The following is a 109,795-nucleotide window of genomic DNA, read 5'->3' as shown; positions in this document are numbered from 1 at the left end:
CTGTCTGGCTCATCAAAAGCCAAGCTACAAACAGTAAAATTAGCAGTAGGTGCGGTTTACTATGCTGATAGAACTTACAAGATCAAATCGGTACCGAGCTACCTGGCCAATACATCATTCATCAAAGCTGCTAATGATGATAAAATCAACACTCAAAATACTTTTTTAACTTTCAAAGTTAGCCGCGCTTCAACAGTATACGTAGCGTACGACCCTCGCGCTAAAAAATTACCTACCTGGTTGCAAGGCTTCACTAAAGTTAGCGAGCAATTGGGTATAGATGATCCAAAATTAGCAGGCATGAACTTATACAAAAAAGATTACGCCGCAGGTACAATTAGCGTAGGTGGTAACCTGGCTGGTTCAGCTACCGGAGCCCTTTGCCAATACATACTAATTGTTAAAGAAAAATAAGCTGAATATAATTCAAATAAACACGAAAGGCATTCCCGATGGGATGCCTTTCGTGTTTGGATGATTTTGTGGATTTAATAACAATGCATTCGAGCCACATGATCAAAACAACAATCGCCGCAAATATTTCAAACACAAAAGCCGGAGATGTATAAACATCCCCGGCTTTTTATTTATTAGCTGATCCGCTAAGATCAGTACCGGTATTTATTTGCTTACCTCATCCAACAATGATACTTCTTCGGCTGTAAGTGTGATTTTATCCGCCGCGAAAAGTGTGGTTAGCTGGGCTTCGCTGGTGGCACTAACAATGGGCGCGCCTATTTGCGGTTTGGCCATTAACCAAGCAAGGGCTATTGATGCCGGTTCAACCTGATGGTTAGCAGCGATGGTATCAAGCGCATTTAAAACAGCTATGCCTTTTTCATTCAGATACTTCTTTACACCTCCACCGCGGGCGCTCTTGGCAAAATCAGCCTCGGTACGGTATTTACCGGTTAGGAAACCCGCGGCTAATGACCAGTACGGAAACACCGTCAGATCATACTGCTGAGCCAGGGGCAGGTATTTTGATTCGTAGTCGGCACGTTCAAGCAGGTTGTAATGGGGCTGCAAGGCAACATATTTTGGAAAGCCATTAGCTTCAGCTACCGTGAACGATTCCACCAACCTCTCAGGCGAAATATTCGACGCGGCGATATACTTTACCTTACCTGCCTTTACAATTTCATCATAAGCGGCCAGCGTTTCTTCAACAAGTGTGCTTTCGTTATCAAAATGGGTGTAATACAGGTCTATCTGCTCTACCTGCAAACGTTGTAATGATTCATCAACAGATCTTAAGATATGCTGCCTGCTTACATCAAAGCCATGCTCCTTAGTTTCCGAACCTACCTTGGTAGCAATTACCAGGTCGTTACGGTTGCCCCTGGCTTTTATCCACTCGCCAATAATGGTTTCTGAAAGGCCGCCTGTTCCGTTCACCCACCACGGGTAGGTGTCGGCCGTATCAATAAAATTATAGCCTTCGGCCACAAATTTATCCAGTATGTTAAATGATTGTTGCTTATCCAAAGTCCAACCAAAAACGTTACCACCAAAATTAATTCTGCCAACCTCAAGGTCGGTATTACTGATCTTTACTTTTTTTGACATGTTTTTATAGTGTATAGATTATTTAAAATGTTAGATGGACTTCCCACAATTAACGTTCGCCATAAAAATCGGGCGTTGGGTTAAGCCCTTTGTTTTGCCATTGATGCCAGTACGGGTAAATAGGTGGAACGGTGCTAACCTCGTCAAGTCTTTTAACCTGTTCGGCACTTAAGTTCCACCCTATGGCGCCAAGATTCTCAATTAACTGCGCCTCGTTACGTGCGCCAAATATTATGCTTGATACCGTTGGGCGTTGCAGCACCCAGTTAAGGGCAACCTGGGCTATTGTTTTGCCGGTTTCTTCGGCTATCTCGGCAAGTACGTCAACTGTATTATAGAACACATCCTCTTTCACCACCATTTCGGGTACCGGGCTACCGCCCTGCGCTACACGTCCGTTCTCGGGGATGGGCTGACCGCGGCGGTATTTACCCCCAAGTCTGCCTGCTGATAGCGGCGACCAAACAATGGCTCCAACTTTTTGATCAATACCCAGCGGCATCAACTCCCACTCGTATTCGCGGTTGGCTAAGGAATAGTATACCTGGTGAGCCACATAGCGGTTCCATCCGTATTTTTCAGAAACGGCGAGCGATTTCATCATGTGCCAGCCCGAAAAATTGGAGGCGGCAATGTATCTTACCTTTCCGCTTTGTACCAGGTCATCCAGTGTGCGTAAGGTTTCTTCAACAGGAGTATTGCCATCAAAACCATGCATGTGGTATATATCCAGGTAATCGGTACCCAAACGTTTCAGGCTTCCCTCAATTTGTTTGGTTAAATGGTAACGAGATGAACCCTGGTTGTTAGGACCATCGCCAAATGTAAATGTGGCCTTGCTTGAGATGATGAGCTTATCGCGCTGCTTACCGGCAATAGCCTTGCCCAGCACTTGTTCTGACAGGCCATCCGAATACATATCGGCCGTATCAAAAAGATTTACGCCCGCGTCAAGGCAAATATCAACCAGGCGGGTGGCCTCATCAGCCTGTGTGCTGCCCCAGGCCTTGAAAAAATCGTTCGAGCCGCCAAAGGTGGCTGTACCCAAGCTTAACACCGGTACTTTTAATCCTGAATTTCCTAAAAATCTGTATTCCATGTTTTGATGTGTTTTAAGTTCGATCAATAATGATGCGCTGATGCACCTATTAATTATCATAACAAAGTTCATGCTCGGGCATAGCTGATTTATTGTAATTACCACGTATTATTATGTACTTTTATGGCATACGGAGATTTTTTAGATGAAAAAAACGCAGTTTGAGCACCTCGTTATCCACGATCTGGAAGAGGAAAAATTCCATTTACCGGTACATAGCCATACCTATTACGAAATAGTATACATATGGAAAGGCAAAGGTGTTCACTTAATTAACAGCAGCCGCTTACCTTACAAGGCCGGCGATCTGTTTATCATCAGTCCGGAGGATGAGCATTATTTCGATATAAAGGCAACTACCCGCTTTACATTTATCAAATTTACGGATGCCTACTTTTCGGGCCATAAAATGCACGTGCCTGATGCCTTTAACGAATACACGCCCGAGTCGGTAATGCGCAACAGATTGTTGAAAGAGGTAAAGCTGCAAATGGATGAGCCTTGTATCTCCATATTACGCAACACGGTAGAGAACATCATCAGCTACAATTGCCGTAAGGATGTGGCATCATCCTCAATTGTTTACTACCAGATACTATCGTTATTAGGTTTGATAAAAGAAGCCGCTGCCAAGCTGAATATACGTATCGATCACGGACAGCCGGATAAAGAAGCCCTTATTTCATACATCCATCAGCACATCTATCAGCCGGATAAAGTTCAGATCAAACATATATCCACAAGTTTTTCCATAGCGCCATCATACTTTAGCGATTACTTTAAGCGCAATTTTGGTATGAGCTACCGTAATTACATTAACGATTACCGGGTTATACTGATAGAGAAACGACTGGAAGTGCCTACCCTACCCGTTAAACAGATCACCAAAGAATTTGGCTTTACAGACGAAAGTCACCTATCGCACTTTTTTAAAAAGCTACGAAAGATGACCCCTGCCGAACACCGCAAACAGTTTCTGTCTATCACCACATCTGATAGTATTAAAGTACCGAATTTGGTGTGATGAATACATTTTGCATGTCGACCCGGTCTAACTTCAATGTGTTTTAGTTGATGATGCCGATATCTTTCAGCCATTTCTTCACCTCATCGCGTACCTGCTTTTCTTTGCCATCCTTCATCACAAATAGTATCGCATCCCTTTCCTTGCCGCCTGTTGTAGTAAAGCCCTCTTTAAGGTTACAACCTTTGCATAGTTGCTTAACGGTTTCAAAACTGCTGCCTATGCCATAACCCGCGTTAGTATTAAAGGGGATCACCGTTTTACCCTTAAGATCATACTGGCTTAAAAAGCTTTTCATGGGCGGCGGCAACTGCATCCCCCACGTTGGGAAGCCTATAAATACCACATCATATTTATTGATGCCATCAATACGTGTTTTTAGCGGAGGCAGGTAACCTGTTTCATTTTCTTTAGCTACCTGGTTTACGGTGGTTTGGTAATTGGCCGGGTACGGGGTTTTTAACTCCAGCTCAACCAGATCGCCACCTGTAAATTCGTTGATCATTTTGGCTACCGCCTGGGTATTACCCGTGCGCGAAAGGTAAACTATAAGCACTTTTTGTTTGTTACCTTGCTGGGCACAGGAGGTGTTACCAAACAGGCAAACTGAAAACAGGACGAGTGTTATTGTATATAAGCTGCTTTTTATACTCATGATGTTTTGCGCGGGATGATTACTTACGCGGCACAAAGTTGCTTACTAATTACCTCCTGTTTATTATATGGATTACTGTATTACTTACCATTATTACTGTTTTATAAAGCACTAATCCCGGTCTATACGATATAGCCGCCCTGCATCAGTAATGGCATACAATGCATCATCAGTACCCTGGGTAATATCCCTAAAGCGCTGACCTTCGCTGGCCAGTAATCTTTCTTCGCCGGTTACACGGTTGTTTTCAATGGTTAAGCGCGCAATGTGCTCCCCGCTTAAAGCGCCGATAAACAGGTTATTCTCCCATTCGGGCACGCGGCTGCCACTGTAAAATGTCATTCCGCTGGGCGATATTACCGGGTCCCAGTAATACACCGGTTGTTGCAATCCGTCCTGCTGCTGAATACCGCTGCCTACAGGCTGGCCGCTGTATTCAATACCGTAAGTAATGGTTGGCCAGCCATAGTTAGCTCCGGCTGCTATACGGTTGATCTCGTCGCCCCCGCGAGGCCCGTGCTCACTTTGCCAAAGTTCGCCGGTTACCGGGTGTATGGCAATGCCCTGCGGGTTACGATGGCCAAGGGTATACAACTCGGGGCGGCCGGTGGCCTGCCCTATGGTTGGGTTGCCGGATGCCGCCTGCCCGCCGGTAGTGATACGGATGATCTTACCTCATGACGCGTTTAGTGATTGCGCCAATGGCCGGGTGCTAAGGTCTGACCGCTCGCCTGTACTCACCAACAGGTTGCCGGTTGCATCAAACAGAATACGCCCGCCATAATGGGCGGTACCGCTGTAGCCCGGCGTTGCCCTGTAAATCACGGTAGCATTCTCAATGGTTGCTTCATCATCGGACAGGCGACCTTTGGCTACCGCGGTCAAATTGCCATTACTACCAGGTTCAGAAAACACCCAGTACACCATGCGGTTGGTATCAAAATCAGGGTCGATACAAAGACCCAATAAACCACCCTGACCACCACTGTTTACCGTATGGATACCCGTTATTGGGCTGCCAACCTGCCCCGATGTGGTGACTATACGCATAGTGCCGCCCTTTTGGGTAATGAGCAACCGCCCGTCGGGCAATGAGGTGATACCCCAGGGAGCCGTTAACGCGGTTGTAACAACGCGCGAACTATAAGCGGTAGTTGTACGGGTAGCATTAACACGGGTTTGACCGCTAAACGCAGGCGAATAACTCGTATTAGGCGGATCAGTTTCAACCGAAGATGGATTTTCAACAGATGGTTGCTCGGCCTCGGGTTCATCATTATTGCTTGAACATGCCGCCAATAGCAGTATGCCGATAGCCCATGGCAACGTAAATAGCTTTTTCATAATGGTATAATTTGGTAAATGTTGGTTTGAATTTAGAGAGAGGCAATTTGACTACACTTATCATCTTAGTATTAAATACGATACACAAGGCAGCGAAATATGATCTCAGTAAATGTAAATCAAAAGGTATACCAAGTTGATGCCGACCCGGATATGCCGCTGCTTTGGGCTATATTCCTCCACGGAGCATCAGTCGATGTTGATAAAGCTGAGTATCAACAGTCGTTATAACAACAAAAGCTCTTAATACCTTTAAGGTCGCTCATCATTCCCGGGGAAAGCGGCGTTGAGCTTTTCAACGGTGAAAGCGCTTTTTTGATCTTTCAGCATGTTGCGGATAGCGCCTACCTCTTTAGCGCTAACTGAGTTGGCCTTGTTTTGCCACGACCGGCGCAGGTAGCTTAGCAGTTGCGCTATATCTTCATCGCCAATTTCTTTGGCGCCGCCTATGCCCGGCATATCGCCGTTTATTTCGGGGGCTTTGTACTCGTGGCCGTCAACCTCAACGGGGCCGGTAAGGCCGTAAAGTACAATGGCTATCAGCCTGTTTTTATCGCCGTTTATCCACTGCGAACGGTTGAATGGCGGGGCAAGTCCCTTCACACCATTACCATCGGCACCGTGACAGGTTTGGCAGGTGCTGCTGAATATGGTCGCCCCGCGCGGAAACTCTTTTTTCAGCTTAAGCGGATCGTTATTCAGCAGGCGGTTGGTGCGGGTAGTTATCACCTTTTTTAAACGTTTCGCGAACACCGCGGCGGTATCACTTATTATTGATGCAAACTCCTTTTCACGACCGGACAGGTTACTGATCACCGCATCGGACACGTATTTGTTTGTAGGATACTGCTGTGCCAGTTGTTTAAGCATGTTGTTAGCGGCAACCTTATCGTACCCGGCAATAACCGGCGACAGGAATGCTATATATGGCGCAACCGCTTCATCATTAGCGGTAACCATTCTTTGCAATTCGGCCACATAATTTTTGTATGATGCTTTATCAATAACCGACGGAAGTACACTCAGCGCCTGCACCCGCAACCAGGGGTCGTTGCTTTTTAGAAGTGATGTTACCTCGTCATTACTCAAAGCATGCAAACCCTCTAAAGTCCATAAGGAGTGGATGGCTTGTATTTTACTTGAGGCTTGCAGGGCTTGTTTTAACGCGGGGATAGCAGCCGTCAGTTTATTATCAATAATGGTTTGCTGGGCACGGTCGCGCAACCAGCCGTTGGTGTTGCCAAGTAGTTTTACCAATTCCTGGGCATCCTGCGGTATGGTAATTGGGTTGGGGTTACTGCCTGTGGGTACTATCTTATAAATACGCCCGCAATTTAATGGTTGCGACAGGTTGCGCTTGGCAATCTCTCCCTTAAGGTAACCGGTAAGGTATGTTTTATGCTGAATGATGCCGCGGTACATATCTGTTATGTACAAAGCGCCATCGGGCCCATCGTTCAGGTTTACCGGGCGGAAACGTTCATCGGTACTGGCTAAAAACTCGTGGCCTTTGTAGGCTTGTTTACCTTTGGTTAAGTAACCATTGGCATTAATAACATTACGCTTTATGAGGTTTGCTGATGGCTCGGCTACAAAAACATTTTGCACGCTATCGCCCCATAGCCCGCCACGGTACACCAGCGGCCCACAAGCGGCAGTAAAGCTAACCAACCTTTGCTTATCATCAAGCATGCCTGCAGTGTAACCACGGTTTACACCGGATGTTGGCCGGGCAGGGTAAACGCGATTATCGGCCACAATGCGTTCGGTAAATCCGGCAACGTTCAATTGGTCGGCATTGCCCGTGCCGAAGCCGGGCAAAAAGTAATCGCCAATTACGTTTGATGAATTATCGTTATAATACAATCTCCCATAATTATCCTGACTAATACCCCATTGCCCCCTGAAGTGTGTGCGCTGTATTACCCATTTACCGTCGATAAAACGGTATCGTTTAGATGATTTGGCATTGTATATCCAATTATCCATAGCGCGCAGTAATCCATTAGGCTGATGCTCTACGTTACCTTCTTCGGTATATTTCGAGTCGACCAGTGTGCGCTTGCCCGGTTTATCGCCATTAATAGGGTAAAACCATAGCCTCGGTGGCTCTGCAACCAGCACGCCACCATTGATCAGGCATAAAGCACGGGGTAAACGCAGCGAATCAATAAAAACGGTGCGGCGGTCATACCGGCCATCCTTATCATCATCATTCAGGATGACGATCTTACCTGTAGGGTCATCCTCGCCTGTGCCTAAAGTATCGGGCATGTAGCCGTTCATCTCAACAGCCCATAAGCGGCCTATGTTATCAAAGGTTATAGCCACAGGGGTACTTACCAATGGTTCGGCGGCTACCAGCTTAACCTCGTAGCCGGGTTCCAGTTGTATTTGGCTCATGGATTCAGCAGCCGTTAGCACTTTTGATGTGGTGAAGTCGATGCTATCCTTTACCTCCGCAGGCTTACTGCTTTCACTTACTGCTGCGGGCGCGGCTGGTACAGGTTTACGGCTAACGCATTGCACAATTATAGTACAGCCTAAAAGCAAACCGGCACATATCAAAAAGCTTTTCGCCCCGCGAACTTTGTTAAAAATCATCAGTAAGTGTTTATATGGTTACCCCCTCGCAAATATGTTTATTTTTCACATTATGAGGGTGTTTGATTTGTAACAAGTATAATTCACTTTGAGCTACCGGAGAAATGTACACGATAAACCTGATCATAAAAAAAATCAGCTAACTGTTGTACCTGCAACGATTAGCTGATGCTGATCAAAATTAACGAAGTGCCGAATGTTGGCTTTACACTACACAATATTTAAAGGCTATTTTGTTACGATGCTAACAACATATCAAAACTTTGATACTCCCATCCAATGGGGTGCAATTCGTTCTCAACGCGTTTAAAAGTTACGCCATAAATATAAAGCAGGCCATCGCGCTCATCGGTAATTGCCGCAGGTACGGTAATCGATTGGTGATTTAACAAAGCCTCATCTGGAAGCTTTGTAAGGGCTAAAACCCCCTCAAATTGAATTTCGCTTTCGGTATGCATATCGTGTTATTGTTTTTTGGTTTATACCACTAAATTAGGGCAAATAGGGACAGCGTGCTACCACACAATCAGTACAACTACCGTAAACAAAGTGTGCAAAATGTTAATTTACTGCACTTTGCTTCACACACTTACCTTTATTTTGACAGTCGCAACATTTAATTAATGATTACAACGCCCGTAATCCCCTCTAATATTCAGGCTCAAATAAAATGCCATTTTAACAATCCCTGCTTTTCACTAAACATTGCCTTAACACCAAAAACCTACCTTGCGCCAAAACATCTGTGTATGCAAACTACTACCATGTATCGTGCTATATTTAAACTTAACCAACCTGATGACAGCCATAAATTTCAACCACTGCCGCAAGCAGCAGGGCAATATCCCTATCACCTGAAACACCCTGGCGAGGATAAGGACGAGTTGGTTTTCAACATGGTGGGCGATACAGGTGGCTTTCGTGACAATGCTTTTCAGCACAGGGTTGCAGCCTTAATGGCCAATCAGGCTGAAAAACCCGACTTTTTGTACCATTTGGGCGACGTGGTTTATCATTATGGCGAGGCACAAGGTTATGCCGATCAGTTCTTCAAGCCTTATGAAAAATATTCGGCACCGATATATGCCATAGCCGGTAACCACGATGGCGATGTTAACCCAGGCGCCGGGCAACCATACCATAGCCTGGATGCCTTTACCACCGTATTTTGCGGCACCGAACCACGCGATATAACATTTAGCGGTGGTAGCCAACGTAAAAGCGGCATACAGCCCAATGCGTACTGGACGCTCGACACACCATTAGCCACCATTATAGGCATGTACAGTAACGTGCCCAAATACGGCGTGGTTACTGCCGAGCAACGCGCCTGGCTGGTAGAAGAATTATATACCGCGAATAGCTTACGACCGGCCAAAGCCATTATTCTGGCCATTCACCATGCGCCTTATTCGGCCGATATTAATCATGGTTGCAGCAGGCCTATGATCGAATTACTGGAAGGTGTGTTTGCTGAAACGGGCATCCGGCCCGATCTGGCGGTTAGCGGGCACGTGCACAATTATCAGCGTTTCCAAAAAAATTACGATAACGGTACCTTAACCTATCTGGTTGCCGGGGCGGGCGGTTTTGATGAGCTACACCCGCTGGCTCATGCCAATGACCCGCATTTTAGCGCCGACGACCCTTTGCTGGACAACATTACCCTCGCCGCATCGCAGGACACCCGGCACGGCTTTTTAAGGATCAGCATTAAAAAAGAAACACAAGGGCTTACGCTTAACGGCGCATATTATACTATTGACCCACTACCGGAGAATGGCGCTACTTTGGCGGATAGCTTTAGTATTGTGGTTGGGTAAAAAATAAATTAGATACTGGCCTGATAATTATATTCTTTAGCGTTAAACCTTTATTGCCCATCACCGTCAGAAGGTGGTAAACTTTAAACCATAAACAGATACAATGAAACCTAACACCCGCCTAAAGCATTTTGGTAAAGCCATTTGCCTGTTAACATTGATCGCTTTTTCATCATGTAAAAAAGACAATAATGCCGGCATTGATGAAACTACTGAACCCACGTTAAAAATCTCATCAGCAACTTATGAGTGGGGCGAGCTTGCTATTAATAAAAAAGATCAGGTTGACAGCATAGCTTATAACAGCGACGGCAAAATACAATCAGTATTGAATTATGATATTGATAGATCGGTATCAACAAACGTAGGTTTTAGCTACCAGAACAATCAGTTCACTTTAGATAGCCGCTATAACGATACATATGAGGTTGATGCGCTTGGACGGGTCACTACACATAAAACCTATGAGGTGCAAAACGGCTACGATATTATTCACATACAACGCTTTACTTATGATGAAAACGGCTATTTGAATAAGGTGATCATATTGATCAATTTTGACGGCAAGGAGGGTGAACCTTATTCAACCATTAATTACGAGGTTGTAAATGGCAACTACACCAAATTTGCGTTAGTAAATACCGATGGCACTGTAACAAGACAGTACGTTTTAAAGTACAATACCTCAAAAAAGGTATATAACCCGGGAGCGCTTTTTGCCCCTATATTCGCGGCTAATACTACGGTGAACATTGATAAATATTTGAACTATGGTAAGGCATCGGTAAACTTATTAACCGGTGTTGATTTTACTATTAAGGCTTTAAATAATACTGTTACTTCCGGCTCGTTCACCGCGGTTACCGAAACCGATGCCGACAACTACCTTACAAGCCTGCAACTTACCGGTGATCAGATTCAGGATTTCCCATCAGATAACCTTTCACCGCTACCTCGAAGCATAAAATTCTCCTATAAAAAGTAAATTGAGTAAAAATATAAATCAGCAAGGCCTCTCTAAAAAAAATTAGAGAGGCCTTGCTGGTTTATGATCACTAATGAACAAGCTAATGATTTGAATATTATCCCTCTAAAATAAATTATGCGCACACCCGTTATTGCATAAAACCTTAAACTAAACGCAATTACCTACTCCTATGGCACGTACCTTATTACTCTCTTTGCTATTTTTTAGCTGCCTGCAAATACATGCGCAAAATTTACCACTGGCACTTGAGGACAAAAGAATGAACGCCCATTTAGTCGGTCGCAAACCGGCTCAATTATCTATCAAGATTAATAATTTGCCAGATAGCGTAAAGCAAGTACGTATAACCTATACGCTGGTGCAATTCAGCAGCGATCTGCAAGTAACAAAGTATACCGAAACAGGTGCCGATGGCTCAGCCACCATCACACTAAATGATAATCTCCCGCACCAACAGATTTGGTTGACCGTTGGCGATTACTTATACAGCGGTATTTATGTTGATGGAGGATTAAAGGTTACCATAGACGCTCAAAAGGCCGCCAAATCACAAATATATTTTATTGGCGATGGGGTTGTTTATTCAGGTAAGGATGGAGAACTGAATACTGTTGCTAATAAATATGTACTGTTCAGAAAGGATGAACGTGATGGTTTGATATCTAAAGCATACACATTACGCATGGCAAAAAAGGCCGCATCTGTTGATTCTCTCACATTCAAATTCGACTCTTTATACAAACGAATTGTGCTTATAAACAATGAGTTTATTAAGCAATATCCAAAATTTGGCCCCACTGTAGCCAACGAAACTTTATCCGATTTCTATGTAACGGTTAGCCTTGCATATTCAAATGAAAAAATGCCCGACAGTTTGTTTAAAGCCGTAAGCAAGCATCAGCCGCTTTTCACCAGCAATGGTGGTGCTGATTATTATCATCGCTTATACACATACCTTTGGATAAATAATCAGGATAAAACTAAAAACGAATTAACGGGGATATTAAAGTTGCTTGATAGTACTTACCCGTCATCAGACAAAGCTGATATTTTAAAACTATTAGCGATGGATATGTATAAGGATAATTTTGAGAAATTCTATCCCGTCATCATCGCACAAATAAATACGCCCTGGTGCAAGCAATTAGCTTTACAGGAGTTTGATAAGGCCAAAGCCCTGCAAAAACGCGTTGATAATCTTTTCAGCAAAACTACCGCGCAGGGTACTGATATTGCTACGCCATTATACAAAACCAAATTTGATGCCGAACTGTACCAATTAGATACCCTAACCAGCGTTGAGGCTTTTATGCAGCAACTGAAAGTTAAATTTGGTAAAAAGGCGCTGATACTTGATTTTTGGGCCACATGGTGCGGCCCCTGCCTGAGCGACCTGCCTTTTAGTAAAGGCCTGCACAACGAAAATAAAGACCTGCCGATCGAGTATATTTACCTTTGCTCATCCAATAGCTCTACTACCGACAAATGGAAAAACAAGGTTGGCGAACTCGAAATTCCTGGAACGCATATTTTTGTTAAGGAGGAGTTGTTAGAAAAAATAAAGCAATACATTAACGCCAAAAGCGGGTTCCCATCGTACGCGCTTATTGATATTAACGGCAAGCTATCAACCTCAGCTATTACCCGCATGGAGCCTTTGAACAGGGAAAGCCTTATGAATATGGTTGGGGTGAAGAATGATGGGGAAGCAAAATAGTAAACATTAATGTTCAAAGAAAAGCGGGAACTCTTATCATATCCACCCTGGTTATTGGCTATTTACGGTTGCATAGTAGCCGGGGTAGTAATTTTTTTTGTATATGATTCATATACACAACCGCCAACGTACGGTATATTGGCTACCGATGTGGTCAATGAACTTACTGTTACCGGCGAGTATCAGAAGGGTTGGCGCGGCAATCCTGTATTTTACTCGCCCGATCATTATATTCCCGGAGGTAATAAGCTTACCCATATACACTGCGACAATAAAAAGGATTATGACCGGTATAATGTTAACCTGAAAACCCTAAAGCAGGAGGATTTGGAGGATGATGATTATGAATTAGCAAAAGTAGCATATCCTTATACGCTGTATAAAGGTAAAGACAGCCTGATCCATGTAAAGCAAGGAGGTTGCAGCCTCACTTTCAAGATGGGATATTATGATCCTGATTACAAAGATCCGTATGATGTTTGGTGGGAAGTATTTGTAAAAAAGGTTCGGGATATGTTTTAAGTTTTTCTTATCCCAAACGTCACCCCAATCTCACAACGCCCGTTATAAGTCACCCTTCTATCATCTTCATTTGTGATGACATTATTATGGAACGTTCATTCCTATTTGAATATATATTTGCGGAACGATTATTCCAAAAACATAATTCAAATAAAATCACAATGAAAAAGTTAGAAAACAAAGTGGCTATAGTAACCGGAGCATCAAAAGGCATAGGTGCAGGTATAGCTAAAGATCTGGCTGCCGCAGGTGCTGCCGTGGTAGTTAATTACGCATCATCAAAAGAAGGTGCCGAAAAGGTGGTTGCCGATATTGTAAGCAACGGTGGTAAAGCCATAGCCGTACAAGGCGACGTAGCCAAAGCCGCCGATGTTGAGCGCCTGTTTACAGAAACTCAACAAGCTTACGGCCGTGTTGATGTGCTGGTAAACAATGCCGGTGTATATCAATTTGGTACAATTGAGGATTTTGACGAGAATGAATATCACCGTCAGTTCAACACCAACGTGTTAGGTTTACTGCTGACCAGCCAGGCTGCGGTTAAAGGTTTTGGCCAGGATGGCGGCAGTATTATCAACATTGGTTCAACAATAACCAATCTAAACATTCCCGGCAGTTCAATTTACACTGCTACAAAAAGCGCGGTAGATGCAATTACAAAAGTGCATTCAAAAGAACTTGGCCCTAAAAATATCCGCGTTAACTCCATCAACCCGGGCATGGTTGAAACTGAAGGCACACACACCGCAGGTGTTATCGGTAGCGATTTCCACCACGAATCAGTAAAAACTACCCCGCTTGGCCGCATTGGTCAGCCTGATGACATCGCCCCTATCGCGGTGTTCCTGGCATCTGATGATTCACGCTGGTTAACCGGCGAAATATTGATTGCCAGCGGCGGCGTTCGCTAAGCATCCGCAGCTAAATATTTGAAATATGGGCTGCAATTAAACATTTAAGGTAAAATGAATTAGCTTTGCTTTGTAAAAAAAGCAAAGCTTTTCGAGGTTATGGCACGTAGCAAGGATTTTGACGAAGAAGAGGTATTAAAAAAGGCCGTATGCACATTTTGGCATAAGGGGTACAATGCTACGTCGATGCAGGACCTTGTTGACGCGCTGGGCATCAGTCGTTCAAGCATGTACGATACCTATGGCGATAAGCACGCCCTCTACATTAAAGCGCTCGAGATGTACCTGAACATGGGCGGCAACCACATGTGCGATCTGGCCAACAGCCCCGCCCCTGCCAAACAAGCCATTCGCCAAATGCTTGAATATACGGCCAACGCACTGCTTGACGATGATCAGCAAAAAGGCTGCTTTATGGTGAATGCCGAGGTTGAGGTTGCCCCGCACGATACCGAGGTACGTGATATTGTTTGCAAAAGCGAACAACGTATTGAGGAGAGCTTTTTTATAGCGATTGAAAAAGGACAGCAAAACGGCCAGATCACCAGCAAACAGGATGCAAGGGCGCTTGCGCGCTTTTTATTTAATGCTGTAAAGGGTATACAGGTTCTGGCAAAATCAACCAATGATAAGTCGTTTTTTGATGATATTATCAATACCACCATGTCGGTTTTGGATTGATTTGCCCAAAACATTGTTAATTTGCGCTCCATGAGCAAGCTACAAGAGGCATTCAGACTATTTGACGAGTACAACATGCAGGACCCACGCACACTGGAATGGGACGGCATTACCTATCCCGTTGAGTATGCTTATGCTTTACGATTGTATAATTGGGTGCTAAAACTACAGCCCGAGGCCGGAGAGGAACTGCTATTAGCATCGCGCAGCCAGCACATAGGCCGTTGGGAAATACCTCGCGAAAGCTATCCCGAAGGGCGCGAACCTTATTTAAAATGGCGTAAGGATCTGGCTCAGCATCACGCTACCGTTACTTCCCGCTTAATGCAGCAGGCCGGTTACAGTGATGAGCAGATCGCCCTTGTTAGCGAGATCATCCTGAAAAAACGTATTAAGGTTGATGCCAAGGTGCAAACCATGGAGAACGCCCTATGCCTGGTTTTCCTGGAATATCAGTATGAAGATTTCCGCAAAAAATATGAGGGCGAGCCGGATAAGATGGTGAACATCCTGTACAAATCGTTACTAAAAATGGATGGTCACGGGCATGCCTTTGCCTTGCAGTTGCCATACTCTGATGGTGGGTTAAGCCTGATTGAACAAGCTTTGGCCCGTATGACTAAATAGAGCTATATCTTATCTAAAGCCTTGCGCTTGCCTTTGGTATCCGTTTTAAACTGACTCGGTGTTAGGCCGGTAACCGCCTTAAATTGTGCCGATAGGTGGGCGCTGCTACTATAACCCATTTTCCAGGCTATCTCGTTCAGGTTGAGTTCGCCGTATTCAAGCAGCTCCTTTACCTTTTCAATTTTTTGCTGGATGATGAATTTCTCGATAGTGGTATCCTCGCTATCCGAAAACTGCCGGCTCAGCTGCCCGTAATCCTTATGCAGGTTATCAGATAAATAGGCCGAAAAATTCACCTGCTGATCAGCCAGGTCGCTATGGTGCACTTTCTCTATGATCAGGTTTTTGATACGCTCAACCAGTTTATCCTTCTCGTTATCTATCAGCTCAAAACCCAATACCTTTAATGCCGATGCAATGGCGGTAAGCTCGGCAGCATCCGGCTCGGGATGTACGGTAACACTACCCAGGTCGATGCCCGCAACCTCAAAGCCAAGGCTCTCCAACTGCTGCTTCACCACAAGGATGCAACGATCGCACACCATATTTTTTATGCGGAGCAACATCGTACTATATACTTTCGGCCTGGTAGCCTTTTTCTTTAAGGGCGGAGATGATGGCTTGTTCAGAAAGTGTTTCGTCGCTTTGTATGGTCAACACCTTTTCGAGCGATGCAACATCAACCTGCCAGTCCTTAACCCCTGCTAAACTATTAAGCGCAGGAGTAACAGCGGCAATACAGCCACCGCATTTTATATTGGTTTTGAATTTAAGCGTTTCCATATATGTAGTATAACAAATGTTAAATGTAGAGTTTTGAAAATTTTAAACGCAAACTATTACTCACTACCGATACCGAACTAAGCGCCATAGCCGCGCCCGCTATCATGGGGTTAAGCAAAAAGCCGTTTACGGGGTATAGTATTCCCGCGGCAATGGGTATACCTATCAAGTTATAAATAAACGCCCAAAACAAGTTTTGCCGTATGGCTTTCACCGTTAAGCGCGACAGCCGCAAAGCCCTGGGTACCTGCCGCAGATCGGATGATATGAGCGTCATCTTGGCTACATCCATCGCAATATCGGTACCCTTACCCATGGCAATGCTTACATCAGCCTGCGCTAATGCCTGGCTATCGTTAATACCATCGCCCGCCATGGCTACTATTTTACCTTGCTGTTGCAGCTGTTTTATAAAATCGGCTTTGTCGGTTGGCAATACATCTGCCTTGTAATTTTTAATTCCTGCCTGTTTGGCAATGGCGGCGGCGGTTTGCTCATTATCTCCCGTGAGCATGTAAACCGCTATTCCCTGGCGGGTAAGTTGTTCAATAGCCTCAGCCGAGCCTTCTTTTATTGTATCGCTGATAGTCGCGATGGCCAATACCTGCTTATCATCCGCAAAGTATATAATGGTTTTGGCTCCATCCTTAAAACGGGTTATGGAGTCGTTTAAATCAGCCGGGATATTGATGTGCTTTTCCTCAACCAGTGTATGGCTGCCTGCATAATACATCGCACCACCATATTCAGCCCTCACCCCACGACCGGTTATACTTTCAAAAGCAGCTAATTGAACAGGGGCAGCATCTTTCAATCCCTCAAACGCCACAATAGCGCCGGCTAATGGATGCTCGGATTGTTTTTCTAAACTTAGAAAGATACTTTTCAGGGTTGATACATTATTCTCGTTAGAGTGAGCCCATAATAACTCATTTACTTCGGGTTTACCTATAGTGATGGTTCCTGTTTTATCGAACACGATGGCGTTTACCTTATGGCCCAGCTCAAGCGCTTCGGCATCTTTTATCAGAATACCTTCTTCGGCCCCTTTGCCTACCCCTACCATAATGGCTGTTGGCGTGGCCAAGCCTAACGCGCATGGGCAGGCAATAACCAACACGGTAACCAAGGCCATTAAGCCGTGGGTTAAGGCGTGTTGCCCACCTGCTATCAGCCAAACGACAAAGCTTAATAGCGCAATGCCGATTACCATCGGCACAAATATGCCCGCAATTTTATCAACCAGTTTTTGCACCGGAGCTTTTGAGCCCTGGGCATCCTGCACCATTTTGATGATGTGAGCCAGCATGGTATCAGCCCCTACCTTTTCGGCCCGGAAATGGAAGCTGCCCTTTTGATTGATGGTTCCGGCCAATACCTTATCGCCCGCCTGCTTTTCAACCGGCACCGGCTCACCGCTGATCATGCTTTCATCAATAAACGAGTTGCTCCCGGTAACCGTACCATCCACCGCTACCCTTTCGCCGGGCTTAACAATGATGATATCGCCAACGTTTACTTCGGCAAGCGACTGTACTGTCTCCGCGCCATTCTTCAATACCAAAACCGTATTAGGCTGTAAACCCATTAGTTTTTTTATGGCCGATGAGGTATTCGATTTGGCTTTTTCTTCAAGCAGTTTACCCAGCATAATGAATACAATAACCACCGAGGCGGCCTCGTAATACACATGCGGATGCAAGCCCTGCCTGTGCCAAAACTGCGGGTAAAAGGTATTGAACAGGCTGAATAGAAAAGAGATGCCGGTGCTCATAGCCACCAGCGTATCCATATTGGCCTTACCGTGCGATGCCTGCTTAACCGCGTTCACAAAAAACCCACGACCGGCCACGAACAGCACCGGCGCGCTAAGCGCCAGCATAATATAATTGGCATACGGCATATCCATCAAAAACATACCGATAATTACCACCGGCAGCGTGAGTATAGCCGCGTAAACAAAATTATTCCGGAGCTTTTTATAATGATCCTGCTGCGCTTCGGCTTGTTTTTCGGCAGCGTTTTCGGTATCAACTATCAAATCGTACCCTATGGATTGTACCGCCTTTTGCATGGCAAGCGGTTCAACTTCGGCAGCGTTATAAGTAACCTTAAGGGTTTGCGAGGCGTAGTTTACAGCAGCTTCCTTAACACCCTGCTGGGCACCTATCATACTCTCCACACTACCCGCACAGGCCGCACAACTCATGCCCGTTACCGGGAAGGTTTGTGTTTTTAAACTATGTGCCGCCATAATATCCTTATAATTTACACAGCAAATTTACCTACAAGGCAGGGCTTATGTCTTACATCATTATGTAAAAGATTTATAGAATTTACCCCTCCTAATCCTCCCAGAGGAGGAGGACTTAGGAGGGGTTGTGCGCGCTTCGATAACAGGTTAGTAAATGATCATATCCCTTCATTACCCCTTACCGGAGGTTCCGCTTTTAACAGATGCTTTATAAAGAAATTACGTTTGTTGCGACGCCCGTACACCCCGCCATCGCTGTGACCCATGCCGGGGATAACCAGCAGGTCAAAATCCTTGTCGGCTTTTATTAGCGCGTCGGCAAAGCGTAGGGTTGATTCGGGTGGTACGTTCTCGTCGGCTTCGCCTACTATCAGCAACAGGTTGCCTTGCAGTTTGGCGGCGTTGGTGATGTTTGATTGCGCATCGTAATGCGGGCCAACGGGGTAGCCCATCCACTGCTCATTCCACCATTGCTTGTCAATACGGTTATCGTGGCAGCCGCATGCCGCCACACCTGCCTTGTAAAACTCCGGGTGAAACAGCAAGCCACCCGCGGCGTTTTGACCGCCTGCCGATGTGCCGTACAATCCCACACGGTCAATATCAGCCTGCGGATATTTGGCGGCAAGCGCCTTCATCCATAGTATACGGTCGGCGAAACCCGCGTCGGCCAGGTTATGCCAGCATACATCGTGGAAAGCTTTTGAGCGATTGGCCGTGCCCATTCCATCAATCTGCACCACAATAAAACCCAGTTGGGCTATGCTCTGCATCTCGTTAACGGCAGCGAAATTCTTGGGTACAAATGAGTCCTGCGGACCGGCGTAGATATTCTCGATCACCGGGTAAGACTTTTTGGGGTCCATATTAGCAGGGCGATAGATCACCCCCCAAATATCCGTAACACCATCGCGGGCCTTGGCTACAAATACCTCGGGGAGCTTAACTCCTGTGGCTAATAGTTTCGACAGACCGGCCTTTTCAATATCGGTTATCTTTTTACCGGTGGCCGTGCTGCGCAAAGTTACTACCGGAGCTACATCAACCTGCGAGTAAGCGTCGATCATATATTTACGATCGGGCGAGTAAGTAACCTGGTGATTGCCCTTTTCGGGAGTCAGATCGATCAACCCCTTACCATTAAAACCAATGCGATAGTAATGAATAAAATACGGGTCTTCCCCTTCGTTCATACCGCTGCCCTTAAACCATATCTGCCTTTTTACGGCATCAACGCTATCAATATCGCGCAGTACCCAATCGCCTTTGGTTATGAGTTGCTGTTTGCCGGTAATAGTATTCACCAGGTAGGCATGCCGCCAGCCATCCTGCTCGGTTACCCAAATAACCTCGTTTGTTTTGGGCAGATAGTGGGTAAAAATACGCTGCTCGTAAATAAAGGTCTTGGTCGGCTCATCAATAATATTGCGTGTTTTACCCGTTTCGCAATCCACCTCTATCAGCCTGAAACGCTGGTGCCCGCGGTCAATTTTCTCGAACGTAAAGTAACGGTTATTCCCCTCCCTAAAGTTGAGCGCGGGCGCGCCAAAAAAGTCTATCTTTTCAGCATCAACCTTTAGCTGTTTTTTGGTTTTTACGTTGAACACAAATGGTTCGTAGCTGCTAAAATCGTCGCCGGGCTGGGCGTAATCGCGTGTGCGTAACTGGCCGCGTGTGGTGTTGGGCACCGAGCTTAGCACATAATAAACATCCTTTATTTTTTTGTAGTTGATGTGGTAGCCTATAATGTACTGTCCGTTTGGCGACCACGCGAACTCTCCATACGGGGCTTCAGTAGTACCATCGGTACTTAGCGTTACCTCCTGCCCGGTTTTAAAGTTTTTAATAACGAGATTATCCTTTCGTTGCCTGGCTACCCATTGCTTATCAGGCGATATCGAATCGGTATTAAAACCCGCCCAGCGATACCGGCGGCGTTGTAGCGGTCGGTTTGGGTTATAGGCCTGCTGATCGGGCTTGGTGGCTTTTTCGGCATTGTAGCTTTTCAGATCGCACTTAATCCAGTCGTTACCGGTTTTAAGCGTTACGCTGCTTTTATCATCGCTGTAAAACATATCGCTTATGGCCAGTTTCTTGCTGTCGGCGGCTTTCCCTGTCAGTTTCGCAATGGCGTCGGCCATACGGTCGTGATCAAAGGCCTGTTTCTTTTTTCCGGTGGTGGCATCAACCAGGTAATATTCACTCTCGCGGTTATCAAGCGGTTTACGGTACCAAAAGCTGCTGCCATCGGCCTGCCAGTTGGGGCTAATGTTGCTTACCACGGCTATGTTTTTAAGGGCGGTATCTAACTCGTTAGCTTTTTTAAATGACTGAAGCACCTCTTGTTGGGTAGGCAGGTAAGGCGCATTTTTTTTCTGCTGGGCAAACGCTTGCTGTACAAACAACATAACGGCTAAGCAGGGTATAACTGGGCTGATCTTCATTGTACTTTAAATATTGCTTGGGTGTTTTGTGATGGTAAATTACAACACACCGGTAGTAAAAACATAATGCCGCTGCACATCGGTTAAAATCCGAAGAACATCAGATAATATTGTATACGGCTTGGTTATATTGCTGTTACAAAGCACCACCCTATGGCTATATTATTTAACAATATTGCCTTATTTTAGCCGGATGGACAATGCAGATTTCAACCCCGAGCTGCGTACCGTAAATGTTACCCGTTACGTTACACCGCTGCGCGAGGGGGGCTCGCTCCCGGCCATTGCCGAGGCCGACGATGATTTTTTATATGTACTCAAATTCCGTGGTGCCGGGCAGGGCGTTAAGGCGCTTATTGCCGAGCTGATAGGCTGCGAGGTTGCCCGCCTGTTAGGTTTCAGGGTGCCTGAGCTGATATTCGCCAACCTTGATACCGCCTTTGGCCGATCAGAACCCGACGAGGAGATTCAAGACCTGCTGAAAGCCAGCGTTGGCCTTAACCTGGCGTTGCATTACCTTTCGGGCGCTATAACGTTCGACCCTGTGGTTACCCGTTTGGATGAGCAGCTGGCCTCGCGCATTGTGTGGCTGGATGCCATGCTAACCAATGTTGACCGCACGCCACGCAATACCAATATGCTGGTTTGGCATAAGGAGCTGTGGCTGATAGATCATGGTGCATCATTATACTTTCACCACTCGTGGGATAACTGGCAGGAAATGGCGCTACGCCCTTTCGCGCAGATAAAAGACCATGTGCTGCTGCCATTAGCAACGCAAATAGAGCAGGCCGATGCGGACTTTAAAGCTATACTGACCAATGAGCGCATCCGCAAGATAGTTGACCTGATACCCGTTTGCTGGCTGGGCGATGAGGAGCCCGAGGCACGCAGGGATGTTTACTATGAATTTTTGATCCGCCGCATTGCCGCGTCGGAAGTTTTTGTAAAGGAGGTACAGCATGCCCGAGCCGCAACTGTTTGAGTATGCCGTAGTACGCGTTGTACCCAGGGTAGAACGCGAGGAATTCATCAACGTAGGGGTAATATTGTACTGCCCAAAACAAAAGTACCTGGGTTTTGAGTACAAGCTGGATGCCGACAGGTTGAAGGCCCTGCACAGCGAACTTGATATTGACGACCTGAAGCAGCACTTTGCCGCCTTTGAGCAGATCAGCATGGGCAGCAAGGCAGGTGGGCCAATAGGCACACTGGATGTGGCCTCACGTTTCAGGTGGTTAACCGCTACCCGCAGCACGGTGGTACAATCATCAAAAACCCACCCCGGCCTGTGCGATGGCGACCCGGCGCAAAAGTTGAAGATATTGTTTGAGAAGTTGGTTTTATAATTGCTTAACATCAACCATGAGTAATGCTATAAATGATTTAAGTTTCCTGATAGGTAAATGGCAAACAAGCGGTAACGTATTGACTACTGCCGATAGTCCGGCCATAACCATTAACGGAACTGATAGCTACGCCTGGGTATCGGGCGGGCAATTCATACTGCACACAGTTGATGTATTAATGGGCGATAATCAGGTTGAGTTGGTTGAGGTTATTGGCTATGACAAGGAAAGCAATAAGTTTATTATGTATGCATTTGATAGTGAAGGGCAACACAACACCATGTTTGCCACGAGCGATGCTCCGAATGAACTTTCAATAACCGACGAAAATATGCGCTCATTTTTAAACGCTAAGAACGACGGAAAAACCATGACCGCTTTATGGGAACGCAGCGACGATAGTATAAATTGGCTGCCATGGATGGACATGCACTTTACCAAAATTAGTTAAATATGCACACCACTAACTATTACGACACATTCATCCAGGTAGCTGATGACTGCCCGGTTACCTTGGCCGAAGTTCCGCCGGTAAAGGGGGACAGTAAAACCGTGGCGAATATTCAGTTTGATATGATGGCGCAGCATCCGTATGAGTTTACTTCGGACGATGTGATATTCGGTGCTTACGCTATCAAGAACAACATCAGCAATACCGAAAAACTGACCGAACGGGAAAAGTATTTTTCAAAGGGACAGGCCTGTCTGCGCTCGTCAACCTTAGCCAAGCGCTACGGCTGGGGCATACACAACAATGCCGATGGCAAGGTTGCCGTTTTTGGTTTAGGGAGTGACGAGTACGAGCAGCTCGCCCAAAACAAGCAATTGAAACAGGTAAAGGCCATGCGCTCCAAAAGGGCGTAATATCAGGCATCCATATAAAATGAGCAAAGTAAATTGGACCGACGACAAACTGCTTTCCCGGCTTTTAAATAGCAAGTCGGGCACGTCACGCTGGGCCAATATCAGGGTGCTAAGAGGGCGTCCAAGCGAAGAACTTTTCGCAAAATGCGTTGCCCTTACCAAGTCAGATGATCCGAAACATAAGATAATTGCGATAGATATTTTATCCCAATTAGGCGTACCGTCAAGGCCATACTTACAGAAAATGCTTAAGTTGTATTTTGACCTGCTGAGTACCGAAACCCATCCCGATGTTTTAAGATCAATACTCTACGCCATAGGCCACAACAACAGCGATATCAATCACGAACAGGTTGAAAGGCTCTGCTCTTTTATCAACAATGAAAATAATCTGGTAAGGGAGGGTTTAACTTTTGCCTTGCTCGGTATAAATGATCTAAAAGTCATTGATGCTTTGATAGAACTCTCGGCTGATAGGTTGAGCAAGATAAAAAACTGGGCAACTTTCGGCCTTGCCTCTCAAACTGACAGGAATAATAAAGCTATCAGGGATGCTTTGTGGAACCGGGTTAATGATAAGCATCAGGAAACAAAACTTGAAGCGATATTTGGCTTGGCAAAGCGTAAAGATGACCGCGTTAAGGATATCATAATACGGGAGCTTACTACCGGCGAGTATGGTAGCCTATTGCTAAAAGCCATTATTGAAACTGAGGATGAGCGTTATTTACCTTTACTCCGTCAAAATCTAAAAAACACAAAGGCAGATGCGGATATTGATCCGGAATGGCTCAGGGAGCTTGAGGAATGTGTATCTGCATTGAGTGCCATACAAGCGCATAAAGCCTAACTCATAACATCATCCCCCAAAAATGGAACAAATTATAGAATGCGTACCCAATTTTAGCGACGGCATTAATGCCGAAACTATTGCCGCTATTGCCAATGCCATAAGCAGTATTGAGGGTTTACGCCTGTTAAATGTTGACCCGGGGCATGATGCCAACCGCACCGTGATCACCTTTGCCGGTGAACCGCAGGCCGTGGTTGATGCCGCCTTTGCCGCCATAAAAACCGCAGGCGAACTGATTGACATGCGCACCCAAAAAGGCGAGCACCCGCGCATGGGCGCTACTGATGTTTGTCCGCTGGTGCCGGTGAGTGGTATTGGTATGGATGAGGTGGTACAATATGCTCATCAGCTGGCGCGCCGTGTTGGTGAGGAATTGCAGATACCCGTTTACCTGTACGAGAACTCACAGCCCGATAAACGCCGTAGCAACCTGTCCATCATCCGTTCGGGCGAGTACGAGGGCTTTTTTGAGAAGATACACCAATCTGGCTGGCAACCCGACTTTGGCCCTGCCGAAATGGATGCCAAACGTGGTGCTACGGTTATAGGCGCACGTAATTACCTGGTGGCTTATAATATTACGCTCAATACCAAATCGGTAGATACAGCAAAAGAAATTGCTTACGCCGTGCGCGAAAGCGGGTACAAGGGCACACCCGGCAGCCTCAAATTTGTTAAGGCCATAGGCTGGTATATGGATGAATATAATGCCGCCCAGGTATCCATGAATCTCACCAACATTGAGCACACACCGGTACACATAGTTTTTGAGGAAGTTAGGCGACAGGCGCAAAAGCTGGGTGCTGATATAACCGGGAGTGAACTCATCGGCCTGATACCTTTAACATGTTTGGTGGAGGCCGGTAAATATTTTACAGAAAAACAGCAGTTAAATTATAACCAAAACGAAAACCAACTCGTACAAACAGCAGTAAACGAATTAAAGCTCGGCGCGTTGGGAAAGTTTGAGGTTGACCAAAGAGTGATCGAGTACCTCCTGCATATTTAAAAAAGGCCTCGTCATGCTTTTCTCAATTCCGTAAACATCAGCCGAATAATATTTTGATTTACTAATTGTTTATTCTACATTCGGTTTATATCTCCTATAATTAATGAGGCTATCAAAAAAACAAATAGCGCAATCTGTATTGCTGTATGTGTTATTTGCTATTTGCATAACAGCCCATGCCCAGGTAAAATCCACCAAAAAGTATATTATAAAACCCAAACAAACCGAACAACTATCGCGGTTTGACAGTCTTGCTAATCGGGCGGGTGTAAACTTTATGATGCCCAAAGGTTTTAGGGAAATACCGGCGCTTAATGATGATGACTTTACTTTTGACTATGCCATGGATATACCCGATGCCGCTTTTGAGGTTTGGTACCAGGTACGATCGCAAAAGGAAAGCCTGGCCAATTTCGAGCGCGACCGCGCCGATGACGAACCACCATTAGCCAGTGCCGATTCGATATACAAGGAGATAGCCAAAGTAAATGCCAATGCTTTTACCTGGCAAAGCAATCCGTTTGTGCGCACCTTACCGGCAGCGGCACTTAAGCGCTACAATGCCGATGCAGGCCGATCATACCTTTTAACGCTGGAGGATACGCCCGAAACCAAGAGTTACCAGTATGCATTGCTTATCGCCCTGCAAAAGTTTCATACAGGCACTATAATCATGGTTTGTTTTACCAACCAAAAGGACCCTGAGTTTTACAAGAACGTTGAACGCGCGGGCAGCAGCCTCAAATTCAAGTCCGTATCTCAAAATGTTAGTAAGTTAGAAGATTAAGGACTCACTAACTCATCTAAAACTTTATTTTTGCTTAAACCGGGTGTATTTTTGCATCCTGATAAACTACGTTTGCATATTATGGCTGAACCGAATTATAGTGAAGATAGCATACGCTCCCTCGATTGGAAGGAGCACATACGCCTGCGCCCCGGCATGTACATTGGTAAGCTGGGCGATGGTTCGGCGTATGATGATGGTATCTATGTATTACTAAAAGAGATAGTTGATAACTCGATAGATGAGTTTGTGATGGGCAGCGGCCGCACCATAGAGGTGAACATGAGCGACCATAAGGTTACCGTGCGCGATTATGGCCGTGGCATACCACTGGGTAAGGTGATCGACTGTGTATCAAAAATAAATACCGGTGGTAAGTATGATAGCAAGGCTTTCCAAAAATCGGTAGGGTTGAATGGTGTGGGTACCAAGGCTGTAAATGCTTTGTCTACCGCTTTCACCGTACAATCGTACCGTGATGGGCGCACCAAGATAGCTGAATTTGCCAAAGGCGAGATCATTCGTGATGAGCCTGAGAAGGAAACCAGCCAGCGCAACGGTACGGCTATTAACTTTATGCCCGATGATACCATTTTCAGGCATTACCGCTTTATACCCGAGTTTGTGGAGAACATGATATGGAATTATGTTTACCTTAACTCAGGCCTTACCATCAACTTTAACGGACAAAAATATTTTTCGGAGCGCGGCCTGCACGATCTGCTTAGTCGCCATACCAACCCCGAAACCATACGCTATCCTATCATCCACCTAAAGGGTGAGGATATTGAGATAGCCATGACTCACGGGCAGCAGTACGGCGAGGAGTACTACTCGTTTGTTAACGGCCAGCATACCACACAAGGTGGTACCCACCAGGCAGCCTTTCGCGAGGCGGTGGTAAAAACCATCCGCGAGTACTATAAAAAAGAGTTTGACGCTGCCGACGTGCGTGCATCCATAGTAGCGGCCATAGCCATTAAGGTGCAGGAGCCGGTATTCGAGTCGCAAACCAAAACCAAACTGGGCTCACAAAACGTAGGACCGGACGGACCTACCGTGCGTGGCTTTATTAACGATTTTGTTAAAAAAGAGCTCGACGATTATCTGCATAAAAACCCGGCCGTTGCTGATGAATTACAGAAACGCATCCTGCAATCAGAGCGTGAGCGTAAGGATATTGCAGGTATCAAAAAACTGGCTAACGAGCGTGCCAAAAAAGCATCGTTACATAACCGCAAGCTGCGCGATTGCAAGCTGCATTTTGATGACAACCATGAGCGCAAGCAGGAAACCACCCTGTTCATCACCGAGGGTGACTCGGCCAGCGGATCGATCACCAAATCGCGCGATGTAATGACGCAGGCTGTTTTCAGCTTGAAAGGTAAGCCGCTTAACTGCTTTGGCCTTACCAAAAAAGTAGTTTACGAGAACGAGGAATTCAACCTGCTGCAACATGCCCTTAATATTGAGGATGGTATTGATAACCTGCGCTACAACAACATAGTGATAGCTACCGATGCCGATGTGGATGGTATGCACATTCGCCTGTTGTTAATGACCTTCTTTTTGCAATTCTTTCCCGATCTGGTAAAAGCCGGGCACGTATCCATATTGCAAACGCCGCTTTTCCGTGTGCGTAATAAAAAGGAAACTATTTATTGCTATAGCGATGAGGAACGCCGCAACGCTATTGCCAAGTTGGGCAACAAACCCGAGATAACCCGATTTAAAGGTTTGGGCGAAATATCGCCCGATGAGTTTGGGTTGTTCATTGGCAAGGATATCCGCCTCGACCCGGTTTTTTTGAAGGATGCCAACATTAAAGGCTTGCTTGAATATTTTATGGGTAAGAACACCCCTGCCCGCCAGCAACACATTGTACAAAACCTGCGTGTTGAAAAGGATGATGAAAACATTAATCCGCTGGTTGCCGATGCCGAACTGGCCGTAGCGGTTTAACCAGGAGAATTTCATAATAAAAATGCCTGCTTTTGTTTAAAGCAGGCATTTTTTATATCAACCGTTTTACTTGTGTTTCGGGGGTTATCTTCATGGTATCCAGCCCGGTTATCAGGTTCAGTCCCGGTGTTTTGCCCGGCGATAGTGTGCCGTACTTTTTATCGATGCCTAAAAACTCGGCGCCGTTAATGGTTGCCCATTTTAGCAACTGACTAATGGCTATCTGCGGAAAATTCTTTTGTATGGTAGCCATTTCGCTCAATATGCTTAGGCCGTAGTTTGAGGCCAGGCTATCAGTGCCCAAAGTAATATTAAAACCTTGATCAACGAACAGATTTATTTTGGGCAAACGCTTTTCGATATACAGGTTGGCATTGGGGCAAAAGCACCAGTTTACCCGTTTATCAAAACGGCGCACAAAATAAATATCCTTAAGGTTGGTACAGGTGTTGTGTACCAGCAATATCTCCTGGTTATTGCTTAGCAAAGGCACTATTGACTGTACCGAATTACGTGCCTGTGGCTTAAAATAATCAATATCAATCTCCAAAAACTTATACAGATCGTTAAACTCGCCAAGCTTGTAGCGGTAAAACTTGTTCTCGTCCTCACACTCCTGGTTATGTATGCTGATGAGGTTTTTGCCGTCGTCGCTATACTTTTTTATCAGCCTGAACAACTCCTTTGATACCGAGTATGGCGCATGCGGGGTAATAGATACCGAAAGCGGCTTAAAGCTTTGCAAGGTTTCCAGCGCGCTATCAAAAACGGCCTGTGCCCTTTCGGGTACAAAGCTCATGGCCTCAACAAAGGTATGGTAGTATATTTTACTCTCTTTTTTTACAGGCGCGGTAACATCGGTGTTTGATATATCGCCAACGGCAACAATACCGTTATCATACATCATTTTATCGGCGGCAATGGCGGCATTTGTTACCTCCTGCGGGTCGGCAACTACGGTGCGGCGCATAGTGATCACCTCCTTTACAAAATTTACCAAACCATTGCCCGGCGATATCCTGTCTTTCATGTGCGAAAGCTCCAGGTGGCAATGCGTATTTACAAAGCCGGGGGTGATAATTCCGCTCAATTGCTCAATGTCACCGGTTACGGTTGAGGGATCGTCAGTTACTGATATGATCTTACCGTTATCATCAACGGTTACGATACCATTTGGTATAGGGTCGGCATAAATAGGAAAAACGTAATCGGCTTTAAAATTTTTCATTGGTATCTGTTAGCATCTTCTCAAACTTTCTTCCCAAATATGCTCATATAAATTAACACCATTAACTTATAGTTGTTGTTTTTTAATCAAAATAAAAGAAATGATTTTACAAAAACACAAAAATTTTTAAATTTAAGTACCTTTGCACCGTGAACACTGCAACTGTTAAAACGGACATCCGAAGCCTAACCCTCAACGCTTTACAGGATCAATTTACCCAAATGGGTGAAAAGGGGTTCAGAGCGAAACAAGTGTACGAGTGGCTCTGGAAAAAATCTTGCTTTTCATTTGATGAAATGAGCAATATCTCAAAAGAACTGCGTACCAAGCTTGAGCAGAATTTCACTATCAATAATGTTAAAATTCATACCTCACAGCTAAGTGGTGATAAAACTATAAAAAATTCTTTTATTTTACACGACAACCATTTAATTGAAGGGGTGCTTATACCTACTACAGAGCGAATGACGGCCTGTGTATCATCTCAGGTGGGCTGCAGCCTTACATGTAAATTTTGTGCTACAGGATACATGGAGCGCAAACGCAACCTTAATCCCGACGAAATATACGATCAGGTGGTGCTTATCGATAAGCAGGCGCGCGAAAATTATAATCAACCCTTAAGCAATATTGTGTACATGGGTATGGGCGAGCCATTGCTTAACTATGCCAATGTGATGAAGTCTATCGAAAAGATCACCTCGGAGGATGGGCTGAATATGGCTGCCAAACGCATTACGGTATCAACCGCGGGTATTGCCAAAATGATCAAGAAGCTGGGCGATGATCAGGTTAAGTTTAACCTGGCACTTTCGCTGCACGCCGCTAATGATGAAAAGCGTAATACCATAATGCCTATAAACGAGCAAAACTCGCTAAAGGCACTGGCCGATGCGCTTAAATACTATTACGCCAAAACCAAAAATCCTGTAACCTACGAGTACATTATTTTTGACGGTGTTAATGACAACATTCAGGATGCTATGGAGCTTGCCCGTTTTTGTAAGCACCTGCCTTGTAAGGTTAACATTATTGAGTATAACCCCATCGCTTTTGCCAGCTACATTAACGCGGGCGAAGACAAAGTTGAAGCCTTTGCCGCTTACCTGCGCAAGCAAGGCATTATCACTAACCTGCGCCGCAGCCGTGGTAAGGATATTGATGCCGCCTGCGGACAATTAGCTATTAAGGAGAAAGAAAAAGAACAAGCCTTGTAATAAATGTGGCTGCGTAACACCTACCTGGCCGATTTTATTGCGCTTATATTCCCCGACCTTTGTGCCGCCTGTAACCGGCAGTTATTAAAAGGCGAACAGGTTATTTGCACTGCCTGTAAGTTCGATTTGCCTTACACCAACTTTCACCAGCAAAAAGATAATATTGTGGCCCGCCAGTTTTGGGGTAAGCTAAAAATTGAGCATGCATATGCCCTGTTGTATTTTACCAAAGGCGGCAAGGTGCAAAACATGGTTCACCGTTTTAAGTACGAGGGCGAGAAACAGGTGGGCGTAGCATTGGGCAATATAGCCGGCGAACAATTGAAAGGCTTAACAACAGGTACCTTTGATTATATCATCCCCGTGCCCCTGCATAAAAGCAAGCTGCGTAAACGTGGCTACAATCAAAGTAAATTATTTGCCGATGGTTTGGCGCAAAAACTGGATGCGCCTGTAGAGTTAGATAACCTGGTGCGCGTTATAGCTACCGAAACACAAACCCGTAAATCGCGGTTTGCACGGTTTGAGAATATGCGCGAAGTGTTTGCCGTGGCTAATGCAGGCAAACTGGCCAACAAACATATTTTGCTGGTTGATGATATTGTTACCACAGGCTCCACCCTCGAAGCCTGCGGTATTGAGTTGCTTAAAGTACCCGGCCTTAAGCTAAGCATTGCTACCATAGCTTACGCCGAATAACAATATATGTTAATCTTCGTCAGGATCGGCGTCATCGCCAAAATCAAGCAGGTATGAACTTTCTGAGGCATCATAAGCTTGCTCGGCTTTTGAGGTTTCGTCTATCTCACCAAAATCCTCAACGGTATCATCAAAACCGTTGGAATGAATATCCTGCTGACTGGCTTGCTCGTCTTTTTGGCTTAACTGATCGTCTTGTTGTAATTCGTCTTCTGGCTCTATCATGGTGTTATGGTTTTATGTTATAACGATGTTATTACACCTATGTTTTTATAAAATGCTTAATGCGGAATTGTATGATGCAAAGCCACCCATTTATTTTTCACAAAAAACATGTTTTTGTAGCGCGCTGAATTAAACACCAGGTAAAACCCATCCCGACCATGATACACCGTTGGATCAGAGCCTAATATATGATGACCCAGCTGATCCATTTTTATAACCAAACGCGCTGAACCATAAGGGCTAACTGTAGCAATTTTACATTTATACGTTCTGATTACGCGCTCCCGCTTCGTAACATAAAAATAAATAGAATCATTCTGCCTGATCTCGAACCGGAAAGTATCATATTGCCAATCTGCAAAAATGCCCGGGTAGAAATTTTTGTCGATAGTATACCCGCCATAATAGTCGCTTTGCTTTAACTTCATCTTAGCGGTATACCTTTCTTTTAATATTCCGGCTACGGCAAGCAACACAACCGCTACTATTACAAATGCTACAATTTTGCCGAAAATTCGCTTTTTTGTAAACAGCCATAGCAAGCCAAGTACTATCAGTAACGGAATTACAATAAATATCAAACCCAGATTAAAGCCGAAACCCATATTCTAATTACAACAAGCCCTCATCAGCAAAGCTAAAATATCCCTTATCGGTAATAATGAGATGATCGAGCACATTGATATCTAACATCTTACCCGCGTTGGCTACCTTTTTAGTAAGGTCAATATCCAGCTGACTGGGCTTAAGGTTGCCCGATGGGTGATTATGAATCAATATAATGGCACTGGCCTGTTGTTGCAGGGCCATATAAAAAATGATCTTCGGATCGGCTACCGTGCCCGATATACCGCCGCGGCTCACCAACTCTTTCGACAGTACTTTTGATGAACGACTAAGCAACACTATCCAAAATTCCTCGTGGTTAAGATCCATCAGGTGGCGGCGCATCAGCTTAAAAACATCATTGCTGCCTTTTACTTCTTCAGGTGGCTTGCTCTCCGTTTCGTTACGTCGACGGCCAACCTCCAGCGCGGCAATAATGGATATTGCCTTAGCCTCGCCCACTCCCTTAAACTTGCAAAGCTCACTGATAGATGCCTTGCCCAGCTTGTTCAGATCATTCTCATAATGATGCAGAATACGCTTGCTCAACTCAACTGCTGATTCATCCCTGCTGCCCGAACCTATCAGTATCGCGATCAGCTCGGCATCGGTTAACGAACGCCTCCCCTGCCCGCTCAATTTCTCGCGCGGCCTATCCTCCTCGGCCCAGGCCTTTATACTGATATGGTTTTGGTAACTGCTCATTGTGAGCCGAATTTAACTCGAATTTTTAGAATTTTTTGTCTGAACCTGAATTTGCTGAATTTGAGAATGAACAGAATTCACTCAATTCCATAAATTCTAAAAATTCGAGTCCAACTTTATTCTGAACCTGAATTTTCAGAATTTGAGAATGGACAGAATGTTACTGATGTAAAGTGGCATCATTCTTTTAAAATTCAATCAATTCATTAAATTCCAAGAATTCGAGTTAAATCCTGTCAATTCTAAAATTCTGTAAATTCTGATCAAGATAATAATCACGAAAAAAGGGATAATGCAATGCACTATCCCTTTCAAAATATTATTGATAAATAAAGCTTATGCTAAACCGTTAACGAATTTAGTAAGTTTTGATTTATTGTTTGATGCTTTGTTTTTGTGAATAACGTTCTTTTTAGCTAAACGGTCAAGCATTGAAATTACTTTACCTAATAGCTCTGTTCCTTCAGCTTTAGTAGTTGCACCCCTTAATTTTTTGATTGCATTACGGGTGGTTTTAGCCTGGTACCTGTTACGCAGACGCTTCGCAGCATTTGCTCTGATTCTTTTTAATGATGATTTATGATTTGCCATCTTTTATAGCTTGTTATCCTGTATTTCTAAAAATTTAAGAGTGCAAATATAGAATGATTTTTTGGATTATACAAAGCCTTTTTTAAAATTCATTTTTTATCGCATGTTAAAGTTAATCAGCATATTTGGATATGAAAAAAGCGGCGCTTAGCGCGGTTGCCATCCTAACCCTTTTTATACTGTCATCATGGGGCTATTATGCCCACCACCGTATTAACCGTATGGCCGTGTTTGCCCTGCCCAAAGGCATGGCTCCTTTTTACAAAGCTAATATTAATTTTATAACCGAGCACGCCATCACGGCGGATAAGCGGCGCTATGTTGATTCGGCCGAAATACCACGACACTTTTTTAATGCTGATCGTTACGGTAAATCGCCATTCAAAACCATCCCACGCAAGTGGAAAGATTTTGAAAAACGCTACTCGCGTGATACCCTGCTGAAACACGGCACCCTGCCCTGGACCATTCAACAACGTTATTACTGGCTGGTAGAGGCATTTAAGCAGCACGATACCACATCTATCCTGCGCAACTCGGCAGACCTGGCGCATTACGTGGCCGACGCACACGTGCCCCTGCATTTGGTTTTAAACCATGATGGACAACTTACCGGTCAGGATGGTATACATGCCCTGTGGGAAAGCCGCCTGCCGGAGCTGTTTGCCGACAGCTACTGGTATCCTGTAAAAAAAGCCCGGTATATTAATAACCCACTTACGCAGGCATTCGCTATCAGCCAGCGATCGTTCGGTAAGGCGGATAGCGTGTTGCACTTGCAGCGCATATTGAACAAACGCTTTCCGGCTGATAAGATGTTCGTTATTGAAAAGCGTGGCAGCCGAAAGGTAAAAACCTACTCGCCCGAATATTGTAAGGCTTACCACACCCTGTTAAAAGGCATGATTGAAAGGCAAATGCGCGCGGCCATGTTCGAGGCCGCCAGCTACTGGTTTTCGGCCTGGGTTGATGCCGGCCAGCCTGATCTGAATAAGTTGATAGATACCAAACCTAAACCCTTAAAACAATGAAACAACTGATCATCCTTTTAATCACGATGCCACTGCTGTTGCTGAATCTGGATTGCATTGCGCAGAAAAGAAACAGGGAGAGAGAAGCTCGCAATAAAATAGAACAACTGCCCGAAGTAAAAGATTTTTTGCGCAAGACGCCGAAAGAATACCGACCCATTGTTGAACCAGATGGCGGACCAACAAAAGGTGACAACTATTACAGATATTCATTAATGACAGTGGATGACGGCTGGATACGCACTTCAATGACATTTTATGTTGAAGCCCGAACTATGCAAATATACTTTTGGGATTATAACGGCTATGATAGAGAGTTAGTCACTTTAAAAGAATGGCGATATTGGCGAACCAAACCAGTGTGGGAACAACTACACCATTTTGTAAATGGCAAGATGGTTCCTGTTGATTAATGATTCCCTTTCATTATACTATCAACATCAAAACCTGGTTAAGTAATAAACACCAAATCATTAATCAGCCTCCTTTTTAGCTGATAATTACGCAATTAATATATACATAATACGCAACACTTTAAAATGCAATAAATTAAGTGTATCTTTGCGCCAAATTTTAGAGCCGCATTTACATGCAAAAAATAAGAAACATAGCTATTATAGCACACGTTGACCACGGTAAAACTACATTGGTTGACAAAATTCTGCACAGCTGCGAGATTTTTCGTGATGGACAGGATACAGGCGAACTAATACTTGATAATAACGACCTTGAACGCGAGCGTGGTATCACTATTGTTGCCAAAAACGTATCGGTTAAATACAAGGATGTTAAAATAAACATTATTGACACCCCTGGTCACGCCGACTTTGGTGGCGAGGTTGAGCGTGTGTTAAAAATGGCCGACGGCGTATTGCTGCTTTGTGATGCCTTTGAGGGCGCCATGCCGCAAACCCGTTTTGTTACCCAAAAGGCTTTGGCTTTAGGCTTAAAACCAATTGTGGTTGTAAACAAGGTTGACAAAGAGAACTGCCGCCCTGAAGAAGTGTACGAGCAGATCTTTGAATTATTCTTTAACCTTGATGCTACCGAGGAGCAACTGGAATTCCCGGTTATTTACGGTTCATCAAAACAAGGCTGGATGAATACGGATTGGAAAACCCCAACCGATAACATCTTCCCGCTGATGGATACCATTTTAGCGCACATCCCACCGGCACCTATTAATGAAGGTACCTTGCAAATGCAGATCACCTCGCTGGATTATTCATCTTTCGTAGGTCGTATCGCTATCGGTCGTGTAGCTCGTGGTACTATAAAAGAGAACATGCCGGTATCATTGGTAAAACGCGATGGTACTATCCAAAAATCACGTATTAAAGAGCTTTATACTTTTGAGGGCTTAGGTAAAATTAAAGCTACCGAAGTTAAAGCTGGCGATATTTGCGCTGTTGTTGGTATTGATGGTTTTGACATTGGCGATACCATTGCCGATTTTGAAAAACCGGAACAACTGGAGGTTATCAAAATTGATGAGCCTACCATGAACATGATGTTCACCATCAACAACTCACCTTTCTTTGGTAAAGAGGGTAAATTTGTTACCTCACGCCACCTGCGCGATCGTTTATTTAAAGAAACTGAGAAAAACCTGGCGTTACGTGTTGTTGAAACCGAATCGCCTGACTCATACCTGGTATACGGTCGTGGTATCCTTCACTTATCAGTATTGATCGAAACCATGCGTCGCGAAGGTTACGAGTTACAGGTAGGTCAGCCGCAGGTTATCGTTAAAATAATTGACGGTGTTAAATGCGAGCCGATGGAAACCCTAATAGTTGACGTACCAGGTGATGTAGCCGGTAAGGTTATTGAGCTGGTTACCCAACGTAAAGGCGATCTGTTGATCATGGAGCCAAAAGGCGACTTACAACACCTTGAGTTTGATATCCCGTCACGCGGTATTATCGGTTTACGTAACAACGTACTTACCGCTACCGCAGGTGAGGCCATCATGGCACACCGTTTTAAAGCCTACGAGCCTTGGAAAGGCCCTATAGCCGGTCGTTTGAACGGTGTATTAATATCAATGGATACAGGTAAAACTACCGCCTTTGCTATTGACAAACTGCAAGATCGTGGCCGTTTCTTTATTGATCCGGGTGTTGATATTTACGAAGGACAAGTATTAGGCGAGCACATACGCGATAATGATTTGGTTATTAACCTTACCAAAGGCAAACAATTAACCAACATGCGTGCATCAGGTAGTGATACTAACGTACGTATTGCTCCGGCCATCAAATTCTCTCTTGAAGAATCAATGGAGTACATTCAGGCTGATGAATACATTGAGGTAACACCACAAAGTATTCGTTTGCGTAAAATATACTTAACAGAGAACGAGCGTAAGGTTAACGGCAAAAAATTCCAGTCGTAAACATTAGCTAAAATAATATCTTGAAAAAGGGGTTTGTAAATACAAATCCCTTTTTTTATTTTAGACGCAAATACTAAGGCCTTACACATTATTATGAAGAACATCTTTATTGGTTTCCTCCTGATCTGCGCGACACTAACTTCGTGCAGCAAAATTTACGAGGATTCTATTCACCGAAACGTTTTACAAGGTATTTACATTGATAGCGCCTCGCTAAAAATGTTTATTGGCGAAAAGCGACAAATACCAATGGTAACCAACCCATCAAACTTCTCGCCCGATTCGTTAAAACTCTACTCGTCTGACACGGCTGTTTTAAGCGTTACCCGTACCGGTTTACTGACCGCGAAAAGCGAAGGCACATCAACCGTTACGGTAAGCAATCTGGATAGTACAAAATACGCCAGCGTTGTCATCACCGTAACCGACCCAACGCCTGATAGCCTTGCTGTTGGGCTGATCGCTTATTACAAGTTCAACAATAACGCGGCCGACTCATCAGGCAACAGCAACCACGGTACAACCAATAACGTTTACCCAACTACTGATCGTAACAACAAACCCGAGGCAGCCTACCAGTTCAACGGCACAAGCAGCCATATCACCATAAATGATACGGAGGCTTTGAGGTTACACAATACCGATTTTACTTTAAACATGTGGGTAAAGCTGGATAGCTACATTGCAGCGTCAGGCAGTTCATTGCTATCAAAAAACCAGGGCGCCTACCAAAATGGCTGGAACTGCTCCATTGTTGGCACCGCTAATCATGATGGTGCATCGCCAGGCAATCTGTTCTATAATGTATCTGGCGGTCTTGATCCATTCGCTGCCGGTTACATGACTATTGATACCGCGTCATGGCATATGCTTACCATAACTTACGATCTGGCTAAAAAACAAATAAGCCTGTATATTGATGGTATATTGGACAGCAAGGTTCAGGAGATACCTACGCCGAATGCCAATACTGATGCCAAACTGCATATAGGCAACAACAGCTTGCTTGATTTAGATCAGTATGCAAACCCATACTTTTTCCACGGTAAGATAGACGACATCAGGATATACAACCGCAAAATATCAGATGCCGGAATTGTGGATCTGCATACGCGGGATGACTAAAAATTTTTGAAGGCCGTTTTATAACGGCCTTTTTTATTTGACGGTTAATAAAGAATAAGCTACTTTGCAGCGCCTTGTAATTTAGTGGGCACCGCTATATTAATGATAAAACAAACCGTTTGCATTGTAACCCTCACCTACGGCAACAGGCAACACCTGCTGCAACGGGTGCTGGCACGTGTGCTGGCATTACCGCAGGTAGTTAAGGCCGTGGTAGTTGATAACGCGTCGGCACAACCGGTTGAAATATCTGATCAGCATGACAGGGTTATTGTGCTCAACAATGCCGAAAACCTTGGCTCGGCAGGCGGCTACAATCAAGGTATAAAGTACGCTTTTGAAAACGTGGACTGCGATTTTGTGTGGCTGCTTGATGATGATAACCTACCCGATGAGGATGCGCTCGACTTGCTTTTGCAACAATGGAACACCATTGATGCCGCCGATAACAAGAAAGCCCTTTTTTGCTTGCGCGACGACAGGGCGCAACATGTACGCATAGCCCGCGGCGAAGATCCGTATCGCTATTACCTGCTAAAGGATAACTTTTTGGGTTTCCACCTGTTCAGGGTATTCGTTAATCAATATAATAAGTGGCGGGACCGGTCAGCAAAACAACAGGAGTTTAAAACCCGTGTAAAAATGCCTTATGTACCTTACGGTGGTTTGCTACTGCATAAAAAACTAATAGCCGACATTGGCCTGCCTAAACAGGAGCTATTTTTATATGTCGACGATTCGGAATACAGCTACCGCATTACACAGCACGGCGGCACTATATGGCTGGTACCGGCTGCCCGGGTGGTTGATATTGATAAATCGCAAGGCATCAATTACAAAAAGCGGTTTATGCACAACCAGTTACTTGATGAATGGAGTTTTCGCACTTATTATCACATTCGTAACCGTATGTACTTTTACTCGCGTGTGGCTATCAAAAATAATATTATGTTTGGCGTTAACAAGGTTATATATTTAGTATATCTGTACCTGATAAGTTTAGCGAGCAACAAAACAACCGAGTATAAAAAGCTGTTAGTTGCCGTGAACGATGGCCTTAAGGGCAATTTAGGTAAAGCAAACTCTGAGAAATTTTAATGGGCGAACTAAAACGATATGACATGATACAGGCATGTATCGATGTTATAAAAAAGAAAAAAACTAAAGTTAATTACGTTGAAATTGGTGTACAAACCGGTTTTTGCTTATTCAAAATAAAAGCCAACCGCAAACTGGCTGTCGACCCCAACTTTGTTATAAAATTTACCAAAAAGGTAAAAGCTTATATCAAAAACCCATCAAACTTTAACAACAAGTTTTTTGAAGTTACCAGCGATGACTTTTTCGCGCAGCAAGCCGGTTACCTGAAAGAGATTGGCGGCATTGATGTTATATTTATTGATGGCCTGCACCTGTACGAGCAGGTAGTAACCGATGTGGAGAATGCCCTGAAGCACTTAAACCCCGGCGGTGTGATATTATTGCATGATTGTAACCCGCTTAGCGAGAGCGCCGCGGTACGTGCCTATACATCTGACGAGGCCGCGGCCATGAACCTGCCCGGCTGGGCAAACATTTGGAACGGCGACGTTTGGAAAACAATAGCTCAGCTGCGCTCAACCAGGCCCGATCTGCAAGTAAAGGTATTTAATACCGACCACGGCATTGGCATGGTTAGACCGGGCAAGCCCGACAGCATGTTGCCATTAACACTTGAACAGGTACAGGCATTAAACTACGCCGATCTGGATAATAACCGCGCGGAGTATCTTAACCTAAAAATTCCGGAAGAATTTTCAACCTTTGTAAATACTATTTAAGCGGAAGCTAAGTAGTGTTTAATTATAATGGGGATAGTAAAACAACAGGCTTACAAAAACACCATAGTGCTGTATGCCGGCATGGCCATAGCTTATATTAATACGGTGTTGCTTTTTCCGCCAATTGTAGGCGATGATAATTTTGGCTTTTATAACCTGGTGATCAGTGTATCGGTACTGTACTCGCTGGTATCATCAATGGGGGTGCCCAGTATAATTGCCCGCTATTTTCCGTTTTACCGTACTGATGACCGCAAGCATAACGGTTTTCTGCATTGGACGGCGTTTTTAGGCCTCATAGGCTTCGCGATTGCCACAGCGTTGTACCTTGTATTCAAGCCTGCCATTATGGGCGCATACGCCCAAAGTTCGCCGCTGTTTGTTAAGTATTATTATTACATGATACCGCTGGCGCTGTTCATCATCGGCTTTAACTTTTTAGAGATGACAGGGCGGGCGGTTTATCGTACCATATTCTCGAACGTATTACAATTTGTGGTGCTGCGTTTGGCCACAACCGTAATGCTTATCATGATAGCCAAACAGTGGTTAACCTTTGAGGGCTTTATATTTGGCTACATCATCATTAACGGGTTGATATCGCTTATACTGCTGGTGTATCTCGTGGTATCAGGCAACTTTAAAATGGGCGCTGTAACCAGTACCCTCACCCGCGAAAAAAAGCAGGAGATGATCAACTTCGGTATGTTCACCCTCGTATCAAGCTCGGTATACACCCTACTGCAAAAGGTTGACACGCTGATGCTAAGCTCCATGGCCAGCGATGCCGTTACCGGCATTTACAGCTGGTACTTTAACATTGCCATGGTGATCAGCATACCTGCGCAGGCGCTTAGCCGCACCACGTACGCTATTGTGGCCGATTCGTGGCGATCAAAGAATATGGCCAACATTGCCGATGTATATTCCAAAACATCCATTATACAGTTGGTAGTAGGCATGTTGTTGTTCGTAGGCATATTCATCAACCGCGAAAATCTCTATGCCCTTGCCCGCAATAAGGATTTTACCGATCCAAAATACTTCACCCTGTTCATTGTGATCGGTCTTGGTTTTTTAGCTGATATTACCGGCGGGTTAAACAGCTATATCATCTCCACATCGCATAAGTATCGTTTGGTAACGCTTATTACCGTAATAATGTGCATTATGTGCGTTACGCTCAATTACCTGCTGATACCTGAATATGGCGCGCTGGGTTCGGCAGTGGCTTATTTTTTAAGTATTGTGGGGATGAATTTCGCTACCTGGCTGTACATCAAAATTCGCTTTAAAATGCAGCCCTTTACCTACAAGCACCTGCTGGTGGTGGTTATTGCCGCCGTAAGCTACTTTATAGGCTTTAACTTTTGGCGCCTGCCCAATGTATGGCTTGATATTGCGGCACGCAGCAGCGCCACTGGTATTGTGTATGCTTTGCTCACCTATTTGTTTAAAATATCCGGCGATGTTAATGAGAAGGTTGATGAGCTTATAGCTAAATTTGCACGTAGGTAAGTATTATTATATTTTTTAAAACCTGCCGGTAACATTCCGGTTATTTCAATTCAAAAACACTGTTTCTTTTTAAGCATGCAAAACCTTGCCCCCATTGCTTTATTTGTTTATAACCGTCCTGACCATACCCGCCGTACGCTTAATTACCTGCAAAAGAATTTACTGGCCGAGGAATCTCGCCTGTATATTTTTGCTGATGCCGCCAAAACTGATGCCGACCGTGAAAAGGTTGACCAGGTTAGGCAATATATAAAAATGGTATCGGGCTTTAAGGCGGTTAAGGTTGTGGAGCGTGAACATAATATGGGCCTGGCTGCATCAATTACCGATGGTGTTAACCGCCTGGTGAATGATTACGGCAAGGTTATCGTGTTTGAGGACGACCTGCTATCATCAAAATACACGCTGCAATATTTTAACGAGGCGCTTAACCGCTATGCTAACGAGGAGCAGGTAATGCACATTGGCGCTTACATGTATGGCCTTACTGATGCTAAGCTGCCCCAAACCTTTTTTCACCAAATTGCTACCAGCTGGGGCTGGGCTACCTGGGCACGGGCATGGAAAAACTTTGAACCCGATATTGATAAGCTGATGGCTCAATTTGACCATGAAAAGAAACACCGCTTTTCGGTTGAGAACACCATGAACTTTTGGAAGCAGATGGTGGAGTTTAAAACCGGCAAAAATAACTCGTGGGCTATACGCTGGTACGCGTCGATATTTTTAAAGGGCGGCCTGTCGTTAAACCCGGCACATTCGCTGGTGCATAACATTGGGCACGATGGTACGGGCGTACACTCCAACATCGAGAACATGTACCAGGTACAAATTACCGACAAGCCGGTAAAGCAATTCCCGACTATTATAGCTGAGGATAAACAGGCTCACACGGCCATCCGTAACTTTTTAAAGAACCGTAAAGGCAGTTTATTACAGCGCGGCATACGATTAATTAAACAGTGGAAGATAAAATACTTGTCTTGAACCTGAATTTATTGAATTTGGGAATTGCCAGAATATTGGGTTTGGGTGTTGCAGAATTACTTTATCGCTTTTAATACAATATAAGGCGATAAAGCCTTACTTTCAATAGGTACTATCTTAGTAAACACTTTGCCGGTAAACCATAAGGCTTTTACAAATAGTTTTGCCAGGGCGCTTTGCTCGGCTTTGTTTTCAAGCCAGATGGAGAACTTGCCGGAGTAGTAGCACTCCACTTCTTTCAACCCCAATTGCTTGCAGCTATCGGCCAATAGTTGCAGGTTCATGCTGTTGATGTTGTGCTTATCGTAATTATCACGGTCGAATTTGCGTTGTACCCAGCCGTTCACGCCCACAAAGTTGGGCAGGGTGATAAACAGCACACCGCCCGGTTTCAGGAATTGCAGGTGCGTTTCAATAATGGCTTTGGTATCATTAAAATGCTCGATCAGGCCGAAGGATGATACCAGGTCATACTGCTTTTCGGGGGTGTAATTGAACAGGTCGGCTTCAATAATGGTGATATCATCCTCGCTTAATCCGTTGGCTTCAAGCAGTTTTTTGATAATGTCGCGGTGGATGTAATAATCAAACAGGGTAGTATCCAGCTTTTGATACTTTTTTAAGTAGGTGGCATAATAACCCGGGAAACCGCCCAGCTCAATGGCTGTTTTAATTTGCTTTTCGACTATCAGCTTACCCAATATATCGCCAAAAACGTAATCAGCCTTAATGGGGAAAATGAGGCCTTTTTTAGCTTCCCAAAATGATTTCCAAAACGATCGGTCGGTTAAGTTATTATCCATTAAATTTTCAAGCCCCTGTTATAGTAAATGTTTCCGTTAAGGTTGTTTTTTGTTCGATAACACGCGCCGGGTTACCCACGGCTACGCTGTTGGCCGGTATGCTTTTCACCACTACCGCGCCAGCGCCAATAATTACGTTATCGCCAATGGTAACATCACCAATGATACAAACGTTTGCACCAATATCAACATTGTTACCAATACGCGGGCAACCGCTAAATGTGCCGTCGGCCAGTTTTTTATGGCCAATGGTTACCGAATTACGCAGCACACAGTTATCGCCAAGTACTACGCCCTGGTTTACCACCAATGCCTGCCCGTGGTAAATAATTAACCCTTTACCGGCGGTTAACTTACGCGGCAGCTCGATACCCAGGCTCCACTCCACAAAAAAGCGGTAAAACATGAGGTACGGAAAAAGCAGAACCTTTGCCACCATTGAGCGATTGATGAGCTGCACCAGCCTGAACATAAAAAGCACCAACTGGCCTTTTATATTCCCGCGATTAGCTTTCCGATCCTGAAATAAGTAAGCAAATGGGTTCATTTTTACGTTGATGATGTTGTAGCAATTCCTCAAATGTAAAATATTTGGCGGGTTTGTTAAACATGCCGATGTTTTTTGCATTATAAACAGGGGAATGGCTTGCTTAACGCTATGGGTTAAGCATAAATGGCCGCAATTAGCTATACTTGTGCCTGTTTTAAATACATGAAAGTTACCTTGATCAATACTGCCGATGCCGGTGGCGGCGCTCCCGCCGCTTGTATGCGCCTGCTTAAAGCGCTGGTGCAAAACGGTGTTGATGTAACCATGGCCGTGCAGCAAAAACTCACTGCCGAGCCAAGGGTAACCGCCACAACCGGCAAGCGAACAGCCAAAGCCAACTTTTTGCGCGAGCGTTTGCCCTTTATCGGTTTTCAGGAAAAGGATAAAACGGTGCGCTTCGCGTTCTCGGAGGCTAACAGCGGCAGCAATATCGCCGACCATCCTGCCATACAGGAGGCCGATATACTGCACCTGCACTGGACCAACTCGGGCTATCTCAGCATAAATAATCTTAAACAACTGTTGCAAACAAGCAAACCCGTGGTGTGGACACTGCACGATATGTGGGCCTTTACCGGCGGCTGCCATTACTCAAACGGTTGCGATAATTTTTTAAACCAATGCGGTAACTGCTGGATGCTTCGTCGGCCGCAGGCTAATGATCTGTCGCACAAAGTATGGCAGCGCAAGTTTGATATGCTGCAAAGCGTCCAAAACCTTACCATAGTAAGTTGTAGCAACTGGCTGGGCAATGTATCGCGCAGTAGTGGTTTGTTGGGCAATATGCCAACTATGGCTATCCCTAACCCTATTGATATAGATACCTTTTCGCCAAAGGATAAAGCTACAGTCCGCAAAAAGTGGGGTATTGATGCCGATGCGCGTATAATACTTTTCGGGGCGGCTAATATTAATGATCGCCGTAAGGGCATTACCTATTTGGTTGAAGCCTTGCATCTGCTGAAACAACAAACTGCCGACTCACCCATCCAAATGGTGATATTTGGCAAGAACAAGCATTTTGACACCACTACCCTGCCTTTTAAGGTGAAGGAGTTAAGCATCATCAGCGCGGAAAGCGACTTGGCGGAAATATACAGTGCCGCCGATGTTTTTGTATCACCATCGCTGGAGGATAACCTGCCTAACATGATCATGGAATCGCTGGCCTGCGGTACGCCCGTAGCCGCGTTCAACACAGGCGGAATTCCCGATCTGATAGATCATCAGCAAAATGGTTACCTGGCCGAATACAAATCATCAGCCGATCTGGCGGCGGGAATTCATCACCTCTTGTTCTCGGAGGATAGCGAAGGCTTGTCAACATCCGCAAGGCAAAAGGTGCTGGATAACTATACCAACAACCGGGTGGCTAAACAATATATTGATCTTTATAATTCGATACTATAAATGACAGCGTTCAACCCTACCCTCAGCATTATAACCGTTGTGTACAACAACGTGCGCGATATTGAACGCACCATGCTATCGGTATTAGGGCAAACTTATGCTAACATTGAATACATTATTATTGATGGCGCATCAAACGATGGTACTTTAGCCATTATCCAACAATACCAAAACCGCCTTGCCCGCCTGGTGAGCGAAAAAGATAAAGGTATTTACGATGCCATGAACAAAGGCCTGGCCTTAGCAATCGGTGATTATGTATTGTTCATGAATTCGGGCGATGAATTGTATGATGCTGATACGGTTGAAGCCATCTTTGCCACCTCGCCCGACGCGGATATTTATTATGGCGAAACCGAGATGATCAATGATGAGGGCAAAAGCCTTGGTCAGCGCCGCCATAAAGCGCCCGAGCAGTTTACCTGGCGCAGCTTTAAATATGGCATGAGTGTGAGCCACCAGGCCATATACCTCAGGCGCAGCCTGCTAAAACCTTATGACAGCCGATACCAGCTAAGCGCCGATATTGACTGGATATTGCATGCCGCCAAACAAGCTAAAAAAATAGTGAATGTAAAACGCTATGTGGCCAAATACCTGGTTGGCGGTATGTCAAAACAAAAGCACAGGCAAAGCCTTGTTGAGCGTTTTAACATTATGCGCGAGTATTATGGCTTGATACCTACCCTGTTTAACCACGCGGTTATCGCCTTTAACCTGGGTTGGTATTGGTTGCTGCACCGCCGCACTAACGACTAATAATTCCACAAAAAAACCCGAAGCTTTCGCAACGAGTTCTCTGTTTATATTTTTATGCTGATTAGCAGTACTGATCAAAAGCGTATACCAGGTTATCGGCGATCATTTGCGCCGGGCGACCTTCAATTTGATGACGCTCGATGATGTGCACCAGCTTACCATCCTTAAACAAAGCCATTGATGGCGATGATGGCGGGTAAGGCAGCATGTAGTTACGGGCAGCATCAACAGCATCCTTTTCCATACCTGCAAAAACAGTTACCAGTTTATCGGGGTGTTTTTCGTAGGTAACGGCGGCACGGGCAGCAGGGCGCGCGTTAGCGGCGGCACAACCACAAACCGAGTTAACAACAACCAATACGGTACCTTCGCTTTCAATAGCGTTTTTTACCGCGTCGGCATCTTTAAGTTCTTCAAAGCCCGCGGTGGTCAGTTCGGCACGCATTGGGGCTACTAAATATTCTGGGTACATCATATACTATCCTTAAAATTAAATCAATACAAAAATATCAATTCCAAACAAAAACAATTAATACGGGCGCAATAATAACATTGGCTTGACGGTTGATGTAATATACTGATGCACAAGCATAGCAATTTCATTAACAAAACATTATTATGTACTTTTGCATTCTATAACAGAAAAAGATAAAAAAATATGTCGACTGTAGATACTGCCTACCTGAAATACAAGGTAAAAGACATTTCGCTGGCTGAGTGGGGCCGCAAAGAAATTGAACTGGCTGAAGCTGAAATGCCGGGTTTAATGGCATTACGTGCCGAGTATGGCCCATCAAAACCATTGGCCGGCGCGCGCATTGCAGGCTGCCTGCACATGACGATACAAACCGCTGTATTGATTGAAACTTTGATTGAGCTGGGTGCTGAAGTTACCTGGTCATCATGCAATATATTCTCAACCCAGGATCACGCCGCCGCGGCTATCGCTGCTGCCGGTATCTCTGTTTACGCCTGGAAAGGTATGAACGCCGAGGAGTTTGACTGGTGCATTGAGCAAACCTTATTTTTTGGCGAAGAACGCCAACCGCTTAACATGATATTGGATGACGGTGGCGACTTAACCAACATGGTATTGGATAAATACCCTGAACTGATAGCTGCTATAAAAGGCCTGTCAGAAGAAACTACTACCGGTGTACACCGCCTGTACGAGCGTATGAAAAATGGTACGCTGCCAATGCCTGCCATTAACGTGAACGACTCGGTTACCAAATCAAAATTTGATAACAAATACGGTTGCCGCGAATCGTTAGTTGACGCTATCCGCCGCGCTACCGACGTAATGATGGCCGGTAAAGTAGCCGTTGTTTGTGGCTATGGCGACGTAGGTAAAGGCTCAGCCGACTCACTGCGTAACGCCGGTGTACGTGTTATTGTTACCGAAATTGACCCAATATGTGCCCTGCAAGCGGCTATGGAAGGCTTTGAGGTTAAAAAATTAAGCACCGCTATTGCCGAGGCTGATATTGTGGTTACCGCTACCGGTAATAAGGATATTGTGCGTGAGCAACACTTCCGCGCGTTAAAGGATAAAGCTATCGTATGTAACATTGGTCACTTTGATAACGAAATCGACATGGCCTGGTTAAACAGCGCTTACGGCAGCAGCAAAATTGAAATTAAACCACAGGTTGATAAATACACTATTGACGGTAAAGACGTAATTGTATTAGCCGAAGGCCGATTGGTGAACTTAGGTTGTGCTACAGGTCACCCAAGCTTTGTAATGAGTAACTCATTCACCAACCAAACCCTTGCTCAATTAGAGCTTTGGACCAATGGTGGTAACTACGAAAACAAAGTTTACACCCTGCCAAAACACCTTGACGAGAAAGTAGCCCGCCTGCACCTTGCCAAAATTGGTGTTGAGCTGGAAGTGTTAGATCAGGATCAGGCTGAATACATCGGCGTAACTGTTGAAGGTCCGTTTAAACCGGAGTATTACCGTTATTAATAGCTGAAAGCATAAAGACTAAAGCTGAAAGCTTTGGAGATAAAAAAAGCGGCGTGATCAATATCATGCCGCTTTTTGGTTTTACATATTGTGATTCATCAGCCCCGGGCGTATTTGCAGGTATACCTGGCCGCTCATGGGTGTGTTGCCGTAAAGCGGGTGCAATTTTTCGGGGGCTAAGTTGATGGATGCCTGAATGCCGCCGATATATTCTATCGGGCCGGTTTTGAACAGGCGGCGGTTGGTACCCAGCGTTAATTTGTGTACGTTGAATATTGCCTCGCCAAATTGCTCCTCAAGTGCCAGTTCCTCTTCCGATTTTTGTACAAATTCGTAACGCCCGTATATCGCCTGCTTATTTAACTGGCGTGTACCCTCGGCTAAGAATGAATGTTCATCGCCGTGGCCACTGTGGTTCATACCCCAAACCAATGCGCCGGTAAAATACTTTCCATCGTGAGATACGGGCGAAGCATACAATGCCGATGCGGAATATCGCCATATATTTTCATCGGGATGCAACAACTCCGGACTATTAATGTATGCCTGCGACACCTGGAAAGCCCATGCTTTATTAGGGTTGAATGATGCCCGCCACGAGTAACTGTCAAAACGCATCTTATCAAAATCATACCTGTTCTCATCCGGTTCGCGGCCGGTGAATATCGATCCTTCCAGTTTATACTTGTCAACCCGTACACCCAGCGTGGCTACACCGTAAGTAATGTGTGTAGCATCCTGCCAGTGGTGACCAAGCGGCGCATCTGGATCATTCAGCGCAACAATGCGGTGCATAAATGCGGGAGCGCCAAGCGCGGGCTCGCCGGGGTAACCGAAGTAGCCAAATACATCTACCTTTTTACTTAAACGCTGCGTATAGCCAATGGTCAATCCGCTAAACAGATCGTGCGGATGCTGGCGGTCAACCAGGGTTTGGCCTTTGTAGCTTTCGCCACTTTGAAACAATAACGGGTAACCACGTTCGGTAACCGTCCACGGGTCGGCACTAAGCATGGCGCTGATGTTGAACAAGCCGTTTTTGCCTACCTGCCTGTTATACATGGCCATAAACCAGTTTGGCGCGTCAAACTGCGAATCGCTGCGCTGGGTTTTGCCATTCAGCTGCTGGTTGTTATAGCGCAAAAACATACTACCGTGAAACATGAACATTCCTTTTTTAGTATGCTTCATGAGCATGTACATGGGCGTATTATCAGGCATCCATGATGTACCGGAGCCATTACGGTTCATGGGCAAGCTTAACGAGTAGGAGTGATTCATTCCCGGCATGGCCATAGTATCGTGTTTCATGCCATCCATATCGCCCATCTGCATATTGTGCTGATGTTTAGTTGTATCAGGCTTGGCAGTATCCTTTTGCATCTGGTGGTCATGCTGTGCCAGGGCGGGCAGGGTCATCAATATCGAGAGGGAAAGTATCAGGAACAGTTTATTCATCATATAATATGGTAGCTAAAAAAACTACCACAAAATTAAGTCGCTGCACCCACCTTATATTTACATCATTCCGCGTAATGTTTATATGATTATGCCTGTAACAAAAATGCCCGGCTTGGCCGGGCATTCACTTAATTAACACACTTATAATCCGAGAAAAAGAAAGATTGTTACAGCAACTTGAAATCAGCCTCTTTAACATCGGCTGAGCTGCTACCAATGAACAGTTTAAAGTCGCCGGGTTCGGTGGTATATTTCATGTTGATGTCGTAAAATTTCAGGTCGTCGGTACTTACGTTAAAGGTTACCGTTTTGCTTTCGCCTGCTTTCAGGTATATTTTCTGGAAGCCTTTTAGCTCCTTAAGCGGACGGGTTACTGAACCTACCATATCGCGTATGTATAGCTGTACGGTTTCTTCCCCATCGTATTTACCGGTATTGCTTAGGGTAACGCTGGCTTGTAAACGCTCACCATTGCGTATGCTGGTTTTGCTCAGCTTAACATCACTATAACCAAAGGTAGTATAGCTTAAACCGTGACCGAAAGGATACAGCGGTGTATTAGGTATATCCAGATATTTTGAAGTGTATTTTTGATCGCTCACCGGGCGACCTGTGCTCTTGGCATTGTAGTAAATAGGCACCTGCCCTACGCTGCGCGGAAAGGTCATGGTTAACTTGCCTGATGGGTTGTATTTACCGAAAAGCACATCGGCAATGGCATCGCCCGCCTTAGTACCCGGAAACCAGGTTTCTAAAATAGCGGCGGTATTATCATGCTCCCACTGTAAAGTCAACGGGCGACCGTTCATCAACACCAACACAATAGGCTTGCCTGTTTCGCGCAGGGCTTTCAGCAGGTTTTGTTGATTTACCGGCAGGCCAATATCGCTGCGGCTGGCAGCCTCACCACTCATACCGAAGGCCTCGCCAAGCATGGCAACAACCACATCGGCATCTTTGGCATTGTTAACCGCTTCTTTTATCAGGTCGGCAGGTGATTTACTGTCCAGTACTATTTGCGCATCGTGCGGATTAAGCTTATCTATCAGTGCCTGATCATCCAATATGTTGGCGCCTTTGGCATAGGTAAACTTGTTTGATGGGTATTGCGCCTGCAAGGCATCCCAAAAGCTTACGGCTTTTTTCCAGTCGCCTGCACCGCTCCAGTTACCTATCAAATCGCGCTGGTTTTTAACCATCGGCCCAACAAAAGCAATTTTTTGTCCCGATTTTAATGGCAGGGTGCTGTTATCGTTCTTTAACAATACCATACTTTTTTCAGCCGCCTCTTTAGCCAGGGCAAGCTTTTCGGCATTCATAATATTGTTTTTAGCACGATCCTCGCTAATATTGCGGTATGGGTCATCAAACAAACCCAGCTTGTATTTTGATTCCAGCACACGGCGGCAAGCCAGGTCTATATATTTTACATCGAGTTTTTTAGCCTGAACCAGTTTTTTCAACTCACCAATAAACAGATCGCTCACCATATCCATATCGTTACCTGCAACCAGCGCCAGTTTGGCTACCTGGGCATCGTCGCCCATGCCGTGGTTTTTCAGCTCCATAATGGCGGTATAATCTGTTGCTACCATACCGTTAAAGCCCCATTGGTTGCGTAATAAATCGGTAAGCAGCCAGTGGTTAGCAGCGGCAGGTACGCCGTTTATTTCGTTGAACGAGCTCATTACCGTGGCCACACCCGCGTCAACAGCGGCTTTGTAGGCAGGCAGGTAAGTTTCGGTCATTTTACGCATGCTCATATCTACCGTGTTATAATCACGCCCTGCCTCGGCAGCGCCATACAGCGCGAAGTGTTTTACACAGGCCAATACGGCATCCTCACGGCGCAAGTCATTCTTTTCACCCTGGTAGCCCTTAACCATCGCTATTGCAATTTGCGAGCCCAGCCAGGTATCTTCACCTCCACCTTCAGCCACTCGGCCCCAGCGCGGATCGCGCGCTATATCAACCATTGGCGAGAACACCCAGTTCAAACCATCGGCAGTAGCCTCATCGGCAGCGGCACGGGCGGTTTTTTGTATCAGCGGCATATCCCACGATGCCGATAAGCCCAGCGGTATCGGGAAAATAGTACGGTGCCCGTGTATCACATCATAACCAAAAAGCAAAGGAATTTTAAGGCGTGTTTTTTTGATGGCCAGCTCCTGTAGCTTACGCACGGCATTGGGCGTGTAGGTATTAAATACACCGCCTACCATGCCTTTTTCTATCTTACCCTCAACGCCCTGGCTCAAAATAGGCCCGGTAACATCAAAGCCTATTGATGGCAAATTCAACTGACCTATCTTTTCGTCAATGGTCATTTTGGCCATCAGTTTATTAATGTAGGCATCCATCTTAGCATCGCGGGCGGCCTTTTGTGCCGATGCCCCAAAGCCTGTTAACACCAGGCACGATGCAATGACTATTTTTGATAACTTCATAATCTTGTAGTATATACTTGAGTTAAACTTATTTTCTATTCTGATTTAATAACCGCCGTTGGCTGCGAAACACCGTTCTCATTAATAGCCTCTATGCGGAAATAATAAGGCAGATCCTTATCCATCGCCTTAAAAAAGTACTGACTGGCATTGTGCACCATAATGCAGTTGTACAACTTATCGGGCGCTGTGCCGGTGTAAATATTGTAGGCGTAGGCATTATCAACCGGGCGCCATTTTATCCAGGCATCGCGCTTATCCTTTTCGGTGCGCAGTACAATAAACTCTTTAACCGTATCGGGCCTGGCGCCACCACCATTGCCAAACACACGTAAGCCGCTGATGGCAAACTTACCTGTAGGCATGTGCTGATTTACCAGCTTAATGTAGCGTGCCTTAACCGGTTTGCTCAGCTCCACATAATCATGCGGAACATCAGTTTTGTTATTGCTTTTGTCGATAAGTGCTTTCCAGCTTTTATTATCTGTTGAGTAAAGCAGTTTGTATTGATGATAAAAGGGTCCCGAGGGTTTACCCAACACATCAGCATCCTGATCGGCATAGTTTATTTGCACCGCGTTAACGGTACTTACATTACCAAGATCAGTAGCTATCCACTCCCCGGCCTTTGCACTTGAGGCACTCCAATAAGTTTTAATATCCTCATCAACCGCGTTGTTGGCCGAGTAATTACCCAGGGTTGATGATACCGTTACGGGCTTATTGTAATTAAGCAGCATCCACCCGGTGAAGCTGCTTTTCAGGTGGTCTGTTTCGCCGGTAGGCAAATAGGTAGGGTAATCGCCAAAGGCAGTGTTGCAATACATCACATCATCCTTATCAAACCCGGCAGGCCATATACCAATGCGGCGCTCAAAGTTGTTTTTTATGGCGATAACCATGGTTGATACATGCCAGTAGTTATTCCATTTATCCTGATAAGTAGCCCCATGCCCGGCACCACGCGCAAAGCCACCCGGTTTATAACTGAACGGCATGGGCTGCGGCTTAAATGGCCCCAAAGGCCCCTCGCCTACTATTACCCCATCCGAATAGCCGCTGAACTCGGTACCCGGAGCACCGTATTGCAAGTAATATTTTTTGTTATGCTTGGTCATCCAGGCGCCCTCCATAAATGGGTCGAGGAAGATGTTATCCAGATTTTCGCCGAAACGCTGCCAGCCATATTTGTAAGGCTGCAACAGGTACATCTCCTTACGATAGCCTTTCAGATGGAATGTGGTCGGGTCAACCTCGGCACCATATATGGGGTAAACATTGCTGCTACCGTTGTACATGTACAACTTGCCGTCATCATCACGAAAAAAGGCGGGGTCCCAGCCACCGGGTTCAAACTTATGGATGGCTTCTTTCCATTCATTACCTTTAGGATTGGTGCTCATCCATATCGGGAAGTTATCCGAATACGTAGAGCCAAACACCATCAGCGTATCGCCCTGTACCCAAACCGCCGGGGCGCACAGGTCATCATACACCTTATGCTCCGGGCGCAAAAAATGACGGGCTACAAAATGCCAGTTGCTCATGTCGCTACTCCACCAATAGCCCCATTGGTTGGTGCTGAACAGGTAGTAATCGCCCTTATAAGTTACAATAACCGGATCGGCCGTAGCACGGTGCCTGCCCGCGGTTGAAAAATTGGGAATAGGTGTATACCCGTAATCAATATTGATAGGATTACAGTACGTGCGCAGGCTGTTTTGCGCGGTAGCAACACCGGCAAATAGCAGCAAAGTGCAGGCTATGCCCCATATATTTATCCCTCTTGCCATCAATTATTTTTTATAGCCGGACTTTCAAACCCTAACTTTTTAAGACCGCCTTGAACTTCGGGCGCGCTCATAAATAAATTCCATAGTAAACCGCTGCGGTGGTTCTCTATCATCACCACAATAGGCCCCTGATCAATAGCCAGGTATGATTTGGCGTACCAATTCTTTCCCTCGTTAAAGGCATCCACAAAACCATACTCGCCCCAAATTTTATCACCCAGATCATAGTAAAAATGGCGCAGGGCCTTCATTGATTCCTTCGGCGTATATGGGAATGCCGATAACGCGGCCGTTGGTGTGATCACCCCCAAGTCGTTAGTTGGCGAGTGGGCATTGTAGCCTTCGTGATTATCGCTGGCGGTCAAACCCCAGCAATTTTCGCCGTAGCCTTTAAATTTTTTAGGATTATCAACACAGTAAGCGTAGTTGATGCGGGTATGATTTACGTTCTGCTCCCAATAATCAGCATATTTATCTTTTAACCCTTTAGGGTTAAGCCCCAGGAAAGAGTAATGTGTAAAGAACAACGGACCACCATAATCAAAACCCAATGGCAACTTAATGCCATAGAACGACCGTCCGTTTTTAAAGAAATCACTTTGTGCCCAGCCACGATTGTAAATTCGGTCGGCATCTACGGGGTAACGCTCGGCGCAGGCGGCCAGTACGTAGGTAATTAAACACTCGTTAAAACCACGTATCGGGAAATTCATGGCCCAGCCATTGTTTGGCGACCAGTGCCAGTACAGGTTATCGCGCTCGTGGGTATACCAGTCCCACTCAACCTCACTCCATAACCAGCCTATGCGGTTACGCAATTCTTCCTCCTTTGGCGTATTGCCGCTGTAATATTGTTTAGCAGTAAGCAAGCCCTGGAAAAGGAACGATGTTTCAACCAGATCACCCCCGTCATCCTTACGACCAAACGGAATAATCTTGCCGGTTTCGCCATTCAACCAATGCGGAAACACACCGTGGTAAGCATCGGCCTTGGCCAAAAACTTTACCATGTTGAGCATACGGTCAACCGCCTGCTCGCGGGGTATCCACTTACGGTCAACCGCTACTATCATGGCCATAATGCCGAAGCCCGTGCCGCCTGTGGTAACCACTTCGCCGCCATAATCAAAGGCAACGTTGCTGCGTTCGAGCGCCATACCGCTAACCGGGTGGGCAAAATCCCAAAAGTAACGGAAGGTTTGGCGTTGCACCACATCAAGCAGGGCGCTATCGCTCAAATTTTTTATAACCCCAACCGGTTTAATGGCCGTATATTTTGTTGCGGTTTTTTTGTTTTGGGCAAAGCCCGAGCATGCCGCTGATATTAGCAGCGCTATAAGTATTGTTTTCTTCATTTTTATTTACAGATAAAAACGTTATAGGTTCGGCCCCGAGAAGCCCAGATTTTTCATTCCATTTTTTACTTCGGGCGCGCTCATAAACAGGTTCCATAACAGGCCGCTGCGATGGTTCTCGATCATGGTAACAATAGGCCCCTGATCAATGGCCAGGTACGAATCAGCAAACCATGGATCGGTGAGGTTAAAGGCATCATAAAAACCGTAATCGCCCCAAAGCTTATCGCCCAGTTTATAGTAATAGAATTTCAGCGCTTTCATGCTCTCCTCGGGCGCATAAGGCATTGATGCTATGGCTGCCGTTGGCGCTATCACACCCACATCATTAGTTGGCGAGCTGGCTGTATAGCCGCCCTTAATATCGCTGGCGGTAAGTCCCCAGCAATCGGCACTGTAGCCGTTATATTGTTTGGGGTTGCTTACACAGTAGCTATGGTTAACCATGGTATGCGCCTTGGTTTGCTTATCATAATCGGCATAGGCATCTGTTAAACCTGTTGGGTTGATGGCCATGAACGAGTAATGCTCAAAAAACATTGGCCCGCCCTGTGTTGGCCCTAATGGCAACTGCACACCAAAGTAGGTATTGCCATTGCGCATAGCACCATTGGCAGCCCAGCCATTATCGTACACAGCTTTTGGCACCGAATGGGTGGTTGATGATGCTGCTAATACATATACCGACAAGGCCTCGTTCCAGCCGCTTACCTGCATGTTCATGTCCCAATTGTAGTTAGGGCTCCAGTGCCAGTAAAGGGTATTTTGATCGCCGCGACGGAACCAATCCCATTCCACACCGTTCCATAACTCGTTAATGTCGTTACGCAAAGCAGTTTCGGCAGTGCCTGCGCCACTAAAATATTGACGCGCGGTGATCAGCCCCTCCATCAAAAATGATGTTTCAACCAGATCGGCACCGTTATCCTTTTCGCTAAAGGGCTGTACCTTACCAGTAGCGCCATTTAGCCAATGCGGAAAAGCACCGTGAAATTTATCGGCGGTTTTTAAAAAGCCAACTATCTTTTGCATACGCGCCAAACCATCGGCACGGGTAATAAAGTTGCGGTTAACTGCCGCCACCAAAGCCATCACACCGAAACCAGAACCACCGGTTGTAACCACATCGCCCGATGAATTGCGCTCGCGTGCCATGCCGCTTGTTGGATGGCCAAAATCCCAAAAGTATTTAAAGGTTTGACGCTGTACCAGGTCGAGCAAGGCATCGTCAGATATCCGCGGAAACTTATCAGCAGAATCAATAGCGGTTAATAACTGTACCGATATAGCCGATTGCAGGCTACCCTTGTTTGAGGCTTTTAATGCCGTGGTAACATCAACACTGTATTTGGTAATGTTTTGTAATGCCGACGATGGTTTTATTACGATGGTTTTATCATCATTCTCGTAAGTGGCATCGTAATTTACGGCAGTGCCCGCGGCGGTTTTGAATGTTACACTGTTTTTAACCGTGCTTTTATCCAACGCTGCCGAAAAGGAAATTTTTATAACCGGCGAGATATTCAGGTTACGGTAATTAAAGCCCGACGATACCCCATTAACCCGCAACGCATCAAAGCTGAATGAGCCTGGCTGGTTTGGCGGAGTAACAGGGTCAACCGTATCGCTGCCGCTTTTACTGCATGATGCCGTTACCAATACTAAACCTATATAAAATAATATCCTTTTAACCGTCATAGCTTTTTTTAAACAAGTTACCCACCCTTTTGAGGTGGGTAACTTTCCAATTGTAAACACTATATATATTATTTGCCCCGGCCTTCAAGTTTAACCAGCGAACCTATTTCCTCGGCATTTAATGCCTTGTTGTATATACGCACTTCGTCAACACGGCCTTTCAGGTAGCTGGCCCAGTCCTGTTTGCTGGTACTGCTGGTTAGGCTTGGCGTAGTTTGAAACTGCACTGTACCAAACACCATCTTTTCAGCATCCTTAAACGCTACCGGACCAAAATCAGCCTGTGTACTTTCGGCCAGTTTTGAGCCGTTTACATACACCACAAATTTTGATGTAGCCTCGTTATAGGTAACCCCCACGTTTATCCAACGGCCCCAGGCATTTTGTACATCATAGTTACCCAGCCAGGCCTCTTTAGCACCGCTGCGTACGTGTACTTTTAAAACACCTTTATCAGCCGTTGCTCCGTTCTCGAAGAACATAGTTAGGTTTCCCCAAAACTCCTTGCTGTTGGCAATATCAAGTATTCCCACAATACCATCGGTATTTTGAGGGCTGTTAACCCAGGCGGTAACCGTAAAGCTGGTCATGTTTTGTACGGCTTCGGGTGTGTTGCTCACCACATAAGCGTTTGCTGCGCCTTGCAAACCCGCGTTTTTACGACCGGTTGCAAAGCTGGTACCTGTAGCCGTACCTTCAGTGTTTGATATGCTATCGATCAGGCTTTCATCAAATGCCCAGTGGGCTATCAAATTATCCGGCGCTATCTGGCTGGCGCTTGTGTAACCACCAATATTTAGCGGAGGGGCGTACGTTGAAGCATCAAAGCTTTTTTGGCATGATGATAGGCCTGCTACCACTGATGCCGCTATTATAAATTTGTTAAGATTTTTCATGATACAATAAGGTTTAATAGCCTGGATTTTGGGTTAACACACCTGTACTCAGGTCAATTTCGTTTTGAGGTATTGGCCATATCTCGTTCTTGTTAGCCTGCCAGCCTTTAGGGCCAAATATCTCGGCACCACGACCCTGGCGGATCACGTCGAAATAACGGTCAAACTCCATTGCTAACTCCACCTGGCGCTCGTGCCATATAGCCAAACGCAGCGCGTTTTGGTCGGTAGTGGTAACCTCGGGCAGAATGCTGCTGTTGCTGCCACGTGCCCTGGCACGTACCAACTCAAGCGATGATAAAGCTTGTGATGAATTACCTAATTCGTTAGCGGCTTCGGCATTCATCAGCAATACCTCGGCATAACGCATAACACGCACGTTTTGATCCTCTCCCTCGTTTTGCACAAACGGCCTGGTAAATGGCACGTACGATTTTTGGTTGTAGCGCGGGTTATCACCTGTAGCGGCAACCGCGTCACCTTGCGGAGTGGTTTCGCCACGGAAAATAATGGTAGCATCCATACGCGGATCGCCATCCTCAAAAGCATTCACCAATGCCTGGGTAGGTACGTTAAAACCCCAGCCACCGCCTGACTGTGCCCTTACACCCTGCACCTGTGAGTACTGGCTGTTTGATGCGCCCGAAACGCCCGGCAAGCTTTGACATTGTATCTCAAATACCGACTCTGAATTATTCTCGTTAGGGATACGGAACTGCGCCTCAAAATTTGGGAACAGCGAGTAACCCATACCCATTACCTGGTTAGTATAGTTCAGCACATCAGCCCATTTTTTTTGATACAAGGCCACTTTGGCGTGCAAGCCTAATGCGGCACCTTTTGTTGCCCTGCCAATATCAGCCGATGAATAGCTTTGTGGTAATACCGCGGCAGCCTCGGTCAAATCCTTTTCAATAGCTGCGTAAACTTCGGTTTTTGATGTACGTGGCAGGTTATACTCTGTAGCGTCCTTTGGTGTGGCCAATCGTAAAACTACATCGCCAAAGGCACGTACCAATCTAAAGTAGTTGTAAGCGCGTACAAACTTAGCTTCGGCCAGGTAACGGTTTTTAAGCGAAGCATCCATATCGATGTTCGGTACATTATCAAGCACCTGGTTACACAGGTTGATACTTTGGTACTGTGCTTTCCAAAAATCATTTAGTTGCCCCTCAGATGAGCTTACCGTAAAGTTATCATAAGCGTTAAAAAACGTAGCATCGGTAGCGCTACTGCCTTTTTCAGTTTCGTCAGACCCAATGCTTTCTACCGCGATGGCCGCAAAAGCGGTTTGTTTCCACTCGCGCAAGTTGGCGTAAATTGAGTTAACGGCGCGGGTAGCATCCTCAGATGTTACAAAAAACTCGGTACTTGGCTGCTGTGCCTGTGGTGGCACATCCAGAAAGTCCTTTTTACACGATGCTGTAAGCATGAGTAATGCAAAAGCACTTACACTTAATGCCTTTGTTATATTTTGATTGTTGATAAACATTTTTTTCTCTGCTGTTAGATGTTAGAATGAAACATTTAAACCAAAGTTGTAAGTAGCGTATAATGGATAAACACCATTATCAATACCGGCATTGGTTGGCGTGCCGCCCACTTCGGGGTTAAAGCCTTTATAACCAAACAGGTTAACCGCGTTTTGCGCATTGGCATAAACCCTTACCCTCTTTACAAATAGTTTTGAGGTTAAAGCAGCCGGTAATGTATAACCTAACTGCACGTTACGCAGGCGTATATAACTGCCATTCTCAACAAAAAATGAGTTTGGATAGTAGTTGATACCACCGCCTATAGCTGCTGAAGGGTAAGTGTTTGACGTACCCTCGCCATGCCAGCGGTTATCAAAAAAGTCTTTGGTAAAGTTTTCGGCACCAAAGCGCAGACCTTTAACCGCGTTGTAAACATCAACACCGGTTACACCCTGAATATCAACAGCCAGATCAAACGCCTTGTAAGTGAATGATGTATTTAAGCCGAACAGGTATTTAGGGTTAGGGTTACCTAACACACGGCGGTCATCCTTAGGGTCGATCTTGCCATCATTGTTAAAATCGACATATTTAAAGTCGCCGGGTTTAGCGGTTGGCTGGGCCGAGGCATCGATCTCCGCCTGATTTTGGAATATGCCATCAACCACGTAGCCAAAAAACTGACCAATTGGCTGGCCTAATACGGTACGGGTGCTTAACTGGCCACCTGTAGCGGCCGCGCCACCCGCGTAAATTGGGTTTGCACCGGTTACTGTGCTCAACACCTTATTGGTGTTGATGCTGAAGTTACCATTGATAGAGTAAGAAAAATCTTTGCTTGGGTTATCTCTCCAACCGGCCGAGAACTCAAAACCACGGTTTTGGAAACTTGCCTGGTTACCTATAATTTGTGCATTATCAGTACCAATTGAACCTAAGATAGGAATAGCGAAAATGGCATCCTTGGTTTCTTTAACGTAGTAATCGGCCTCAAAAGTCAGCTTACTTTTCAGGAAAGCCATTTCTAAACCAATATCAGTACCAACACTTTTTTCCCAGTAAATAATTGGCGGCACAATTTGCGTGAGGTTGGCACCTGTTGCAGGTACACCATTATATATTGCAGTGAATGCTGCCTGGTTATTAATTACCTGTGTTGCCAGGTTAGCCGGTACTGACGCATTACCTATCTGACCCCAGCTACCACGAACTTTCAAGTTATTAAAGATGGTTTGATCTTTCATGAATTCCTCATTACTGATCACCCAACCTGCACCTAATGACGGAAACCAGCCCCACCTGTCAGACCCAATGAATTTTGATGAACCATCACGGCGTAATGAAGCGTTGAACAGGTATTTATCCTTGAACGCGTAGTTCACACGACCGAAGTATGACTCGTATGTAGCCAGCGAACCACCGTCGATAACGGTTTTTGCAGGCTGATCATTAATTGTAGCCGGGCCTAATTGCAGGTACAAGTCGCCATCGCTGGTGTAAGGCACGCCTTGCGCGGTACCGGTTATGTTGTATGATTTATAACGTTGAGATGATTGACCGGCTAACACCGTTAAGCGATGATCGCCAAAGGTTTTCTCGAAGGTCAATGTATTCTCCCATATCCAGTTACGGGTTTCGGCGCGTGCTATGCTCAAATCACTTATCTCGTTGAATTGAGTAGCAGTTGCGCGGTAAACAGGGTTATAACCTAAAACCTCACCCTGGCCAAACTCGCCACCAAAGCTGGTACGGAAGGTCAGGAAATCAGTTGGTTTTATTTCGGCGAATACGTTACCTGTAGCACGGTAATTTTTTGAGCGTTGGTTAAAGTAATCCAACTGAGCCTTTACGTTATTGGTTGATGAACCGATAGGGAAATCGTTAGGATCGCCATAAGTACCATCGGCATAATAAACCGGTACAATTGGCGCGGCTGTAAAGGCCTTGTAAATAGGGTCGCCCGGAATATCGCGCGATTTACTGCCTTGCAATACGGCAGTGTAACCCAGTTTTAAAAACTTGGTTGCCTGTACATCCTGTTGTAAGTGAGCGGTAACACGATCATAATCATTACCGGTTACTACACCTTGTTGTTTCAAGTAACCAACCGAAAAATTATAGGTTGATTTATCAGTACCACCGCTAACGGTAAGGTCATGTTTCATGGTGAAGGCGTTACGCAAAACCACGTCCATCCAACGGGTACCTGTACCAAAGCTTGATGGATTGGCAAACGTTAACGGATCTTCAGGCGAGTTGATCTGGTTCATCTCGTTGATCAGCGTAGCGTATTCGGTACCATTGGCCAAAGCCGGTTGGTTGGTTACTTTTTGCCAACCCGCGTAAGTGCTGTAGTTAATGGTTGGGGCACCTTTACCTTTTTTGGTAGTTACCAACACAACACCGTTAGCCGCGCGAACACCGTAAATAGCCTCGCTCGATGCATCCTTCAGGATACTCATGCTTTCAATATCATTAGGATTCAGGAAGCTGATATCGCTGAACCATACACCGTCAACCACATATAGTGGATTAGGATCGCCATAAACGGTACCTAAACCACGTACACGTATTTGCGGCGAAGCACCCGGCGAACCGTTGTTAGTAATCTGCACACCGGCAACTTTACCTTGTAATGAGCTTACCGCGTTGGTTGAGGCCTGTTTTGATATTTCTTCGCCCTTTACCTGCGATACAGCGCCGGTAACATCAAGTTTACGTTGCGTACCGTAACCTACTACCACAACCTGCTGTAATTCGTTTGATTGTGCTTTAAGGCTGATGTTTACTGTTGCTTGCCCGTTAACAGGTACTGTTTGAGTAGCATAGCCAATGTAGCTTACTGTTAGGTTACCATTGCCCGGAGCTGATAATGTGTAGCTGCCGTCGGGGCCGGTTTGGGTACCGGTTTGGGTGCCTTGTACTGCTACGCTTACGCCTATTAAGGTTTCACCGGTCGTTGCATCTTTCACAGTACCTTTTACGGTAATATTCTGCGCAAATGCCCGATCAATGAAAAGCAGACATAGTACCCCATACAATGAGATAGTAATTATTCTCTTCATAAAATTGGTTAATTAGTTTTTAGGTATAAATAATTGTGTGTTATACCCTGCAAAACTGTGAAGAGAAGTAGATTGTTTCAATTTTTTGCACTCTACATTACTACATCAAGGCAAAAATACTTTCTCAAACAAGTTTTAAATTTTATTTAAATATCTGTTATACAAATATTTATAAAAATTCAACACCTACTCACTTACATTGGGAATGTCAATCGTACAAATATTAGCTTAATCGGTTTATGAGAGGTGATGATGTAGTGGCTTAAAGCTCCATCAGAAACTCCACGAGGTTCTTATCATGGTCTAAACCGAGCTTTTTGCGCAAACGGTAGCGCCTTATCTCGATCCCACGTAATGATATGTTCAACAATGATGCCATTTCTTTACTGTTCATATTCATGCGCAGGTAGGCGCATAATTTAAGGTCATTAGGCACCAAATCGGGGTGCTGGGCCTTTAGTTTTTTAAAGAAATTCTCGTGCGTTTCGTTAAAGCTGTTCTCAAACAATACCCAGTCGCGCTCGTCGCTTTTACCCTCGTCAACCACCTTTTGTATTTTGCGCAATTGTTCGGGTGGCAGGTGCTTGCCGTTGGCATCCTTAAGGTCGGCTATCTCGTCGTGTATGCGTTGCAGCAGCTCGTTCTTATAAACAATGTTCATTGCCGAGTTGGTGAGCTCACGCCCTTTACGGTCAAGATCGGCCTGTAATTGTTCGTTCTTCAGTTTAAATAAGCGCTGCTCATTGGCTTCGGCTTCACGCTTTAAAAATTCCTCTTTTTCGCGCTGTAATTTTTGCTGTAAATGCCTGTTATGCTTTTGCAATTTAAAGCGGTAGTAATACCTCACCCCGTAATATGCGGCTACAATTAAAAGCACATAGCCCAACCAGGCTATCTTGGTTAAGTACCATGGTGGCTGCACGGTAAATTTTAAGGTGCTGATGCCCGTTACACGGCCATTTACCCGTGCCCGTACCTCAAACTCATAATTGCCTTGCGCAAGGCCGGTAAATTCACGCTGGGTTTGCGGCCCCCACTCCGACCAATTGCTCGAATATCCCTTTAAATTATACTGATATTCAATTTTAGCCTGATGATACACCGGCAGCACATAACGTATGCGGATGTTATTACGGCGATAAGCTATCCTGATATCATCCCATTTATTAATAGCGCGGGCTTTATCGGTAAAGTTCTCTACCCGCCTGATGAGCACTGTTGGCAACGATGCGTTATTGGCTACATTACCTGCCTGATCATTAAATATGGCAAAGCCATCATCAATACTAAAAAGGTATAAGTTACTATTGATACGGCTGATGCTCTCGTAATACTTTACCATGCGGCCATTCAAAATACTGAAGCGCGCCGAATCAAGGTTGAGGTTACCGGTTACTGAAAGATCACCAAGGGCTGCCCTGCCCCGATCAATAAACCAATACTTGCTGCCGCTTGCCGGTATCACCTTATTTGATGACGCAAACGAACCCAGCTTTTTATTCAGCTGATCGTACTTGTAAAAATGATCGCTGATATCATCATATACATAAAAGCCGTTATTACTCGAAAACACAACCCGGTCGTCCAAATTAAACACGCCGATGTTGTAGCTACCGGGCAGGCCATTCTTTTCGTCGTAGTATTTTATAGAGGCAGCCCTGCGCCCATCGGCGCTCAGTTTTACCTTGTATATGCCTTTGTAGGCGTGGCTCACCCATATTTGTCCCTTACCATCGGGCTCCACATAGCGCGATGGTACCACAAAGTTGCCTATCTTATAATCAAAGGCCCATTCGCCATCGGGTAGTTTTTTGTAAACAGCCAAGCCAGTATAAGTGCCTTGTATCAGCTGGTTATCGCTCAGCTTTTTCACCATCCAACCGCCGTTCTCCTTTGATATTTGCTTGAACTGCGCGCCGTTCACTATAAAGGTGCCATCGTTATGCCCACAAAGCAGTTGCCCATCAACCAACGACAGATCCCAAACCTGGCCCTGGCTGCCCGGTATCAGCTTAAAATCAAACGACTGAAAAAGCCTGTTCTGGTTGGTTACCCAATCGCTGTAATAAAGCCCCTGGTTGGTACCCAAATAAATTTTATTATTGTGGATGATGCTGGAATATACCGTACCAAACCTGCCGCTTTTATCAAAGTAAAAATACAACGGCGACATGATCTCGATACGGTCAATACCATTATCAAGCCCCGCCCATAAGTTCTGTTCGTTATCGAGGTATAAGCTGAGCACGGTATTGTTTTGCAACCCGCTTGATTTATTGATGTGCTGCACCACATTACCTGCTCTGTCAATAATGATGATACCATTCAAAATACTCCCGAAAGCGAAATAATTGCCGGGAATAGCCACACCATTGTTTAGCTGATAACGCTGTAAAAACTCATCGGCCTGGGTTTTCCAGGGGGTGATGGTTTGGCCATCGTACAAATACAAGCCGTTTTTTGATGTGCCGATGAGGTACCGCCCATCGCCGAAGGGCAAAATAGTGAGTACGCCTGTTTTTAATATTTCGCTGCCTTTAATAAACTCGAGCCTGTTACCTTTTAACTCGAACAAGCCAACATTTAGCTGCTCAATAATAAAGCGATCGCCCGCCTTAAAAAGAAACAGGTATGGGTTGGTTTTGATGGTGCTTACCTTACCATCCTTATAAACATATATAACCCCAAAGGATTGAAAGATGACCTGCTTATCGCTCACATATATTTTCCAAACTTCCTCGTTTAGCCGGTACTTAGCGGGTATAAGGTGCGCCAGTGAAGTGTACTTAAATATGCCGGCGGAGTTCTTTGCCCAGTAGCCTATCTCGCCAAAGGCACCGGTGTATATTTTACCCTTACCATCGGCGGCTACGGCACGTACAATGAGGCCGTTGGGCATTCGGTGCAGTTGCCAGTTCTGCCCGTCGTAAGCTAATAAGCCTTCGGAATTGGCAAAATACATTACGCCATCGGCATCGCGGGTTTCGGCCCAGTTTTGGTTACCGGCCTGGTACATGCTTTTAGGATAGTTTTGCACATACGGCACCCCAATGCTGCGTATATTGGCAGCAAAACCAATAACAGGCATCAGCAATACAAACACACATAACTTTACCCAACGTAGCAGCGGCATAATCAGTAATAAATAATTAATCGGCTTATATAAATGAGTTTAAACAGCTGGTAAAGTTATAAATATTTATGTTTTACCTAATAAGGCGCTACCCGGCGGGTAAAAGCCTGCTCCAAAAAAAATCCCCAAGGCGCTTGCGCACCCCGGGGAAACCTCTAAACCTAATAAAAAACCAATTATTATTTTACACTGATAGCGAAACCACCGCCCGGTGCCACAGCCTGTTTAAGCACTGTTTTTGAGGTCACCTTCATTTTGCGGATGGTATAGCTTTGCGGATTCTTATCGTAGCTTGCATCTTTACCATCGGCGTAAATGATAGCTTCGTAAGTTTTTCCTTTTGGCAGATAATCAAATTTAACAACGGCGGTGCGGGCATTCTCGTCAGTAACGCTGCCCACAAACCACTCATTTTTGCCTTTTGCCTTACGGGCAATGGTAATATAGTCGCCAGGCTCGGCTTCTAACACATACGATTCATCCCAATCAACCGCGACATCCTTAATAAACTGGAAGGCATCATAAAACTTGTTATAAGTTTCGGGGAGGTCGGCCGCCATTTGCAGCGGACTATACATGGTTACATACAGCGCCAACTGCTTGGTAAGCGTAGTATGTACAAATGAGTTGTTATCCGGATTGTATGCGTTGATCTTGGTTTGGAAGATACCCGGTGTATAATCCATCGGCCCACCAATCAATCTGGTAAATGGCAAAATAGTAGTATGATCCGGGTTGTTACCACCGAATGATTCGTACTCGGTACCACGTGCAGCCTCATTGCCTATCAGGTTAGGGTAAGTACGCGCCAAACCTGTAGGCCTGATAGCCTCGTGGGCATTTACCATAATTTTATAATCGGCAGCCTTAGTAATAGCATACAGATAATGATTAACCAGCCATTGGCCGTAATGGTGCTCTCCACGCGGAATGATCTGCCCTACATAACCGCTTTTAACAGCGTTGTAACCATTTTCAACCATGAATTTATATGCAGTATCTAAATGGCGTTCGTAGTTACGTACCGAGCCTGATGTTTCGTGGTGCATAATTATCTTTACACCTTTTGATTCGGCATAACGATGCAGCTCCTTTACATCAAAATCAGGGTATGGGGTCACAAAATCGAACACGTAATCTTTGGTTTTGCCAAACCAATCTTCCCAACCCTGGTTCCAGCCTTCAACCAATACCGCGTCGATACCGTTTTTGGCAGCAAAGTCAATATATTCCTTAACGTGTTGTGTGTTGGCACCGTGCTTACCGTTAGGCTTGGTTTTGCTGTAATCGGTAACACCAAGCTGCACATTCTCCAGATCGGTATAAGCCCAGGTGCTTTTGCCGGTGATCATTTCCCACCATACACCTACGTATTTTATGGGCTTTATCCACGATACATCTTTGAATTTGGTCGGCTCGTTCAGGTTATAAACCAGTTTCGACATCAGGATATCACCTGCCTTATCGCTCACAATAACAGTACGCCAAGGGGTTTGGGTTGGCGCCTGCATATAGCCTTTATCGCCAATAGCATCAGGGGTAAGGAATGATTCGAGCACGAAGTTCTTGTCATCCAGGTTTAACGACATGCACGAGTAATCAACCAACGCCGCCTCGTGTATATTGATGTACAAACCATCCTTGCTTTTCATCATCAGCGGAGTTTGTAATCCGGTTGGCGAGAAAGTGGTTTGCGAAACGTTTGGCGTAACGGCAGCCTTCATTTTACCACGAACTTCAGACAGGTTTGAAGTTACCGTGCTGTATTCCTGCGTATCAAAATCGCCGGGCAGCCAAAACGCTTTATGATCACCGGCAAGGGCAAATTGTGTATGCTCCTCTTTGATGATAAAATAATTCAGATTTTTTTGTGATGGGAACTCATAACGGAAACCCAGGCCATCATTGAACAAACGGAAACGGATGCGAATAAAACGATCCTTCTCGGCTTTTTGGGTAAGCGTTACCAGCAACTCGTTATAGTTGTTGCGGATGTTTTTTTGCTCGCCCCAAACCGGTTGCCAGGTTTCGTCGAACGTGTTTTTTTGAGTATCGGTAATGGTAAAGCCGTTCAAAAATGAGGGAACATCCTTTGTTTCGATACCCAGTTTACTGGTTTTAATAACATCCTTCTTTTTATAAGTAAGGCTGTATGTAGGCACGCCGTTGTCCTTCAGCTCAAAGTTGAGCACAAGATTTTTGTCGGGCGACGTGATCTGCTGGGCATCTACAGAAAATATACCTGCACACAATAACAACATCAATAATAAATAACTACGCATAGCGGAAATGGTTTATAAGTAAATACTGGTTGATGGCAAATTTTGTAAAGTATTTGCCCGTGTGCATGTTTTTTAATCAAAATTTAAATGCAATACAAAATCAAAACATTATAAATCAATTACTTAAACAATTAAACACATACATAAATCATGTAATTTTTTAAACTGATTTACCCTGTTTTAGCGGTTATAAAATACCATGAGCAGTGTTGAGCAGTGCCGAAACAAAATGTTTGAACAACATTTGCGTTAATTGTTTGTATTTTGATGGCCGCACCATCCGCACGCCGTAAGCTCCCGTATATGTTAAATGAAATGGAAAATGTAATTCTGGTTGACAGTAACGATAACGAAACCGGTGTTATGGAAAAAATGGAGGCGCACCATAAAGGCGTACTTCACCGCGCTTTTTCGGTTATACTGTTTAACAGCAAGGGCGAGCTGCTGTTGCAAAAACGCGCTGATGGCAAATATCACTCGGCGGGCTTATGGTCAAACACCTGTTGCAGTCACCCGCGGCCGGGCGAAGGCAATTTGCAGGCTGCCGAGAGGCGCTTAATGGAAGAAATGGGCATTACCTGCCCGCTTACCGAGGCCTTTACGTTTACCTATCAGGCCGATCTGGGTGATGGCCTGCACGAACATGAATTTGATCATGTATTCATCGGTAACTACTCAGCAAAACCTGATGTAAACCCTGATGAAGTAGCCGACCATATATACATGGCTCCCGAAATGATAGCCCACGACCTTGACGAACACCCCGAAGAATATACTTACTGGTTTAAGATATTGTATGAGGAATTGTGCGCGAGGGGGTACATTGGTGTGGATGCCTGATGGTTTACCCCTCCCTGCCCTCCCGGGGGAGGGAATCAGAGCATGGCCGCTTATCTAAATTTCTCCTTCGCGTTTGCGGATGAACCATTCGGCAGATACTAATAATAGTATGATGGCGAATACCCACTTTACATCTACCAGTTCGTTGTAACGCTTATCCTCGTAAACTACCGTTTTTACGTTTTCATTTTGTTTGATGAGGTCGGCCAGTTTGGCTATATCATTTGGCATCAGCATAGCGCCGCCGCTTTGTTGGGCTATGTCACGCAATAGTTGGTGGTCGGCTACGGTTTGGCGGGCTTCGGCATCTATTGGCTTAATGGTGAATTTGCCCGATGCGCTGTATGCCTTACTCCCCAGCTTTACCGAGGCTGAATAACTATACTCCGCAGGTGGCAAGGTACCGGCATTAAGTGTATAGGCCTGCCCCGACCGGCTGAACAGAAAGCTAAAATTGCGTCCCTTTTCATCCTTTATGCTGATGCGGGCATCGGGGGTGTTCACCTGTTCCAGGGCATCATTATATAGTTCGGCGTTGATCAGCGCATCTTCGCCCTCATCAAAAACTGTTTTGGCCGGGTATACCCTGAACTGCTGCCTGTCGGCATTGGCGGTGAGGTATTGCACGCTTTGGCTCATCAGCTCGTTAATGGCGTTGTTGTTCTCAAATGCGGCGTATTCGGCCAGCTTCCATCGCCATAAACCCTCGCCGGCAAGTACGGCGGTGCGCCTGCCCCCCTGCGCGGCAAATGCCAGTAAGGGGTATGATGTGCTTACATTACCTATCCTTTGCTTAAATAGTATACCTGCGGCCGATGTTGTGCTATACGTACCGAACGGCGCTAACAACGGCGGCATCTTACCAATCTTTTGCCTTGTAGAATCACTCAATGTAAACGCCGAGAAGCCATCAGCCGGTTGAGCGAACACCTCCTGCATCTCACTGCGTCCTGCTGATATAGTGACAATTTTCTGGCTATTGTTAAAAGCTGCTATATCTGCCTGAGCGCCTACCGTGTACCATACGGGCAGGTTGACATTGGCAACAAAACGCTGTAAGCCCGGTGCCGATGCCGGTAACTGGAACAATATCAGCAAACCATAATCAGCAGGTTTTATATTGGCCAGCTCGTTAAGCAAGGCCGTTTTAACCTCGTAATTACGGTTGAGCTCGATGGCGTTTTTAATGACCGCTATATCCGGGTGCACATTTTGATACACCAGCAATATTTTTTGGCGGTCATCCAGCACATCTATGTAAAAGGTTTCGCTGTTGTTTACGGTAGTTACTTCGTTGCTTAATGGCGTAATTGTCGCTATAAATTTATGCAGCCCTTTTTTACCTGCGTTGAGCTTAACCGGCACCATTTGCCTAAAGGTATTGCCCTTTATTGGTATGGGCTTACTGTAAACCTGCTTGCCATCATCAGTAATATTGAGGCGCATGGTTTCGCCGTTACTTTGGTAGGCCGTGGCAAGTATCTCCACCTCAAAATCGTTCCCTAAAAAGGCGGTTTTGTTATAATTGATGTTGCTGATGAGCAGGTCGCGGCGATGTGTGGTATCGCCCTGGGCAATGGTATAAAAACCTGCCTTAATGTTACGGGCTTCGTATCGGGGGTCGGCACCACGGTTATAAATACCATCTGATGCCAGTACCACCGCGCCTATGTTGCGGTTCACAAATCGGTCGTTCAGTTGTTTAAGGGCGGAGGCAATATCTGTTTGTCGCCCGTTAAAGTTGAATGCCAGGCTATTATGCAAGCGGCTATCGAAGTGAAACTGCTGCACATCATAATCATCACCCAGTTGCTGTTTTAATTGCCCTAATGATGCTGAGATATTTTTACCCGACGGCTTTACCGAGCTTGAATTATCCTGCATTACCAACACCAATGGCCTCTCGGGCTTATAACTCACCGACCGCACCAACGGCGAAAGCAACAAGAAAGCGATAAATGCCACCGCCAGCGCCCTAAGCGTGAACAATATATACCGGTAAGTTTTATGGATATTTACCGGCTGCCTGTACAATACCCAGGCGTACAGCAAACCAGCCAGCACACATACCGGCAGCCACCAGCCCGAAACATCACCCCAGGTTATTGAAAACAAAAACAGCATACTTGATAACCAAATATGCTGTTTTTTTATTGTTGTTGCTTATATATCTAAACAAATCCAGGTTTCTTTTTGGATAATGCCGTACTCTTTAATTTAATTAGAAAAAAGTATTTTCATACCGCAAAGAAAGGAAACACATCATGTTAATAGCAAGGATTATTGGGGTTGTACTTATACTTTCCATGTGCTCAACAGTTAATGCACAGAAAGTTAATTACACACCATTCTTTACTATGATAGGTAGGAATTTCAAGGTGTCGGACAGTGTTAAAAATAATTGTAACTGGCAATACGCTGTAGTTTTAGTTAAAACTAATTTGAAGGGGAAAATTACAAGTTCAAGTGTAGTAAATGATAACGCACCTAATGAAATGAAGACAGCGTTTTCGTTCTTGAACAATTATACCTTCCCAACTAATTATAAATTTTCGAATAAGCAAATTGCGTTTTATTACTCTATAAGTAATCCACAGGTTTGCATTCCAAAAGATTCTGATATTAAAATTTTGCCGGAAGAAGCGATAAGTAAGGTATTGGCTGATTATCATCGTATAAAACAGCAATACCCCCATGCTGTAATTATTCCTGAAATAAGGTCCCAAGGCTATTATCCGAAGGAAATAGATTAAAAAAAAACCTGGATCAAATTAATGTTCCAGGGCTTTCATTTATTAATCGGAATAAAAAATGCTGTTTAGAGCATACCACCATCAACCGCTATAACCTGGCCGGTGATGTAGGCTGCCATTTCTGAAGCCAGGAATACACAGGTATTGGCCACGTCTTCAGTTTCGCCGGCACGTTTAAGGGGGATACCCGCTGTCCAGCCTTCAACTACTTTCGGGTCGAGCACGTCGGTCATTTCGGTACGGATAAAGCCCGGCGCTACCACGTTGGTACGTATACCGCGTGAGCCCAGCTCCTTAGCTACCGACTTTGAGAAACCTATAATACCTGCCTTTGAAGCCGCATAGTTGGCCTGACCGGCATTACCCTGCACACCCACTACCGAACTCATGTTGATGAACGCGCCCTTGCGGTTCTTCATCATAATTTTTGAGGCGGCTTTGGTTACGTTGAATATTGATTTCAGGTTTACGTTAAGCACCTCGTCCCATTGCTCCTCGGTCATGCGCATAAGCAAACCATCTTTGGTGATACCGGCGTTGTTAACCACAACATCAATAGTACCAAAATCGGTAACGATATCATTGATCAGCTTTTCGGCTTCATCAAATTTAGAGGCATCGCTGCGGTAACCTTTAACCTGGGTACCAAAAGCCTGCAATTCCTGCTCAAGTGCCTGTCCTTTTTCTACAGATGATAAATAAGTGAAAGCCACTTTAGCGCCATGCTCGGCAAATTTTTCGGCTATTTTACGACCTATACCTTTTGAAGCGCCTGTAACCAGGGCAACTTTTCCTTCTAATAGTTTCATTATTTCAGTGTTGAATATGAGGCTGTGAAGGTAAGAAAATAGTCGGAAAGTCAGAAAAGTCCGTAAGTCGGAAAGACGGGAAGTAGAATTTTGCTCGTAAAGTCCGGAAGAAGCTTATTGTACTTTCGGACTTGCGGACTTTCCGACTTACGGGCTTCTCCTACTCCTAAAAACTTTCGGACTTCACCATCTCCCTGTACTCCTGCTGTATTTCCAACAGGCATTTGGCGCATAGGCAGCCGTCGTAGTTTTCGCTGATGTATTGGGTTTCGTTAAGGGTGAGCTGTACGGTATTGCACTGGCATTTGGTGTATGAGTTGGCCTTGCATTCAAAAGCCGCGTTGCAGCGTTCGCACCGTATTATCTCATGTTTTGAATGCATATCCTTAGCCTCATATTAACACTCCCTAAAAGCTATAGGTAAGTGTGGCCGCCGCCGCTACCGATCTTTGCGAGCTAAAGCCCTCGCCACCGGTACGTGTATTTACGCTGCCTTTCGTAAAGATATTATATTTTCCTTCAATTCCGATGCTGAAGCCATTGCTTATGCCTACGTCTAAACCCAGCTTTGGGGCTATATAAGCAAACTGATCGGTATAAGTACCTGTGTAATTGACATCTGTACTCTTAACCTCAATACTATAGCTTGATGACATGTTACCTAAATTTACACCGCCATAACATTTAAAGTTATCGCTAAGGCCAATGTTGTACACCGCGCTGGCATACAAACCGGTAAAGCGATTGTTGCTCAGTTTTATGCTTTGGGTATACATGCTTTCTTCGCCCATTACGTACTCGGAGTATAGGCTATCCGCGGCCGGTTTATACGAGTGGCGACTAAAGGTGATACCGAAAGTAAAGCCTTTATAATGCCTGAGTACACTGATGCCCACAAGCGGCGCGCCTTTATATAATGTACCCAGATCACCTTTTGGCGAATCAAAACCTCCTTGTAATGATACGCCCCATTGCGCATCCTCACCACCGAAACCGCCACCGCCGCTATAAGCTGCCGCGTCGCCCTCGTAATTCAAAGCCCGGTTTGAGCGCCTTTGCGCATTGGCCGTATTAAAAAAGAATGATAGAATTAAAACAACAATGATGTTTAAAGAAAGAAAAGAAGATCGGGTGTTCATTTTAGTGATAAGGTTATCAGGCTTAAATGTAATAACATAACCAAATACCACCTAAAAAACTATGCACAAATTCGCAAAAATAAACCTTGGGTTAAATGAATATACGGCCTGGTAAAACCATATTTCCGGCAACGTTAACTTAAAAGTGATAGGTGACTATTAATGATGTAGCTACCGAGTTGAACAGCTTGCCACCCGCGGTATCGGTAAGGTAATCGTACCCGGTTATGTACACATTGTACTTGGCCTCAACGCCTATACCAATACGGCTGCTGGTGAGGTAGGTAAAGCCTGCCTTTGGGGCAAAGTAAAAGTTAGCATTGTTAACCTCGCAGTTGCAATAATCGTCAACATTATAAATATCCTCAAACCGTTTTAGCCAGCCACCCAGGTTAAGGCCGCCATAAACTTTAAAGTTAGGGGTTATCAGCTTATCGTAAGCGCCGCCAAAGTAAAAGCCTAAAACAACAAACCTGTCATCAACCATACCTTTGGCATTGCTTTTTACGGGGTAAGCATGGTGGTTCAGGTTAAAGTTCAGTGTAAAATTGTCTATCTTTTTATATAAGCCGATGCCGTAGGTTGGCGTTACCCTGTAATTCTGGCTCAAGGCTCCTGCCGGGAAATCGTACCCAAACTGCCCGCCTATGGCCCAGCCTTTGCCCTGGTTAAAACCGCCATAGCTTTCATCGGGCACGTACTCAATAAGCGGATTTTGTGCCCTGGCAATGGTGCTGCAAAATAATATGGCCAATAAATATAAAAGCGATCTGAGCAGGTAAAGGTTGTTCATTATATCATCAAGGGGTAAAAGTTGAATATATGGTTTATTACTCAAACAGACGCAAAAAGCGCCGTACCGTTTAACCAGCACAACGCTTTTATTTGTCAAAACCAAACTTACAGGCGGCAACCAATGCCTATACCTATCAGCCACGGCCTTATCTTAACATCGGCAGGTATGTTGCGCAAGGTTGGCTCAAGGCCCGGGTTATTGGCTGGTGTAAGGTTTGAGGCATCAACGGTAACATCGGTATTCAGGAATATTTTTTTAACATCCACATTTAAAAACCATTTTTTATTCAGGTCGATATCCACCCCTAACTGCCCGACAAAGGCGAAGCTGTTTTTATAGTCAATACCTTTAACGGTCGATCCTTCATCGGCAGCATAAAATATGGTATAGTTGGCACCGGCACCTACGTATGGCCTGATGATGCTGCCCGTTGGCACATGGTATTGCAGGGTAAGTGTTGGCGGTAACAGCCATACCTTGCCCAGATCAACATCGGCACTGGCAGGGCCACCTATGGCAGTCAGATCTGATGAAGTTGTTTTTACCTTATGCCGGGTGGTACCCAATATCAGCTCGGCCGAAAAATTATTGGCGAAGTAATAGGTAAAGTCCAATTCAGGAATAAAGCTTTTGCTGATATCCACACCACCGCCTATTACGCCAATGGTGGCCTTTTCCTGCGGGATAACGCCTACTCCGCGCAGGCGAATATTCCACTCCCCTTTTTGCTGGGCAAAGCTATTGAATGAGGTGATGAGTAAAATTGCGGCAAATAGTAATCGTAAATTTTTCATAATACATTTAAGTTGATTGTTGCCTCAAATGTATCGGCTGCCGCCGGGGCGGGGCATGATGGCGGGCACGGCCGGAGGTGATACTCATCATGCTAAAAAATGCCCTTAAACAAAAAAAGCGGGGACGCATTCCAAAACGCCCCACGCTTTTTAGTAAAACTATTAAACTGACACTTTAATAGCTACAGGATCATGATTATGCCGAGCAGGTTACGCAGCCCTCCTCCATTGAGCAGCTTGGGCCTGCCGGTATCTCATCTGCTACCTGGGCAACGTGATCCGGAATAACCGGCTCCATGTTTTTACCGCCCTGGTTTTCAACCGTAAACTTAACCGCTTGCGATGCCGCCTGTGTACGCAGGTAGTACATACCTGTTTTAAGGCCTTTCTTCCATGCGTAAAAGTGCATTGAAGTAAGTTTTGAGGCATTTGGCGAGTTAATGAACAGGTTAAGCGATTGCGACTGGCATACGTAGGCGCCCCTGTCGGCAGCCATATCAATAATATTACGCATTTTAATTTCCCATACGGTTTTGTACAGTTCCTTAACATCGGCAGGTATTTCAGGTATATCCTGAATTGAGCCGTTAGCGCTGATGATCTTATCCTTCATGCCGGTGTTCCACAGGCCAAGCTCAACCAGGTCACGCAGTAAGTGTTTGTTCACTACAATAAACTCACCGCTTAATACACGACGGGTGTAGATGTTTGAGGTATATGGCTCAAAGCACTCGTTATTACCCAATATTTGCGAGGTTGACGCGGTAGGCATTGGCGCTACCAGCAGCGAGTTACGCACACCGTGGTTCATTACATCAAGGCGCAGGTTTTCCCAATCCCAACGGCCGCTCTCCGGAGTTACACCCCACAGATCGAACTGAAATTTACCTTGCGATAGTGGTGAACCTTTAAAGGTTTCGTAAGCGCCTTCCTGTATAGCCAGATCTTTTGAAGCCGTCATTGAGGCAAAGTAGATGGTTTCAAATATCTCTTTGTTCAGTTGCTTGGCAGCTTCACTTTCAAACGGCATGCGCAGTTGTATAAATGTATCGGCCAAACCTTGTACACCTAAACCAATAGGGCGGTGACGCAGGTTTGAGTTACGGGCCTCATCAACCGGGTAATAGTTATGGTCGATAATGCGGTTCAGGTTCAAGGTAACCTGGTAAGTAACTTCGTATAATTTCTCGTGATCGAACACGCCGTTATTGATGTAACGTGGTAACGCCAGCGATGCCAGGTTACAAACCGCTACCTCATCAGCCGAGGTGTACTCCATGATCTCGGTACACAGGTTCGAGCTTTTTATAGTACCCAGGTTTTGCTGGTTTGATTTTGCATTGGCGGCATCCTTGTACAACAGGTATGGTGTACCGGTTTCAACCTGAGAATCTAACACCGCGAACCAAAGCTCTTGCGCTTTAATGGTTTTACGGGCACGACCTTCTTTTTCGTATTTAGTATATAAGGCTTCAAACTCCTCGCCAAAGCAATCGGCCAGGCCCGGTGCTTCGTGCGGACAGAACAGGCTCCAGTCCTCATTAGCCTCAACGCGTTTCATGAACAGGTCTGATATCCAAAGGGCATAGAACAGATCGCGGGCGCGCATTTCTTCCTTACCGTGATTTTTACGCAGATCAAGAAATTCAAATACATCCGCATGCCAAGGCTCCAGGTAAATAGCGAAAGCGCCTTTACGCTTGCCTCCACCCTGATCAACGTAACGGGCAGTATCATTAAACACCCTCAGCATCGGGATGATACCGTTGCTGGTACCGTTAGTACCGCTGATGTATGAACCTGTTGCACGTACGTTATGTATGCTCAAACCTATACCACCCGCGCTTTGCGAAATTTTGGCGGTTTGTTTCAGCGTATCGTAAATACCATCGATGCTGTCATCTTTCATGGTCAGCAAAAAGCACGATGACATTTGTGGTTTTGGTGTACCTGCGTTGAACAATGTAGGTGTAGCGTGGGTGAACCAACGCTCGCTCATCAGGTTATAAGTTTTTATAACGCTGTCGATATCGTTTTTGTGGATACCTACCGATACACGCATAAACAGGTGTTGCGGGCGCTCAACTATCTTACCATCTATTTTTAACAGGTACGATTTTTCTAAGGTTTTAAAACCGAAGTAATCAAAACCAAAGTCGCGATCGTAAATGATGGTACTGTCAAGTACTTCGGCATTTTCTTTGATCACTTCCCAAACATCATCAGCAATAAGTGAAGCGTTTTTACCATTCTTGCTATCTACATACTCATGCAGCATGCGCATAGTTTCGCTGAATGATTTTACCGTGTTTTTATGCAGGTTTGATACCGCTATACGCGATGCCAGCAAAGCATAATCAGGGTGCTTGGTGGTTAATGACGCAGCGGTTTCGGCAGCCAGGTTATCCAACTCCGACGTGGTAACGCCATCATACAAACCCTCAATTACCTTTTTAGCAACATCAATCGGGTCAACCAGTTGAAACCCGTAGCACAGTTTTTCGATACGTGCTGTTATCTTATCAAATTTTACCGACTCTCTGCGGCCATCTCTTTTTATTACAAACATACTGCGTGCCCCCTAACCCCCTAAAGGGGGAATTTTTAAGTGAGTGTATTACTTTATGAATTAATTATCTTTTTTGCTCCTCCCCTTCAGGGGAGGCCGGGTGGGGCTGTTAAAAGTCCTCATCCAGCGAGAACGATTTGCTATCGGGTACGTTGTTTAGTACGCCGCTTTTTTGGTAGTCGCCTACGCGCTTTTCAAAAAAGTTGGTTTTACCCTGCAAGCTTATCATCTCCATAAAATCAAACGGATTGGTAGCATTGTAATGCTTATCGTAACCCAGCTCCTGCAACCATCTGTCGGCCACAAACTCAATGTACTGGCTCATCAGTTTAGCGTTCATACCTATCAGGTTAACCGGTAAGGCATCGCTTACAAATTCCTTTTCTATTTCAACAGCATCGGTAATAATGCTGGTAGCTTCTTCTTTGCTTAGTTTGTTATTTAACATGCTGTAAAGCAAGCAGGCAAACTCACAATGCATACCTTCGTCGCGTGATATCAACTCGTTGCTGAATGTCAAACCCGGCATCAGGCCACGTTTTTTAAGCCAGAACAGTGAACAAAAGCTACCAGAAAAGAAGATACCCTCAACCGCGGCGAAAGCGACAAGGCGCTGCGCGAAGGTGCCGTTCTCTATCCATTTAAGTGCCCATTCAGCTTTTTTGCCAACACATGGTACGGTATCAATGGCGTGGAAAAGGCGATCTTTTTCAACCGGATCTTTAACGTAAGTATCAATCAGCAGGGCATACGTTTCGGAGTGTATGTTCTCCATCATTATCTGGAAACCATAAAAGCAACGTGCCTCGGGTACCTGTACTTCGCTCATAAAGTTTACGGCCAGGTTCTCGTTCACAATACCATCGCTGGCAGCAAAAAACGCCAGTATGTGCGATATAAAATGCTTCTCGCCGGCGTTCAACGTTTCCCAGTGCTTCAGGTCGTCGCTAAGGTCAATTTCCTCAGCCGTCCAAAAGCTGGCTTCGTGCTTTTTGTACATTTCCCAGATCTTGGGGTAGTTAATGGGGAGGATCACAAAGCGGTCTTTGTTCTCTCTCAGCAATACTTCATCATTTTCCTGTTTCATAAGCGCCTCGTCAGTTAAATTAGTTTTTATGTTGTTGCAGCGGGAGCTGACAAAAGACGAGGGCGCAACAGGCAAGCGCGCTATGGCGCCGGCAGGCAGGCTACTTCTTTTGGCAAAACCCTATGCGTGAAAGTTTTGTCAATACCGTAAGGCAGGTGTCTGGCTTCGTTCTGGTTTGTTGGTCATTGGTCAGCAGTCATTGGTGAGATTACTGTCCTCAACAACAAATCAAGTCAACCATCTGACCACCAAAACTTTACAGTTGCAGCGTCAGCCCATGAATTTAACATGGTTCCCTTTTAATACCGGCTTTAAAACCGGCAACCTTTACAGTGTTTACAAAGAACTATTTGGTGCTTTCAAAGATAGGCGACGAGGGATTTACGGAGGTAATGATAGTTTTTAACATCGGGGGTAAGTTATAAACAACAACCTACTTTTTTTTACCAACGCCTGATACACGGGTGGCATTATCCTTAACAAAAGTACCCCAGCCGGAGTACGATTTTTTTGAGCCTGATGACGACGAACCGCCGCCAACATTACGCTGAAAAGCATGACAAACGGCTACGGCCAGTCCGTCGGTAGCATCCAAAAAATCGGGCGTTTCGGTAAAGTTCAGCAGGCGCTGTATCATACCGGCAACCTGCTCTTTGGTGGCGTTGCCATTGCCGGTTATGGATTGTTTTATTTTACGGGGAGCATACTCGGTAATATCAACATTGCGTGATAAGGCGGCGGCCATAGCCATGCCTTGTGCCCTGCCCAGTTTAAGCATTACCTGTATGTTTTTACCATAAAAAGGCGCCTCAATAGCCAGGCAATCGGGGTGATAATTATCAATAAGGGCTACGGTTTTTTCAAAAATGCGTTGCAGCTTGAGCATGTGATCATCAAGGTTACCCATTTTTACCACGCCCAGGCTGATCAGCTCGAGCTTTGAGCCGGTTTGTTTTACCAGCCCGTAACCCATTACGGCGGTACCCGGGTCAATACCTAAAATTATACGCTCCTGTGTGTTGATGCTCTGCATGTATAAATGCGAAGGTAACAGATTATTGCCGCAGTGCCGCCATATAATCATCACGAGATATCATGCCCGCGCCCATACTTTCCAAATGTTCGGTATAAACCTGGCAGTCTATTAAGCTGTATTTACCTGTTTGGCAGAGGGTAATGAGCGCTGTTTTGGAGGCGTTACTTACTTTGCTGAACATGCTTTCACCGCAAAATACTTTGCCAACCTCCACACCATACAGGCCGCCAACCAACACATCATCCTGCCAAACTTCAACCGAATGGGCTTTGCCAAGTTGATTAAGATTGATGTAGGCCACTATCATATCGTCGGTTATCCAGGTGCCATCCTGCCCTTCACGCTTAATGAGCGAGCAGGCTTGTATAACATCAGCAAAGGCGGTGTTAAATGTCACCCTAAACTTACCCGAACGTAGTACCTGCCGCATGCTTTTTGATATGATAACCGTTGCCGGGTTCAACACAAAACGCTCATGTGGCGAGTACCACAATATGGGTGTATCATCGCTATACCAGGGGAATATGCCGCTGCTGTAGGCCAGCATCAACCGTTCGGGCGACAGATCGCCGCCAACGGCCAACAGACCATCCTCCTCGGCAAGTGCCGGGTCCGGAAACAGCAAACGTTCATCAAGCCTGAATATCATTGGCGCAAAGTTAAGCCTTGCGCTTTATAACCAGCTTTTTGTTTTGCGCTTTAGCCACATCATCCATGTACTTCTGCATTTCGGTATATTTTGCAGCAGGGATAATATGGTTATTCAAATTAAACTTAGCCGTACTTACTACCTGGTTCTTGGCGGCATCATACACGTAATTCAGCGTATAATCGCCATAAGTAAACTTAAGGGTTTGGTTGGCGGGCATATTCTCTACCTCAAAACCATCAGGCAGGGTAATGGTGGTAACACAGTTTTTTTGCAGCGGATGATCAAAGTAAAAATCGGTTTTACGCTTTTCTGTGACCGGACAAGTGTAAGTCCACAGATCAAAAGCCGCGGGTTTATAAAACTGCCTTGAACCAGCTATTACATCGCTAAACTTATCGTACTCCATCTCAAGTTCCAGACTTTTTATACCGGCCTTGTCATCACCGTTTTTAATATTGAATACTGCCGGCTGTTTCATTTTCATGGAACGTACTAATGCCTCCTTCTGATCATCAAATGACATACGTGCCAGGCCTATCAGCATATCGCGGTATTCACCGGTATTTTGCAGCTTAACAGTTGATACAGCGCTACCATCAGCCTTAAGCTGAATATTTACACTACTATTAAATACGTTAACATCGGCTTTGCTTTTGGGCGTATTAACCAATTTCCCTCCGATTTCGGTTATTAATAATGCATTCCTGTTTTCAGTAAAAGTACCCAAAGAACCGAACGGATTAGTATTACTTGTACACTCCAGCCAGGTTGTATCATTTTTAAAAGGGATGCACAGTATAACATGATTAAATGGATCTGTAGGAAAATCCACATCAGCAGGCTCGCCATTTTCGCCGCCATAAACCATTGTATAGTACGATGAAATATTTACGGCCTTAAGCATAGCATACATATAGTTTGATAAAGCCTTGCAATCACCGTACTTTTTTTGATCAACAAATGTTGCAGGGAAGGGCTTTAACCCGCCTATACCTAATGCGATGCTTACATATCGCATATTTTGCTGCATGTATTCGTATAAAAACTTAGCCTTCTCTTTATCCGTTTTAATATTGGCCGTCATTTTCCTTATTTCTTCGGCACGTGCAGGTGGCAGAGTACAAACATCAGTATTTACCTTTAGCTGCCACTTACCATAATTTTGCCATGTATCGATCTCGCCGTCAATATCATCGTACGAAAACTGGTTTGCAGCCATCAACACCTTAGGGGTTACTAACCATGATGGGGCATCATCCTCCGGCTTTGTTGCTTTCAAGCTATTAACCACCCAGGTGTACTTGTCTATTCCGTTTTCGGTGGTTTTTACAGGCTTAATATTGATATGTTTGTTTTTGTACCTAAAACCAACAACCGGATTTACGTAAGCCCTGAATTCAGCATGCTGCACAGCCACTTCTGGATGTTGTATATACCAATCCCCCAGATCAAGATAACTATTGGCATTTGTTTCATGACTGATCTCTACAGTTACAGGATAATTTATAATGTCGTGCTTTAATGCAAGTATGCGATGATCGGTTATGATAGACATACCGTCAACTGCCGCGCGGTCATACATGTCACTTTTACGATATTTTTTGATCACCTTGCCGTCAGCATCATACACGATCATTGACGCGCTGTTAACGCTTCTGAATTTTTTATCATAGTATAATACCAATAACGACTCATCATCGCCCTTTTCATTCAATATGGTAGTAATTTTATGTATCCTGTTTACCATACTCCCCCTGGCCTTTACATACATTTCTGTAACTGAATAACGAACTACGGCATTAGCATCAGTTTTAAGTGAATCAGGTATAGTTGAAGCCTTATATAATTCGGGGGCTAATTTTTGCGCAAAAACAGGTATGCCGCTTGCAAGCAGCATACCTGATAAAAACAATTTCTTGAACATGGGTACTAAAAGAAGATTATGATTTTTTTAGAACGATCTGCTCGTTCATCATCTCGTACATCTGGCGGCTAAACTCCCTGAAATCGGCATAATCCTCTTTAAAATAGGTGGTTTTTTGCCTGTCGATAACGTAACGTACTGATATAACATCGTTGCTTGCATTAACAATACGTTTAAAATTAACACCATTATCAGGCAAGGTAAGACTTACGCTTTTTGGCAACGTTTCGGTCTTAAAGCCAGCCGGAATTTTATACATACCGGTAAAGCTTACATTATCGCGGTAGCCGTAATCAATATCGGTATAACGGTTTTCGCTGATGAACGGGTTGGTATTCATCATGGTTAACACGTTAGGGTTAAAATAGATGAAGTTACCGTCAGACCCGGTAAGCTCCAGATCAAAGTTGATGCTTTGTATCAATGGCAGGGTATCAACATCCATATTCTCGAACTTTACTGAGGATATTTTAAGGTTGTTATCCTTATTTTTCAGATACTCGATAAACTTGGTTTCGCCATCGGTTTTATATTTGGCGGTACGGCTTATCTTGTTGTAACCGTAGCTGCTCACCTGGTTAGTACCAATCATTTTGCCTTCAGGTTTTATCTCTACATTTACGTAGTATGATTGCCTTACAGGCTCCGTGTTTTGTAAAAAGATAACATCGTAGTTTTTGTTCTCTTTATCAATATACAAACCGGCCGAGTTAAGCAGGTTATCAGGCACGTGGTTGTAAAGGTTATATTTATTGGTAGCATCCAACACGTAATGTCGGGTGGTATCAATAGGAATATAAACTACGGCACGGTTAAACTGATGCGTATTGGGGTTGAACGGATTTACACGCCCATTATCGCGCGTGCTAACCACCATTGGGTAAGCGTTAACACCTGCTTGTTTAAGTAAATGATACAATATCAGGTTTACTTCGGCTGAGTTACCGGTTTTCTTTTCCCAGGCCTTTACGGTACCTTCGTTAGTATACCACTGGTCAACATCGTTCCATTTCATGGTTTTTTTAACCTCGTTAAATACGTAGGCTATTTTTTGCTCGTCGGTTTTAAGTTCTTTAGCTTTAGCTATGATCACTTCTTCGCCTTGCAGCTTACGTTTTAACTGCTTACCGAAATCCTCATCCTCAGCCAAGTATCCACCTACCTTTGGCCAGGTATCAGCACCCGACCTAACAAAGCCACCAGTAGGGCGTATGGTGGTAAGCACAAACGACAGGCTTTGCAGGTTATCCACATCCGAGCGCATGTAAGGCTCCTCGGGCAACGAGTGTATATTTTCCATACCACGCACATCAATATTGTTATTAAATGCTAAGGCATTGGTACCACCACCTATGGTTTGCGATTCGGTTGTATTGGTATTAACCGTAAACATACGCGGCACCCTAACCGATGGTTTAAAGTAAAAATACTCAGGTATGGCAGTACGTATCTGGCTGTAACGTACCGGTATTTTACCCTGAAAATACCAGTGTGGCATATACAGGTATGAGTTTGATACCCAACGATATTTAAACTCGATAACTGAACCAGGCTTTACATTTGGTAATGAAAACACCAATGCCGAGCGCGATTTATCGATAGCCTCGGTAAATATCTGTTTCTTATCAATTTTAGTGATTTCGGGTTTACCGTTCACTATGTTTATGGTTTGCGCTTGCAGATCAGTGATATATTCTAAACGGCCGCCACTGTAATATTCAATACGTATATCGGCATTCTTTTTACCGTTATCATTAAATATCTTGATGCGTTTGTGGCGTTCGTTAACAATGTTAAAATCGTTATCAAAATAAACATCGGCCTTGTCAAAAAGTACTTCGGCGTTGGCATCGGGCTCAAACTCGCATTTTTTTAGTTCGAGGTCGGCCATATCAATTTTACCGAAGGCTTTTAAATAGGTGGCCGCAGGAGATATTGCTTTTTGGGCAGTTGCTGACAAGCTTAGCGCGCCCACAACTAAACTTAGGAAAAGCTTTTTCATGTGTCAGGATTAGGGGTTGTTATTAATTTAAATGGTTACTTACTACTTTTTTATTTATGATTTTTTTAATACAATTTGCTCATTCAACAGCTCATACATCTGCCGGTTAAACTCACGCAGATCAGGATATTCTTGTTTGTAAAACCGGTTCTTGGCATAATCAATGGCGTAACGCACGGCTATGGTTTCGCCATCAATGTGTATCATCCGCCTGAATATTATGCTTTTGTCGGGCATTATAATGCTCTGGCTTTTAGGTAAAGCTTCGGGCTTGAACCCAGCCGGAATTTTAAATACACCGGCAAAAAAAATATTATCGCGGTAGCTAAATTCAATATCGGTAAACCGGTTCTCGCTTATAAAAGGGTTGTTTTGTATTGATGTGAGAATATTGGGTTTAAAATAGATATACTTATCGTCCGCATTGTCCGGCTCCAGTTCAAAATTAATATTCTGCACCAAGGGCAGTGTATCCACATCCATATTCTCAAAACTGATAGATGATATTTTGAGATGATTATTTTGATTGCGCAAAAACTCAATAAACTTAGCCTCGCCAACGGTTTTATATATACCTGTGTAAGCAATTTTATTGTACGCGAAACTACTGATCTGGCTTATGCCGGTTAGCTTGCCATCGGGCTTTATCTCGGCATTCAGATAATAAGCCTGTTTTACCGGTTCGGTATGTTGCAAAAAAACCAGCTTATAATCTTTGGTATCCCTGTCAATATAGAAACCTGATGAATTAAGCAGGTTATCAGGCACCTCGTTATACAGGTTGTACTTATTGGTAGCATCAAGCACGTAGTACCTGGCTGTATCAATAGGTATATACACCACAGTCCTGTTAAACTGATGCAAGTTTGGCGTATACGGATTAATGCGCCCGTTTAAACGGGTACTGACCAGCATGGGGTAGGCCTTAACCCCGGCCTGTTTTAACAGGTGAAAAAGTATAAGGTTAACCTCGGCTGAATTGCCTGATTTTTTAACCCACGCTTTTACAGTGCCCTCGCTGGTATACCAACGGTCAACCTCGTTCCATTTAATGGCATTTTTAACCGAGTTGAACAGGAAAGCTATTTTTTGCTCATCTGTTTTATACACTTTTACTTTGGCAATAATATCCTCCTCACCGGGTATCTTCCTCTTAAACTGTTTACCAAAATCTTCTTCTTCAACTAAATAATCGCATATTTTTGGCCACGAATCTGCCGATGATGTTATCAATCCACTTGTCTTGCGAATGGTTTGCAGGGTAAATTCTATGCGTTGCAAATTATCTGCTTCGGAGCGCATAAAAGGCTCGTCAGACAACGAGTGAACATTGATCATGCCGCGTAACTCGGTTTCATCTTTCTTTTTCTCTATATCATAAGGTTTTGAAAGCTGAATGTTGGGCCTGTAAATGTACCTGTCGGGAATTGTAGTGGTTAACTGGGTGTACCGTACAGGTATTTTGCTCTGAATTATCCAATCAGGAAAGTTGCGGATAGACCAGGTTGTCCAACGGTATTTAAATTCAATTACTGATCCTTCCCTAACATTGGGCAAACTGAATACAATTGCCGAGCGCATTTTATCAATACTTTGGGTAAATATCTGCTTTTTATCAAGCACGGTAATTTCGGGTTTACCGTTAACCAGGTTAATGGTTTGCGCTTGTATATGATCAATAATTTCTAACTGGTTAGCGCTGTAATATTCAATGCGTATATCGGCATGTTTTTTACCGTTGGTGTTAAATATTTTAACGCGCTTATGCCGCTCGTTTATAATATCGTAGTAATTACCAAAATAAATATTGGCTACATCAAAAAGCACCTCGGCATTGGCATCCGGCTCAAAGTCACAGCTTTTCAGCTCCAGGTCGGCAGCATCAATTTTTCCGTAAGGTTTAATGTAATTTTCGGGTAAGGGGGCCTTATTTTGCGCTACGGCAAGCAGGCATAACGCCACAAAAAACAAACTTGCGTAAAGTTTTTTCATGTGCTAAGGTTTCGGGCTTTATTGCTATCAAATAGTTTAAGGCGGAAAATTACGAATAATTTATGATTAAGAAATATTTGTACAAAAAATTTTTATTCTGAAAGCCAAACATTTAACTTGCGGTAAATAACTCAAATTTAAATCTTATAACTTACACCAAATGGAACCAACGTCACCATTCGGCCAAACGCCGGGTATCAGACCAAAAAACTGGCTGGTCGAATCAATTTTAGTAACTATCTTTTGCTGTATTCCTTTTGGAATTGTTGCCATTGTAAATGCAGCTTCTGTAAACAACCGTTTTGATGTAGGTGATTATGTTGGAGCTGAAAATGCCTCAAAACAAGCTGGTAAATGGACTAAGATTACGTTTTGGATTGGAATAGGCTTTTGGGTAATATATTTTATCCTTTTTGCATTAGGTATTGGTGGAGCCTTGCTAAGCAGACCATAATTTGTGGCTCAAGTAACAACATCAAATAAAATAATTACAGCCATAACAATTACACTTGTTATGGCTGTAGCTTTTATATACTATTTTTTTGATCCGCTAAGGTTCAATATATTTCCTAAATGCCCGTTTTACATGCTAACGGGTTTTGATTGCCCGGGTTGCGGCTCGCAGCGGGCTTTACATGCTTTGCTGCATGGTGATTTATTGCAGGCTTGCAATTATAATCTGTTACTGGTTTTAAGCTTGCCGCTACTTTTTGTTCATCTTTTGTACAAAGCTAACTCACTGTTAACCGGCAAGCCTAAACAATGGCAATTACTGTATTACCCTAAAACGCCGGTAGTAATATTTGCCCTAACTGCATTATTTTGGATTTTGCGCAATATAGATGCAGTGCCTTTTAGCTATTTGTCAGCTGCGCATTAACGGTAACTATGTGCGTGTAATCCTTAACAATGGTTTGTAAAAACAGCAAGTCATTCATTGTTTCGGGTGGTGTGATACCTAAATATCCCTTCATTTTTTCGGCCATATTATATACCAGTGTGGTATTGCCGGTTTTAAAGTAGGCCTGTATCACCTCGTTCACCAAGGCAACATCGCGGTCGGTTAGTTGGGTGGCTTCTTTAAAAACAGGCTCGTAGGTATCAACCGTAGGTGTAAAAACCAACTGCTCAATGGTGGTGCGCGGCTTGGTACGTATCAGTGTAGTACCCGCAACCATATCGCCTACACGCTGTACATTTTTGGTAACTGCGGCGGCTATTAAACCGATTATACCGGTTATCATAAAATCAACAATACGAAACAACCAGCGCAACAGGTATTGCCCAAAGCTGGGGCGTTTGCCATCAAGGCTGATCACCCTGATTTTCATGATGCGTTTGCCCAGGCTTTGGCCATTAAAAAAAACTTCGCATATCAAATCGTAAAAAACGAATATGACGTACAGGCCAATAAAATAGTACATCATCAGGTCGCTTTGCGTAGCGCCGGTTGCAATTAATCCGGCAACGCCAAGCGCTATAAAAATCCCATAATCAATCATACGGGCCAGCACACGATCGCCTACTCCGGCTATCTCATAATCTATCCCTACATTTTGCGTGGTGTGAATGGTAACGGTTTGCATGCCCTAAAAATAATAGAATGTTGCGGTTTTTCTTGCAGATTAATTAATTATAGGTATTTTAAACACCAAATTCCTGAAACTTATAACATGCGTGAGGCCCTGTTCATAAAACAAAATACGGAGCGCTGGAAACAGTACGAACTCAACAAGACCAAAGATCCTGATGAGCTGGCCGACAGCTTTATAAGTATTACTGATGACCTGGCTTACGCCAAAACATTCTATCCAAATTCAAAAACAACGCAGTACCTAAACGGGCTTGCATCGGGCTTTCATCAATCCATTTATCGTAACAAAAAGGAGAAAACCAACCGTTTTGTAACGTTTTGGCAAACCGAATTGCCTGTGCTGTTTTACACCTACAGGCGGCCAATGCTGTTTTCGTTAGCCTTCTTTTTGGTATTTACGCTGATAGGCATGCTATCGGCCATGTACGATGATACCTTTGTGCGCCTTATTTTAGGCAACAACTATGTTAACATGACTAATGATAACATTGCCAAAGGTGACCCTTTCGGGGTGTATAAGGTTGAAAGTTCATCGCTTATGTTTATCTATATAGCCATCAATAATATATATGTAGAGTTGCGCATGTATGTGCTGGGTATACTATTTTCGTTAGGCACCATATATAACCTGATGCTTAACGGTATAATGCTGGGCTCGTTTCAATACTACTTTTTTAGCAAGGGTTTAGGCATACAATCGGTATTGGTTATATGGATACATGGCACGCTCGAAATATCGGCACTGGTGTTAGCCGGTTCGGCCGGGTTGGTTATGGGCAATAGTTTGCTGTTCCCAAAAACGTATAGCCGCCTGGTATCGCTAAAACGCGGCGCGGTTGATGGGCTTAAGATAGCCATTGGCATTGTGCCCATATTTATAGTGGCCGCCTTTTTAGAGGGCTTTGTTACCCGCCATACCGAAATGCCTGTGGCGGCCAGCGTAGCCATACTGGCTACATCGCTTGCCTTTATTATTTGGTACGTTATTTTATACCCTGCAAGGGTTAACCATAAGCTTAATTTGTTACAACCCCATATTGATGAAACCTCATTTTGAACTACGCCGTGTGCGCGATTTTGGAGAAAACATTAGCGACTCCTTTACCTTTTTTAAAGATCACTTTAAAGCATTAATGAAACCGCTGCTGGTTATTTGCGGCTTTTTTATACTGATTAACACTATTGCCTATGCCAACATGCAAACCGCTGCTATTGATAACGCGGTTGATACCATGAATGGCCAGACCACGCCCGACAATGTATTCAGTGTACAAAACAGATTAACCAGCCAATTTTTAGGTATGGGGATATTTTATGTATGCTTTACCTTTTTTGTGCTCAGCATATTTTTGGTTACCTATAGCTATGTAGCCATTTATAATGATAAAACCGATGGCGAAAAACCCACCCTGCTTGAGGTTTGGGGATACTTTAAATACTACTTTTTTCGTGCGCTTGGCGGTAGTATAGTTATTACCCTGCTTACCATAGCAGGTATGTTTTTATGTTTGATACCGGGCATTTACCTAAGTGTGGTATTCAGCTTGTTTTTGCCCATAATGGTTATGGAAAATGGCTCATTCAGCCATGCGTTCAACAAATGCTTTCAGCTTATTAAAAGCAACTGGTGGATAACGTTCGGCATCATAATCGTTGTATCTATAATGCTATCAATTGCCGGGGCTATTGTTAGCTTGCCTGTTTCGGGGCTTATGCTATCAAAAATGTTCTTAAAGATGGATCTGCCTACATTCCCTATATTGTTATTCTTCAGTCTGCTGGTTAGTATTTTCTACCTGGCATACTCATTAATGGCTATTTCCATATCATTATGCTACTTTAGCTACGAGGAACAAAAGGAAGGTACCGGCATCCTGAACCGTATCAATAACCTTGGCGAAAAAGGCCCCGATACTGCCCATCAGCCCGAAGAAGAATATTAAGATGCAGATTAAAGCGCTGGCATATTGGCTGTTTGGCCTGTTAATGTTTGTTTCGGTTTTCGCTTACGCGGATAAGGGCAAAAAAAAGCCCGCCGTGCTGGCGCGCGATAGTTCGGCCGTGCAGGTAAGGCAGTTCAGCGAAGATGCCATCAGCACCTATAGCCAAAGCGAGGATTTTTTATATGTAGATACCGCTAAGGATCAGGAACTATCCATTTGGGACCTGATCATTGCCTGGCTATTCCAAATGCTGGCTGCCGAAATTGGCCGCTCGCCTGTGTTTTTGGTAATAATAAAATACCTTGTACTGGGGCTTATAGGCGCCGGTGCTATTTATGTTATACTTAAGGCCGTGGGTATTGATGTTGGCATGTTTTTACGCAAGGGCGCTAAAAAAACAGCATTGCCTTATGTTGAATCGCTGGAAAACATCCACGAGATAGATTTTGATGATGAGCTGAATGATGCCGTGAGCAACCGCAACTACAGGTTGGCCGTGCGCTTACTCTACCTAAAATGCCTTAAGCAGCTTAGCGACCGCGGCCTGATACAATGGCAAATAGACAAGACCAACAAAGCCTATTATTACGAGCTTAGCCAAAAAAACCAGCGCGATGCCTTTGGCTCGTTAACCCGCCGTTTTGAATATGTATGGTATGGCAACTTTACTATTGACGAGCAGGCGTTTAACGATATTGACCAATTGTTCAACAAATTCAGGGAGCAGTTGTAAATGAGGAGCCTCAAAATATACCTTATTGTTGCCGGGTTGCTGCTTATCGGGTATGCTGTATTGCAATACAAACAACCCAAACCTACCGATTGGACGGCTACCTACATTGATAAGCATACCAAACCCTTTGGCACCTATATCGCTTTTAACAGGTTAAAGGATATTTTTCCGGGTAGCAGGGTAAGCCCGCGAAGGCAAACACCTTTCGAGGTGCTGACTGATGATGATTATAAAAGATCGGCCTACGTAATTGTAGCCAGCCATATCGCTCCATCTAAAGAGGATTATCAAGCCATGCTCAGCTTTACCCGCAATGGTAATGATATATTCATAGCTGCCGAATCATTCGGTACCATATTTCAGGATAGCCTTAAGGTTAGCGCGGCCAGTGTGTTCGGCATGGTCGACCCGTCAGAATACATTAGTTTTGTAAGCCCCAAACTGGATAACGAGCGCCAGTATCATGTTGATAAGGGCACCATCAGCAATTACTTTGAAACGATTGACAGTACCCGCGCCATACTGCTTGGGCAAAACAATAAAGGCGAGGCCAACTTTGTAAAATATAAAATTGGCAAAGGCAACTTATATCTGCTGGCCAATCCTAAAATACTCACCAATTACAGTTTGTTAAAAACCCAGGGCGCGCAATACTCGGCCACGGCATTATCATACCTTGGCAAACCGCAGCTTATTTTTTGGGATGAGTTTTACACCCAGGGCATAGCCGGTACCGACTCGCCTATGCGGTTTATATTAGATAACGACTCGCTGCGTGCGGCATGGTATATAGCGTTATTCGGTATGCTGGTGTTTGTTATTTATGGGGTAAAGCGCCGCCAGCGTGCCATACCTGTTATTAGTCCGCTGGCTAACGCCACAGTTGATTTTGTGACCACCGTAGGGCAGGTATATTATGAGCGCCGCAACAACGTCGATATCGCACATAAAAAGTCGATATACTTTTTAACATCGCTGCGCGAGCGGTATAATATAAAAACCAACAAGCTCGACCCTGAATTTGTGGCCTCGCTTACCAAACGCTCGGGTGTGGATGCAGCTTACATACGCATGATGACAGACTATATTGGCTATGTTTTTAACCAAACCGAGATCAGCGATGCCGAGCTGATAGAACTGAACCGATTGATAGAAAAATTTTATACCTTATCAGGACATTAAGATGGAAGAAGAAATATTTGAGAACCGTACCGATCTGCACAAGCTTAACGCCGCTATCGGGCAGATAAAGGAAACGCTGGGCAAAATAATTGTAGGCCAGCACCAAAGCATCGACCTTATTATTGCCGGCATATTAGCCGACGGGCATATACTTATTGAGGGTGTACCCGGCGTTGCCAAAACCCTTACCGCCAAACTGGTAGCTAAGTCAATAAACGCGGCATACTCACGCATACAATTCACGCCCGATCTAATGCCGTCGGACATATTGGGCACGCCCGTATTCAACCCAAAAACATCGGAGTTTGAGTTTAAACATGGCCCTATTTTCGGCAACATCATCCTGATCGATGAAATAAACCGTGCCCCGGCAAAAACGCAATCAGCCTTGTTTGAGGTGATGGAAGAACGCCAGCTAACCATTGATGGCACCGCCTATAAAATGGACGAACCATTTTTGGTGTTAGCCACCCAAAACCCTATTGAGCAGGAAGGCACCTACCGCCTGCCCGAAGCACAGCTTGACCGCTTTTTATTTAAGATAGAGGTTAAATACCCTACCCTTGAGGAAGAAATAACCATTATAAGCCAGCAGCACCAGCACAAGCGAGCCGACCAGGTGAGTGATATACAGCCGGTACTTTCGGCCGAAGAAATTGTGGCTTTGCGCGAGCAGGTTCGTGGTTTTCATGTAGAGCAAAAGATACTGGAGTTTGTTGCCCGCATTGTGTTTGAAACACGCAACAACAAATCGCTTTACCTGGGTGCATCGCCAAGGGCATCGCTGGCTGTTATTAACGCGGCAAAAGCACTGGCTGCCATTAACGGTCGCGATTTTGTAACGCCTGATGATGTAATTTGGGTAGTGCCGCATGTACTCCGCCACCGCATAATGCTTACGCCGGATAAGGAAATGGAAGGCCTGAGCACCGATGATGTTATCGGCCAGATCATCCACAAAATTGAAGTGCCCCGATAATCTATCAGCGTGAAAAAGTTTTTCGGCCTGTTTTATACCAACCTGTTTTTAACCAACCGCCTGTTCGCGGGACTGGCCGTTTGCGCTGTGCTCTATATTTTCAGGTTCCTGTTTAAATGGCTGGGCATAATTCCGGATGTGGTATTGAGCGTATTTTTGCTGCTTATATTGCTTGATATTGTATTGCTTTACCACAAAAGCAAGGGCATTTTTGCCCGTCGCCATGCTCCCGAGCGTTTAAGCAACAGCGATGATAACGAGCTGGGTATTTACATTGAGAGCACTTATCCATTCAGCGTAAAGGCCGGTATTATTGATGAGATACCCGTGCAGTTTCAACGCCGCGATGTATGGTTTGCCACTACCCTTGCGCCACGCAGCCCTAAACGCATTAAGTATACCCTGCGCCCTACCAAGCGCGGCGAGTACACCTTTGGCATGGTTAGGGTGTTTGTACGTTCGCCGCTGGCACTGGTTAGTCGCCGGTTTAACTTTGAGCAGGCCGAAACATTGCCGGTATACCCCTCGTTTTTGCAGATGCGTAAGTATGAGCTGATGGCCATATCAAATCGGCTGAGCGAGTATGGTATCAAAAAGATCCGTCGACTGGGCCATAGCCTGGAGTTTGAGCAGGTAAAAACCTACGTACCCGGCGATGATTACCGCACCATAAACTGGAAAGCCACCGCCCGCCACGGCAACTTTATGGTGAACTCCTTTACCGACGAAAAATCGCAGCATGTGTATTGCGTAATCGATAAATCGCGGACCATGAAGATGCCTTTTAATGGCTTGAGCCTGATGGATTACGCCATCAACGCTACACTCGCCCTATCCAACGTAGCCCTGAAAAAGGAAGATAAAGCCGGATTGATCACCGTAGCCGAAAAAGTTGGCTCGGTAGTAGCCGCCGATCGCAGGCCTATACAGCTTAACCGCATATTAGAGGTTTTGTATAAGGAGAAAACCCGGTACCTCGAAACCAATATGGAGGCGCTGTATACCACCATTCGTGGGGTATTGAAGCAGCGCAGCCTGGTAGTGTTCTTCACTAATTACGAGAGCGTGTTCGCCATGCAACGGCAATTGCCATTTTTAAAACGAATAGCCAAGTTTCACCTGCTGCTGGTAGTATTTTTCGAGAATACCGAACTCACCACCCTAAGCGAAAAACCGGCCGACGATGTTGAGCATATCTACATAAAAACCATCGCCGAAAAATTCGCCAACGACAAAAAACTTATCGTAAAAGAATTGGCTAAGCACGGCATACAATCCATCCTCACCGCGCCCGAGAATTTGACCATTAATACCATTAACAGGTATTTGGAGATCAAGGCAAGGCAGAGGATATAATAACCCCTCCTAACATCGAATTCTATCCCACACAAACACGTCTTTGCGAGGCACGAAGTAATCCCCGAGCGGCTGATCTTGAAGATTGTCCTAAAGAGATTGCTTCGTACCTCCTTTAGATTAGCATAATTAAATTAGTGGATAATTAGATTGAGAAAGAGCAGGGTGCACTAAACGTTCCTCTGAGTTAGAGACTCAACTTGCGATACAGACCCTGCCCTTTTTCATCAGCAAAATACTCAGATAGAAATTCGGGTTGGAGGCCCATTATCAAGGAGTTGAGCAATGTTGATGATCTCAATCATTTAACTTTCATTACAAAATTATGCAAAATCTGACATTTGCAGGTATTGATGTAAGCAATGCTACTTTAGATATCTGTGTAAGCAGCCATAGTGGGCAGCAATCTTTTATCATCGACAATGACGTAAAAAACATTACCAGGTTTTTCGGTAAGTTTAAGCAGGAACTGATTATCTGCATGGAGAATACAGGCCGTTATAATTGGGCGCTGTATGAAGCATTGAAAGACAGCCCGCACCGGGTGTTTGTAGTTTCGCCCCTGCACCTGAAAAAAAGTATGGGTTTGGTCAGGGGTAAGAACGATAAAATAGATGCAGTTAGAATTGCAGCCTTTATCAGCAAGAATTACCGGGACCTACCACAGTGGAAACCGGCCTTGCCTGTCATCCAAAGCTTAAGATCCTGCTGACGGAGCGCAACAGCCGTGTCAGGTCTAAAAGAAGTCTTCTTAAGCAGCAATATGATTATGCAAAGATGAAGCATTTGGGCATAGACAAGTCCCTGTTGACTTTGAATAAACAACAGCTTGCTTTATTAGATAAGCAACTTCTGCTAATCGAAAAAGAGATTGAGGCCCTGATAAAAACGGATGCCGCTATGGAGTATCAGACCGAACTGATTCGCTCAGTACCGGGAGTAGGCAAGGTCCTCTGCTGGATGATGCTGGCCAAAACAGAAAGCTTTACCACGATCAACGAACCTCGTAAAATGGCTTGTTATAGTGGTGTTGTACCTTTCAGTCATCAATCAGGCACTTCCATCAGGGGGAGGGATCGGGTATCTTCATATGCTGATAAGGCACTTAAATCCACGCTGCACCTGGCTGCAATGTCTGCCATAAGGCTGGAAAACGACTTGATGATATACTACAGGAGAAAAGTCGATGAAGGCAAAAATAAAATGAGTGCACTAAATGCTGTCAGAAACAAAATCATCCACCGAATATTTGCTGTAATAAAAAAGCAAATGCCCTATCAAAAACATTTGCTTTCATCATAGAAATCGCAATGACGTGGTTTTATTCTTTCTCAAATCTTGTCATTTCGACGGAGGAGAAATCTGCACGCGTTCATAATCAAGCGACAGATTCCTCTCTATCGTTCGGAATGACAAGTTTATTTTCAATCAAAGCAATAGTCGGCGAAACCCCTCCCCGGCCCTCCCGAGGGAGGGAATTAAGCTTAAAACTATTCCCTCCCTCGGGGAGGTCAGGGAGGGGTTTAATGAACATCTCTCAAAAAATCTCACAAAAAAAAACGCCTCAACAATTACGTTGAGGCGTTTTTATATCGAATTGTATTATACCTTATTTCTTGGTAGTGTCAGCCGGTTTTTGTGCCGCACCTGAACCTGCGCCCGGAAGCGTTGGTGCCGGTGCTGTAGTAGCCGGAGTTGATGGTTTTGAAGCATTATCTATCTGGCGTTGCAGATCGCTGTTACCCGCAGGGCCACCGCTTTTTACTGATACGTTGATAGCTAACGAAAGTACCATCAGGGTAATAGCCAGTATCCAGGTGCCTTTCTCTAAAAAGTCGCCTGTTTTTTGTACGCCCATCAGTTGTGATGAGGCAGAGAAATTTGAAGCTAAGCCACCACCTTTAGGGTTTTGTATCAACACAATAAGCCCTAACAGTATGCACACTATAACGGCTATAACTAATAATAAAATGGTCATTTGTTTATAATCAACTTGTTTTCTTTTCTAAACTCTCTATACGGTCGGCAAAGTAACGGCTTTTTTCCGGGAATTTCAACATTAATTTTCGGTAAATACCTATGGCTTTGTGATAAAGCATCTGGTCGGCATAAATGTTGGCCAGGGTTTCGCTTACCAGTTCGCTGCTATCTTCCGAGCTTCGCTTGGCCTTATTCTCATTATCCAGCTTATCGCTGCTTGGCGGCTTTATCTGCGGTTCTTCCTTTATAAAGCGCTCAATTATCTCGTCGCCCTTGTGTTTAACCTCCGTGGCGGGGTTATCGGCTGTATTTTTATCCAAACTTTCAACTGACGACAGGTGAAAGATGTTTTCGATATACTGCTGTTGCAAGGCATCAGCGGCAGCCATTTTTTCAGCTACTACGGCTTGTTGCTCAGGCGTGTATTTTGAATATGGGCGATAAATGCCTGAGTATTCGCGACGGGTTTTATCCAGCCACCATAAAAAGGTGTAAGGCATCTGCTCGTCGTGATAGCGCGATACATATTTTTTGTCCTCACCGCTAAGCTCAACTTCGGTTTGCTCCTGTGCCGGTTCGGCAGCAGGCTCAGGGGCTGATTCCTCTATCTTACCAAAAGCCTTATCGAACATGAAGTAATCAGTAGCCGCAATGTTGCCAACTATCAGCTTTTCTTCCTCGTAGCTAAATTTAAAGCCCGGTTCTTTTTCGGTTGCTGCTTGGGTGGTAGCGTCAGGTGCATCAGCGGTATCCTCAATCAATTCGCGGGTATCCTCGGCACTGAATGGGTCTTCGTAAGTAAATTGCGTGGCTTCAGGTTGTTGTTCCGGTTGTTTTACGGCGGGGGCAATATCATCAATACCCACTATCTCCTCGTAAACTTCCTCGTCTATTGATTCTGCAACAACACCCTGTTCTTCACCGGTTACGGGCGTAATGGCTATGTCTTCTATCAGGGTTATCTCGTCGAATACTTCGGTAGTTTCTTCAACGGGTTGTTCAGTTGCAATTATCTCCGGTTCGGGTTGCGCTGCTACTATTTCTTCTGCTGGTTCAGTAGGTAGCGTTTCCTCTACAAGAGTGATAACTTCTTCTTCGTGGGTAGGTATCACTTCTTCCGCAATCTCCGCAATCGTTTCCTTTTGCCTTGGGGCGATGGTTTCCTGCTGATGATAAATTTGTTCAGGCGATACCGTAGGTAATGCAGCCGGATCATTTAACAACGTATGCAGCGCACGCGGATCAAAATAGAACGCGGCAACCGGGGCTTCCCTCTCATTAAGGGCCTGCGACAATAATGCCTGCAATATCCCGCTTTGCGGATAGCTTTTTACCAGCTGCTGCAATTCGTTAACATAAGCCTGGCCACCCTGGGCAGGGTTGCTTAGCAAATGCGCTAAAAACTGGTGTTGCTGGTTATTGTTATACTGATCCACGAGGTTGAAACTACGAATTGCTTACCAATTGTTAAAGGCTTTATTGAAAATATCGTCAACCAACTGCCGTACTATGTTCTGTATCAGGGTTTGCTCGCGCGATGAAATATCACCCTGAAAATCCTGATACTTGGTAAACTGCTGCTCAAAGTTAAGCTTCTTATCTGTTTCGGTGACAAATTTTACGTTAACGGTGATGCTTAAACGCGACGCATTGGCAATTGGCGGCGTGTTAGGGTTTGTAGCCTCAACTGATACCGGGGTAATAGTGTAATTTGTTATAGAGCCCGACATGGTAGCATTGGCCGCCGGATCGCGCACTACACTTATGCTTGATTGCGAACGTATGCGGTTTTTAAGCGCTTCGGTAAAATCCTGGCTCAGGTTACTTACCACCAGCGGGGCGTTGTTCTCAAAAAACTCTATATTAATGGTTTTAAGCTCGGGCGGTATGGTAGCGCCGTTAAGCGTAATGCTGCACGATTGCGACAGGAGCATAAGCCCCGTCATCGCTACAAAAAAAATAAGTATTCTTCTCATTTAGCCCTATAAATTTAGCTCTTTGATCTTACGGTACAACGTACGCTCGGATATGCCCAGCTCATTGGCGGCCAGTTTACGTTTACCCTTATGTTTTTTAAGGGCCTTGCGTATCAGGTCTGATTCCTTTTCTATCAGCGATAACGATTCCTCTACCTCCTCAGCATCGTGGGTGATATGGTAATCGTTATTCTTATGATTATGGCTTGGCACCGGCGTATTGATACTGGCATTAACGGGATGATGCAAAGTAAATTGTGCCTCGGTGCTTTGCGGTAATTCAATATCGCGATAAAGCTGATTAATGGCTTGCGAATGATCGTCGTAATTAGCAGGCACACCGCCATGTTCAATAATATTGGCCACCAGTTTTTTCAGCTCCACCATATCGCGCTTCATATCAAAAAGCACTTTATATAGTATGTCGCGCTCCGAAAAATCTTCTTTAGGCTGATTATCCAAACGCATTGGCAAATTGCTGCGGCTTGTTTCGTGCGGAATGTAGGTGAGCAGCGTTTGCGCGGTAATAATGCGGTCGCGCTCCAAAACGGCCAATTGCTCGGCCATGTTTTTTAGCTGCCTAACGTTACCCGGCCACGAGTAATTGATCAGTACCTGCTGTGCCTCATCATCAAGCTGAATGGGCGGGGTGCGGTACTTGTCAGTAAAATCTGATGTAAACTTGCGGAAAAGCAGGTAAACATCCTCTTTACGATCGCGCAGTGGTGGTATACGCAGAGGCACGGTGTTTAAACGATAGTACAGGTCTTCCCTGAACTTACCCGCCTTAACAGCATCATACACATCAACATTGGTAGCGGCAATAACACGTACATTGGTTTTTTCAACCTTTGATGAACCTACCTTGATAAACTGGCCCGATTCAAGCACACGCAGTAAACGCGCCTGTGTACCCAAAGGCATTTCGGCTATTTCATCTAAAAAGATGGTACCGCCGTTAACGGTTTCAAAGTAACCTTTACGCTCGCCTACGGCACCGGTATATGCTCCCTTTTCGTGACCGAAAAGTTCGGAATCAATAGTGCCCTCGGGTATGGCGCCGCAGTTAACGGCTATAAAAGGCCCATGCTTACGCGGACTAATTTGATGTATTATATGCGAAAAAACCTCTTTACCACTACCGCTTTCGCCGGTAATTAATACCGAAATATCAGTAGGGGCAACCTGGTTGGCAATATTTATAGCCCTGTTAAGCAACGGCGAATTGCCGATGATACCAAAGCGTTGTTTAATTTCTTGTATATCCATGAGCCCCCTAACCCCCTAAAGGGGGAATAAATTTATAATTTAAGTTTAATTATCCCTATACGTGCAGCCGTAACTCCCCTTTAGGGGGTTTGGGGGATAACCACTTTTCCGATTAACGTAGCCGTAGTGGTTCTTTCAACCATTACGTTGGCGTATTGGCCGGGTTTGTAGTCAGGGTGTACCGGGAAAACTACCATGGCGTTTTGGTCGTTACGACCGCAATAGTCCTGGTCTGATTTTTTTGAGAAACCTTCGATCAGTACACGCTGTACCTTGCCCAATTGCTCCTGCAATTTGGCGTATGATGATTGCTGCTGCCTGGCCACTACCTCTTTTAAGCGACGGCTTTTTACCGCCTCCGGAATATCATCGGCATAACGCTTGGCGGCAAGAGTGCCCGGCCTTTCAGAGTACATAAACATGTAGGCAAAATCGTACTGCACAAAATCCATCATGCTTAAAGTATCGGCATGTTCTTCCTCGGTTTCGGTACAAAAGCCGGTAATTACGTCGGTTGATATGCCACAACCCGGAATGATACGGCGGATGGCATTCACCCTGTCCATATACCACTCACGGTCGTAAGTACGGTTCATCAGCTCAAGCACACGGCTATTGCCCGATTGTACCGGCAGGTGTATGTATTTGCAAATATTATCGTACTTAGCCATGGTGTACAGCACCTCGTCGGTAATATCCTTCGGGTGCGATGTTGAGAAACGAACACGCAACTCAGGGCTTACCAGGGCAACCATCTCTAAAAGGTTGGCGAAGTTTACTACTACCCCTCCTAAATCCTCCCCGGGGGGGAGGACTTTGCTATCACCTCCATCCACAGGATATTGTGGGGGTGTGGTCGCGCTCCATTTGTACGAGTCTACATTCTGGCCCAGCAGGGTTACCTCGCGGTAGCCTTTGTTGAACAGATCGGTACACTCGGCAACTATGGAGTGCGCATCACGGCTGCGCTCGCGGCCGCGGGTAAACGGTACCACGCAGAATGAACACATATTATCGCACCCGCGCATTATGGATACAAAGGCGTTTATGCCGTTGCTATTCAAGCGTACAGGGCTTATATCAGCATAAGTTTCCTCGCGAGATAGTAGTACGTTAACTGCTTTTTGGCCACCGTCAACTTTATCTATCAGGTTGGGCAGGTCGCGATAGGCATCAGGGCCCACAACAACGTCAACCAGTTTTTCTTCTTCCAAAAATTTTGATTTCAGGCGCTCGGCCATACAGCCCAGCACGCCTACCACCATATCCGGATTTTTTACCTTGGCAATGGTAAATTCCTTTAAACGGTTACGTACGCGCTGCTCGGCATTTTCACGTATCGAGCAGGTGTTGATGAAAATCACATCGGCATTATTATAGTCTTTGGTGGTTTCAAAACCCTGTTCGGCTAAAATGGAAGCAACGATCTCGCTGTCCGAAAAATTCATGGCGCAGCCATAACTTTCAATATATAGCTTACGGCCATTGTTTTTGCCCGTAGGTTCCAAAATCAAAGCTTCGCCCTGCCTGCTCTCGTCGTGTGTCTTATCCGGAATTACCAAATCTATCATGCTTAAATTCTTGTGGCTGCAAAAATACACAATCTTTTAAATATTGGGTGACAGTTTGTCAGCCAATTAACAAAATAGGCTTTTTGTTGTTATGCTGATGGATTAGCACTACATTGAGGCAATAAACCCCGTAACCTAAATAACCCCTGACTATATTAATGGCAGCAAAATTTTTAAAGCATAAATGGCAAAGAATAACAGCATATACGTTGCTGGTTATTGCTGTTTTAGTAGTTGGTGGTGCCCTTATACTTAATCATTACCTTAAGCCCATGTTGCAGGATAAGCTGCGCAGCAGTATACGTGAAAGCAGCGACAGCCTCTACATTGCCGATTTTACCGAGGCCGAAGTGCACTTACTGCGTGGCCAAATAATTATTGATAACGCCACCCTTAAGGTTGATACCGCTGTTTATCACGCTAAAAAGAAAGCAGGCGGGGCGCCCAACAACCTGTATAGTCTTAAGGTAAAACAGATAACGCTCACCGGGGTAAAGGCGCTTAAATTTTATTTCAGCAAAAAGATAGATGTTGGCCGGGTGGTGTTGATTGAGCCGGAGATAGATATGAGCTACGAGGCCAACAGCACCGAAGATAAACCCAATAAGGATAATCGTACCGTATGGCAACGCATATCAAAAAGCCTGCGCAGCATTCGGGTTGGTGAGATAGTGTTGGACGGATTAAAATTCAGGCATATTGATTACGCGCACAAGCGGCCTCTGCTTACCGAAATTACACAGGTAAACCTCCACGCGTCCGACTTGTTTATTGATTCGACCACACAAAACGATACCTCGCGTTTTTTTTATTGCCAGGATGTTACCACCGAGATAAAGAACTACAGCGGCAAAACACCCGATGCTTTATATCTGTACGATATTGAAAGCATCAAACTATCAACCCGTAGCAAGCAGCTTTGCGTGCAGGGCATAAAGCTGAAGCCTTTTAACAACCTGTTATTCTTTAACAAAACCAGTAGCGACCGCTTTAACGTATCGCTTGATTCATTGCAGCTTAACCGGTTCGATTTTATGACCTTTTACAAGTACCGCACTTTTACGGTTGAGGGTTTAAAACTGATCAATGGTACCATCAATATTTACAAAGCGCCTAACAAACCGAGCACTCCCGCAAAGGAAAGCGTAGGTTCATTTCCGCATATGGCTTTACGTAAGCTCGATTTTGGTTTACGGGTTGATACTATCACCCTCAAAAAAATAAACCTGGTATATACCGAATACAATAAAAAATCGAATAAAACAGGCACGCTAACCTTTAGCAATACCAGCGGCAGGATACTTAATGCAACCAATAACAAAAGGGCGTTGCAAAAAAACAACATCTGTAGTATCAATCTCACCAGCTATTTTATGGATCGCGGCAAGCTGAATGTCGGGTTCAAGCTTAACCTTACCGACCCTGATGCCGCCTTTAGTTATCAAGGCAGTTTAGGGCCGATGGATCTGTCGCGCATTAACCGGGGCATCGCGCCAATATCAATGGTGAAGGTAACATCGGGCAATTTAAAACGGCTCGATTTTAATATTGATGCCAACCGCTACCGTGCCAAAGGCAAGGTTACCATGCTGTATAATGACCTTAAGATAGGCATACTCAAACTAGATGAGGACGATGGTAAGCTCAAGAAAAAAGGCCTCATGTCCATCCTCGCCAATCACCTGGTTATCGAGCGCAATAACCCCGACGAACCTGGCAAAGCGCCACGCTCGGCCAATATCAACTTTATCAGGCCGGTTAACTATGCCTTTTTTAAACTGGTATGGAAGACCCTGTTCTCGGGCATAAAGGAATGCGCCGGGGTTAGCGATATGGACGAGAAAAAAGCCAACTCCAAACTCAGCGAAAGCGACCTGGAGAAGCAGAAAAAAGCTAAGGAGAAAAAGAAGAAAGATTAGCTGCTGCTCCCGTTTGATAGTTCATCAGGCGGATGAAACTCTCCCTCGCTCTTAGCTATTACCACCGTAGCTATGCCATTGCCGATGAGGTTGGTAATAGCCCGCGCTTCGGACATGAAACGATCGACGCCCAACAACAGCGCCACGCTTTCAACCGGAATAACCTTTATGGCCGCCAGTGTTGAGGTAAGCACAATAAAGCCGCCGCCGGTTACTGCCGCCGCGCCCTTTGAGGTTACCATCAGTATACCGATAATGGTTAGTTGCTGCTCAATAGATAACGGAATGTTAAATACCTGCGCTAAAAATATAGTAGCCATGCTCAGGTATATGGTTGTGCCATCCAAATTAAAGGAATAACCGGTAGGTATAACCAACCCGACAACCGACCGCGAGCAACCAAATTTCTCCATCTTCTCCATCATGCTGGGCAAGGCCGATTCGGACGATGAAGTACCCAGCACCACCAATATCTCCTGCCTGATGTGTTTAAGGTATTGCCACAGGCTGAACTTGTACAGGCGGCAAATAATATTCAGCACCACAAAAATGAATATGATCATGGTTAGGTATACCGAGCCCATCAGCTTGGCCATAGGCAGCAACGCCTTGGTGCCGTAAGTACCCACGGTATAAGCCACGCCACCAAAAGCACCAATGGGTGCCAGCGCCATCACTACCTTCATGATGTTGAAGAATACCTTGCTCAATTTATCAAGCGTGCCAAGCAGTGATTTACCGGCATCGCCCATTTTGCTGAGGCCGTAGCCAAACAATATGGCAAAGAACAGTATTTGCAAAATATCGCCACGGGTAAAGGCGTCAAAAACATTATGGGGCACTATGTGCAAAAAGAACTCCGTCCAGTTCATATCATGCGCGGCCTTTTGGTATTCGGCAACCTTTGAGGCATCCACGCTTCTGTTTACATCAATGCCCTTACCCGGTTTTAGCAGGTTGGCCACCAGCAAGCCTATCATCAGGGCAAAGGTGGTCACTATCTCAAAATACAATAAGGCCTTGCCGCCTACGCGGCCTACCTTTTTCATATCGCCCATGTTGGCAATGCCCAAAACAATGGTGAAGAATATTATAGGCGCTATCAGCATCGTGATCAGGTTGATGAATATCTTGCTGATCATTTGCGCGGTAGGCGCGAAATCCTTGAAATAGTAGCCCACTATCACCCCTAAAATAATGGCGACAATAACACGAAACGTAAGATTACTAAGCAGGTTCTTCATGGGGTAACAAGTATACGGTTTTTATTTATGCCGATGTAAAAGCCCTTAAAACCAAAAAGGCCCGCTATGCGCGGGCCTTAATTATGAGTGTAATTTAAAAAGGGAATTAGTTGCCGCCGTTCATGCCGCCGCCCATGCCACCGCCCTGGTCGCCGCTTTTTACGTCGTCGTTATTTACACCTTTTTTCTTTTGCTGCGGATTGCTGAAGCTCATTTTACCGAAGCTGTAGCTAAACGTTACACCAAACGATTGGAACGGTATACGTGTACGTACGCTTTGTGTAAAGCCCGGGCTTGATATGCTTTGGTTGAATGATTTATCGACAGCGAAAGGCTGAATGGTGTTGAACCCAATTGAAGCCTTTTTATCCATAAATTGCTTTTTGATACCGAACGCGTAGATACCGAATGCAGGGCTTGTACCCTGTATAGTACGGCGCGCCGAATTGTTGAAAGCGAATGCCTCGAATATAAAGTTCTTAGGCAGGTTTAAGGTAGCGCTACCAAATACGGTGGTCATCAGCCTGGTTTTTAACGCATCAGGATTGATGAAATCAACATAAGCCGAGTAAACGCTTGGGTTATAAGTAAACACGTTGATGTTAGCACGGATGGTTAATGGCTTGATAGGATTTATCGAACCAAAGAAACTACCACCTAACGAATTGTTTTCGGCAACGTTGTTTTGTACGGTACGGTTAATTATTACATCACCATCCTGAACCGGGCTGGCAATACCCTCAATAAGGTTGCTGGTGTTTTTGTAGTAAACCGAGAAGTTCAATACCGATGTTTTAACAAAAGCGTTGTAGTTCAACTCCACTGTTTGCGAAACTTCCGGCGCAAGGTTAGGGTTACCTACGCTTTGGCTTTGTTGGTTGCTACGGTTAATGAATGGGTTTAACACCTGCAAGCTTGGGCGCTGTATACGTTTGCTGTATGATAATTTAAGCGTATTAGCGCCAAATACCTTTTGCACCGTTAAGCTTGGTATAAAAGTATTGTAGCTTGCCTTAAATGGCTCAAGCGTTTGCGAGTTACTGCCATCAGCGTAAGGCGCTTCAGGGTCGCCGGTAATGCGTGTATTCTCTAAACGTGAGCCTACCAATATCGCATAGCTTTTAGGCAGGGTAATGGTTAACACACCATAACCTGCGTATACGTTCTGTGTATAATCGTACAGGTTTGAGTTTTCGGTATCCAGTATCGGGTTGCTACCGTCAGGGTTTACGGTGAAAATATCGTAATTACTATTAATACGTCTTTGTATGGTTTTACCACCGGCTTCCAGTTTTAACACTTTATTTATCGGCAAGGTATAATCTACCTGACCGGTGTACTCGTTGTTTTTACCGTTGTTATTAGCCAGCTGACTATTGTACTGAGCCGAGAACAAGTTGGTATAATCAGTTTTAATGATGCTGTGGCTCCACTGGCCTGATACTACTATCTCGTGGCCTTGCTTTTTGAATTTGTGCGTGTAATCAATATTCCAGTCAAAGCCCCTGAATTTATTGTGCGATATGGTACGGCCGGTGTAGCTAAGGTTTTGGGTTGGGTCATTAAAATCCTCAAAACGGTAATCGCCACCACCATCGGCATTAAAACCACCATCGTTTAAGGCAAGGGTACTGTTAATGCTGTTAAAGCCATTAAACTCGTAACCTGCGGTTAACGATCCGCGGATACCATGACGTTTTATCTCATTATGAGAGCTATTGGTATTAACCTGATTGATACCGTCTGATGTCAGACTCTGATTAAAGTCGGTATACGAGGTTTGCGGCCAGCTGGCGTTACCACCAATGTTGGCGCCAAAATTAAAGCGGTTTTTATTGTAGTTAAAGTTAAGGTTACCGTTGTTTTGACGGGTACCTACACCACCGCTCACGCTACCGCTAACGCCTGATGCATTTTTGGTTTTGGTTACGATGTTGATGATACCGCCCGAACCTTCCGCGTCGTATTTTGCAGATGGCGAGGTGATCACCTCCACGTTCTTGATCTGGTCGGCGGGGATGGTTTTCAACACATCGCTCAAACTGGCAGATGTTGCGCCCGATGGTTTGCCATTAATAAGTACGCGCACATTCTGGTCGCCACGTACGGCAACGTTACCATTCATGTCTACCGATACCAGCGGCACTTTCTGCAATACATCAGTAGCGTTGCCACCGGCCGAGGTAAGGTCTTTTTCGGCATTGTAAACAATTTTATCAATGCGGTTTTCAACCAACGAGGCCTGGCCGGTTACGGTTACCTCGCTCAGCGTTTTGGCGCTTGGCGCAACCACTACCTGGCCCATATTAGCATCGGGTTTTGACAGTGTTGTTGTTATAGGGTCAATAAATTTAGTAGGATAACCAATGTATGATACCCCTATTTTATAGCTGCCGGCCTTAATGCCGTCAAACTTAAAGTTGCCCTTGTCGTCGGTTAACACACCGTTCATGGGTGCGCTGCCGCCGCTGCGGTAAATGCTCACGGTAGCATAGTCGAGCGGTTTTTTGCTTATCGAGTCGATCACCGTGCCCGATATACGGCCAACAATGCTCGAACCACCGCCACCGCCTATGCCGCCTATCTGCGCCTTTGCCGCAATAACAGTGCATAGTAAGATCAGGATTATGTAAATACGTTTCATGGTGTTGTTTGTCAATTTTTGGATTATGAGGCGAAATTGTTTAAAATGTTACAGCGTTTTTTAAACAAATTGTAATAAATACACCATGTCATTAATTCGTTACAAGAATATCGTGTAAACGCACTTTATGTGTTTGCCCATGTTGTTTTTAATGATGATGAATCATAATTACTGTCAGCATAAATTAACTGACATGATGACATTGGCGGCTTTAATAAATTGTTAACTAAAAATGGCCACCTAACGTTTTGCTGACAATACAACAGTTTTAATTATGCCAAACAATGCCGTGCGGGTGCTTGGCACAATTGATGTGAATGAGGATGCAAGCAATAACTTTTATTAAGTTTAACTGTTAAATCTATAAAATCAAATTAAGCATAGTTATGTCATTAAACATTAAACCTATTGGTGACAGGGTTGTAGTTGAAGCTGCACCGGCCGAAGAAAAAACCGCTTCAGGCATCATCATCCCTGACACTGCTAAAGAAAAACCACAACGCGGTACTGTAGTAGCTGTAGGCGAAGGTAAAAAAGACGAGCCTTTAACCGTTAAAACCGGCGATCAGGTATTGTACGGTAAATATGCCGGTACTGAAATTACCTACGAAGGCAAAGAGTATTTAATTATGCGCGAATCTGATATATACGCGGTACTGTAATCAATTACTGAATTATTGAAGGTTGAATTATTGATTTCTTCCTTCAAATCAAAGAATATAATTACTGAGTGTTGAATTTTAAAAAATCAATAATTCAATAACCCATTAATTCAAACATTTAAAAAATTACTGAGCAACGAATCAATAATTCAATAACTCACTAATTCTATCACTAAAAATAACATGGCAAAACAAGTTAAATACAATGTTGAAGCACGCGACGCTTTAAAGCGCGGTGTTGATATTTTAGCCAACGCGGTTAAAGTAACCCTGGGCCCTAAAGGTCGTAACGTAATTATTGATAAAAAATTCGGTTCACCTGCAATCACCAAAGATGGTGTTACTGTAGCTAAAGAGATCGAACTGAAAGACGCTTTAGAAAACATGGGCGCTCAAATGGTAAAAGAAGTTGCCTCAAAAACTGCTGATATTGCAGGTGATGGTACCACTACCGCTACCGTTTTAGCCCAGGCTATTGTTACTGCCGGTATAAAAAACGTAGCTGCCGGTGCTAACCCAATGGATTTAAAACGCGGTATTGACAAAGCGGTTGCTACCGTTGTTGAAAACCTAAAAACTCAATCGCAAACCGTTGGTGAGGATAACAACAAGATAAAACAAGTTGCATCTATCTCTGCTAACAATGATGAGGTAATCGGTTCACTGATTGCTGAAGCTATGGCTAAAGTAGGTAAAGATGGTGTTATTACTGTTGAAGAAGCAAAAGGCACCGAAACCGAAGTTAAAACTGTTGAAGGTATGCAGTTTGACCGTGGTTACCTTTCTCCATACTTTGTAACCAATGCTGATAAAATGGAAGTAGAACTGGATAACCCATACATCCTGATCTACGACAAAAAAATATCATCAATGAAAGAGTTGCTGCCGGTGCTTGAAAAACAAGTACAAACAGGCAAGCCGCTTTTAATTATTTCTGAAGATCTGGACGGCGAAGCATTAGCTACCCTGGTAGTTAACAAAATTCGTGGTTCGCTGAAAGTTGCTGCTGTTAAGGCACCTGGCTTTGGCGATCGCCGTAAAGCAATGCTGGAGGATATCGCTATCCTTACAGGCGGTACTGTAATTTCAGAAGAAAGAGGTTTCAAATTAGAGAATGCCGACCTTTCTTACCTGGGTACTGCTGAAAAAATTGTTGTTGATAAAGATAACACAACCATTATTAATGGTGCAGGTGCTGCCGATGATATCAAAGCCCGCGTAAGCCAGATCAAATCTCAGATTGAAACTACTACATCTGATTACGATAAAGAAAAACTGCAAGAGCGTTTAGCTAAACTTTCAGGCGGTGTGGCTGTACTTTATGTAGGTGCCGCTACCGAGGTTGAAATGAAAGAGAAAAAAGACCGTGTTGACGATGCTTTACACGCAACCCGTGCCGCTGTTGAAGAAGGTATTGTTGCCGGTGGTGGCGTTGCTTTCATCCGTTCGGTTGCAGCTTTGGCAGACCTTAAAGGCGTTAACGAAGATGAGAATACAGGTATCCAGATCATTCGTCGCGCTATCGAGGAGCCTCTGCGTCAGATCTGCGAGAACGCGGGTATCGAAGGCTCAATCGTAGTGCAAAAAGTTAAAGAAGGTACAGCTGATTTTGGTTACAATGCACGTACCAATACTTACGAAAACTTAATTGGTGCCGGTGTAATCGACCCAACTAAAGTAGGCCGTGTAGCTTTAGAGAACGCTGCATCAATCGCCGCGATGCTGTTAACCACCGAGTGTGTGTTAGCTGATGATCCGGAAGATGAAAAAGGCGGTGCCGGTATGCCTCCAATGGGTGGCGGCGGCATGGGCGGCATGATGTAATAGCACATCATTCGTACCCTCCATAGTTGAGGGGATCGCTATATAGAAGAAACCCTGTACGCAATTGCATACAGGGTTTTATTTTTTACTGACCTTTTTACTGTATGCTCTGTCAGTAGCGATATTAGGTTAAATACACGCGTTTGTTATTAAATGTTAAATAATACATGGCATTGTAATTATTGGGTCGGTTTTTACGTAAGTATCAGTAGCAAAGCCGTTGAGGCATGGCATTTGATAATAGCAGCGTATGAAACAGTTAACCCGGAAACGGAAGCATATACAAACCCGCATATTTGAATGGGTTATCCTTAAGTCGCCAGAATTTTTGGTGTCCCTTCTCTGATTTTTCTTAATTTCGGGGCTTCTGATTAATTTATGAAGCTCAATCAATTTTACGATACCGCTTACGCGTGGCTACTTACCCACGGCCCCAATATAGTTTTTGGCTTAATAGTATTAATACTTGGCCTATGGTTCATCAGGTTGCTAAAAACACGCATCCGTACCAAAATGAGTACCCGTGAGGTACACTCATCATTACAACCCTTTTTACTTAGCCTGAGCATTACCGCACTTAACGTATTGCTGGTATTACTGGTAATGACATTGATGGGTATTGATGCTGCCATATTTACCACACTGGTAGGTGCCTTTGGTGTAGCGGCAGGTTTAGCCCTTTCGGGTACCTTGCAAAACTTTGCCGGCGGGGTGCTTATCCTCCTGTTAAAACCCTTTGAACTTAACGACAATATTATAGCCCAGGGGCAGGATGGTAAGGTAACCTCAATACAAATATTTTATACCGTGCTGCTTACTGCCGATAACAAAACTATCATCATCCCCAACGGTAAGCTGTTTAACGAGGTGATAGTAAACGTTACCCGCTCGGGCAGCCGCAGGCTCGATTTTGAGATAGAGCTAACCTACGCCGCCAACTCCGAAAAGGTGATAGCCATCATTAACGATGCCATACAGAACGTACACGGCGTAGTTAAAAACAAACCCGTAAAGGTAGGCCTTATCCGCCTTAACTTTGATCGTGCTACCTACGTGGTACACGTATGGGTAGTACCTGCCGAATTCCTGAATGTAAAAATTGCCCTGCAAGAACGATTGATCAGCCGCCTCAACCAGGATGGTGTTAAATTCCCGGGGACGTAATTAGTTTCATTAGATCTTGTCATTTCGAACGAGGTACGAGGAGAAATCTGCCTGCGTTATATTGCATAGCGATAGAGTTCTCGTCATACAACCCCTCCTAAATCCTCCCCGAGGGGGAGGACTTTAAAAAGATTTTGTCATTTCGAACAAGGTACGAGGAGAAAGCCTTCGCTTGATTATGAACGCATGCAGATTTCTCGCTATCGCTCGAAATGACAGGGAGCCTAATATAAAAAACTAG

General features: G+C 44.8%; 95 protein-coding genes, 1 pseudogene and 1 riboswitch. Of the genes and pseudogenes, 47 read left to right on the top strand and 49 right to left on the bottom strand.

The window, feature by feature from the left end:
* Positions 1–414 (top strand): hypothetical protein (locus IM792_RS20205; protein ID WP_228085287.1); only part of this gene is annotated, 414 nt, incomplete at its 5' end.
* A 207-nt stretch (positions 415–621) separates the two neighbouring features.
* Here IM792_RS20205 and IM792_RS20200 read toward each other — a convergent pair.
* The gene (locus tag IM792_RS20200; RefSeq protein WP_194103730.1) at positions 622–1,569 is read right to left on the bottom strand and encodes an aldo/keto reductase; all 948 of its coding nucleotides are present in this window, start codon (positions 1,567–1,569) and stop codon (positions 622–624) included.
* 49 nt (positions 1,570–1,618) lie between these two features.
* Positions 1,619–2,668, bottom strand: a complete 1,050-nt coding sequence (locus IM792_RS20195; RefSeq protein WP_194103729.1) for an aldo/keto reductase — start codon at positions 2,666–2,668, stop codon at positions 1,619–1,621.
* 145 nt (positions 2,669–2,813) lie between these two features.
* On the opposite strand from IM792_RS20195, the gene IM792_RS20190 reads away from it, so the two are divergent.
* Complete coding sequence (locus IM792_RS20190) at positions 2,814–3,692, top strand: AraC family transcriptional regulator (protein ID WP_194103728.1); 879 nt, start codon at positions 2,814–2,816, stop codon at positions 3,690–3,692.
* Positions 3,693–3,735: 43 nt separating this feature from the next.
* Here IM792_RS20190 and IM792_RS20185 read toward each other — a convergent pair whose 3' ends face one another.
* Complete coding sequence (locus IM792_RS20185) at positions 3,736–4,347, bottom strand: flavodoxin (RefSeq protein WP_194103727.1); 612 nt, start codon at positions 4,345–4,347, stop codon at positions 3,736–3,738.
* Positions 4,348–4,458: 111 nt separating this feature from the next.
* Positions 4,459–5,691 (bottom strand): annotated as a pseudogene (locus IM792_RS20180) (PQQ-dependent sugar dehydrogenase).
* A gap of 99 nt (positions 5,692–5,790) precedes the next feature.
* Between IM792_RS20180 and IM792_RS21440 the strand changes: the two are divergent.
* Positions 5,791–5,922 (top strand): hypothetical protein, encoded by a 132-nt coding sequence (locus tag IM792_RS21440; protein WP_255521549.1) that lies wholly within the window; start codon positions 5,791–5,793, stop codon positions 5,920–5,922.
* 21 nt (positions 5,923–5,943) lie between these two features.
* Here IM792_RS21440 and IM792_RS20175 read toward each other — a convergent pair whose 3' ends face one another.
* Both IM792_RS20175 and IM792_RS20170 read right to left on the bottom strand, forming a co-directional pair.
* Positions 5,944–8,295 (bottom strand): c-type cytochrome, encoded by a 2,352-nt coding sequence (locus IM792_RS20175; protein ID WP_194103726.1) that lies wholly within the window; start codon positions 8,293–8,295, stop codon positions 5,944–5,946.
* Positions 8,296–8,531: 236 nt separating this feature from the next.
* The gene (locus IM792_RS20170) at positions 8,532–8,753 is read right to left on the bottom strand and encodes a hypothetical protein (RefSeq protein WP_194103725.1); all 222 of its coding nucleotides are present in this window, start codon (positions 8,751–8,753) and stop codon (positions 8,532–8,534) included.
* A gap of 291 nt (positions 8,754–9,044) precedes the next feature.
* Here IM792_RS20170 and IM792_RS20165 point away from each other — a divergent pair, with 291 nt between their 5' ends.
* The 7 genes from IM792_RS20165 to IM792_RS20135 all read left to right on the top strand — a co-directional run bounded on the left by IM792_RS20165 (position 9,045) and on the right by IM792_RS20135 (position 15,564).
* On the top strand, positions 9,045–10,118 hold the full coding sequence (locus IM792_RS20165) for a metallophosphoesterase (RefSeq protein WP_194103724.1): 1,074 nt from the start codon (positions 9,045–9,047) through the stop codon (positions 10,116–10,118).
* 103 nt (positions 10,119–10,221) lie between these two features.
* Positions 10,222–11,103 carry a hypothetical protein gene (locus tag IM792_RS20160; RefSeq protein ID WP_194103723.1) on the top strand — a complete coding sequence of 294 codons (882 nt, stop codon included), beginning with the start codon at positions 10,222–10,224 and terminating at the stop codon, positions 11,101–11,103.
* A 172-nt stretch (positions 11,104–11,275) separates the two neighbouring features.
* Positions 11,276–12,823 (top strand): redoxin family protein, encoded by a 1,548-nt coding sequence (locus IM792_RS20155; RefSeq protein ID WP_194103722.1) that lies wholly within the window; start codon positions 11,276–11,278, stop codon positions 12,821–12,823.
* 9 nt (positions 12,824–12,832) lie between these two features.
* On the top strand, positions 12,833–13,345 hold the full coding sequence (locus IM792_RS20150; protein WP_194103721.1) for a hypothetical protein: 513 nt from the start codon (positions 12,833–12,835) through the stop codon (positions 13,343–13,345).
* A gap of 161 nt (positions 13,346–13,506) precedes the next feature.
* Positions 13,507–14,256, top strand: a complete 750-nt coding sequence (locus IM792_RS20145; protein WP_194103720.1) for a glucose 1-dehydrogenase — start codon at positions 13,507–13,509, stop codon at positions 14,254–14,256.
* Between the two features lie 99 nt (positions 14,257–14,355).
* Positions 14,356–14,937 (top strand): TetR/AcrR family transcriptional regulator, encoded by a 582-nt coding sequence (locus tag IM792_RS20140; protein ID WP_194103719.1) that lies wholly within the window; start codon positions 14,356–14,358, stop codon positions 14,935–14,937.
* Between the two features lie 30 nt (positions 14,938–14,967).
* Positions 14,968–15,564, top strand: coding sequence for a DUF4202 domain-containing protein (locus IM792_RS20135; protein WP_194103718.1), 597 nt, complete (start codon positions 14,968–14,970; stop codon positions 15,562–15,564).
* Between the two features lie 2 nt (positions 15,565–15,566).
* Here the strand turns inward: IM792_RS20135 and IM792_RS20130 are convergent, their stop codons facing one another.
* From IM792_RS20130 to IM792_RS20115, 4 genes are all read right to left on the bottom strand, one after another.
* Positions 15,567–16,130 (bottom strand): AraC family transcriptional regulator, encoded by a 564-nt coding sequence (locus tag IM792_RS20130; RefSeq protein WP_194103717.1) that lies wholly within the window; start codon positions 16,128–16,130, stop codon positions 15,567–15,569.
* Positions 16,131–16,134: 4 nt separating this feature from the next.
* The gene (locus IM792_RS20125; RefSeq protein WP_194103716.1) at positions 16,135–16,347 is read right to left on the bottom strand and encodes a heavy-metal-associated domain-containing protein; all 213 of its coding nucleotides are present in this window, start codon (positions 16,345–16,347) and stop codon (positions 16,135–16,137) included.
* A 19-nt stretch (positions 16,348–16,366) separates the two neighbouring features.
* A complete protein-coding gene (locus IM792_RS20120) occupies positions 16,367–18,601 on the bottom strand; it encodes a heavy metal translocating P-type ATPase (RefSeq protein ID WP_194103715.1) in 2,235 nt (744 codons plus the stop codon).
* 158 nt (positions 18,602–18,759) lie between these two features.
* Complete coding sequence (locus tag IM792_RS20115) at positions 18,760–21,045, bottom strand: prolyl oligopeptidase family serine peptidase (RefSeq protein ID WP_194103714.1); 2,286 nt, start codon at positions 21,043–21,045, stop codon at positions 18,760–18,762.
* A 193-nt stretch (positions 21,046–21,238) separates the two neighbouring features.
* Between IM792_RS20115 and IM792_RS20110 the strand changes: the two genes are divergently transcribed.
* The 8 genes from IM792_RS20110 (at position 21,239) to IM792_RS20075 (ending at position 27,869) form a co-directional block, all read left to right on the top strand.
* Positions 21,239–22,030 (top strand): HipA family kinase, encoded by a 792-nt coding sequence (locus IM792_RS20110; protein WP_194103713.1) that lies wholly within the window; start codon positions 21,239–21,241, stop codon positions 22,028–22,030.
* Complete coding sequence (locus tag IM792_RS20105) at positions 22,008–22,394, top strand: DUF3037 domain-containing protein (RefSeq protein WP_194103712.1); 387 nt, start codon at positions 22,008–22,010, stop codon at positions 22,392–22,394. The genes IM792_RS20110 and IM792_RS20105 overlap by 23 nt, the downstream gene beginning before the upstream one ends.
* 16 nt (positions 22,395–22,410) lie before the next feature.
* Positions 22,411–22,845 (top strand): DUF1579 family protein, encoded by a 435-nt coding sequence (locus tag IM792_RS20100; protein WP_194103711.1) that lies wholly within the window; start codon positions 22,411–22,413, stop codon positions 22,843–22,845.
* 2 nt (positions 22,846–22,847) lie between these two features.
* Complete coding sequence (locus IM792_RS20095) at positions 22,848–23,258, top strand: DUF6157 family protein (protein WP_194103710.1); 411 nt, start codon at positions 22,848–22,850, stop codon at positions 23,256–23,258.
* A gap of 19 nt (positions 23,259–23,277) precedes the next feature.
* Positions 23,278–24,108 (top strand): hypothetical protein, encoded by an 831-nt coding sequence (locus IM792_RS20090; protein WP_194103709.1) that lies wholly within the window; start codon positions 23,278–23,280, stop codon positions 24,106–24,108.
* Positions 24,109–24,130: 22 nt separating this feature from the next.
* Positions 24,131–25,120 (top strand): glutamate formimidoyltransferase, encoded by a 990-nt coding sequence (gene ftcD, locus IM792_RS20085; protein WP_194103708.1) that lies wholly within the window; start codon positions 24,131–24,133, stop codon positions 25,118–25,120.
* A 103-nt stretch (positions 25,121–25,223) separates the two neighbouring features.
* The gene (locus tag IM792_RS20080; RefSeq protein ID WP_194103707.1) at positions 25,224–25,907 is read left to right on the top strand and encodes a hypothetical protein; all 684 of its coding nucleotides are present in this window, start codon (positions 25,224–25,226) and stop codon (positions 25,905–25,907) included.
* Positions 25,908–25,988: 81 nt separating this feature from the next.
* Positions 25,989–27,869, top strand: coding sequence for a DNA topoisomerase IV subunit B (locus IM792_RS20075; RefSeq protein WP_194103706.1), 1,881 nt, complete (start codon positions 25,989–25,991; stop codon positions 27,867–27,869).
* 52 nt (positions 27,870–27,921) lie between these two features.
* Here IM792_RS20075 and IM792_RS20070 read toward each other — a convergent pair whose 3' ends face one another.
* Positions 27,922–29,097 (bottom strand): amidohydrolase family protein, encoded by a 1,176-nt coding sequence (locus IM792_RS20070; RefSeq protein ID WP_194103705.1) that lies wholly within the window; start codon positions 29,095–29,097, stop codon positions 27,922–27,924.
* A gap of 149 nt (positions 29,098–29,246) precedes the next feature.
* On the opposite strand from IM792_RS20070, the gene rlmN reads away from it, so the two are divergent.
* Together rlmN and IM792_RS20060 are read left to right on the top strand one after the other, a co-directional pair.
* Entirely contained in the window at positions 29,247–30,314 is a 1,068-nt protein-coding gene (gene rlmN / locus IM792_RS20065; protein WP_194103704.1) for a 23S rRNA (adenine(2503)-C(2))-methyltransferase RlmN, read from the top strand.
* A 3-nt stretch (positions 30,315–30,317) separates the two neighbouring features.
* Positions 30,318–31,013: a phosphoribosyltransferase family protein gene (locus IM792_RS20060; protein WP_194103703.1), complete on the top strand. Its 696-nt coding sequence runs from the start codon at positions 30,318–30,320 to the stop codon at positions 31,011–31,013.
* A 9-nt stretch (positions 31,014–31,022) separates the two neighbouring features.
* Here IM792_RS20060 and IM792_RS20055 read toward each other — a convergent pair whose 3' ends face one another.
* The 4 genes from IM792_RS20055 to rpsT form a co-directional block, all read right to left on the bottom strand.
* On the bottom strand, positions 31,023–31,238 hold the full coding sequence (locus IM792_RS20055; RefSeq protein WP_194103702.1) for a hypothetical protein: 216 nt from the start codon (positions 31,236–31,238) through the stop codon (positions 31,023–31,025).
* Positions 31,239–31,294: 56 nt separating this feature from the next.
* A complete protein-coding gene (locus tag IM792_RS20050; RefSeq protein WP_194103701.1) occupies positions 31,295–31,843 on the bottom strand; it encodes a hypothetical protein in 549 nt (182 codons plus the stop codon).
* A 7-nt stretch (positions 31,844–31,850) separates the two neighbouring features.
* Positions 31,851–32,549, bottom strand: coding sequence for a DNA repair protein RadC (gene radC / locus IM792_RS20045; protein WP_194103700.1), 699 nt, complete (start codon positions 32,547–32,549; stop codon positions 31,851–31,853).
* Positions 32,550–32,885: 336 nt separating this feature from the next.
* Positions 32,886–33,140, bottom strand: a complete 255-nt coding sequence (gene rpsT / locus IM792_RS20040; protein WP_194103699.1) for a 30S ribosomal protein S20 — start codon at positions 33,138–33,140, stop codon at positions 32,886–32,888.
* 131 nt (positions 33,141–33,271) lie between these two features.
* On the opposite strand from rpsT, the gene IM792_RS20035 reads away from it, so the two are divergent.
* The 8 genes from IM792_RS20035 (at position 33,272) to IM792_RS20000 (ending at position 42,019) form a co-directional block, all read left to right on the top strand.
* On the top strand, positions 33,272–34,171 hold the full coding sequence (locus IM792_RS20035) for a zinc dependent phospholipase C family protein (RefSeq protein WP_228085285.1): 900 nt from the start codon (positions 33,272–33,274) through the stop codon (positions 34,169–34,171).
* Positions 34,168–34,584, top strand: a complete 417-nt coding sequence (locus IM792_RS20030; RefSeq protein ID WP_194103698.1) for a hypothetical protein — start codon at positions 34,168–34,170, stop codon at positions 34,582–34,584. The genes IM792_RS20035 and IM792_RS20030 overlap by 4 nt, the downstream gene beginning before the upstream one ends.
* 176 nt (positions 34,585–34,760) lie before the next feature.
* The gene (gene typA, locus IM792_RS20025; protein ID WP_194103697.1) at positions 34,761–36,569 is read left to right on the top strand and encodes a translational GTPase TypA; all 1,809 of its coding nucleotides are present in this window, start codon (positions 34,761–34,763) and stop codon (positions 36,567–36,569) included.
* 93 nt (positions 36,570–36,662) lie between these two features.
* On the top strand, positions 36,663–37,694 hold the full coding sequence (locus tag IM792_RS20020; protein ID WP_194103696.1) for a LamG-like jellyroll fold domain-containing protein: 1,032 nt from the start codon (positions 36,663–36,665) through the stop codon (positions 37,692–37,694).
* 102 nt (positions 37,695–37,796) lie between these two features.
* The gene (locus tag IM792_RS20015) at positions 37,797–38,792 is read left to right on the top strand and encodes a glycosyltransferase (protein ID WP_194103695.1); all 996 of its coding nucleotides are present in this window, start codon (positions 37,797–37,799) and stop codon (positions 38,790–38,792) included.
* A complete protein-coding gene (locus IM792_RS20010) occupies positions 38,792–39,514 on the top strand; it encodes a class I SAM-dependent methyltransferase (protein ID WP_194103694.1) in 723 nt (240 codons plus the stop codon). Before IM792_RS20015 ends, IM792_RS20010 begins: the two co-directional genes overlap by 1 nt.
* A 27-nt stretch (positions 39,515–39,541) precedes the next feature.
* The gene (locus IM792_RS20005) at positions 39,542–41,032 is read left to right on the top strand and encodes an oligosaccharide flippase family protein (RefSeq protein ID WP_194103693.1); all 1,491 of its coding nucleotides are present in this window, start codon (positions 39,542–39,544) and stop codon (positions 41,030–41,032) included.
* A 75-nt stretch (positions 41,033–41,107) separates the two neighbouring features.
* Positions 41,108–42,019 carry a glycosyltransferase gene (locus tag IM792_RS20000; protein ID WP_194103692.1) on the top strand — a complete coding sequence of 304 codons (912 nt, stop codon included), beginning with the start codon at positions 41,108–41,110 and terminating at the stop codon, positions 42,017–42,019.
* Between the two features lie 56 nt (positions 42,020–42,075).
* Here IM792_RS20000 and IM792_RS19995 read toward each other — a convergent pair whose 3' ends face one another.
* On the bottom strand, positions 42,076–42,822 hold the full coding sequence (locus IM792_RS19995) for a methyltransferase domain-containing protein (RefSeq protein ID WP_194103691.1): 747 nt from the start codon (positions 42,820–42,822) through the stop codon (positions 42,076–42,078).
* 7 nt (positions 42,823–42,829) lie between these two features.
* Positions 42,830–43,369, bottom strand: a complete 540-nt coding sequence (locus IM792_RS21450) for a serine acetyltransferase (RefSeq protein WP_194103690.1) — start codon at positions 43,367–43,369, stop codon at positions 42,830–42,832.
* A 165-nt stretch (positions 43,370–43,534) separates the two neighbouring features.
* Between IM792_RS21450 and IM792_RS19985 the strand changes: the two genes are divergently transcribed.
* Together IM792_RS19985 and IM792_RS19980 are read left to right on the top strand one after the other, a co-directional pair.
* Positions 43,535–44,782, top strand: coding sequence for a glycosyltransferase family 4 protein (locus tag IM792_RS19985; RefSeq protein WP_194103688.1), 1,248 nt, complete (start codon positions 43,535–43,537; stop codon positions 44,780–44,782).
* Positions 44,783–45,541, top strand: coding sequence for a glycosyltransferase family 2 protein (locus IM792_RS19980; protein WP_194103686.1), 759 nt, complete (start codon positions 44,783–44,785; stop codon positions 45,539–45,541). It begins immediately after the preceding gene.
* Positions 45,542–45,602: 61 nt separating this feature from the next.
* Here the strand turns inward: IM792_RS19980 and IM792_RS19975 are convergent, their stop codons facing one another.
* Positions 45,603–46,013, bottom strand: coding sequence for a BrxA/BrxB family bacilliredoxin (locus IM792_RS19975; protein ID WP_194103733.1), 411 nt, complete (start codon positions 46,011–46,013; stop codon positions 45,603–45,605).
* 186 nt (positions 46,014–46,199) lie between these two features.
* Here IM792_RS19975 and ahcY point away from each other — a divergent pair, with 186 nt between their 5' ends.
* Entirely contained in the window at positions 46,200–47,516 is a 1,317-nt protein-coding gene (gene ahcY, locus IM792_RS19970; RefSeq protein WP_194103685.1) for an adenosylhomocysteinase, read from the top strand.
* Positions 47,517–47,597: 81 nt separating this feature from the next.
* Here the strand turns inward: ahcY and IM792_RS19965 are convergent, their stop codons facing one another.
* The 10 genes from IM792_RS19965 to IM792_RS19920 all read right to left on the bottom strand — a co-directional run bounded on the left by IM792_RS19965 (position 47,598) and on the right by IM792_RS19920 (position 67,121).
* Positions 47,598–48,977 carry a hypothetical protein gene (locus tag IM792_RS19965; protein ID WP_228085284.1) on the bottom strand — a complete coding sequence of 460 codons (1,380 nt, stop codon included), beginning with the start codon at positions 48,975–48,977 and terminating at the stop codon, positions 47,598–47,600.
* A gap of 167 nt (positions 48,978–49,144) precedes the next feature.
* Positions 49,145–51,424 carry a beta-glucosidase BglX gene (bglX, locus tag IM792_RS19960; RefSeq protein WP_194103684.1) on the bottom strand — a complete coding sequence of 760 codons (2,280 nt, stop codon included), beginning with the start codon at positions 51,422–51,424 and terminating at the stop codon, positions 49,145–49,147.
* Positions 51,425–51,459: 35 nt separating this feature from the next.
* Positions 51,460–53,217 (bottom strand): discoidin domain-containing protein, encoded by a 1,758-nt coding sequence (locus tag IM792_RS19955; RefSeq protein ID WP_194103683.1) that lies wholly within the window; start codon positions 53,215–53,217, stop codon positions 51,460–51,462.
* Positions 53,217–54,572, bottom strand: coding sequence for a glucoamylase family protein (locus tag IM792_RS19950; protein ID WP_194103681.1), 1,356 nt, complete (start codon positions 54,570–54,572; stop codon positions 53,217–53,219). The genes IM792_RS19955 and IM792_RS19950 overlap by 1 nt, the downstream gene beginning before the upstream one ends.
* A gap of 21 nt (positions 54,573–54,593) precedes the next feature.
* On the bottom strand, positions 54,594–56,270 hold the full coding sequence (locus IM792_RS19945; RefSeq protein ID WP_194103680.1) for a glucoamylase family protein: 1,677 nt from the start codon (positions 56,268–56,270) through the stop codon (positions 54,594–54,596).
* 68 nt (positions 56,271–56,338) lie between these two features.
* A complete protein-coding gene (locus IM792_RS19940) occupies positions 56,339–57,166 on the bottom strand; it encodes a LamG domain-containing protein (protein ID WP_194103678.1) in 828 nt (275 codons plus the stop codon).
* A gap of 13 nt (positions 57,167–57,179) precedes the next feature.
* Complete coding sequence (locus IM792_RS19935) at positions 57,180–58,598, bottom strand: RagB/SusD family nutrient uptake outer membrane protein (RefSeq protein ID WP_228085283.1); 1,419 nt, start codon at positions 58,596–58,598, stop codon at positions 57,180–57,182.
* A gap of 81 nt (positions 58,599–58,679) precedes the next feature.
* On the bottom strand, positions 58,680–61,706 hold the full coding sequence (locus IM792_RS19930; RefSeq protein ID WP_194103675.1) for a TonB-dependent receptor: 3,027 nt from the start codon (positions 61,704–61,706) through the stop codon (positions 58,680–58,682).
* A gap of 262 nt (positions 61,707–61,968) precedes the next feature.
* Positions 61,969–64,839, bottom strand: coding sequence for a triple tyrosine motif-containing protein (locus IM792_RS19925; RefSeq protein WP_194103674.1), 2,871 nt, complete (start codon positions 64,837–64,839; stop codon positions 61,969–61,971).
* Positions 64,840–65,018: 179 nt separating this feature from the next.
* Positions 65,019–67,121 (bottom strand): glycoside hydrolase family 97 protein, encoded by a 2,103-nt coding sequence (locus tag IM792_RS19920; RefSeq protein WP_194103672.1) that lies wholly within the window; start codon positions 67,119–67,121, stop codon positions 65,019–65,021.
* Positions 67,122–67,436: 315 nt separating this feature from the next.
* Here IM792_RS19920 and idi point away from each other — a divergent pair, with 315 nt between their 5' ends.
* A complete protein-coding gene (gene idi / locus IM792_RS19915; protein ID WP_255521548.1) occupies positions 67,437–67,961 on the top strand; it encodes an isopentenyl-diphosphate Delta-isomerase in 525 nt (174 codons plus the stop codon).
* A gap of 54 nt (positions 67,962–68,015) precedes the next feature.
* On the opposite strand, the gene IM792_RS19910 is transcribed toward idi, so the two are convergent.
* Complete coding sequence (locus tag IM792_RS19910) at positions 68,016–70,085, bottom strand: hypothetical protein (protein ID WP_194103671.1); 2,070 nt, start codon at positions 70,083–70,085, stop codon at positions 68,016–68,018.
* Between the two features lie 140 nt (positions 70,086–70,225).
* Here IM792_RS19910 and IM792_RS19905 point away from each other — a divergent pair, with 140 nt between their 5' ends.
* On the top strand, positions 70,226–70,714 hold the full coding sequence (locus IM792_RS19905) for a hypothetical protein (RefSeq protein WP_194103670.1): 489 nt from the start codon (positions 70,226–70,228) through the stop codon (positions 70,712–70,714).
* A 65-nt stretch (positions 70,715–70,779) separates the two neighbouring features.
* On the opposite strand, the gene fabG is transcribed toward IM792_RS19905, so the two are convergent.
* The 12 genes from fabG to IM792_RS19845 all read right to left on the bottom strand — a co-directional run bounded on the left by fabG (position 70,780) and on the right by IM792_RS19845 (position 85,514).
* Positions 70,780–71,523 (bottom strand): 3-oxoacyl-[acyl-carrier-protein] reductase, encoded by a 744-nt coding sequence (fabG, locus tag IM792_RS19900; protein ID WP_194103669.1) that lies wholly within the window; start codon positions 71,521–71,523, stop codon positions 70,780–70,782.
* A gap of 166 nt (positions 71,524–71,689) precedes the next feature.
* Positions 71,690–71,905 carry a cysteine-rich CWC family protein gene (locus IM792_RS19895; protein ID WP_194103668.1) on the bottom strand — a complete coding sequence of 72 codons (216 nt, stop codon included), beginning with the start codon at positions 71,903–71,905 and terminating at the stop codon, positions 71,690–71,692.
* A 25-nt stretch (positions 71,906–71,930) separates the two neighbouring features.
* Positions 71,931–72,662 carry a hypothetical protein gene (locus IM792_RS19890; protein WP_194103667.1) on the bottom strand — a complete coding sequence of 244 codons (732 nt, stop codon included), beginning with the start codon at positions 72,660–72,662 and terminating at the stop codon, positions 71,931–71,933.
* Between the two features lie 139 nt (positions 72,663–72,801).
* Positions 72,802–73,455, bottom strand: coding sequence for a hypothetical protein (locus IM792_RS19885; protein WP_194103666.1), 654 nt, complete (start codon positions 73,453–73,455; stop codon positions 72,802–72,804).
* Positions 73,456–73,562: 107 nt separating this feature from the next.
* Positions 73,563–74,252: an OmpW family outer membrane protein gene (locus IM792_RS19880; RefSeq protein WP_194103665.1), complete on the bottom strand. Its 690-nt coding sequence runs from the start codon at positions 74,250–74,252 to the stop codon at positions 73,563–73,565.
* Positions 74,253–74,448: 196 nt separating this feature from the next.
* The gene (locus IM792_RS19875; protein ID WP_194103664.1) at positions 74,449–76,821 is read right to left on the bottom strand and encodes a ribonucleoside-diphosphate reductase subunit alpha; all 2,373 of its coding nucleotides are present in this window, start codon (positions 76,819–76,821) and stop codon (positions 74,449–74,451) included.
* Between the two features lie 109 nt (positions 76,822–76,930).
* Positions 76,931–77,908 (bottom strand): ribonucleoside-diphosphate reductase small subunit, encoded by a 978-nt coding sequence (locus IM792_RS19870; RefSeq protein WP_194103663.1) that lies wholly within the window; start codon positions 77,906–77,908, stop codon positions 76,931–76,933.
* 132 nt (positions 77,909–78,040) lie between these two features.
* A riboswitch (cobalamin riboswitch) is annotated at positions 78,041–78,252 on the bottom strand.
* Positions 78,253–78,341: 89 nt separating this feature from the next.
* Positions 78,342–78,941, bottom strand: a complete 600-nt coding sequence (gene ruvC / locus IM792_RS19865) for a crossover junction endodeoxyribonuclease RuvC (RefSeq protein ID WP_194103662.1) — start codon at positions 78,939–78,941, stop codon at positions 78,342–78,344.
* 22 nt (positions 78,942–78,963) lie between these two features.
* Complete coding sequence (gene aat / locus IM792_RS19860; protein ID WP_194103661.1) at positions 78,964–79,593, bottom strand: leucyl/phenylalanyl-tRNA--protein transferase; 630 nt, start codon at positions 79,591–79,593, stop codon at positions 78,964–78,966.
* 10 nt (positions 79,594–79,603) lie between these two features.
* On the bottom strand, positions 79,604–81,520 hold the full coding sequence (locus IM792_RS19855; RefSeq protein ID WP_194103660.1) for a DUF3857 domain-containing transglutaminase family protein: 1,917 nt from the start codon (positions 81,518–81,520) through the stop codon (positions 79,604–79,606).
* A 16-nt stretch (positions 81,521–81,536) separates the two neighbouring features.
* Complete coding sequence (locus tag IM792_RS19850; protein ID WP_194103659.1) at positions 81,537–83,522, bottom strand: DUF3857 domain-containing protein; 1,986 nt, start codon at positions 83,520–83,522, stop codon at positions 81,537–81,539.
* 54 nt (positions 83,523–83,576) lie between these two features.
* The gene (locus tag IM792_RS19845) at positions 83,577–85,514 is read right to left on the bottom strand and encodes a DUF3857 domain-containing protein (RefSeq protein WP_194103658.1); all 1,938 of its coding nucleotides are present in this window, start codon (positions 85,512–85,514) and stop codon (positions 83,577–83,579) included.
* Positions 85,515–85,674: 160 nt separating this feature from the next.
* Here IM792_RS19845 and IM792_RS19840 point away from each other — a divergent pair, with 160 nt between their 5' ends.
* Complete coding sequence (locus tag IM792_RS19840; RefSeq protein ID WP_194103657.1) at positions 85,675–85,968, top strand: CD225/dispanin family protein; 294 nt, start codon at positions 85,675–85,677, stop codon at positions 85,966–85,968.
* Between the two features lie 60 nt (positions 85,969–86,028).
* Positions 86,029–86,394, top strand: a complete 366-nt coding sequence (locus tag IM792_RS19835) for a DUF2752 domain-containing protein (RefSeq protein WP_194103656.1) — start codon at positions 86,029–86,031, stop codon at positions 86,392–86,394.
* Here IM792_RS19835 and IM792_RS19830 read toward each other — a convergent pair.
* On the bottom strand, positions 86,369–87,100 hold the full coding sequence (locus tag IM792_RS19830) for an RDD family protein (RefSeq protein ID WP_194103655.1): 732 nt from the start codon (positions 87,098–87,100) through the stop codon (positions 86,369–86,371). The two genes, IM792_RS19835 and IM792_RS19830, sit on opposite strands and share 26 nt — an antisense overlap.
* Before the next feature lie 87 nt (positions 87,101–87,187).
* Between IM792_RS19830 and IM792_RS19825 the strand changes: the two genes are divergently transcribed.
* The 8 genes from IM792_RS19825 (at position 87,188) to IM792_RS21485 (ending at position 94,603) form a co-directional block, all read left to right on the top strand.
* Positions 87,188–88,165, top strand: coding sequence for a stage II sporulation protein M (locus IM792_RS19825; RefSeq protein ID WP_194103654.1), 978 nt, complete (start codon positions 87,188–87,190; stop codon positions 88,163–88,165).
* Positions 88,149–89,051: a glycerophosphoryl diester phosphodiesterase membrane domain-containing protein gene (locus tag IM792_RS19820; RefSeq protein WP_194103653.1), complete on the top strand. Its 903-nt coding sequence runs from the start codon at positions 88,149–88,151 to the stop codon at positions 89,049–89,051. The genes IM792_RS19825 and IM792_RS19820 overlap by 17 nt, the downstream gene beginning before the upstream one ends.
* Positions 89,002–89,784: a DUF4129 domain-containing protein gene (locus IM792_RS19815; RefSeq protein WP_194103652.1), complete on the top strand. Its 783-nt coding sequence runs from the start codon at positions 89,002–89,004 to the stop codon at positions 89,782–89,784. Before IM792_RS19820 ends, IM792_RS19815 begins: the two co-directional genes overlap by 50 nt.
* Complete coding sequence (locus IM792_RS19810; protein ID WP_194103651.1) at positions 89,785–90,966, top strand: DUF4350 domain-containing protein; 1,182 nt, start codon at positions 89,785–89,787, stop codon at positions 90,964–90,966.
* Between the two features lies 1 nt (position 90,967).
* Positions 90,968–91,945, top strand: a complete 978-nt coding sequence (locus IM792_RS19805; protein WP_194103650.1) for a MoxR family ATPase — start codon at positions 90,968–90,970, stop codon at positions 91,943–91,945.
* A 9-nt stretch (positions 91,946–91,954) separates the two neighbouring features.
* Positions 91,955–93,301 carry a DUF58 domain-containing protein gene (locus tag IM792_RS19800; RefSeq protein WP_194103649.1) on the top strand — a complete coding sequence of 449 codons (1,347 nt, stop codon included), beginning with the start codon at positions 91,955–91,957 and terminating at the stop codon, positions 93,299–93,301.
* 325 nt (positions 93,302–93,626) lie between these two features.
* Positions 93,627–94,013 (top strand): transposase, encoded by a 387-nt coding sequence (locus IM792_RS19795; RefSeq protein ID WP_194103648.1) that lies wholly within the window; start codon positions 93,627–93,629, stop codon positions 94,011–94,013.
* Positions 93,968–94,603: a transposase gene (locus IM792_RS21485; protein WP_194103647.1), complete on the top strand. Its 636-nt coding sequence runs from the start codon at positions 93,968–93,970 to the stop codon at positions 94,601–94,603. Before IM792_RS19795 ends, IM792_RS21485 begins: the two co-directional genes overlap by 46 nt.
* 307 nt (positions 94,604–94,910) lie before the next feature.
* Here the strand turns inward: IM792_RS21485 and secG are convergent, their stop codons facing one another.
* From secG to IM792_RS19765, 5 genes are all read right to left on the bottom strand, one after another.
* A complete protein-coding gene (gene secG / locus IM792_RS19785) occupies positions 94,911–95,279 on the bottom strand; it encodes a preprotein translocase subunit SecG (RefSeq protein ID WP_194103646.1) in 369 nt (122 codons plus the stop codon).
* A 10-nt stretch (positions 95,280–95,289) separates the two neighbouring features.
* The gene (locus IM792_RS19780; protein ID WP_194103645.1) at positions 95,290–96,717 is read right to left on the bottom strand and encodes a hypothetical protein; all 1,428 of its coding nucleotides are present in this window, start codon (positions 96,715–96,717) and stop codon (positions 95,290–95,292) included.
* A gap of 21 nt (positions 96,718–96,738) precedes the next feature.
* Positions 96,739–97,257, bottom strand: a complete 519-nt coding sequence (locus IM792_RS19775; protein WP_194103644.1) for an LptE family protein — start codon at positions 97,255–97,257, stop codon at positions 96,739–96,741.
* 6 nt (positions 97,258–97,263) lie between these two features.
* On the bottom strand, positions 97,264–98,526 hold the full coding sequence (locus tag IM792_RS19770) for a sigma-54 dependent transcriptional regulator (RefSeq protein ID WP_194103643.1): 1,263 nt from the start codon (positions 98,524–98,526) through the stop codon (positions 97,264–97,266).
* Positions 98,527–98,606: 80 nt separating this feature from the next.
* Positions 98,607–100,097 (bottom strand): MiaB/RimO family radical SAM methylthiotransferase, encoded by a 1,491-nt coding sequence (locus IM792_RS19765; protein WP_194103642.1) that lies wholly within the window; start codon positions 100,095–100,097, stop codon positions 98,607–98,609.
* A gap of 158 nt (positions 100,098–100,255) precedes the next feature.
* Here IM792_RS19765 and IM792_RS19760 point away from each other — a divergent pair, with 158 nt between their 5' ends.
* Positions 100,256–102,016, top strand: a complete 1,761-nt coding sequence (locus IM792_RS19760) for a hypothetical protein (protein WP_194103641.1) — start codon at positions 100,256–100,258, stop codon at positions 102,014–102,016.
* Here IM792_RS19760 and dctA read toward each other — a convergent pair.
* Together dctA and IM792_RS19750 are read right to left on the bottom strand one after the other, a co-directional pair.
* Positions 102,013–103,260, bottom strand: coding sequence for a C4-dicarboxylate transporter DctA (gene dctA, locus IM792_RS19755; protein WP_194103640.1), 1,248 nt, complete (start codon positions 103,258–103,260; stop codon positions 102,013–102,015). The genes IM792_RS19760 and dctA overlap by 4 nt on opposite strands.
* Before the next feature lie 106 nt (positions 103,261–103,366).
* Positions 103,367–105,904, bottom strand: a complete 2,538-nt coding sequence (locus IM792_RS19750) for a TonB-dependent receptor (protein ID WP_194103639.1) — start codon at positions 105,902–105,904, stop codon at positions 103,367–103,369.
* Positions 105,905–106,290: 386 nt separating this feature from the next.
* Between IM792_RS19750 and groES the strand changes: the two genes are divergently transcribed.
* The 3 genes from groES (at position 106,291) to IM792_RS19735 (ending at position 109,554) form a co-directional block, all read left to right on the top strand.
* Positions 106,291–106,566, top strand: coding sequence for a co-chaperone GroES (gene groES / locus IM792_RS19745; protein ID WP_114006302.1), 276 nt, complete (start codon positions 106,291–106,293; stop codon positions 106,564–106,566).
* A gap of 183 nt (positions 106,567–106,749) precedes the next feature.
* Positions 106,750–108,390 (top strand): chaperonin GroEL, encoded by a 1,641-nt coding sequence (groL, locus tag IM792_RS19740; RefSeq protein ID WP_194103638.1) that lies wholly within the window; start codon positions 106,750–106,752, stop codon positions 108,388–108,390.
* Between the two features lie 378 nt (positions 108,391–108,768).
* Complete coding sequence (locus IM792_RS19735) at positions 108,769–109,554, top strand: mechanosensitive ion channel domain-containing protein (protein WP_194103637.1); 786 nt, start codon at positions 108,769–108,771, stop codon at positions 109,552–109,554.
* Positions 109,555–109,795: the final 241 nt, after the last annotated feature.

The organism is Mucilaginibacter sp. JRF (assembly GCF_015223065.1).
In the GTDB taxonomy this organism is placed as follows: domain Bacteria; phylum Bacteroidota; class Bacteroidia; order Sphingobacteriales; family Sphingobacteriaceae; genus Mucilaginibacter.
The sequence above is the reverse complement of the archived record's forward strand: the minus strand, read 5'-3'. Positions and strand labels throughout refer to the sequence as shown.

Coding starts and splice junctions, on each gene's coding strand:
- IM792_RS20185 (WP_194103727.1), bottom strand. CDS start 4,347: ATGAGTATAAAAAGCAGCTTATATACAATAACACTCGTCCTGTTTTCA.
- IM792_RS19910 (WP_194103671.1), bottom strand. CDS start 70,085: ATGCTGTTTTTGTTTTCAATAACCTGGGGTGATGTTTCGGGCTGGTGG.
- IM792_RS20175 (WP_194103726.1), bottom strand. CDS start 8,295: ATGATTTTTAACAAAGTTCGCGGGGCGAAAAGCTTTTTGATATGTGCC.
- ahcY (WP_194103685.1), top strand. CDS start 46,200: ATGTCGACTGTAGATACTGCCTACCTGAAATACAAGGTAAAAGACATT.
- IM792_RS20080 (WP_194103707.1), top strand. CDS start 25,224: ATGAGGCTATCAAAAAAACAAATAGCGCAATCTGTATTGCTGTATGTG.
- aat (WP_194103661.1), bottom strand. CDS start 79,593: ATGATATTCAGGCTTGATGAACGTTTGCTGTTTCCGGACCCGGCACTT.
- IM792_RS19885 (WP_194103666.1), bottom strand. CDS start 73,455: ATGAACAACCTTTACCTGCTCAGATCGCTTTTATATTTATTGGCCATA.
- IM792_RS20170 (WP_194103725.1), bottom strand. CDS start 8,753: ATGCATACCGAAAGCGAAATTCAATTTGAGGGGGTTTTAGCCCTTACA.
- IM792_RS20035 (WP_228085285.1), top strand. CDS start 33,272: ATGAAAAAAGCGGCGCTTAGCGCGGTTGCCATCCTAACCCTTTTTATA.
- IM792_RS20125 (WP_194103716.1), bottom strand. CDS start 16,347: ATGGAAACGCTTAAATTCAAAACCAATATAAAATGCGGTGGCTGTATT.
- IM792_RS20030 (WP_194103698.1), top strand. CDS start 34,168: ATGAAACAACTGATCATCCTTTTAATCACGATGCCACTGCTGTTGCTG.
- IM792_RS19805 (WP_194103650.1), top strand. CDS start 90,968: ATGGAAGAAGAAATATTTGAGAACCGTACCGATCTGCACAAGCTTAAC.
- IM792_RS20190 (WP_194103728.1), top strand. CDS start 2,814: ATGAAAAAAACGCAGTTTGAGCACCTCGTTATCCACGATCTGGAAGAG.
- IM792_RS19735 (WP_194103637.1), top strand. CDS start 108,769: ATGAAGCTCAATCAATTTTACGATACCGCTTACGCGTGGCTACTTACC.
- IM792_RS19795 (WP_194103648.1), top strand. CDS start 93,627: ATGCAAAATCTGACATTTGCAGGTATTGATGTAAGCAATGCTACTTTA.
- IM792_RS19855 (WP_194103660.1), bottom strand. CDS start 81,520: ATGTTCAAGAAATTGTTTTTATCAGGTATGCTGCTTGCAAGCGGCATA.
- IM792_RS20145 (WP_194103720.1), top strand. CDS start 13,507: ATGAAAAAGTTAGAAAACAAAGTGGCTATAGTAACCGGAGCATCAAAA.
- dctA (WP_194103640.1), bottom strand. CDS start 103,260: ATGAAGAACCTGCTTAGTAATCTTACGTTTCGTGTTATTGTCGCCATT.
- IM792_RS20200 (WP_194103730.1), bottom strand. CDS start 1,569: ATGTCAAAAAAAGTAAAGATCAGTAATACCGACCTTGAGGTTGGCAGA.
- IM792_RS20140 (WP_194103719.1), top strand. CDS start 14,356: ATGGCACGTAGCAAGGATTTTGACGAAGAAGAGGTATTAAAAAAGGCC.
- ruvC (WP_194103662.1), bottom strand. CDS start 78,941: ATGCAGAGCATCAACACACAGGAGCGTATAATTTTAGGTATTGACCCG.
- IM792_RS19995 (WP_194103691.1), bottom strand. CDS start 42,822: ATGGATAATAACTTAACCGACCGATCGTTTTGGAAATCATTTTGGGAA.
- IM792_RS20020 (WP_194103696.1), top strand. CDS start 36,663: ATGAAGAACATCTTTATTGGTTTCCTCCTGATCTGCGCGACACTAACT.
- IM792_RS20000 (WP_194103692.1), top strand. CDS start 41,108: ATGCAAAACCTTGCCCCCATTGCTTTATTTGTTTATAACCGTCCTGAC.
- rpsT (WP_194103699.1), bottom strand. CDS start 33,140: ATGGCAAATCATAAATCATCATTAAAAAGAATCAGAGCAAATGCTGCG.
- radC (WP_194103700.1), bottom strand. CDS start 32,549: ATGAGCAGTTACCAAAACCATATCAGTATAAAGGCCTGGGCCGAGGAG.
- IM792_RS19985 (WP_194103688.1), top strand. CDS start 43,535: ATGAAAGTTACCTTGATCAATACTGCCGATGCCGGTGGCGGCGCTCCC.
- IM792_RS19880 (WP_194103665.1), bottom strand. CDS start 74,252: ATGAAAAATTTACGATTACTATTTGCCGCAATTTTACTCATCACCTCA.
- IM792_RS19825 (WP_194103654.1), top strand. CDS start 87,188: ATGCGTGAGGCCCTGTTCATAAAACAAAATACGGAGCGCTGGAAACAG.
- bglX (WP_194103684.1), bottom strand. CDS start 51,424: ATGAAGTTATCAAAAATAGTCATTGCATCGTGCCTGGTGTTAACAGGC.
- IM792_RS20010 (WP_194103694.1), top strand. CDS start 38,792: ATGGGCGAACTAAAACGATATGACATGATACAGGCATGTATCGATGTT.
- IM792_RS19820 (WP_194103653.1), top strand. CDS start 88,149: ATGAAACCTCATTTTGAACTACGCCGTGTGCGCGATTTTGGAGAAAAC.
- IM792_RS19770 (WP_194103643.1), bottom strand. CDS start 98,526: ATGGATATACAAGAAATTAAACAACGCTTTGGTATCATCGGCAATTCG.
- IM792_RS19875 (WP_194103664.1), bottom strand. CDS start 76,821: ATGTTTGTAATAAAAAGAGATGGCCGCAGAGAGTCGGTAAAATTTGAT.
- IM792_RS20075 (WP_194103706.1), top strand. CDS start 25,989: ATGGCTGAACCGAATTATAGTGAAGATAGCATACGCTCCCTCGATTGG.
- IM792_RS20160 (WP_194103723.1), top strand. CDS start 10,222: ATGAAACCTAACACCCGCCTAAAGCATTTTGGTAAAGCCATTTGCCTG.
- IM792_RS19760 (WP_194103641.1), top strand. CDS start 100,256: ATGGCAGCAAAATTTTTAAAGCATAAATGGCAAAGAATAACAGCATAT.
- IM792_RS19830 (WP_194103655.1), bottom strand. CDS start 87,100: ATGCAAACCGTTACCATTCACACCACGCAAAATGTAGGGATAGATTAT.
- IM792_RS19850 (WP_194103659.1), bottom strand. CDS start 83,522: ATGAAAAAGCTTTTCCTAAGTTTAGTTGTGGGCGCGCTAAGCTTGTCA.
- IM792_RS20120 (WP_194103715.1), bottom strand. CDS start 18,601: ATGGCGGCACATAGTTTAAAAACACAAACCTTCCCGGTAACGGGCATG.
- IM792_RS19775 (WP_194103644.1), bottom strand. CDS start 97,257: ATGAGAAGAATACTTATTTTTTTTGTAGCGATGACGGGGCTTATGCTC.
- IM792_RS19870 (WP_194103663.1), bottom strand. CDS start 77,908: ATGAAACAGGAAAATGATGAAGTATTGCTGAGAGAGAACAAAGACCGC.
- fabG (WP_194103669.1), bottom strand. CDS start 71,523: ATGAAACTATTAGAAGGAAAAGTTGCCCTGGTTACAGGCGCTTCAAAA.
- IM792_RS20005 (WP_194103693.1), top strand. CDS start 39,542: ATGGGGATAGTAAAACAACAGGCTTACAAAAACACCATAGTGCTGTAT.
- IM792_RS20150 (WP_194103721.1), top strand. CDS start 12,833: ATGTTCAAAGAAAAGCGGGAACTCTTATCATATCCACCCTGGTTATTG.
- IM792_RS20135 (WP_194103718.1), top strand. CDS start 14,968: ATGAGCAAGCTACAAGAGGCATTCAGACTATTTGACGAGTACAACATG.
- IM792_RS19975 (WP_194103733.1), bottom strand. CDS start 46,013: ATGTACCCAGAATATTTAGTAGCCCCAATGCGTGCCGAACTGACCACC.
- IM792_RS19840 (WP_194103657.1), top strand. CDS start 85,675: ATGGAACCAACGTCACCATTCGGCCAAACGCCGGGTATCAGACCAAAA.
- IM792_RS19845 (WP_194103658.1), bottom strand. CDS start 85,514: ATGAAAAAACTTTACGCAAGTTTGTTTTTTGTGGCGTTATGCCTGCTT.
- typA (WP_194103697.1), top strand. CDS start 34,761: ATGCAAAAAATAAGAAACATAGCTATTATAGCACACGTTGACCACGGT.
- IM792_RS19810 (WP_194103651.1), top strand. CDS start 89,785: ATGAGGAGCCTCAAAATATACCTTATTGTTGCCGGGTTGCTGCTTATC.
- IM792_RS19950 (WP_194103681.1), bottom strand. CDS start 54,572: ATGAAGAAAACAATACTTATAGCGCTGCTAATATCAGCGGCATGCTCG.
- IM792_RS19940 (WP_194103678.1), bottom strand. CDS start 57,166: ATGAAAAATCTTAACAAATTTATAATAGCGGCATCAGTGGTAGCAGGC.
- IM792_RS20095 (WP_194103710.1), top strand. CDS start 22,848: ATGCACACCACTAACTATTACGACACATTCATCCAGGTAGCTGATGAC.
- IM792_RS19925 (WP_194103674.1), bottom strand. CDS start 64,839: ATGCCGCTGCTACGTTGGGTAAAGTTATGTGTGTTTGTATTGCTGATG.
- IM792_RS20015 (WP_194103695.1), top strand. CDS start 37,797: ATGATAAAACAAACCGTTTGCATTGTAACCCTCACCTACGGCAACAGG.
- IM792_RS21450 (WP_194103690.1), bottom strand. CDS start 43,369: ATGAACCCATTTGCTTACTTATTTCAGGATCGGAAAGCTAATCGCGGG.
- IM792_RS19905 (WP_194103670.1), top strand. CDS start 70,226: ATGTTAATAGCAAGGATTATTGGGGTTGTACTTATACTTTCCATGTGC.
- IM792_RS19890 (WP_194103667.1), bottom strand. CDS start 72,662: ATGAACACCCGATCTTCTTTTCTTTCTTTAAACATCATTGTTGTTTTA.
- IM792_RS20115 (WP_194103714.1), bottom strand. CDS start 21,045: ATGAAGATCAGCCCAGTTATACCCTGCTTAGCCGTTATGTTGTTTGTA.
- IM792_RS20050 (WP_194103701.1), bottom strand. CDS start 31,843: ATGGGTTTCGGCTTTAATCTGGGTTTGATATTTATTGTAATTCCGTTA.
- IM792_RS19935 (WP_228085283.1), bottom strand. CDS start 58,598: ATGCTTACAGCATCGTGTAAAAAGGACTTTCTGGATGTGCCACCACAG.
- IM792_RS19920 (WP_194103672.1), bottom strand. CDS start 67,121: ATGCGTAGTTATTTATTATTGATGTTGTTATTGTGTGCAGGTATATTT.
- IM792_RS19980 (WP_194103686.1), top strand. CDS start 44,783: ATGACAGCGTTCAACCCTACCCTCAGCATTATAACCGTTGTGTACAAC.
- IM792_RS20155 (WP_194103722.1), top strand. CDS start 11,276: ATGGCACGTACCTTATTACTCTCTTTGCTATTTTTTAGCTGCCTGCAA.
- IM792_RS20070 (WP_194103705.1), bottom strand. CDS start 29,097: ATGAAAAATTTTAAAGCCGATTACGTTTTTCCTATTTATGCCGACCCT.
- secG (WP_194103646.1), bottom strand. CDS start 95,279: ATGACCATTTTATTATTAGTTATAGCCGTTATAGTGTGCATACTGTTA.
- IM792_RS20090 (WP_194103709.1), top strand. CDS start 23,278: ATGAGCAAAGTAAATTGGACCGACGACAAACTGCTTTCCCGGCTTTTA.
- IM792_RS20105 (WP_194103712.1), top strand. CDS start 22,008: ATGCCCGAGCCGCAACTGTTTGAGTATGCCGTAGTACGCGTTGTACCC.
- IM792_RS19965 (WP_228085284.1), bottom strand. CDS start 48,977: ATGATGAATAAACTGTTCCTGATACTTTCCCTCTCGATATTGATGACC.
- IM792_RS20165 (WP_194103724.1), top strand. CDS start 9,045: ATGCAAACTACTACCATGTATCGTGCTATATTTAAACTTAACCAACCT.
- IM792_RS19750 (WP_194103639.1), bottom strand. CDS start 105,904: ATGAAACGTATTTACATAATCCTGATCTTACTATGCACTGTTATTGCG.
- IM792_RS19835 (WP_194103656.1), top strand. CDS start 86,029: ATGGCTGTAGCTTTTATATACTATTTTTTTGATCCGCTAAGGTTCAAT.
- IM792_RS19895 (WP_194103668.1), bottom strand. CDS start 71,905: ATGCATTCAAAACATGAGATAATACGGTGCGAACGCTGCAACGCGGCT.
- idi (WP_255521548.1), top strand. CDS start 67,437: ATGGAAAATGTAATTCTGGTTGACAGTAACGATAACGAAACCGGTGTT.
- IM792_RS20055 (WP_194103702.1), bottom strand. CDS start 31,238: ATGATAGAGCCAGAAGACGAATTACAACAAGACGATCAGTTAAGCCAA.
- IM792_RS20130 (WP_194103717.1), bottom strand. CDS start 16,130: ATGTTGCTCCGCATAAAAAATATGGTGTGCGATCGTTGCATCCTTGTG.
- IM792_RS20195 (WP_194103729.1), bottom strand. CDS start 2,668: ATGGAATACAGATTTTTAGGAAATTCAGGATTAAAAGTACCGGTGTTA.
- IM792_RS20060 (WP_194103703.1), top strand. CDS start 30,318: ATGTGGCTGCGTAACACCTACCTGGCCGATTTTATTGCGCTTATATTC.
- IM792_RS19930 (WP_194103675.1), bottom strand. CDS start 61,706: ATGAAGAGAATAATTACTATCTCATTGTATGGGGTACTATGTCTGCTT.
- ftcD (WP_194103708.1), top strand. CDS start 24,131: ATGGAACAAATTATAGAATGCGTACCCAATTTTAGCGACGGCATTAAT.
- IM792_RS20110 (WP_194103713.1), top strand. CDS start 21,239: ATGGACAATGCAGATTTCAACCCCGAGCTGCGTACCGTAAATGTTACC.
- IM792_RS20100 (WP_194103711.1), top strand. CDS start 22,411: ATGAGTAATGCTATAAATGATTTAAGTTTCCTGATAGGTAAATGGCAA.
- IM792_RS19955 (WP_194103683.1), bottom strand. CDS start 53,217: ATGGCAAGAGGGATAAATATATGGGGCATAGCCTGCACTTTGCTGCTA.
- IM792_RS19765 (WP_194103642.1), bottom strand. CDS start 100,097: ATGATAGATTTGGTAATTCCGGATAAGACACACGACGAGAGCAGGCAG.
- IM792_RS19945 (WP_194103680.1), bottom strand. CDS start 56,270: ATGACGGTTAAAAGGATATTATTTTATATAGGTTTAGTATTGGTAACG.
- groES (WP_114006302.1), top strand. CDS start 106,291: ATGTCATTAAACATTAAACCTATTGGTGACAGGGTTGTAGTTGAAGCT.
- IM792_RS21440 (WP_255521549.1), top strand. CDS start 5,791: ATGATCTCAGTAAATGTAAATCAAAAGGTATACCAAGTTGATGCCGAC.
- groL (WP_194103638.1), top strand. CDS start 106,750: ATGGCAAAACAAGTTAAATACAATGTTGAAGCACGCGACGCTTTAAAG.